Source organism: Lysinibacillus sp. A4, assembly GCF_024919535.1.
Taxonomy (GTDB): Bacteria; Bacillota; Bacilli; order Bacillales_A; family Planococcaceae; genus Lysinibacillus; species Lysinibacillus capsici.
In genome coordinates this window covers 230,687-346,029 of the sequence record NZ_JANWTB010000003.1, presented here as the reverse complement: position 1 = coordinate 346,029, position 115,343 = coordinate 230,687, and the positions used below count along the sequence as shown (strand labels likewise).

Annotated in this window: 118 protein-coding genes, 1 pseudogene and 3 other annotated features (2 of these 122 running past the window's edge); of the genes and pseudogenes, 94 read left to right on the top strand and 25 right to left on the bottom strand. The window is 37.2% G+C overall.

Features of this window, described 5'->3' with window-relative positions:
- The 21 genes from NY607_RS07050 to NY607_RS06950 form a co-directional block, all read left to right on the top strand.
- On the top strand, positions 1-331 hold the 3' portion of the coding sequence (locus NY607_RS07050) for a hypothetical protein (RefSeq protein ID WP_131522669.1). 29 nt of this gene lie to the left of the window's left edge; 331 of the gene's 360 nt are visible here — the last part of the coding sequence; its start codon lies off the left edge, out of view; it ends in the stop codon at positions 329-331.
- A 20-nt stretch (positions 332-351) separates the two neighbouring features.
- Positions 352-1,401, top strand: coding sequence for a major capsid protein (locus tag NY607_RS07045; RefSeq protein WP_131522668.1), 1,050 nt, complete (start codon positions 352-354; stop codon positions 1,399-1,401).
- A gap of 46 nt (positions 1,402-1,447) precedes the next feature.
- Positions 1,448-1,639 (top strand): hypothetical protein, encoded by a 192-nt coding sequence (locus NY607_RS07040; protein ID WP_131522667.1) that lies wholly within the window; start codon positions 1,448-1,450, stop codon positions 1,637-1,639.
- Between the two features lie 9 nt (positions 1,640-1,648).
- Entirely contained in the window at positions 1,649-1,999 is a 351-nt protein-coding gene (locus NY607_RS07035; RefSeq protein ID WP_259419369.1) for a head-tail connector protein, read from the top strand.
- Positions 1,977-2,309 (top strand): phage head closure protein, encoded by a 333-nt coding sequence (locus tag NY607_RS07030; RefSeq protein ID WP_193767464.1) that lies wholly within the window; start codon positions 1,977-1,979, stop codon positions 2,307-2,309. The genes NY607_RS07035 and NY607_RS07030 overlap by 23 nt, the downstream gene beginning before the upstream one ends.
- Positions 2,309-2,725 (top strand): HK97-gp10 family putative phage morphogenesis protein, encoded by a 417-nt coding sequence (locus NY607_RS07025; RefSeq protein WP_259419368.1) that lies wholly within the window; start codon positions 2,309-2,311, stop codon positions 2,723-2,725. Before NY607_RS07030 ends, NY607_RS07025 begins: the two co-directional genes overlap by 1 nt.
- Positions 2,722-3,165: a DUF3168 domain-containing protein gene (locus NY607_RS07020; protein ID WP_259419367.1), complete on the top strand. Its 444-nt coding sequence runs from the start codon at positions 2,722-2,724 to the stop codon at positions 3,163-3,165. Before NY607_RS07025 ends, NY607_RS07020 begins: the two co-directional genes overlap by 4 nt.
- A 42-nt stretch (positions 3,166-3,207) precedes the next feature.
- Positions 3,208-3,978: a phage major tail protein, TP901-1 family gene (locus NY607_RS07015; RefSeq protein ID WP_237898350.1), complete on the top strand. Its 771-nt coding sequence runs from the start codon at positions 3,208-3,210 to the stop codon at positions 3,976-3,978.
- Between the two features lie 63 nt (positions 3,979-4,041).
- Entirely contained in the window at positions 4,042-4,491 is a 450-nt protein-coding gene (locus NY607_RS07010) for a tail assembly chaperone (RefSeq protein ID WP_259419366.1), read from the top strand.
- Positions 4,380-4,838: a hypothetical protein gene (locus NY607_RS07005; protein ID WP_259419365.1), complete on the top strand. Its 459-nt coding sequence runs from the start codon at positions 4,380-4,382 to the stop codon at positions 4,836-4,838. Before NY607_RS07010 ends, NY607_RS07005 begins: the two co-directional genes overlap by 112 nt.
- 5 nt (positions 4,839-4,843) lie before the next feature.
- Complete coding sequence (locus NY607_RS07000) at positions 4,844-10,456, top strand: phage tail protein (RefSeq protein WP_259419364.1); 5,613 nt, start codon at positions 4,844-4,846, stop codon at positions 10,454-10,456.
- Positions 10,457-10,475: 19 nt separating this feature from the next.
- On the top strand, positions 10,476-11,339 hold the full coding sequence (locus NY607_RS06995; protein WP_237898346.1) for a phage tail family protein: 864 nt from the start codon (positions 10,476-10,478) through the stop codon (positions 11,337-11,339).
- Between the two features lie 11 nt (positions 11,340-11,350).
- Positions 11,351-13,537 carry a phage tail protein gene (locus NY607_RS06990; RefSeq protein ID WP_237898345.1) on the top strand — a complete coding sequence of 729 codons (2,187 nt, stop codon included), beginning with the start codon at positions 11,351-11,353 and terminating at the stop codon, positions 13,535-13,537.
- A 3-nt stretch (positions 13,538-13,540) separates the two neighbouring features.
- Positions 13,541-13,927, top strand: a complete 387-nt coding sequence (locus NY607_RS06985; protein ID WP_237898344.1) for a hypothetical protein — start codon at positions 13,541-13,543, stop codon at positions 13,925-13,927.
- Complete coding sequence (locus NY607_RS06980) at positions 13,927-14,073, top strand: XkdX family protein (RefSeq protein WP_131522655.1); 147 nt, start codon at positions 13,927-13,929, stop codon at positions 14,071-14,073. Before NY607_RS06985 ends, NY607_RS06980 begins: the two co-directional genes overlap by 1 nt.
- Before the next feature lie 83 nt (positions 14,074-14,156).
- Entirely contained in the window at positions 14,157-14,474 is a 318-nt protein-coding gene (locus NY607_RS06975) for a hypothetical protein (protein ID WP_131522654.1), read from the top strand.
- 29 nt (positions 14,475-14,503) lie between these two features.
- Complete coding sequence (locus NY607_RS06970; RefSeq protein WP_237898343.1) at positions 14,504-15,637, top strand: siphovirus ReqiPepy6 Gp37-like family protein; 1,134 nt, start codon at positions 14,504-14,506, stop codon at positions 15,635-15,637.
- A gap of 84 nt (positions 15,638-15,721) precedes the next feature.
- Complete coding sequence (locus tag NY607_RS06965) at positions 15,722-15,964, top strand: hypothetical protein (protein ID WP_237898342.1); 243 nt, start codon at positions 15,722-15,724, stop codon at positions 15,962-15,964.
- Between the two features lie 197 nt (positions 15,965-16,161).
- Complete coding sequence (locus NY607_RS06960; protein WP_052125280.1) at positions 16,162-16,395, top strand: hemolysin XhlA family protein; 234 nt, start codon at positions 16,162-16,164, stop codon at positions 16,393-16,395.
- A gap of 12 nt (positions 16,396-16,407) precedes the next feature.
- Positions 16,408-16,668: a phage holin gene (locus tag NY607_RS06955; protein WP_237898341.1), complete on the top strand. Its 261-nt coding sequence runs from the start codon at positions 16,408-16,410 to the stop codon at positions 16,666-16,668.
- The gene (locus NY607_RS06950) at positions 16,665-17,321 is read left to right on the top strand and encodes a M15 family metallopeptidase (RefSeq protein ID WP_237898340.1); all 657 of its coding nucleotides are present in this window, start codon (positions 16,665-16,667) and stop codon (positions 17,319-17,321) included. Before NY607_RS06955 ends, NY607_RS06950 begins: the two co-directional genes overlap by 4 nt.
- A gap of 653 nt (positions 17,322-17,974) precedes the next feature.
- On the opposite strand, the gene NY607_RS06945 is transcribed toward NY607_RS06950, so the two are convergent.
- Positions 17,975-18,445, bottom strand: coding sequence for a type II toxin-antitoxin system PemK/MazF family toxin (locus tag NY607_RS06945; RefSeq protein WP_237898339.1), 471 nt, complete (start codon positions 18,443-18,445; stop codon positions 17,975-17,977).
- 16 nt (positions 18,446-18,461) lie between these two features.
- The gene (locus tag NY607_RS06940; protein ID WP_237898338.1) at positions 18,462-19,271 is read right to left on the bottom strand and encodes a hypothetical protein; all 810 of its coding nucleotides are present in this window, start codon (positions 19,269-19,271) and stop codon (positions 18,462-18,464) included.
- Positions 19,272-19,421: 150 nt separating this feature from the next.
- Here NY607_RS06940 and NY607_RS06935 point away from each other — a divergent pair, with 150 nt between their 5' ends.
- Genes NY607_RS06935 through NY607_RS06925 form a run of 3 tightly spaced genes read left to right on the top strand, consistent with a single transcriptional unit; the run spans position 19,422 to position 20,405 of the window.
- On the top strand, positions 19,422-19,718 hold the full coding sequence (locus NY607_RS06935) for a YolD-like family protein (RefSeq protein WP_237898337.1): 297 nt from the start codon (positions 19,422-19,424) through the stop codon (positions 19,716-19,718).
- A 14-nt stretch (positions 19,719-19,732) separates the two neighbouring features.
- Positions 19,733-20,071, top strand: a complete 339-nt coding sequence (locus NY607_RS06930; RefSeq protein ID WP_259419362.1) for a YolD-like family protein — start codon at positions 19,733-19,735, stop codon at positions 20,069-20,071.
- Positions 20,064-20,405, top strand: a complete 342-nt coding sequence (locus NY607_RS06925) for a YhjD family protein (protein ID WP_237898335.1) — start codon at positions 20,064-20,066, stop codon at positions 20,403-20,405. Before NY607_RS06930 ends, NY607_RS06925 begins: the two co-directional genes overlap by 8 nt.
- 40 nt (positions 20,406-20,445) lie before the next feature.
- On the opposite strand, the gene NY607_RS06920 is transcribed toward NY607_RS06925, so the two are convergent.
- Positions 20,446-20,634, bottom strand: coding sequence for a hypothetical protein (locus NY607_RS06920; RefSeq protein ID WP_237898334.1), 189 nt, complete (start codon positions 20,632-20,634; stop codon positions 20,446-20,448).
- A gap of 14 nt (positions 20,635-20,648) precedes the next feature.
- On the bottom strand, positions 20,649-21,131 hold the full coding sequence (locus NY607_RS06915; protein WP_258860980.1) for a hypothetical protein: 483 nt from the start codon (positions 21,129-21,131) through the stop codon (positions 20,649-20,651).
- Between the two features lie 209 nt (positions 21,132-21,340).
- Here NY607_RS06915 and NY607_RS06910 point away from each other — a divergent pair, with 209 nt between their 5' ends.
- The gene (locus NY607_RS06910) at positions 21,341-22,201 is read left to right on the top strand and encodes a ParM/StbA family protein (protein ID WP_258860979.1); all 861 of its coding nucleotides are present in this window, start codon (positions 21,341-21,343) and stop codon (positions 22,199-22,201) included.
- A complete protein-coding gene (locus NY607_RS06905) occupies positions 22,198-22,461 on the top strand; it encodes a hypothetical protein (protein ID WP_237898331.1) in 264 nt (87 codons plus the stop codon). The genes NY607_RS06910 and NY607_RS06905 overlap by 4 nt, the downstream gene beginning before the upstream one ends.
- A 31-nt stretch (positions 22,462-22,492) precedes the next feature.
- Here NY607_RS06905 and NY607_RS06900 read toward each other — a convergent pair whose 3' ends face one another.
- The 3 genes from NY607_RS06900 to NY607_RS06890 all read right to left on the bottom strand — a co-directional run bounded on the left by NY607_RS06900 (position 22,493) and on the right by NY607_RS06890 (position 24,929).
- Positions 22,493-23,440 carry an SHOCT domain-containing protein gene (locus tag NY607_RS06900; RefSeq protein WP_259419361.1) on the bottom strand — a complete coding sequence of 316 codons (948 nt, stop codon included), beginning with the start codon at positions 23,438-23,440 and terminating at the stop codon, positions 22,493-22,495.
- A gap of 482 nt (positions 23,441-23,922) precedes the next feature.
- Positions 23,923-24,477: a hypothetical protein gene (locus tag NY607_RS06895; RefSeq protein WP_131520448.1), complete on the bottom strand. Its 555-nt coding sequence runs from the start codon at positions 24,475-24,477 to the stop codon at positions 23,923-23,925.
- Between the two features lie 272 nt (positions 24,478-24,749).
- A complete protein-coding gene (locus NY607_RS06890; protein WP_048393711.1) occupies positions 24,750-24,929 on the bottom strand; it encodes a hypothetical protein in 180 nt (59 codons plus the stop codon).
- Between the two features lie 241 nt (positions 24,930-25,170).
- Here NY607_RS06890 and NY607_RS06885 point away from each other — a divergent pair, with 241 nt between their 5' ends.
- The 5 genes from NY607_RS06885 (at position 25,171) to NY607_RS06865 (ending at position 29,835) form a co-directional block, all read left to right on the top strand.
- The gene (locus NY607_RS06885) at positions 25,171-25,392 is read left to right on the top strand and encodes a hypothetical protein (RefSeq protein WP_131520449.1); all 222 of its coding nucleotides are present in this window, start codon (positions 25,171-25,173) and stop codon (positions 25,390-25,392) included.
- A gap of 149 nt (positions 25,393-25,541) precedes the next feature.
- Entirely contained in the window at positions 25,542-26,063 is a 522-nt protein-coding gene (locus tag NY607_RS06880; RefSeq protein WP_131520450.1) for a DinB family protein, read from the top strand.
- Positions 26,064-26,495: 432 nt separating this feature from the next.
- Positions 26,496-28,448, top strand: coding sequence for a lipoteichoic acid synthase (gene ltaS, locus NY607_RS06875; RefSeq protein ID WP_259419360.1), 1,953 nt, complete (start codon positions 26,496-26,498; stop codon positions 28,446-28,448).
- 318 nt (positions 28,449-28,766) lie between these two features.
- The gene (locus tag NY607_RS06870) at positions 28,767-28,979 is read left to right on the top strand and encodes a hypothetical protein (RefSeq protein ID WP_112118074.1); all 213 of its coding nucleotides are present in this window, start codon (positions 28,767-28,769) and stop codon (positions 28,977-28,979) included.
- Between the two features lie 217 nt (positions 28,980-29,196).
- A complete protein-coding gene (locus NY607_RS06865) occupies positions 29,197-29,835 on the top strand; it encodes an NAD(P)H-binding protein (RefSeq protein ID WP_066036529.1) in 639 nt (212 codons plus the stop codon).
- A 148-nt stretch (positions 29,836-29,983) separates the two neighbouring features.
- On the opposite strand, the gene NY607_RS06860 is transcribed toward NY607_RS06865, so the two are convergent.
- The gene (locus tag NY607_RS06860) at positions 29,984-30,172 is read right to left on the bottom strand and encodes a hypothetical protein (protein WP_048395071.1); all 189 of its coding nucleotides are present in this window, start codon (positions 30,170-30,172) and stop codon (positions 29,984-29,986) included.
- 335 nt (positions 30,173-30,507) lie between these two features.
- Entirely contained in the window at positions 30,508-30,705 is a 198-nt protein-coding gene (locus NY607_RS24300; protein ID WP_048395072.1) for a YjcZ family sporulation protein, read from the bottom strand.
- Between the two features lie 392 nt (positions 30,706-31,097).
- On the opposite strand from NY607_RS24300, the gene NY607_RS06850 reads away from it, so the two are divergent.
- On the top strand, positions 31,098-31,628 hold the full coding sequence (locus NY607_RS06850) for a sigma-70 family RNA polymerase sigma factor (protein WP_048395075.1): 531 nt from the start codon (positions 31,098-31,100) through the stop codon (positions 31,626-31,628).
- Positions 31,629-32,624, top strand: a complete 996-nt coding sequence (locus tag NY607_RS06845; protein WP_259419359.1) for a DUF4179 domain-containing protein — start codon at positions 31,629-31,631, stop codon at positions 32,622-32,624. It begins immediately after the preceding gene.
- Between the two features lie 181 nt (positions 32,625-32,805).
- Here the strand turns inward: NY607_RS06845 and NY607_RS06835 are convergent.
- From NY607_RS06835 to NY607_RS06825, 3 genes and pseudogenes are all read right to left on the bottom strand, one after another.
- Positions 32,806-34,296 (bottom strand): annotated as a pseudogene (locus tag NY607_RS06835) (serine hydrolase domain-containing protein).
- A gap of 170 nt (positions 34,297-34,466) precedes the next feature.
- On the bottom strand, positions 34,467-35,591 hold the full coding sequence (locus tag NY607_RS06830; protein ID WP_131520455.1) for a hypothetical protein: 1,125 nt from the start codon (positions 35,589-35,591) through the stop codon (positions 34,467-34,469).
- Positions 35,592-35,961: 370 nt separating this feature from the next.
- Positions 35,962-36,966 carry a nucleoid-associated protein gene (locus NY607_RS06825; RefSeq protein WP_259419356.1) on the bottom strand — a complete coding sequence of 335 codons (1,005 nt, stop codon included), beginning with the start codon at positions 36,964-36,966 and terminating at the stop codon, positions 35,962-35,964.
- A gap of 362 nt (positions 36,967-37,328) precedes the next feature.
- On the opposite strand from NY607_RS06825, the gene NY607_RS06820 reads away from it, so the two are divergent.
- From NY607_RS06820 to NY607_RS06805, 4 genes are all read left to right on the top strand, one after another.
- Positions 37,329-38,858: a spore germination protein gene (locus NY607_RS06820; protein ID WP_481817326.1), complete on the top strand. Its 1,530-nt coding sequence runs from the start codon at positions 37,329-37,331 to the stop codon at positions 38,856-38,858.
- A gap of 21 nt (positions 38,859-38,879) precedes the next feature.
- Positions 38,880-39,977, top strand: a complete 1,098-nt coding sequence (locus NY607_RS06815) for a spore germination protein (RefSeq protein WP_048395089.1) — start codon at positions 38,880-38,882, stop codon at positions 39,975-39,977.
- Entirely contained in the window at positions 39,974-41,164 is a 1,191-nt protein-coding gene (locus tag NY607_RS06810) for a Ger(x)C family spore germination protein (protein WP_131520457.1), read from the top strand. Before NY607_RS06815 ends, NY607_RS06810 begins: the two co-directional genes overlap by 4 nt.
- Before the next feature lie 91 nt (positions 41,165-41,255).
- Entirely contained in the window at positions 41,256-41,717 is a 462-nt protein-coding gene (locus tag NY607_RS06805; RefSeq protein WP_066036522.1) for an SAM-dependent methyltransferase, read from the top strand.
- Between the two features lie 68 nt (positions 41,718-41,785).
- Here the strand turns inward: NY607_RS06805 and NY607_RS06800 are convergent, their stop codons facing one another.
- Entirely contained in the window at positions 41,786-42,481 is a 696-nt protein-coding gene (locus NY607_RS06800) for a response regulator transcription factor (protein WP_066036521.1), read from the bottom strand.
- Positions 42,482-42,607: 126 nt separating this feature from the next.
- Here NY607_RS06800 and NY607_RS06795 point away from each other — a divergent pair, with 126 nt between their 5' ends.
- From NY607_RS06795 to NY607_RS06765, 7 genes are all read left to right on the top strand, one after another.
- The gene (locus NY607_RS06795) at positions 42,608-44,233 is read left to right on the top strand and encodes a flavin-containing monooxygenase (protein WP_237898318.1); all 1,626 of its coding nucleotides are present in this window, start codon (positions 42,608-42,610) and stop codon (positions 44,231-44,233) included.
- 20 nt (positions 44,234-44,253) lie between these two features.
- A complete protein-coding gene (locus NY607_RS06790; RefSeq protein WP_259419445.1) occupies positions 44,254-44,985 on the top strand; it encodes an SDR family NAD(P)-dependent oxidoreductase in 732 nt (243 codons plus the stop codon).
- 31 nt (positions 44,986-45,016) lie between these two features.
- A complete protein-coding gene (locus tag NY607_RS06785; protein WP_066036519.1) occupies positions 45,017-45,970 on the top strand; it encodes an alpha/beta hydrolase in 954 nt (317 codons plus the stop codon).
- A 136-nt stretch (positions 45,971-46,106) separates the two neighbouring features.
- Positions 46,107-46,523: a YugN family protein gene (locus NY607_RS06780; RefSeq protein ID WP_048395101.1), complete on the top strand. Its 417-nt coding sequence runs from the start codon at positions 46,107-46,109 to the stop codon at positions 46,521-46,523.
- 151 nt (positions 46,524-46,674) lie between these two features.
- A complete protein-coding gene (locus NY607_RS06775; protein WP_167444838.1) occupies positions 46,675-46,836 on the top strand; it encodes a hypothetical protein in 162 nt (53 codons plus the stop codon).
- Positions 46,837-46,880: 44 nt separating this feature from the next.
- On the top strand, positions 46,881-47,957 hold the full coding sequence (locus NY607_RS06770; RefSeq protein WP_259419355.1) for a PQQ-dependent sugar dehydrogenase: 1,077 nt from the start codon (positions 46,881-46,883) through the stop codon (positions 47,955-47,957).
- Between the two features lie 50 nt (positions 47,958-48,007).
- Positions 48,008-48,427, top strand: a complete 420-nt coding sequence (locus NY607_RS06765) for a universal stress protein (protein WP_054550012.1) — start codon at positions 48,008-48,010, stop codon at positions 48,425-48,427.
- A 57-nt stretch (positions 48,428-48,484) separates the two neighbouring features.
- Here NY607_RS06765 and NY607_RS06760 read toward each other — a convergent pair whose 3' ends face one another.
- The 7 genes from NY607_RS06760 to NY607_RS06730 all read right to left on the bottom strand — a co-directional run bounded on the left by NY607_RS06760 (position 48,485) and on the right by NY607_RS06730 (position 55,760).
- On the bottom strand, positions 48,485-49,342 hold the full coding sequence (locus NY607_RS06760) for a DUF6612 family protein (protein ID WP_131520463.1): 858 nt from the start codon (positions 49,340-49,342) through the stop codon (positions 48,485-48,487).
- Between the two features lie 247 nt (positions 49,343-49,589).
- A complete protein-coding gene (gene qoxD, locus NY607_RS06755; RefSeq protein WP_004226585.1) occupies positions 49,590-49,874 on the bottom strand; it encodes a cytochrome aa3 quinol oxidase subunit IV in 285 nt (94 codons plus the stop codon).
- On the bottom strand, positions 49,874-50,473 hold the full coding sequence (qoxC, locus tag NY607_RS06750; protein WP_004226587.1) for a cytochrome aa3 quinol oxidase subunit III: 600 nt from the start codon (positions 50,471-50,473) through the stop codon (positions 49,874-49,876). The genes qoxD and qoxC overlap by 1 nt, the downstream gene beginning before the upstream one ends.
- A 1-nt stretch (position 50,474) precedes the next feature.
- On the bottom strand, positions 50,475-52,418 hold the full coding sequence (gene qoxB, locus NY607_RS06745) for a cytochrome aa3 quinol oxidase subunit I (protein ID WP_048395108.1): 1,944 nt from the start codon (positions 52,416-52,418) through the stop codon (positions 50,475-50,477).
- Positions 52,419-52,479: 61 nt separating this feature from the next.
- On the bottom strand, positions 52,480-53,385 hold the full coding sequence (qoxA, locus tag NY607_RS06740) for a cytochrome aa3 quinol oxidase subunit II (protein ID WP_131520464.1): 906 nt from the start codon (positions 53,383-53,385) through the stop codon (positions 52,480-52,482).
- A gap of 826 nt (positions 53,386-54,211) precedes the next feature.
- On the bottom strand, positions 54,212-55,054 hold the full coding sequence (locus NY607_RS06735; RefSeq protein WP_259419354.1) for a DUF2785 domain-containing protein: 843 nt from the start codon (positions 55,052-55,054) through the stop codon (positions 54,212-54,214).
- Between the two features lie 241 nt (positions 55,055-55,295).
- Entirely contained in the window at positions 55,296-55,760 is a 465-nt protein-coding gene (locus NY607_RS06730; RefSeq protein WP_103118506.1) for a hypothetical protein, read from the bottom strand.
- 214 nt (positions 55,761-55,974) lie between these two features.
- On the opposite strand from NY607_RS06730, the gene NY607_RS06725 reads away from it, so the two are divergent.
- From NY607_RS06725 to NY607_RS06645, 17 genes are all read left to right on the top strand, one after another.
- Positions 55,975-56,958, top strand: coding sequence for a tetratricopeptide repeat protein (locus NY607_RS06725; RefSeq protein ID WP_259419353.1), 984 nt, complete (start codon positions 55,975-55,977; stop codon positions 56,956-56,958).
- A 118-nt stretch (positions 56,959-57,076) separates the two neighbouring features.
- Entirely contained in the window at positions 57,077-58,366 is a 1,290-nt protein-coding gene (gene tig, locus NY607_RS06720) for a trigger factor (RefSeq protein ID WP_048395116.1), read from the top strand.
- 682 nt (positions 58,367-59,048) lie between these two features.
- The gene (clpX, locus tag NY607_RS06715) at positions 59,049-60,320 is read left to right on the top strand and encodes an ATP-dependent protease ATP-binding subunit ClpX (protein ID WP_259419352.1); all 1,272 of its coding nucleotides are present in this window, start codon (positions 59,049-59,051) and stop codon (positions 60,318-60,320) included.
- 229 nt (positions 60,321-60,549) lie between these two features.
- Positions 60,550-62,874 (top strand): endopeptidase La, encoded by a 2,325-nt coding sequence (gene lon, locus NY607_RS06710; RefSeq protein ID WP_048395119.1) that lies wholly within the window; start codon positions 60,550-60,552, stop codon positions 62,872-62,874.
- A 4-nt stretch (positions 62,875-62,878) separates the two neighbouring features.
- The gene (gene yihA / locus NY607_RS06705; protein WP_004226613.1) at positions 62,879-63,460 is read left to right on the top strand and encodes a ribosome biogenesis GTP-binding protein YihA/YsxC; all 582 of its coding nucleotides are present in this window, start codon (positions 62,879-62,881) and stop codon (positions 63,458-63,460) included.
- 136 nt (positions 63,461-63,596) lie between these two features.
- Positions 63,597-63,770 carry a YjfB family protein gene (locus tag NY607_RS06700; protein ID WP_131520467.1) on the top strand — a complete coding sequence of 58 codons (174 nt, stop codon included), beginning with the start codon at positions 63,597-63,599 and terminating at the stop codon, positions 63,768-63,770.
- Positions 63,771-63,903: 133 nt separating this feature from the next.
- Positions 63,904-65,565: an epsilon-toxin family protein gene (locus NY607_RS06695; RefSeq protein WP_237898315.1), complete on the top strand. Its 1,662-nt coding sequence runs from the start codon at positions 63,904-63,906 to the stop codon at positions 65,563-65,565.
- Positions 65,566-65,750: 185 nt separating this feature from the next.
- On the top strand, positions 65,751-67,199 hold the full coding sequence (locus NY607_RS06690; protein ID WP_131520469.1) for an S-layer homology domain-containing protein: 1,449 nt from the start codon (positions 65,751-65,753) through the stop codon (positions 67,197-67,199).
- An 18-nt stretch (positions 67,200-67,217) separates the two neighbouring features.
- Complete coding sequence (locus NY607_RS06685) at positions 67,218-70,136, top strand: vWA domain-containing protein (protein ID WP_259419351.1); 2,919 nt, start codon at positions 67,218-67,220, stop codon at positions 70,134-70,136.
- Between the two features lie 197 nt (positions 70,137-70,333).
- Positions 70,334-71,698, top strand: coding sequence for a glutamyl-tRNA reductase (hemA, locus tag NY607_RS06680; RefSeq protein WP_048395129.1), 1,365 nt, complete (start codon positions 70,334-70,336; stop codon positions 71,696-71,698).
- A gap of 182 nt (positions 71,699-71,880) precedes the next feature.
- Positions 71,881-72,708, top strand: a complete 828-nt coding sequence (locus NY607_RS06675) for a cytochrome C assembly family protein (RefSeq protein ID WP_004226624.1) — start codon at positions 71,881-71,883, stop codon at positions 72,706-72,708.
- Between the two features lie 18 nt (positions 72,709-72,726).
- The gene (gene hemC, locus NY607_RS06670; RefSeq protein ID WP_259419350.1) at positions 72,727-73,659 is read left to right on the top strand and encodes a hydroxymethylbilane synthase; all 933 of its coding nucleotides are present in this window, start codon (positions 72,727-72,729) and stop codon (positions 73,657-73,659) included.
- On the top strand, positions 73,649-74,410 hold the full coding sequence (locus tag NY607_RS06665; RefSeq protein ID WP_259419349.1) for a uroporphyrinogen-III synthase: 762 nt from the start codon (positions 73,649-73,651) through the stop codon (positions 74,408-74,410). Before hemC ends, NY607_RS06665 begins: the two co-directional genes overlap by 11 nt.
- A complete protein-coding gene (hemB, locus tag NY607_RS06660; protein ID WP_054550020.1) occupies positions 74,407-75,387 on the top strand; it encodes a porphobilinogen synthase in 981 nt (326 codons plus the stop codon). Before NY607_RS06665 ends, hemB begins: the two co-directional genes overlap by 4 nt.
- On the top strand, positions 75,388-76,680 hold the full coding sequence (hemL, locus tag NY607_RS06655) for a glutamate-1-semialdehyde 2,1-aminomutase (RefSeq protein WP_259419348.1): 1,293 nt from the start codon (positions 75,388-75,390) through the stop codon (positions 76,678-76,680). It begins immediately after the preceding gene.
- Between the two features lie 546 nt (positions 76,681-77,226).
- Positions 77,227-77,673 carry an SRPBCC family protein gene (locus NY607_RS06650; RefSeq protein ID WP_048395138.1) on the top strand — a complete coding sequence of 149 codons (447 nt, stop codon included), beginning with the start codon at positions 77,227-77,229 and terminating at the stop codon, positions 77,671-77,673.
- A gap of 170 nt (positions 77,674-77,843) precedes the next feature.
- Positions 77,844-78,518 (top strand): valyl-tRNA synthetase, encoded by a 675-nt coding sequence (locus NY607_RS06645; RefSeq protein WP_175400699.1) that lies wholly within the window; start codon positions 77,844-77,846, stop codon positions 78,516-78,518.
- Here the strand turns inward: NY607_RS06645 and NY607_RS06640 are convergent.
- Entirely contained in the window at positions 78,495-78,689 is a 195-nt protein-coding gene (locus tag NY607_RS06640; RefSeq protein ID WP_036124009.1) for a hypothetical protein, read from the bottom strand. The two genes, NY607_RS06645 and NY607_RS06640, sit on opposite strands and share 24 nt — an antisense overlap.
- A gap of 102 nt (positions 78,690-78,791) precedes the next feature.
- Positions 78,792-79,049 (top strand) — a binding site (T-box leader).
- A gap of 80 nt (positions 79,050-79,129) precedes the next feature.
- Between NY607_RS06640 and NY607_RS06635 the strand changes: the two genes are divergently transcribed.
- The 22 genes from NY607_RS06635 (at position 79,130) to NY607_RS06530 (ending at position 98,161) form a co-directional block, all read left to right on the top strand.
- On the top strand, positions 79,130-81,775 hold the full coding sequence (locus NY607_RS06635) for a valine--tRNA ligase (protein WP_259419347.1): 2,646 nt from the start codon (positions 79,130-79,132) through the stop codon (positions 81,773-81,775).
- A 263-nt stretch (positions 81,776-82,038) separates the two neighbouring features.
- A complete protein-coding gene (locus NY607_RS06630) occupies positions 82,039-82,437 on the top strand; it encodes a hypothetical protein (protein ID WP_259419346.1) in 399 nt (132 codons plus the stop codon).
- A gap of 134 nt (positions 82,438-82,571) precedes the next feature.
- Entirely contained in the window at positions 82,572-83,852 is a 1,281-nt protein-coding gene (locus NY607_RS06625; protein ID WP_279495630.1) for a bifunctional folylpolyglutamate synthase/dihydrofolate synthase, read from the top strand.
- Positions 83,849-85,099, top strand: a complete 1,251-nt coding sequence (locus tag NY607_RS06620) for a bifunctional folylpolyglutamate synthase/dihydrofolate synthase (RefSeq protein WP_259419344.1) — start codon at positions 83,849-83,851, stop codon at positions 85,097-85,099. Before NY607_RS06625 ends, NY607_RS06620 begins: the two co-directional genes overlap by 4 nt.
- Before the next feature lie 168 nt (positions 85,100-85,267).
- Positions 85,268-85,912 (top strand): hypothetical protein, encoded by a 645-nt coding sequence (locus NY607_RS06615; RefSeq protein WP_004226648.1) that lies wholly within the window; start codon positions 85,268-85,270, stop codon positions 85,910-85,912.
- Between the two features lie 98 nt (positions 85,913-86,010).
- Complete coding sequence (locus tag NY607_RS06610) at positions 86,011-86,604, top strand: Maf family protein (protein ID WP_066036508.1); 594 nt, start codon at positions 86,011-86,013, stop codon at positions 86,602-86,604.
- Positions 86,605-86,637: 33 nt separating this feature from the next.
- Positions 86,638-87,309 carry a RadC family protein gene (radC, locus tag NY607_RS06605; protein WP_175400705.1) on the top strand — a complete coding sequence of 224 codons (672 nt, stop codon included), beginning with the start codon at positions 86,638-86,640 and terminating at the stop codon, positions 87,307-87,309.
- A 580-nt stretch (positions 87,310-87,889) separates the two neighbouring features.
- Positions 87,890-88,909 (top strand): rod shape-determining protein, encoded by a 1,020-nt coding sequence (locus tag NY607_RS06600; protein ID WP_048395153.1) that lies wholly within the window; start codon positions 87,890-87,892, stop codon positions 88,907-88,909.
- A gap of 13 nt (positions 88,910-88,922) precedes the next feature.
- Positions 88,923-89,837 carry a rod shape-determining protein MreC gene (gene mreC / locus NY607_RS06595; RefSeq protein WP_048395155.1) on the top strand — a complete coding sequence of 305 codons (915 nt, stop codon included), beginning with the start codon at positions 88,923-88,925 and terminating at the stop codon, positions 89,835-89,837.
- Positions 89,837-90,361, top strand: a complete 525-nt coding sequence (gene mreD, locus NY607_RS06590) for a rod shape-determining protein MreD (protein ID WP_054550026.1) — start codon at positions 89,837-89,839, stop codon at positions 90,359-90,361. Before mreC ends, mreD begins: the two co-directional genes overlap by 1 nt.
- Positions 90,362-90,388: 27 nt before the next feature.
- Positions 90,389-91,057 (top strand): septum site-determining protein MinC, encoded by a 669-nt coding sequence (gene minC / locus NY607_RS06585; RefSeq protein ID WP_004226657.1) that lies wholly within the window; start codon positions 90,389-90,391, stop codon positions 91,055-91,057.
- 1 nt (position 91,058) lies between these two features.
- Positions 91,059-91,856, top strand: a complete 798-nt coding sequence (gene minD, locus NY607_RS06580) for a septum site-determining protein MinD (protein WP_004226660.1) — start codon at positions 91,059-91,061, stop codon at positions 91,854-91,856.
- Positions 91,857-91,949: 93 nt separating this feature from the next.
- Positions 91,950-92,504: a peptidoglycan DD-metalloendopeptidase family protein gene (locus NY607_RS06575; RefSeq protein ID WP_016991889.1), complete on the top strand. Its 555-nt coding sequence runs from the start codon at positions 91,950-91,952 to the stop codon at positions 92,502-92,504.
- On the top strand, positions 92,494-93,105 hold the full coding sequence (locus tag NY607_RS06570) for a zinc metalloprotease (RefSeq protein WP_048395158.1): 612 nt from the start codon (positions 92,494-92,496) through the stop codon (positions 93,103-93,105). The genes NY607_RS06575 and NY607_RS06570 overlap by 11 nt, the downstream gene beginning before the upstream one ends.
- A 45-nt stretch (positions 93,106-93,150) precedes the next feature.
- Positions 93,151-93,228 (top strand) — a sequence feature (ribosomal protein L21 leader region).
- A gap of 14 nt (positions 93,229-93,242) precedes the next feature.
- Complete coding sequence (gene rplU, locus NY607_RS06565; protein ID WP_004226667.1) at positions 93,243-93,551, top strand: 50S ribosomal protein L21; 309 nt, start codon at positions 93,243-93,245, stop codon at positions 93,549-93,551.
- Positions 93,552-93,567: 16 nt separating this feature from the next.
- Complete coding sequence (locus NY607_RS06560) at positions 93,568-93,924, top strand: ribosomal-processing cysteine protease Prp (protein ID WP_016991891.1); 357 nt, start codon at positions 93,568-93,570, stop codon at positions 93,922-93,924.
- Positions 93,921-94,220 carry a 50S ribosomal protein L27 gene (rpmA, locus tag NY607_RS06555; RefSeq protein WP_016991892.1) on the top strand — a complete coding sequence of 100 codons (300 nt, stop codon included), beginning with the start codon at positions 93,921-93,923 and terminating at the stop codon, positions 94,218-94,220. The genes NY607_RS06560 and rpmA overlap by 4 nt, the downstream gene beginning before the upstream one ends.
- Positions 94,221-94,397: 177 nt before the next feature.
- On the top strand, positions 94,398-94,925 hold the full coding sequence (locus NY607_RS06550) for a Spo0B domain-containing protein (protein WP_048395160.1): 528 nt from the start codon (positions 94,398-94,400) through the stop codon (positions 94,923-94,925).
- A 5-nt stretch (positions 94,926-94,930) separates the two neighbouring features.
- Positions 94,931-96,220: a GTPase ObgE gene (gene obgE, locus NY607_RS06545; protein WP_054550027.1), complete on the top strand. Its 1,290-nt coding sequence runs from the start codon at positions 94,931-94,933 to the stop codon at positions 96,218-96,220.
- Between the two features lie 24 nt (positions 96,221-96,244).
- Positions 96,245-96,700, top strand: a complete 456-nt coding sequence (locus NY607_RS06540) for an ACT domain-containing protein (RefSeq protein WP_004226679.1) — start codon at positions 96,245-96,247, stop codon at positions 96,698-96,700.
- Positions 96,701-96,865: 165 nt separating this feature from the next.
- Complete coding sequence (gene pheA, locus NY607_RS06535; RefSeq protein WP_048395164.1) at positions 96,866-97,744, top strand: prephenate dehydratase; 879 nt, start codon at positions 96,866-96,868, stop codon at positions 97,742-97,744.
- Between the two features lie 24 nt (positions 97,745-97,768).
- Positions 97,769-98,161 (top strand): thiol-disulfide oxidoreductase DCC family protein, encoded by a 393-nt coding sequence (locus NY607_RS06530; protein WP_048395166.1) that lies wholly within the window; start codon positions 97,769-97,771, stop codon positions 98,159-98,161.
- A gap of 132 nt (positions 98,162-98,293) precedes the next feature.
- On the opposite strand, the gene NY607_RS06525 is transcribed toward NY607_RS06530, so the two are convergent.
- Positions 98,294-98,827 (bottom strand): transcription repressor NadR, encoded by a 534-nt coding sequence (locus NY607_RS06525; RefSeq protein ID WP_054550028.1) that lies wholly within the window; start codon positions 98,825-98,827, stop codon positions 98,294-98,296.
- A gap of 141 nt (positions 98,828-98,968) precedes the next feature.
- Here NY607_RS06525 and NY607_RS24250 point away from each other — a divergent pair, with 141 nt between their 5' ends.
- From NY607_RS24250 to yajC, 7 genes are all read left to right on the top strand, one after another.
- A complete protein-coding gene (locus NY607_RS24250; protein ID WP_048395169.1) occupies positions 98,969-100,015 on the top strand; it encodes a LysM peptidoglycan-binding domain-containing protein in 1,047 nt (348 codons plus the stop codon).
- Positions 100,005-100,883 (top strand): phosphotransferase, encoded by an 879-nt coding sequence (locus tag NY607_RS06515; RefSeq protein ID WP_310794744.1) that lies wholly within the window; start codon positions 100,005-100,007, stop codon positions 100,881-100,883. The genes NY607_RS24250 and NY607_RS06515 overlap by 11 nt, the downstream gene beginning before the upstream one ends.
- 111 nt (positions 100,884-100,994) lie before the next feature.
- Complete coding sequence (gene ruvA, locus NY607_RS06510; protein WP_048395174.1) at positions 100,995-101,615, top strand: Holliday junction branch migration protein RuvA; 621 nt, start codon at positions 100,995-100,997, stop codon at positions 101,613-101,615.
- Positions 101,616-101,633: 18 nt separating this feature from the next.
- Positions 101,634-102,638: a Holliday junction branch migration DNA helicase RuvB gene (gene ruvB / locus NY607_RS06505; protein ID WP_131520491.1), complete on the top strand. Its 1,005-nt coding sequence runs from the start codon at positions 101,634-101,636 to the stop codon at positions 102,636-102,638.
- 17 nt (positions 102,639-102,655) lie between these two features.
- On the top strand, positions 102,656-103,696 hold the full coding sequence (queA, locus tag NY607_RS06500) for a tRNA preQ1(34) S-adenosylmethionine ribosyltransferase-isomerase QueA (RefSeq protein ID WP_131520492.1): 1,041 nt from the start codon (positions 102,656-102,658) through the stop codon (positions 103,694-103,696).
- A gap of 57 nt (positions 103,697-103,753) precedes the next feature.
- Positions 103,754-104,899 carry a tRNA guanosine(34) transglycosylase Tgt gene (gene tgt / locus NY607_RS06495; RefSeq protein ID WP_016991901.1) on the top strand — a complete coding sequence of 382 codons (1,146 nt, stop codon included), beginning with the start codon at positions 103,754-103,756 and terminating at the stop codon, positions 104,897-104,899.
- A gap of 253 nt (positions 104,900-105,152) precedes the next feature.
- Complete coding sequence (gene yajC / locus NY607_RS06490; protein WP_004226696.1) at positions 105,153-105,419, top strand: preprotein translocase subunit YajC; 267 nt, start codon at positions 105,153-105,155, stop codon at positions 105,417-105,419.
- Between the two features lie 73 nt (positions 105,420-105,492).
- On the opposite strand, the gene NY607_RS06485 is transcribed toward yajC, so the two are convergent.
- Positions 105,493-106,344 (bottom strand): polysaccharide deacetylase family protein, encoded by an 852-nt coding sequence (locus NY607_RS06485; protein WP_131520493.1) that lies wholly within the window; start codon positions 106,342-106,344, stop codon positions 105,493-105,495.
- A gap of 138 nt (positions 106,345-106,482) precedes the next feature.
- Between NY607_RS06485 and NY607_RS06480 the strand changes: the two genes are divergently transcribed.
- Positions 106,483-107,118 (top strand): DUF421 domain-containing protein, encoded by a 636-nt coding sequence (locus NY607_RS06480; RefSeq protein WP_066036504.1) that lies wholly within the window; start codon positions 106,483-106,485, stop codon positions 107,116-107,118.
- On the opposite strand, the gene NY607_RS06475 is transcribed toward NY607_RS06480, so the two are convergent.
- The gene (locus tag NY607_RS06475; protein ID WP_048395180.1) at positions 107,115-108,632 is read right to left on the bottom strand and encodes a putative polysaccharide biosynthesis protein; all 1,518 of its coding nucleotides are present in this window, start codon (positions 108,630-108,632) and stop codon (positions 107,115-107,117) included. The two genes, NY607_RS06480 and NY607_RS06475, sit on opposite strands and share 4 nt — an antisense overlap.
- Before the next feature lie 93 nt (positions 108,633-108,725).
- Between NY607_RS06475 and NY607_RS06470 the strand changes: the two genes are divergently transcribed.
- Both NY607_RS06470 and secDF read left to right on the top strand, forming a co-directional pair.
- Positions 108,726-109,034 (top strand): post-transcriptional regulator, encoded by a 309-nt coding sequence (locus tag NY607_RS06470; protein ID WP_131520495.1) that lies wholly within the window; start codon positions 108,726-108,728, stop codon positions 109,032-109,034.
- A 346-nt stretch (positions 109,035-109,380) separates the two neighbouring features.
- On the top strand, positions 109,381-111,648 hold the full coding sequence (gene secDF / locus NY607_RS06465) for a protein translocase subunit SecDF (RefSeq protein ID WP_131520496.1): 2,268 nt from the start codon (positions 109,381-109,383) through the stop codon (positions 111,646-111,648).
- 104 nt (positions 111,649-111,752) lie between these two features.
- Here secDF and NY607_RS06460 read toward each other — a convergent pair whose 3' ends face one another.
- Complete coding sequence (locus tag NY607_RS06460; RefSeq protein WP_131520497.1) at positions 111,753-113,441, bottom strand: methyl-accepting chemotaxis protein; 1,689 nt, start codon at positions 113,439-113,441, stop codon at positions 111,753-111,755.
- Positions 113,442-113,761: 320 nt separating this feature from the next.
- Positions 113,762-114,003: a binding site (T-box leader), on the top strand.
- Positions 114,004-114,102: 99 nt separating this feature from the next.
- Here NY607_RS06460 and NY607_RS06455 point away from each other — a divergent pair.
- Positions 114,103-115,343: the 5' portion of a chorismate-binding protein gene (locus NY607_RS06455; protein WP_131520498.1), read on the top strand. It continues 88 nt past the right edge of the window; only the first 1,241 of its 1,329 coding nucleotides appear in the window; the start codon lies at positions 114,103-114,105; its stop codon lies beyond the right edge, outside the window.

The window sequence follows — 115,343 nt, the reverse complement described above, 5'->3', positions numbered from 1 at the left end:
AAGTGGTAAAGAGATCTTGAAGTACCCTGATCATCATGTCTCAATGACAGCTACATTTGATGATACAGGAATTACAGCGAATGCTGATGGTAAGAAGATTGTTCCTGCTGGAACGATTGTTGGTGGAGGCATGCTTGCTGATCGTTCAGTGAAAGCAAAGGCAGCAAACGATGCTACAGCAGAAGGTGTAAGTCGATATGATGTTGATGTTACCTATGGTCCAGCAGTTGGGGCAGTAGTAATCCATGGTTTTGTTGATTTAGCAAAACTTCCAGTACAGCCATCTGCAGAGGCAATTGGTGCATTAAAACAAATTACATTCATGAAATAAGATTAGGAGAGTGAAAGAGTATGCCAACAATTTATGATTTAGTGACAGCTGGTAACATTGCTGATTTTATCGTTACAACAAATTTAAACAAGAAGCCAGCGTTGGGCGCAGCTTTATTCCCAGCTGACAAACAATTAGGACTAGATTTATCGTATTTAAAAGGACGAGCTGGATTGCCAGTAGCTTTAAAGTCATCTGCATTTGATGCACAAGCACCTGTCCGTGATCGCATTGGAGTTTCTGCTATTCAAACTGAAATGCCATTCTTCCGTGAAAGAATGATAGTTAAAGAAAAAGAACGTCAGCAAATCAACACACTATTACAAGGTGGACAAACGAAAATGGCTGATGCAGTCATTAAATTTGTTTTTGATGACATGAAAACACTTGTAGATGGTGCGGAAGCGACAACAGAACGTATGCGTATGCAATTATTATCAGAGGGTAAAATCCAAATTGCATCAGAAGGTGCATATCATACGTATGATTACAAACTTGCAGCAGATCAATTCGAAACATTGACTGGTACTGATACATGGGATCAAGCTACTTCCACGCCAGTACAAGATATTTTGGCTTGGAAGAAGGCTGTGCGTAAGCGTACAGGTACAGAACCAACACGCGCTATCTTAACGAGTGCTACGTTTGCGTTAATTGCAAATCATGATTCGATTAAGAAAGATATGAATCCACTAGGTGCGCAAAACATCATCTTAACTGATGAAGATGTATTAAACTATTTATCTCGTAAAACAAACATGCAGTTTGCTATTTACGATGATATGTTTGTCGACGAGCACAGCATTACAAAATCTTACTTCCCAGATGGCGTTGTAACATTACTGCCTCCAGGTGCTCTAGGTAAGACAATGTATGGAACAACACCAGAGGAAAGCGATCTAATGACTGGTGTAACAGATGCTGATGTTTCAATTGTTAATACTGGTGTAGCAGTAACAACGAACAAAATTGTGCATCCAGTAAACGTTCAAACAATCGTTTCTCAAATCGCATTACCATCATTTGAACAAGCAGATAAAGTATTTATCGCAAAAGTAGCAACTATTTAAGGGATAGCAAAGAGCTATCTCTTTTTATTTTAAGGAGGGAAATATTATGCCTTACAACGTTACATTAGCCAAAAACGCAAAGGTAAATGGTAAACATTTAAAGGTTAGGGAAGTTGCTGAAAATGTTTCTGATGATTTATTTGAAGAACTACAGACAAAGGAACTTGTAGCAAGCTTTGAAGAAACCAAGCCGAAACGTCAAACAAAACAAACTGTTCAATCAGAAAATGCGGAGTAGGTGATCGTGATGACTTGGACACCTACAGATGAAGAGATTAAGTATTACAAGGTTATTTGTGGTGACAAATCTTCAACAAATGATGAATTTTACAAAGTTATGTTGCCATTAGTGCTCGATATGCTTAACAATCAATTGTGCCAAAAGTTTACACCTACCACTTTGCCAAGTGCTTTAAAAATTTTCCTAGCAAAAGCAACTAACTTTTTCTCTGGGAATGGTGCTTTAAAAGGGAGATCCATGGGAACCGTTTCTTATACCTTCGACTTTGGGACATTACCTAGTGCTTTAACTGATTTAATAAAGCCTTATGATGCATGCAGAAAGGCGAAATTTCATGTATTTCAGCCCGTTCGATGAATTTCCTCATACAGTTGAAGTGGTGGAGAAAAAGCGTATATCTGATGGTGCTGGTGGCTTTAAAACAGATTGGCATCCAGTAGATGACTTTGCTGCATTTGTGGATACACCATCTAGTAAAGAGCAGTATTACGCTCAACAACTTGGTAATCCGTTAGAACGCTATATGTACTATCCATATCGAACCGATTTAACTTCTAGCATGCGATTACGCTATGAAGGTGAAATATATGCATTCGCAGGTCGTGCTGAGGACCAGGGTGGTCAACACGAAATCATGCGTGTGGCATTAAAGTTGGTGACTGAATAATGGCTAGGATTACTTATTCAGGTCGTCAATTAATGAGAGCTGCACGTAGATTTGAAGAAGGGCTACTGGATAAGATATCAGATATTGTTTATGAGACAGCACGGCTTATACAAACACAGGCCAAGGCTCTAGCTCCTGTTGATGATGGTAGTTTGCGAGACTCAATTGAGATGAAGATGCTTGGGAAATACAATGCTGTTGTTACAGTTGGCGTTCATTACGCTATATACGTCGAGTACGGTACTGGTATCTATGCTCAAAATGGAAATGGCCGCAGAACACCATGGACATATTTCAGCACAAAGCTAGGGCGTTATGTAACAACAGAAGGGATGAAAGCTCAACAATTCTGGGGCCCAGCAGTTGATGCAGGACAAGAATATTTTAAAACAGAAATGAGGCGATTGGGCTTATGAGTAATTACTATGCCTTGCCTTTCTTTGAACTTCAAAAAGCTATTTTTCAAAAGTTAACTGCATGTGAAGCACTAACGGCCATCACTAGAAAAGATGAAGATGATCTTGGTGTTTATGATGCAGTAGACGAGAATACACCTTATCCTTATGTGACAATATCAGAGCCTTATACGAGCCCATTTGATACCAAAACAAGCAATATCGAAACCATAACTTTTACAATCCACACATGGTGGAAGGATAACGATGATTACAGCGGTAAGCGTAAGACGTATGAAATGCTATCAGCTTGCCAGCAGGCTTTAATGATTCATAATTACATGATTCCTAATGGAAGGGTATTAAGTGTTACGAGACGTGATTCACGCGTTATAGATGATAATAGCCCTGGTGTGAAGCATGGCATTTTAACAATTCAATATAAAGTACAAAACATCTGACAGTCCTAAATGGGCTGTTTTATTTTAGGAGGGAAAACACTTATGCAAAACGGTAAAGACACGGTCTTACTCGTACAATTAGCAGACGCAGCACTTGGTTCAGATGGATTCTTGATTGGGAATCTTACTGAAAATAGTTATTCACTTGAGAGTGAATTAGTAGATGAGCAAACGAAATTTGGTCGTATCTTAGCGTACGGCCAATCAAGTGAATCATTTGAAATCTCAGCTTACGGAGATAAAAAGGATCCTGGGCAAAAGGCAATTCTCGATGCAATCCGAAACGAGAAACAATTAAAAGTGTGGGAAGTTGATTTGAAAGTAAATGAAGATGGTACTCACGATGCAAATTTTGCCTACACGTTAGTTGAATCAGTGGAAAAGTCTTCACCAGGTGACGGTTTCCAAGAGATCTCTGCAACACTCCAAGTTATCGGAAAATCACAGCAAGGTAAACTACCTAAATTACCACAGGAGGTAATTGAGTTTGCGACATACGGCTTCGAAACACCTGGCGAAAAGTCTGGTGAATTTGGTAAGGATCAAACGGAAGGTGTAGTAGTGGATAGCGTATCAGTTACGCCACAAACAACATCGGTAGTAGTTGGCAGCACTCGTCAACTTACAGTTACAGTTCTTCCAGTAGAAGCAACCAACAAAAATGTAACATTTGTTTCAAGCGATGTGGCAATCGCTACGGTGACAACTGCTGGATTAATCACAGGTGTAGCTGAAGGTTCAGCAACGATTACCATCACAACGGCAAGTGGAGGTAAAACAGCTACTGTCGCTGTAACAGTCACTGCAACATAATTCGAGCACTCCATAGTGAGTGCTTTTTCTAATCCAAAAAAATTATCTAGGAGGCTATAACACATGGCTACATTAACGATTGCAGGTACACAACAAGAGGCGAAATTCGGCTTTGCTTTTAAAAATCTGGCGGACAAAAATTACAATCAAAAAGATGACAAGGGCAATGAAGTAGGCGGCTTTAACTACATCTATACAGGCTTATTACAGTTTGATATTGATGCATTAAAAGCATTTTGGGATTGTGGTCTGGCCCATTTAAAGAAGCGCCCATCCATCGCAGATATCGAAGAGGCTCTTGAAGCACGTATCGAAGAAGATGGCGATACGGATCAATTATTTAAAGAAGCATTCCGTGAAATTGACGCTTCGGGTTTTTTCAAAAAAAGTGTGATGACGTTTTGGAAGAACTTAGAGCTATTCAAAGGGATGGCCCGAACAGAAGCAGAGAAGAAAGAGAACGCTCAGGGCGTTCAGATGCTGTTGGACGCAAAAACCGAGTTGCTGGCTTAGAATGGTTCGAAGTCCTAACAGACGTTGCTCAGCACATGAATTTGTATGATGTCGACTTGATCATGTCATGGACACCTAACGAGTACAAAGCCTTTAAAAAAGGAGCACTGTTACAAGTCGTTGACAATATCGACAATATGGCTCGCATGGCTGTTTTTAATCGCATAGCTGCTAATAAGAAAAAGCTACGAATTGAGAAGGATTTATTCGATGCAAAATCAGCACGTGATCGCATAACAGGTGGAGATAAAGCATGGAAAGAATCAAAGAAAATCGATACAACACGTCATGCTAAAGCTCAAGAAGCTATGAAGAAGTGGGCTGAAAACTTAAGTAAGAAAGGGTGAGATAGATGAACGGTAATTTTTCAGCCCGGATTGGTGCACGTATTACAGAGTTTATGGCTCGAATGCGCCAAGTGCAAAATACGATTCGTACAACGGCCAATGATGTTAGGGTCGATATTGGGGCGGACGTTAGCGAATTTAACAGACGTATGGCTGAAATCCGAGCGCGTATTGCAGCATTAGTACGAGAAAAAGTGGTCATCAAAATTGAGGCTCGGATTGAAGATTTCCAAAGAAAGATTCAACGCATTGCTTCAAATTTACGAGCCTTTGGTGAATTGGCACAACATACGATATCAGGTTCATTAATCGCTGTCTTACCAGCAATTGTGCCTATTATTGCAAATGTTGGGGTTGCAATTGCTAACTTGGGTGTCATGTTAGGAGTAACAGCAGGTTCAGCATTTGCACTAGTAGGCGCGTTTACAGCGGCAGCTGCAGCAGCAGGAGCATTTGCAGCTGTAGCAATACCAACAATCAAGAAGTTGTTTGATGAAAATGCACAGTTAAATTCAGTGCAAAAGAGTGCTAAAGCCTCTTTTGACAACATGAAAAAAACATATCAATCGCTAGTTACTGAGACAGAAAAACCTGTTTTACAAGCTTTTACAAGTGCAATGCAATTTACTGATGCATTACTTACTAAATTAAGACCACTGTTTTTGTCTAGTGCTCAAGCAGTCGCAAACTTAATGGATCAACTTAATAAAGCGATAGCTACGCCACCAATTCAAAAGTTTTTGGATTACCTTAATACGAGTGGGGCTACAATGCTCGAAACGTTTAGTCGCTCCTTTGGAAACTTATTTAAAGGTTTACTATCCATGTTAACTGCTTTTGCTCCATTAAGTGCGAGTACTGCAAAAGGGTTTGAAGCGATGACAGCACGTTTTGCTGAATGGGCAAATGGCTTAAGTGATAGCGCAAAATTCCAATCATTCATGGATTATGTTGCGACGAATATGCCGAAGGTTCGAGCGATATTCCGTGATGCAACAGCAGGGGTTATTTATTTCTTCAGCGCATTTGCTGGATCATCACAAGGTATGATGGATGGTCTAGTTTCGATGATGGCTAGATTTAAAGAGTGGTCTGCTACATTAAGTCAAAGCCAAGGATTCCAACAGTTTATTGATTATGTACATCAAACAGCACCTAGTGTAATGAGTTTGATTGGAAACTTAACTAAATTCTTAGTAAACCTCGGGATTGGCATGGCTCCTCTTGGTGCAACCATTATCAACCTAGCAAATAAGTTTTTAGAGTTTGCTAATAGTTTGATGGAAGGTAATCGTACGATTGGGGTCCTGATAGCAGGATTTATCTCATTCGGCGGTATTTTACTTGCATTAGTACCTAACATCATTGCATTTGGGACATTATTTAAAGGTTTGATTCCAGCTATAACAAAGGTTGGATCGTCATTTATTGCATTTTTACCAAGGCTGAATACTTTGGGTACTACAATTGCAAATCTCGCAACTAGAGTAATTCCAGCATTAGGTCCAGCACTTGGAATCATAACAAGTAATGTAGGCATTGTAATTGGTGTGGTCACTGGCTTAATAGCAATTTTTGTAGGTTTATACAATACAAACGAAACATTCCGTAGTCAGGTGCAAACAGTTTGGGCAGCGATTAAAACAGCTATCTCAACAGCTGTTACAGCAGTAGGAAGCTTAATTTCATCGGTCTGGTCACAAATCACCTCATTCTGGAATGAGAACCAAGAAAGCATTAAATCTACTGCATCCACTGTGTGGAAAGCTATTGGGAATATTATAACAACAGTTATGTCTGCAATCGGTGCAATTATGCAGTTTATATGGCCAGTCGTAAAAGCGATTATTGTTTCCACTTGGGAAGCAATTAAGAACGTCATTAACGGAGTAACTAAGGTAATCCTAGGAATCATTCAAACCTTCTCATCATTATTCCAAGGTGACTGGAAAGGCGTATGGGATGGTATTAAACAAATACTTAATGGTGCACTACAAGCTGTATGGGGTGTTGTTAATCTCTATTTCGTAGGTAAATTACTAGGACCATTAAAGGCATTTGGTTCAACAGCTAAGACGTTTTTACAAGGTGTATGGACAGCAATTAAAGGTATCTTTACAAATACTTTAAATACATTAAAAAGTTTGGTTACTTCTGTTTTCAATAGCATGAAGTCAACAATAACGTCAGTTTGGAACAGTATCAAAAGCTTCTTCACAACGGTGTTAAACGGCATTAAATCTGTTTTCACGAATATTTGGAGAAGTATCGCGACATTCTTAGATAATTTATTTACGAGTATTTCGGGTCTTGTGCGTTCTGTATGGAATGGAATTAAGAATGTTATTTCAAGCATTTTAAATGCTATTGCTAATGTTGTGAAAAGCATTTGGACAGGAATTAAAACAGCGACGACATCTATCCTTAATGGTATTAAATCAGTCATAGATAAGATTTGGAACGGATTTAAAACAACTGTTACGACAGCGATGGATAATGTAAAAACGGCTGTTGTGAACGGCTGGAACAAGGCCAAATCGTTCTTAGAAAGCGTTAATCTACATTCAATAGGACGCTATATTATTCAAGGCCTTGTAAATGGTATAAGCAGTATGATGGATAGTGTTAAGTCGAAAATATCCGAAATTGCTAATGCTATACCAGAAAAATTTAAGAAATTGCTTGGAATTCACTCGCCCGCGCGCGAGATGATTGGGCCAGGGGCTGATGTTGTAAATGGCATTTTGGTTGGCGTAGAAGGTCGTTCACCAGCTCTAGAAAAAGCCATGGTTGAAATGGTCAATGTCATACTAAAAACTGTTGATAATTCAAATGCCCAAGTCGAAAAGTTAACCAAGGAAAATGCTACTAAACTTGCGAAGATCGAAACAGACAAAGCGTACAACATACAGCAAATTCATCTGAAAGCACAGGCTGCTAAGCGTAAGTTAACTGCAGCTGATCTAGCGCATATCAAAAAGCTAGAGGCAGATGCAGCAGCTAAATCTATTGCTGCTCAAGAAAAATATGCTGAAAAGATTAAAGCCATTCAGGAAAAAGCCGACACAGCTCGATTAGACTCAGTGAAAAGCTTTATCGAAGGTAAACGAGAGTTAGAGTTAATTAGCAACGCGCAAGAAGCTAGATTGTGGGAAGAAGCGCTCAAGACGTTTACTGATGGCACTACTGCTAAAATCAAAGCGCAAATCCAGTACAAGAATGCCTTGAAAGCTGTAAGCGAAGAGCTTGCTACTATTAACGAAACGTATTCCAGTAGAATCAGCGAAGTTAATAAGAATCTGAAAGAAGAAGAAGAGAAGCTAACAAAAGTTTATGAAGATGCGGTTAAAGATCGTGAAAAGTCTTTACGTAATCTTGGCGGAATCTTTGAAGCGTTTGAAGTAAAGATTGATAGATCAGGTAATGATCTTCTTAATAACCTAAAGTCTCAGGTCGACGGATTTAAAGCTTGGCAGGCTGAAGTAGAAAAGCTATCCGAAAAGGCTATTGACAAGGGGCTACTTGAAGAATTACGTCAAATGGGTCCAGCAGCACTTGGTGAGTTAAAAGCGCTTAATTCTTTATCTGAGCATGAGCTTAAACAGTACAGTGATATGTATCAAGAAATGGGCGAACTTGCTCGTACACAAGCTGAGGCCGAGTTCAAAGGATTAAAAGATAGCACGCAATTAATTATAGCTTCCATGACTGAAAATGCTGAGATAGAGCTAGATAACCTTCACAAGGAATGGACTGCAGCTGTTAAAGGAATCACAGAAGCTACTAGTGACGGTTTCTCCTCATTACCTGAGATTGGCAGACAGGCTGGACAAGGATTATTGAATGGTCTATCTAGTATGCAAGGGCCTTTAGAGGCTAAAGCGCGCGAAATAGCTACATCCATTGCCACTACGATGCAGTCAGCTTTAGACATCCACTCACCCTCGCGCCTCACAAGGGATTTGATAGGGGTCAATGTCGTAAAAGGGGTTATTGTTGGTATAGAGAGCATGAAATCTTTAGCGCTTAAAGCAACGATTAATATGTCTCAGTGGTTTGTACCAAAGGTTCCAACTAATCAACTGAATGCCACGCTTGATACAATTGGCGGTTTACACGACAAACTTGTTGAACTAAGTGCTCATTCAGCAGATGAGCGCATCAAGATTGAAGAAGATTACAACAAGCAAATGGCCGTATTAAATAAAGAGAGAGAAAAAGCTCTTTACGAATATATTGACGCAGTAAACGCTGCACAAGGCGGTCATTCTTTTGAGGTTGGCGATGCGTATGATCAATATTCTCAAGTCACTGAACAAATCGATGAAGTCACGGCTGCTTATAAGGAACAATTAGCTGTAATTGAAGAAAGTCTTAAAGAGCGATTCGAAGTTGAAAAAGCTTATGTAGAACAGCGTAAGAAATTCAACACAATGTCACTTGCGGATGAATTAGAAGCGTATCAAAATTTCTTAGCAAACTATGCAGAAGGAACAGAGGAACGCATCTATTATGAAGAAAAGATTGTTGAAGCAAAAAAGGCTATCCATAACGAGCTTGTGAAGATCAACGATGACTATTTGAAAAAGATACAAGATGCTAACCAAAAACTGATCGATGGTGAAGCTGCTTTAAATAAAGCTTATGAAGATGCTGTCTCATCACGTAAGCAGTCACTGTACAGTACTGTTGGATTATTTGATGCAGTTAGTGAAAAATCGGAAGTATCAGGGCAAGAATTAATTAGTAATTTACGTGGTCAAAATGATGCCTTTAAGGACTGGATGTCTGATCTTCAGTCATTAACAGCAAAAGGATTGGATAAAGGGCTATTAGCAGAATTACAAGCCATGGGTCCTAAAGCAGCATCAGAAATTACAGCTCTTAATGGTTTAAGTGAAGCCGAACTTGCAGAGTACACAGCGCTTTGGAAAGAAAAATCCGAACTTGCTCACACGCAATCGATATCTGAACATGAACAAATGAGGTTGGATACAGAAGCACAAATACAAGCATTACGTGCATCTACAGCGGCTCAACTTGATATGTATGCAGCAGAATGGCAAGCAGCTGTGTCAGAAATCCGAGAGGGTACAAAAGACGAGTTTAATTCCATGGTTGCTGATATGCCTGAGATTGGTGGTAATGTTATCAAGGGTATGCAGCAAGGGCTATCCGAGATGATACCTGCTTTACTTGCGCAAGCCCAAGCGATTGCTGAGGCAATTAAGCAAACTATTCAGGATGCCCTTGATATCCATAGCCCAAGCCGCTGGGGTAAAAAGTTCGTGGGTCATAACCTTATAAAAGGCATTATTATTGGTCTTGCAGACATGAAATCGGATGCCATAAAAGCTGCCGAAAGAGTAGCCGAGTGGATTCAGCCTCATGTAGAAGTTAGTGATATTATCAAAGATATCAGTGGTGCCATCGATGCAATCCAAACAGAAATTGAGCATAAAGTGAAGGTTGATGTAGAAGTAAACGGTGCTGTAGAACAAGGTACGAATGATAAAGGTGTACATCAAGAAGTACACTTACATTCACCAACACCTTTAAGTCCTTCAGAGAATGCACGACAATTGAAAAAAGTAGCGCAACAAATGGCTTACAATTAATTAAAGGAGAGGTCGCTTAGTGGAGACAGTCACATACACAAATCGCTTTGGAGAGTCCGTCACATTTGGCGGTCCTCCTTTTTATTTGCAAAATATTGAGGGTTTGGGAGATGTGTCAGCTAATCTCCAAACACAAAAAGTACCCTATGAGGACGGTAGTACATTAATAGATGTACTGCTGGATGAACGTTCGATAGATATTACATTTCTTATCGTAAATGCCATCGATGAAGGTGGATATGAAACCGTATCAAGGCGAAGAACAGAAGTTGCACGTATTGTTAACCCGAAGTTAGGCCCTGGTACCTTACGTTATGAAAATGACTATCTAGTACGAGAGATTTTAGTAGTTGCATCAAGTGTACCAGCTTTTCCTGATGGTGACGGGAGAGCTAAAACATTACAAAAAAGTATGATTAATTTTGTCGCACCTGATCCATATTGGCGCAGTTTGAAAATTGATGAAGAGCCAGCCTTTCAACCGTTATTTCAGTTTCCCTTTTCTGGCCCGTTTCAAATGGGCATGCAGAGAGATCGACGTATCATTAACAATGATGGGGATGTTGCGGCACCGTTGTACATTGAGTTTTTCGGACCAGCAGATAACCCTAAAATCGAAAACGTAACAACAGGTGAATTCATTAAAGTTAACCAAACGCTCGCTGAAGGTGAAAAGATGGTGATTGATACAACACCAGGCACGAAATCGGTTGAGTTTGTCGATGAGGGTGGATCTCGCAGGGATGTTATAAACTGGCTCGATTTAGACAGTGTATTTTTTAAGTTGCAGCTAGGTGAGAACGACATTAGTTATACAGCTGACAATGATGTGCAGGGTTCAATCGTAAACATTAGCTATCATAAACGCTACAACGCAGTATAGGAGGAATGACAGTGGCTGAAATATTTAAGTTTTTTAATAGTGCACCAGGAGATGAGCGTTGGCATTATGCTAGTGATTTTGCTGATTATTTTGGAGATGTACTGTCTAGTGGACTATTGCACAAAGACGGAACACCCAATCTTTTAGTAAAGGTAAACCCTGGTACCATGCAGACAATTATAGAACCGGGTAAAGCATTAATGCAGGGGTACCAATACAAAAATACAACGCCACTTTTTTTAACACATGGTTTACCAGAACCAGATGTAGATCGAATTGACCGTATTGTTTTGAGATTGGATAAACGGAACAATGCACGATACATTAGGCTGTTTGTAAAAGAAGGTGTGTCAGCTGAAAACCCAGTTGCTCCTACTTTGCAACGCGACAATTACGTATATGAAATATCGTTGGCACAAATTAGGATAATGGCAAATACAGCTTCACTAGAACAGCTAAATCTCGTGGATGAACGGATGGATGAGGATCTATGTGGCATTGTTTATTCACTCATTAGCGTACCTACTAGTGTGTTCCAACAACAATGGGATCTTTGGTTTAATTCGATAAAAGGTGGAGTGGAAGCAGAAGTAATTGCGTGGCAGTTGCAGGAGATGGCAAATTTTGATGCTTGGCAAGCACAGGAAAAAGCGAATTTTGACGCTTGGTTTGCATCGATTCAAAATATTTTAGATGGTGATGTAGCAGCTACATTAGCTGCTAAAATTACAACGTTAGAACAAGATTTTGAGGCTCATGAAAACAATGCAGCAACTACTTCGACACCTGGACATGTAAAAATAGTTGATTCTGTAAGTAGTGAATCAACCACTGAAGCAGTTACACCTAGAGCAGTTAAACAGGTAAATGACACGCTAACAACCCATGCAGATGATTTTACAAGTCATGTTCATTTTGCTGTAGCTACAAATGAAAATGATAAGGTTATAACATTGGATCATATACTATCTTCTTTACCATTAGGATTTGCTGTATCATTTGCTAACTCACTAGCTAATACTGGTCCAGTAACATTAAATGTTAATAATTTAGGCGCTGTACCAGTTTTAAATGCCAAAGGTGAGCAGTTAAAAGCAGGGGCTTTAGCAGCTAAAAGTATTTATACTGTGCGTTACAATAGTGCGACTGGAAATTTTATCTTACAGGGTGATGGGGGTGGTGACGACTTTGATTATAACAAAATATTTAAAGGGTTAACAGAAGTGGTGGATATTACAGAATCTTATACTCGTAACTACTATCTTTCTACGGTAGCTATTGGCACGAAATTAGCAGTAACAACAATAGGTAATGCCCAAGTTGGGCAAGCAACATTATATAATCTTGATGATTTTACGGTAACTATGAGTGGTATTAATTTACCTAATGTTTATGATATGTATGTTTCGGATGATGACCAAGATGTATACACTTCTGCTAGTGGTGCGCTCGCTAGATATATTAACGGTGGTAAAACTCAGCTATATTTAAAAACGGTAGAAAATGTAGTTAATAAAAACTTTAGTAGGTCAGGTAAAGTTTCTATAGACAATGAAGGACATATATTTATGCACTCAGCGCATGTTGTATATAAGGTAAACTTAGCAGATGGGGTTATGATCAAGAAATATACATCACCTACAAGTCAACAAATTTCTGATATGCTAGTTGACCCTATAAATAAATGCATATATATAATTAACACTGTTTATGCCGTTAGAAAATTAAACTTTGACTTAGAGTTAATCTGGGAAAAGACTGCATGGAAGAAAGTAGACGCAAATGACCCTAACTATATGCTATGGGCATTAGATTCTAATGGTAATCCAGTATTGGAATACAGTATCGCAGGGTACTATTATTTACGTTTTACGAAATTTAACTCTATAGATGGTAGTGTTATCAATGAAAGGACAATTAGTGATAATAAAGCGCAAGTTTATCCACAGTTTTCAAATGCAGCATTTAATAGGTATGCTAACAACTTAGTGTACTTTGATGCTAAAAAGTCACACGCTTTTAATGAAAACACGTTTGATTTTTTAGGTTCATCTGCTAAAACTTGGGCAGTAGCACCAGGGGTTACAATGGTAAGGCCAGCAAGAGACGGAAAAACTTTAGGAGCGACTTATCAAGGCTCAAATGGGATGATTTTTTTAGAGAAACCAATGTACAAAATAATAGAAGGAGGGCAATAGCATATGATTTATCTAAGTGATTTAGCTCTTATTCAAGGTAGTATTTATAGAGTTGACGGTGTGCATAATATGCCATTTGATGAAACTTATGGACTTGGTAAAACGGAAGAGGAATTAAATCAAACTGGATTATTGGTAGAATCCTTACCAGTAAGAGAGGATAACGGTAAAAATGCTACGCTTTTTGTAAACAAAAGTACTAAAGAAATGTATTATGAGTACGCAGATTTCCCACCTACTGAAGATGAAAAGTATGCTCAAATAAATGAAGCGTTAGGTGTTGCTTTGTTAGAGAATGCAGCAGATAAGGTGCGGATTGTAGAACTTGAAAAAACGCAAGGCGAGCTGCTTATGGAAGTAGCCATGCTGAAAAAGGGAGGTAATTTATAATGTGGTATGCAACTGTAAAAAGATATTATGACACAAAACATCCATCTTACAATGACGAGAGTTTAAAGATTTTTGTAAAAGCAGCAATGATTACTGTCGATCAGTATGAAACTATAACAGGTATTGATTACGTAGACGCAGCATAAAGCTAGCGTTATTTTTTTGTCTGAATTCAAAGGTAAATAAACCCTTTTGTCGAATTATTATAGACAAGAGGATGGTGAGAAAAATGTATGTAGAATATCAAATCAATTTAGATTATGCAGATGGAAAAGTAAGTGAGAGTAAATCTTATAGATTTGAAAATGCTGAAACAAGAAATATGGTTTTTAACCAAATTGTTTCGGATTTTTCAAATGATATAGTTGATATGAATCATTTAAGGCAATTCGGTGGTATTACGATTGATTCATATGATTATTATGAACCCAACTTAAGTACAATTGCACCGTTTGTTCCACATGCTTCGTTCAATATGGCTGTATTAGATGAAATATTGAATTTGTTGGAGCAAAAATCTAAAAACAGTTCAATTAAGATAAAGTAAGGCACTCTCATCGTAGGGTGCTTTTTATTATGCAAAAGAAGGTGATCACATTGCAGAACATCCCACTAAGAGTTATTGATGATGATTTTAACTTACTAGGCGAAGTAGATCGATACTCATCGGCACAAATAGGCATCTCCTGGTCTGATATAGGAGAGCTAGAACTTCAGATTAATCGTTACCTACAGCATGCGGATAAGCTGACAAAGGGTAACATCATCTTTCCGTATAACCGATTGGACCAAGCCTATATTATTCGCTATCGTGAAATCGAACTTGATGAAAACGGCAAACAAACAGAGAGTTGGCGAGTTAAAGCTTTATCACTTAAAACCTTTACCTCTCAACGTTTAATTTACCCAGCACCTGAAAAAGCGCATGAAGAGGTTACTGGTGATGTAGAAACAGTCATGCGGCATTTTGTTGACACGCAAATGATTAATCCAGTTGATCCTAACCGTGTATTCCCTAACCTTGTGCTAGCGGATAATCAAAATCGAGGTCCAGAAATTGAAGAAAAAGCACGTTACGACCCATTAAATGAAAAGCTCAAAGAACTATCAGAGCTTCATGGATTAGGTTGGAATATAGAACTTGATTTGCATAATAAACAGTTCGTATTCGTGATAAATGAAGGGCGCAATCTAGTAGCTAATCAAGTCGGATTGCCTCAAGCCATTTTTTCAACAGAATTTGAAACGATTGAATCACTCGAATACACCGAAAGTGATCTGGAATATAAAAATTTTGCTATCGTTGCAGGGCAGGGTGAGGGCATCTATAGAAAAATAGTTCAAATCGGTGAAGCTGTTGGAAAAGATCGATATGAAATGTTTGTTGATGCACGTGATTTAACTACTAATGCTGGACTAGTCAAGCGAGGTAACGAAAAGCTGGCCGAACATGCCCAAGAGGTTTACTTAGGTGGCCAGATATTGACTACATCAAGACTTATATATGATGAAGATTATAGTGTAGGCGATATGGTGACGGTCCGAGATAAAGGTTGGTGTGTGACCATGGATACCCGAATTACCGCAGCTAAAGTGATTTGTGAGTACGGAAAGCGTAAGGTTGAGGTCGTGTTTGATAATGATAAGCCTACTTTTATTAGCAAAATGAGGCGTGAGATTGATGCATTGAAGTACGAGTTGAAAAAATAGGCTCAAATAACTAAGTAATTTGTCTATCAAAGAAGGAAATCATTACCTTTTGTCGAATTATATATACGAAGGGAGGATGATGATATGAAAACCGAGTCTGCAAAAATCTTTGTTAAAAGAGAATATGATAATGAAGACCATGAATATTATGTGGTAATTGATGATGTGAAAATTTTTGATCTCAATAAAAATGAAATTAAAAATAAAGAAATAACTAATCATTTCATCAATGAAAAGACTTATGACACAACTGACATTGTTTTAGTTGAATTAGTAGCTAATGGTTTAAACATTGATGAATCTGATGTGAAATTGGAGTATATATAGCTTGGTATAAGCACTCTCAGCTGAGAGTGCTTATTATATTGTATCATTAATACCTAAGTAAAGTAATGCACTGTACCGATCAGTGTTATTTTTTATGTTTTTTAGCTATGAGAGCAATTGAGATGGGCAACAGTACATGTTACTGAATCTCGATGCTTCTCATAGCTTTAATTTTAGGGCAAAGGATTGGTGATGATATGGAAGGATCATCGTATGTAAGTGTAACTGAACACAATATGTTGAAAGAAAAAGTAAATGCTCATGAGGTTCGAATCTCTATTGCAGAAAATAACATCAAGGATATGAAAGATGATTTAACTGCAATTAAATCCAATACGACTTGGATTGTTCGACTGATTATTGGTGGAATTGTTACTGGTGTCATTACTGGAGCAATAGGAATAATTTTTGCGGCAAATAAAATGTTATAGGAGGAACCTACAATGAAAATCAACTGGAAAGTACGATTAAAACACAAACCATTCTTAGTGGGAGCATTTGCTTTACTACTACTGTTAGTGCAACAAATCGGTGCGTTATTCGGCTACGACACAACAATTTATAATGAGCGAGTTACAGAGTTATTTAACACTGTGCTCGCTTTTTTTGTGCTGATTGGTGTGGTTGTTGATCCAACTACTCCAGGTACAGGGGACAGTGAACAAGCATTAGAATATGGAAAAACAAAGGATGATGTGAAATGACGAGTATAACAACAACTTGCCGTGATCTAAGCGAATTAACAGCTACAGCACAAACAGCGTGCCGACTACTCTTTCAAGAATGCTACAAGGCAGGTATAGATTTTATTTTCATCACAGAAACATTCCGCAGCCAAGCTCGTCAAAATTACCTTTATGAACAAGGAAGATCACGACCAGGTCAAAAAGTTACATGGACGCGTAACAGCAATCATACATCTCGTAGAGCTTGGGATATTGCTGTAGCACCGCCAAGAAACCTATATGACATTTCTACGCTTTCGAAAGTAGGGGTAATTGCTAAAAAGCTAGGCATTGAATGGGGTGGGTATTGGGAAGCTGGAAAGTATGATGCACCTCATTTTGAAATTCCTTCAAATTGGACAATGCCAAAAGGGTACAAGTTAGAAGGGCAAGTTATTGTGCCGTCTAATAGTAAGCTGAAAGTACAACTAATTGTTAAAGATAAATCACAAGAAAAGGATGATGAAACAATGAGATTTACAAACCCAACAACTGAAAATGCTGTGCGTGATTACATTAAACAGGCTGTAGATAAAGGCAAGATTGATAAGTCTTGGCTTGAGAAATTTGATTCAGGTACTATGACAAGTGGTGATTTTGAAGGTTTGAAAATTATTATTTCTCAACGATAATATGGAATAGGTTTTTTAACAAGATGAAAGAAAGGTATGCCCGATAGTATTGTTTTATCGGGCATTTGTTTTTAATGAGTAAGAAGAAATGTTAATCCAACAGTAATTACAATAGCACCGGCCCAGTATAACTTTAATCGAGAATCATAATATCTGGTCTTTCTAAAACTAATGGAATTGTTAAATAGGTAAATTAATCCTAATGCAGATACCACGATAAAGATCAAAGCTAAGACTGATAATTTCATAAATCCTAGCATTCCTTTCACCTCCTTTCAAATGAAAAAGCACCTGAGGATAAAGCCATCATAAAGATGACTTATCCCCAGGTGCTTCCTGTGTCAAAGTTAAAATTAAATTAATTTAAGTAAATTTACTGTACCACATTTGGCATATTATGTATACTTTTTTGTTTCTTAAAAGCCCAGGTACTCATTAATTTGAGCCTGGGCATTTTTTTAATGACCAAAACAGCTAAACCTCTACCTTGGTCTATTTTGTTCCAAAATAAAAAGGCCTGACAAGAGGCCTCAAGAAGAAACACAAACACATCACAAGATGTGCGTTTGAGATAACCTCAAACCATACTGTGTAGGTTGCTTATGACTTGATAAGCAAATTATTAATGCAAACTTATTATACTTGCGTTAATTTTAAATGTCAAACAAATCTTTTACACGTACCATAATTTTATTTAAGGCTTCCTGATCCACAGTGCCTAATTTATGAGGGGCCAACCTAACCTTACTTAAACTTCTTATTTGTTCACATTTAATACAAGAATCCTCTGTTAAAAAAGGATAATCGCTTTTTTTTAATATAAATTGTGTTTTAATCCTAGGAATACGCTTTCCTCTTACTGTTTTGTATCTGATGGTAGTAGATAAAGGAGCAACTGTAATTTGAGTGCTGACATTATTATAAAATGTTTTTGATAAAACGATTACAGGTCTATCATTGTTTTGCTCTTCTCCGATATTTTCTCCAATTTTACACAAATAAATATCACCTCTGTTAATTGTCATTTCCTTATATGACTCTGGGTTACCATTATAAGTATTGACTAAAACTTTTTTCTCTTGTGTCCATTCGTCTAGTTTTTGTGTGTTATTCATTAATGTCATGTTATTTTCACTCCTATTATTTATTAGGGAATAATTTCATGCCATACCCCTGATAGTTTGGATAATTATATAATTTAGACTCAATTGCTGAAAATTCATCACTTTTATAGTCATTTTTCACATATGAATGTATGGGAAAAGAAACGAGATCTGCTAACTCAAGTTGTGGGTATGATAATTTTTTATCTTTTGTACGTTTTGGGTTAAAGTAAATTCCTTTTATGTTTGAGAAAAAAGATGAATCATGATATCGATTACCATAAGTAATTAACTTTAAAGCTGTATCAAGAAGTAATTTATTTTCCTTCTCTCCTCTTGATTCTACTACTATAATACCGTTTTTATTTCCAGAATTTAATTCATAACAATATCGTTCTAGTAAAAATTCAAGGCATAAATCGTAAACTGGATAGGGATTGATATAAGACCTAACATGGGAAAATTTATCAATTGAAGAACTGTATATACTGTAATCACTATCACTTATTAAAACTTTTAAGTCTTCAAGAAAATGTTCATAATTAATTAACTTAGGATTAAAGGCACCTGTCTTTTTTCGAATATCTCGGGAGTGAAATACAACCTTTTTCTTATTAAAACACCCATTGTTCCAGTATTTATTTTTTAATTTTGTAATATCGTCAATAAATGTTTTAAAACCTTCTCTAGTAAAAACAACACCTGTAATTGTAAACCATTGCAGTAAATCATTTTTAGGCTGCAGTAAATCTTTTAAACTTGGTATTCCGTTCTCATCAATTGCTAAAATATTATCAATGTTACCAGGAATATTATTAAGAATAGCTGGTCTCGACTTCCAAGGCATTTAAAAAACTCCTTTTGGTAGGCATTATATCATAATTTACCATAGTTTCTAAGTAACTGGAATGAAAATAGATAATTATTTTCATTGCCAAAAATAGAACATTAGTTCTATAATAAGTACAAACAAATGTTCTTATTAGGAGGAATGAATATGGCAAAGTCAAAGAAAAAGGATCCATCTAAAAAGGTTGCTGAAAAACCAAAACAACCATCTAAACACCCTGAACGCGACGAGTTTGACCTTGAGGAGCTTGGCTACAGTTTAAGTGAAGCACTAGAAGATTGTAAGTTTCGGATGTTTGCTGTTTACAATAAGTCGGGGTCATTAGAAGGAAAGGTAACAAAAATGGACCCAAACACAAAGATGATCCACATTCAGGATAAACACATGGATGTCCATAAAGTGCATTTTTTAGACATTTTGAGTGTATCGAATTTGGATTATTAGTGGAGGTTGTTGGGATGTTGCGTGACCGTGGGAATATGAAGTGGACAGCTATGATGCTGCCAGAGCATTTAGTTGAAATACGAAAATGGAAAGAAGAACAATTTTACGATAAAAAGCGTGAGTTGACCGAGTGGGAGCTAGAGGAAATAGAACAAACCATCCAGCGTGCTTTTAAGATGCAAAAGCTTGTGAGATTGACATTATGGGAACAAAATAAGTTGCATGATGAGGTAGGCAGGGTCACTGGTACTGACGTTTATAAAAAAGAGTTGCTGTTAGACACTGACTTTTCAATAAAGCGAATTACATTCGATAAAATTCAAAGAGCTTTATTAGTAGACAGTGATGATTAATAGAGAAGATCGCCAAGTGCTTTATGAGTATATAAAATTAGATATGGCAATCAAATCATTACAGCGTGATTATGATGTGTTAGGGAGTCTCAAAATGTCCAAGGTATATCTCAACATAGTAGATTCACTTTTAAAGGATATACGAAACGATTATTACAACAAAAAGCGTTTTTTAGCTAAACAAAAGATTGAGGTAGTAAGATGGGTGAAAATAAGTGAGCATTTTAGCGAGGTGACAATACGAACGCCTGGAGAAGATGAAGTGCATCAGTATGCTAATCAAGCCCTGAAAACCCATACTGAAGAGTTGATATTTAGATATTTGAAGAATTAAAGAAACCAGGTGCTCATTTTAGCATCTGGTTTTTAGTGAACTAAACCTCTAGTTCATCATGTTCTTTCTTTTTATTAGGAATGACCTTCATTACCACAGTAATAGCCTCGTCAATCGATTCACCGAACATCAACTTCACAATTTTAACCACACGATCAACCTTTTCAGCAACCCACACGACTATGATACCACCACTAAACGTATAGCCTACAAAGTCAATGATGTCCATAAGTCATCTCCTTTTTATAATTTGAGTAAGCGATAAATCTGACGTATCTTCAATTGGTCTAAATGCAATAAATAGGTTGACAAATACCATTGCATGAATTTCCTGTTGCCTAGTGTCACACGAATTAAAACTGCAGCAGTGGTGGTTGGTGTAATATCAAGCGCAAATGCTAACACACTTAATTGGTCGTAGTCTCTCCGTTTAAATTTGATTGTTACCTTGCCTTTATCAGCATGAACAGTGATCCTTAATTTCGGTCTTTCTGGGTAACCTAAAGTGATTGTGTTCTTCCAACGATAATCTCTTCGGAACCACTTCCTTATTTCTTCAACGATAATCTCCGATACAGCTCCAGTATTACATAACCTTTCTGCTACATCTTTAACAGGTTCATCACAAATTTCAGCAAAGCGATACAAAGTAGTTTTTAGGCTTTCCGAGATAGTGGGCTTCACATCAACTTTTTTATCTGAGCGAGTGATTCTCCTGTTCCCCATCGAGAAATTTCCCTCCTCCCCATACCTTTTCGTAACTTATCCCTAGGAATTAATCCTAACTTTAATCGATTCCTAGACTTAATGTAGGTATACGTAGCAGGGAACTGGAAAAGAACCACTTAAAAAATAATTATTACAATTGTAATAATCCAGGTCGTCGAGTTATAAAATGTACTACATTTGTAATACAAAAACGAAAGGGGATTGGATTGAATAGAATAATTTTGGGTATTGATGCAGGGAATCACAAAGCGAAGGTAGTTGGACCCTTTGGAGTTGACTCATTTAAAACGAATATTTGTGATTGGTTTGAACGTGATGTGGAGGAATCATTTGGTCCTGATGATATGGAGTTTGAAATTGATGGCCGCAAAGGGTTTGCTGGCACAATCGCACAGTATGAGGATGAATTCGGGGATGGTACTAGGTACGGAGATAGTAAGGCTCATGAGGATACTAAAATCAGAGTCTTACTAGCAATACATCGTTATTTAAGCCGTTACTGCCCGCATATTGAACAAGTAAGCTTTGTAACAGGACAGCCAATTAAACGTCATAAACAAGCTGAAAAAGACTCAATTATTGCTATGTTGAAAGGTAATCATGAAATAAAGGTTAATAGGAGGATAAGAAAAGTATCTATAGATAGAGTGGCCGTAGCTCCTGAAGGTAGTGGGGCATTCTGGGCGCAACCTAGTGATGGGATTATCCGAGTAATTGACGTTGGAAGTGGAACTGTTAATGCGGCAACGATTATCGATAGAAAGCATGTTAATAACGCAAGCACCACATTTAATTTTGGGGTTGAAACAGTATCCAATAAAGACGATGTACAAAAGATAGCTAGGGGGATCATACGCAATACAACAAAATTGAAATGGAATAAAAATGACAAAATCTTGATTTGTGGAGGTATTACAGAAGGAATAGCACCATATATAATAGAACATTACATTAATGCAGAAATCATTAATCCAACAATACATCGTGGAAATGGGGTGACAACTTTACATCCTGTCTTTTCAAATGCTGTTGGATTTTATGCAATAGCGAAGGGGGCATTTGGATGAGTAATGAAGGTAGGAAGAACAAACCTGTCAGCTTTAATACCAAAGACGAACACGACCTTGCACTATTAAATCACGCAGAACAGATTAACCCATTGACAGGCAAAGCACGTAATTTCAGCAAGTATGTGAAACGATTGATTGAAGAGGATATGAATCGTGGCCCAGAAAGTGAAATTAGGATAGATCGCAACGAACCAATTATCCATGAAGACGAAACATATTCGATTGAAACTAAAGAGGCTATGAATAGTTTTATATAAAAAACCACTCTTGATTGAGTGGTCTTAAAGTTTAGATACCTAAAAGATGTTTCTTCTTTGCATCAAATTCTTCCTGTGTTAAAATACCAGCATCCATTAGTTCTTTCAATTTGATCAATTCATCCGTTGGAATTGACGATGTTGTAGAAGGGGGAGCTGCTTGTGTAGTCTCTTCCTCTTCAGCAACAATTAATAATGAAAGTTTTTCAAGATCTTTCTTATCACACTTAATGACTAAAGGTATTTTTTCTCCGTTTTCACGCTTTAAGAAAAGTGTGGCCACAGATTTATCCTTCCCAGTATTGGCACCCATGGCACCAGCTATAGCCCCAGCATTGCCAAACTTACTGCCGATAACTGTCCAACCTGCTATATCAAGAGCGCTTTTCTGAATATTTTCAACGCGTTCCCATCTTACTAACTTAAAAGTTTCAGGTTCTTTGTTGTCAATCAGAATGTCTACATATCCATGCTTAGTTTGTCTAAGAACATAACTAAAACCACGATCTTTCAATTGTTCTTTTCCATTTAAGATGTTCATGTTTAGCTTGATTGCTTTAGGTTCCTTTTCTTTCTTTTTAGGTATTGTTTTTTCTGGAATGCCAAAGATATTTTCAAGCTCATTCGCGAAAGGTTTTGTTGCATTATCATTAGTTAGTTTGAGTTTAATCTCATTCTTTAAATAGGTGAAATCAACTTCTACAGCAAATATTTTTCTGTTAACGACTAAGTTACTAATTGCATTTACATCATAAGAAACAAACGTTTTTCCTTTTTTATCTTTTTCCAATGTAAGCAATCTTTTAGTAGTCAATAAGAATAAAAAGTACGTTAACTTTTTTGAACCTGTTGTTGCAGATATTATCTGTTCATCATCCTCAATATGAGTTGACAAAATATCTATATCTTCTTCAACAAACGAAATAACTTGTTTACCAGCTGGCTTTAATAAATCTCTAATTTGTTCTTGTATATTCAAGTACATTTCCTCCTTCCTTATAGCTTGTTGGCAATACAATAAAATTGTATCAATACTGGTAGGTGTTGTCAGTATGGATTTTAACTGGTGCCCACGAGGTGCCCAAATAAATATAAAAACAGATAAATAGGAAGAAAGAATAATAGGAACATAGTAGATGGATTGATAAATAGGCTGTAATTGCAAGATTTATATAAATGTATAAAAGCTAGAAAACCTATAACCACAGCCTTCTAAGCCGTCGGTCGGGGGTTCGAATCCCTCCTGGGACGTCAAGCAAAGCCTTACAGCCATAACGGCTGTAAGGCTTTTTGTTTTTATGCATTAATATGAATAGCCTTAAAATTTCCCCATAATTTGTCCAAATCAATCCTTTTATTAAAAAGCTTATCAAAGTGAGCACTAGCTCTTTGATCTGTTTCTTGTAAAGTGTATTGAATGTAAAACAAGATTGCCCATAGACAGTCCTGCTAAGAATGTTTTTAAAATAAACTAGAAAAGAAATTTTTCGTAGTGCTAACAATTGAATTAAAAGTAGAGGAAATGAAATTAATAGCAGCACTTATTGCATTTTTTACAGTTTCCACAACGGTAACAAAAACATTTAAAACTTTATCCATAATATCTTGTATAAAGGCACCGACTTTATCAGCAATAGTAAGTATTAGTGTTTGGGCTGAAGGATGCTCTTCACCAAAATCTATCAATGAATCGTAGTATTTATTGATCATGTCTTCCGATTTTTTTAAAGCTTCCTCTTTTTTCTTACGCATATTTTCAAAAAAAGTTGTTTGATTTTTATCAATTTCTAATTGCTTAACATTTTCTTTTAAGTCTAATTCTTCTTGCACATAAAAATTATTAACGTTCTCCTGATATTCTTGTGTTAGTTTTTGTAATTCATCAGGTGCGTCTGATAATGAAGGAGCTTGAAGTCCAATGAACGCTGCTAAAGAAAATTCTTTGGTTTGCTCTCCCGTATAAGCATCTCTCATTTGATTCATAATACTACTAAAATTTTTTACTGCTACTGTCATAATTATTCCTCCTAGTAATTTAATTGTTGAAACAACTATAGATTATCAATAAAAGGTTAAAATTAGGTTAAAAAACATAAATTTACTTTTTTGTTTTAATATATAATATACTGGCGATGAGATAAGTTAATTAAAATAATCTGTATTTAATAATAGTAGAAAGACCACTCCATGATGGGTGGTCTCAATCTTTAAATAGGGTTACATGATGTGGAGAAAATGAAAAAAGACCACCTCTAATAGAGTGGTCAAAAATACTAACTTTTCTTACATTATAATGAAGTTGACTTACCTTTTTTCTCATCCATAATAAGGTCTTCTTCACGTTGTGGGCGTGGGGCTTCCGTATATTCTTTGCGCCCATTAGGTTTTTTTGGGTCTGCTCCACTAGCAAATGATTGTTTTGTTGGCTCGTCTGTTGCAAATTCTGTATTTTTTTTGTCTCGTTTCATGTCGACACCTCCTCAAGATATTATTTATCTTATCCAATAAAATATCCCTTGTTTATTTCTATTTCATCCTTAAAATTTCAGATTACCCCAAGACTATGTAAGGTAAATTTGGTAGGAAATTTCTGATGTTTGGCTTTTACATAAAATAATTGATTTTTTAGAAAAAATGAATTTTTATGTTAAAATAAACCAAAGAAAACATTTAAGAAAAGTATTGGCGCTCTGATGGGAGGTTGAACAGATGGATGAGAAGAAAAAGGGGAAATTACAAATCCTCGTAATAATTTTAATGATATTACTTTTGGTTGCAATATTTGTTGTATTTTTCATAGGTAAATATATGGTGGCATTTGTTTTATTTGGAATTTTTATGCTAATACTAAATTTTATTAGTAGCTGGAAAAACCTAGATAATGCAGATTACGTTTATAGAAAAATTCATAAGAGTAACCAGAAATGGTAATTACTAGACATTTAGCTTAGGAATCTTGTTATTCTTATGTTACTTGTAGTGCTTATTTGGATATCTGAAAAGAGCAAAGAAGGGATCCTCACTTTATATGAAGAAATAGTGAGTTATAATATTTTTTCAACAACTACGGAGGTGCTTTTTTGCAAACATTTTTTAAATATAATTGGCTAGTTCGGGAAGGTTGGTTTCGTTGGTGTGAAGAGTTGACTGAAGAAGAACTTTTGCAAAACCGAACTGGAGGAATGGGCAGTATATTACACACACTTTTCCATATCATTGATGTTGAATGGAGTTGGATTCGTCTTTTACAGGGGAAAACAGACTTTCAGGAGAGCTTTGATGAATATAATAGCTTGGAAAAGGTTCGTAAATTGGAAGCTGCATTTCATTTAGACGTCGAAAGCTTTGTAAAGCAATGGGATGATAGTATGGAAGAGCGAATACTTCATAATCCATTAGCCGATGGTAGTATGGAGACGCATACATGGGGTGAAGTCATTCGTCATACCATTGCACATGAAATTCACCATATAGGACAATTATCAATTTGGGCAAGGGAAATGGGGAGAGCGCCTGTTTCTGCCAATCTAATCAGAAGAGGTCTTTCTTCATCATTGAAAGATTCAGTAGGTGCTCAAATAAATAAAGAAACGTTTAAATAGAATGAGAGACACTGTAGAAATATATATATGCTAGAAAAATGGTGCAATAAAATCCAATTGTTTATCAGCTAAAAGTGAATAGCATACCAGATTATCTTCCAATTCATTAGAATGGAAGATTTTTTGATGCCCAAATGAGAAAAATTGCGAGGCAGATTTCATGAAGGCATTTACTTATGGCTTATAATATCCAGTAAATTTTAGTTAAACACTAATGTTTACTGGGTATTTTTTGGACAATATTTAGGTTAATTAGAAATATTTATATGAAGAATAGCTAACAACTTGACAGAAGTTTAAATGGGGAGTACTATACATTGGTCGCGAAAAAAGCTATTGTAACGTAACATTTTTAACGTGCCATACAGTACTTATCAGTTAAGTTCATATATATCTAGATTTTAATTTAATCAGTAAAAGGTAGGTGCAAAAATGAAAAATCTAGCAAATAAAAAAGATAACCTATTACAAAACTTTTTAGGAATTTATATAGTAGCAGTATTAATGTTATGGATTAAAACATACATCTCTCAACTATCACAATTTGACTTAGGTGTAGAAGGAGTCATACAACAATTCCTTTTACTAATAAATCCACTAGGCTCAGCAATGCTATTTCTAGGATTTTCATTTTTATTTAAAGGTAAAAGAAAATACACATCACTCGTTGTTGTCTACACTTTAATGTCTATTGTTTTATATGCCAATATTGTTTATTACCGATTCTTTAGTGATTTCATTACATTACCTACACTTTCTCAAACGCAGAATTTTGGAGATTTAGGTGGTAGTGTTCTTTCTTTATTAAAGCCTTATGATATCTTGTTCTTTGTGGATGTAATGGTTATGTTTTATCTACGATTCTCTAAAAAAATCCAAAAAGATACCAAACGTTTTGGCTATAAAAAAGGAATGGCAATCATTGCCTTTGCATTAGCGGTATCAATCCTTAATTTAGGACTAGCTGAAACTAATCGTCCTCAACTATTAACACGAGGTTTTGATAGAAACTATATTGTGAAATATCTAGGGATGTATAACTATACGATTTATGACTCAGTTGAAACGATGAAAGCCTCTTCTCAGAGAGCTTTGGCGGATAGTAGTGATATTACTGAAGTAATTAACTATACAAAGTCAAACTATGCCAAACCAAATGCCCAATATTTCGGTGCAGCAAAGGGAATGAACGTTATCTATTTACATTTAGAATCATTCCAAAACTTTTTAATCGACTATAAATTAAATGGTGAAGAAGTAACACCATTTTTAAATTCATTAGCAAAAGATAAGAATACATTGTATTTTGATAATTTCTTCCATCAAACAGGTCAAGGGAAAACGTCTGATGCAGAATTTATGCTTGAAAATTCTTTATTTGGATTACCACAAGGATCTGCTTATATTACAAAAGCACAAAATACGTATCAGGCAGCTCCTAGTATTTTAAAAGATTATGGTTATACATCAGCTGTATTCCATGGTAATAACGGAAGCTTCTGGAATAGAAATGTAATTTATAAATCATTTGGCTTCGACAAATTCTTAGATGCTAGTTACTATAACACAGGGACTTCCGAGGACATGGCTGAATATGGTTTGTTAGATAAACCATTCTTTGAACAATCTCAAAGTCTTTTAAGCTCTTTACCACAACCTTTTTATACAAAATTAATTACGGTAGGGAATCACTATCCATATAAAATGAATCAAGATTTAGTGACAATTGATAAAGCCAATACGGGAGATGCAAGCGTTGATAATTATTTCCAAACAGCTCGTTATGCAGACGAAGCAATTCAACAGGTCTTCCAGCAATTAAAGGAATCAGGATTATATGATCATTCAATGATTGTTCTTTATGGTGACCATTATGGTATTTCTGATAATCATAATAAAGCGATGGAACAAGTCATTGGAAAAGAGATTACACCATATGAAAGTGCTAATTTACAACGTGTACCATTATTTATACATGTTCCAGGCATACAAGGTGGGACCAACCATAGCTATGGTGGCCAAACAGACCTACTGCCAACGTTATTGCATTTACTAGGAATTGATTCACAACAATTTGTTCAATTTGGTTCAGACTTATTATCAGAAGAGCATGATGAAATTGTACCATTTAGAAATGGCGATTTTGTCAGCCCTACGATTTATTCAATTAATGAAAAATATTATGATAATAAAACAGGCTTACCATTAGACGACAGTCAATTAGAGGAAGCAAAGACGATTAAAAATGAAGTAGATCATAAATTGGCGTTATCTGATAGAGTCGTGAATGGTGACCTATTGAGATTCTATACGCCAACAGGTTATACGCCAGTTGATCCTTCTCAATATAATTACTCTCCTGATGAAAATGTAGAGTCTAAATAATTTAAGGCGGTTCAAGGAATTGTGTACGATATCAAAGTCTATAGGATATCATACCATTACCTTGAATTGCTTTTTTATTGGTCATTTTTGAATAAGTATGGCAATACCAAGATTTTATATTCTCCTTAAGGTTCAAATAGAAAATTGGACTAACAGAAAAAGCGATTCAAATCCCTTAATAGTAAGGATTTGAATCGCTTTTATTAGTAAGGAGAGGACAAACATGATGGCACTCATCATCCTTACTTATTTCTTTTTAAAGAATAATTTAGATGAAAAAAGGAAAGAAATAGGTGTAAATTTGAGGAGTTGATCGGGATGGAATTTTATAAAGACATAGTCATTTACTGTTATAGTTGTCGTAAAAAGACTGTGTTTACATGTAAAGATACACATGAAAAAAAGGGTGTCGATAGTCACTGCAGTGAATGTACAGGTATTTGGTTTGAATGGCAAAACCGAGCTGTCGAGAGAGAAATGGAGAAGTGGATTGCCTATAATAAAGACTTAGTAAATAATATAAATCACTGATCTATTTTTTTACACAAGAGTTAAGTTGAATACACCTAAAAAGCGTATTATCAAGTTAGTACGATGAGGCATTGAAGTGCCATTTTCTTTTAAGAGAGTGGTTCTTTTTCTTTTGCTTAGACAAAAGCTCTAGATAAAGAGAGGTGAATAATCGAATTATTGAATCTAAGCCATGATTTGCCCGTATACATATTATTATGATAATTAGGGGGGCATCATGGACGTTTATAAAAAGATAGCAATTATCGGGGGAACAGGTAAAGCGGGGCGTTACATTGCTTCTAAAGCATTAGAGAAAGGGTATCACGTACGGATGCTTGTTAGAAACCCAGAAAAGTTAGTTTTCAGAGACAGTAGGATTGAGGTAATAGAAGGAAATGTACAAAATATCGAGGATCTTCAAAAGCTATTAAAAGATTGTCAAATCGTTATCAATACTTTTGGTCAACCAATGAAAGAAAAACCGATTTATAGTAAAGTAACGGAAAATATATTGGGAGTCATGTCTGATTTACATATGGATCGTTATATTGGGGTAACGGGTGGATCGCTAACCATTGCTGGAGATACAAAGAGTATTATAAATAGAATGGGTGCAAAGATATTTGAAATTATTTATTCAAAAATGATGATGGATAAGAAAAAAGAATGGCATCTCCTTAGCTATAATCAAGTAATCAAATGGACACTAATTCGGCTTCCATTTATCGTAGAGGGAGATGAAGTAGGGTTCATAAAGGAAAATCTTGGAGATATGCCAGGTACAAAAATAACAAATCGGGATATAGCTACATTCATCATTAACCAAATAGAAAATCAAAAGTATGTACAAAAAGCACCGTTTATCTCCAATTAATCTAATTTAAAGGAGAATGCCACTTGGAGAGGGATAGGGTCAGCGCCTCAACTAAATGACTTTATCCCTTTTGAATGCCCAACAAAATTTTCCTTTGCCTCAATCATATTGGTACAAAAAATCAAATGATATCCTTTTGAGCGGTTTTTTAATTAAAACCTTCTCCAATAAACCTTCCAACTCCTCTCAACAACCAATAAATGATTCTAAATGGGAGGAAAAGTAATTCTGGTATCCAAATTAGTACATCAAGAAATAAGTCAATTAATGAATATTGATCTTTACGTCTCTTATCTCTTCTCTTTTTGTTTTTCCTTCCTTGCAACCATTCTCTCACATTACTTGACCCCTTTTACAAAAAAGTGCTGGCTTTTCTTAAGTAAGTATACGATTCATTGCTTTAGGTGGTTTCATTTTTAAAAACTTTATGATGTAAAAGCGGATATGGGGCGTAAATGGGAGTAAAAATGTTGGCTTATTATATTTCTTTAGCGATGTGTATTACCGCAAATGTGAGAAATGGAGAATTTAAAATTAAATAAGGTGAAAGACAAGCAGGTTTAAAAAAGGGTCACATAGGCTGGAAGTGACCCTCTTTGCTGTGGATGTATCGACATTAATGTGAGCTGCTATTAATGAAGATCATCCCTTTTTCATGTTTATCAATAACTATTAATATTCTTTTTGCACGAATGTTGCTCCGACAATAATGAGAAGAATGAATAGCACAACGATTAAAACGAATGTTGAACTATTGTTTTTGCCGCCATAGTCCATGCCACAACAACCCATACTATAACCGCCGCTATAGTCATTACCATAGCCTCCATAACAACAATTGAAATTACCCATGTTTCCAAAGTATCCCATCAAGATCTCTCCTTTCTTCAGTTTATTGTATGAATGCCGTTGAAAGAGAAAAGGGTATTCGTCTAATGAATCGTATTTAGGTAATTTTAAAGAGAATCTTGGGTGAAGGATGGATGAGTATCACTAAACACTTGATAGGATGAAACTCAAAGGCGCTTGTTACAGCCTGATGATTAGTTGTCAATCCAGTCCATAAGATAAAAAATAATTTTTTGATGCATGATGATGGAGCGGGTTTGAAACAGTAAGTCGATGTTTTTCCGTTTCTATTTTTAGCTATAATGTGTTGCGGAAAGGAATCATTTGTTTTTTTATTTAAATAATGTGAGAGTTTTCTTTCATTTGCTCGTTATTACTTGTAGAGAAGAAAGGAAAGGAGGTTTTCTAACTTCGTGTATTCATTAATTAATCAGCTACAAAAAAAAGATGAACAAGCTTTAAGAGAAGTGATTAACAAATATGGAGGTTATGTTAAAGCCATTGTAGTGAAAGTGTTACAGCCCAATCAAACAGCTATTGAAGAATGTATCAACGATGTATTTCTAACCATTTGGCAAAAGAGTATTCAATTTACTGGCGATGAGATTGATTTTAAAAAATGGATTGGCGTTATTGCAAAATATAAAGCGATTGATACATATAGAAGCCTTCAAAATAAGCCTAAAACAGTCGAGTTACTTTCATCAATTTCAAATAGCAAGGATCTACCAGAAAGAATCGTCGAACAAAAAGTACAAAAAGAGCAACTATTTATCAGTATTTTAAATTTAAGTAAAAACGATCAGGAAATTTTTCTCTTGAAATACTACTTAGGATATTCCAACGGAGAAATCGCTGAGATATTTGGTCTATCTAAATCAGCTGTAGAAAATCGTTTATATCGAGGTAAGTTAAAGTTAACAGAAGAGCTGGGAGGTATCTAAATGAACGAAAAGGACTTCATCGAAATAGATATTGAAGAGATTGAACCAATTGAATTATCTGATTGGGAAAAGATTAATATTGAAAAAAGTGTTTTACGGTCATCTTCAACCAAGAAGTATGTATTTAAAAAATGGAAGTGGGTTAGTATTGTCGCCATGCTCACATTTATTTTTGCTAGTAGCAGCATTTGGCTACCTGTAGTGGCTAATCGAGTACCAATTGTACAGCAACTATTAAATAGCAATGATAATCCCCAATTACAAGTATTTAGTGATAATGCATCAACCATCAATCAAATAGACGAAAGTAACGGAACCTCCATTGAATTAGCTGAGGCTTTTTTCGATGGAACGATTGTATCGGTTAGTTATGAAATGAAACACGAACAATCGATAGATGAACCCCCTCTATTTTGGAAGGGCGATTTAGAAGTCAACGGAAACAAGTTAGACGTACTTAGTCATCAAATCGTTAAAAAGAATGAGGCTACTTGGATTGGTATGTTTACAGCGAGAATTTCAGACAAAGTAATTGGTGAAAAGGTAAATGTTCAATGGCGTCCTCAAGATTTTATAGGTATGGAAAATACGACTCTTGTAGAAGGAGCTTGGGACTTTCAGTTAGAACTTACACCAACCCGAGCCTATTCAAGAAAAGTAAATATACCATTTGGTAATGATCAATACCAGTTATTTTATAATCAAATAACAGAGGGAAAATATATAACCACTCTTTATTTTGAGGGAAATCTTGATTGGGAGACAGAATTTTTAATGGTAGACATAAAAGATAATCTTGGAAATGTATATGAAAATGTAGGAACAACAACTATTAAAAGCGGTTCTGGGCGAGTAAATGGTTATGTTGAGGTTTTTATACCTGATTCTACTATTCGAACGCTAATCATTACGCCAACTATAAGAATTGTTGACGAAAAAACATTAGAGCGGAAAGAGCTTGTTCCGCTCCCAAGTATTAATATTTCTCTAAAATGATATGGTCTGTTCCTACAACTTGTTTTCAAAGGGCTGAAGGAATCAATTCTTACCTTCAAAGATGGATGTGTTAGCAATGAATGATATAGGTCAGCATCTTTACCATTAGCTCATATTACGCAGTGTTCAGTCAAAATAGAGCTATTAATTGTAGCTAAATATCTTTTAAGCTATTAAATTTTTAATTCTTCCTTTTAGTACCAATCATCATAAAGCCTAATAATAAATATAGAAGACTGGCCGAAATGGAGCTATACAACAGGAATGTAATAGAAGTTGGTGCCCAAACTTTAATAAATGTCCAATTTAAGCCGCCAAGTACTATGTTAGGCGTGATAAATAGTGCTGTCAGCATTGTCGCCACAAGTATAGTATGGGCAGATAATAACAATATTCTTTTGTAATTTAGATTTGCCATACGACGTTGTTTTTTATAAAGGCTGCGTATATTTTAAACGAATAGATAACAGAACATAATGCTGATTGCGATGATGATAGCACATATGATTGTTACAATTTTATCTAGCTTTTGATAGCTGCTGATATGTTGCATGTCAATCGTTTTGCCCTCCCATAAATCCATGACACCTTGTCCAATCGCTGTTGTAGAGCTTGTATTCATATTGGCTAAAATAGCCACGCCGATTTGTTCGTCAGGTTGCAAAATGAAATACGAGGAAAAGGTTGGATTCTCACCAGCATGGTAGATATATGACTTTGTGTCCTTTTTCACAACGGCCCAACCGTTTGCATAGTAAGTATTCGTATCAAAAGGCTCCACTGTTAGATCTGGAGTATGCGATTCTTGAATTAAATTGTTACTGATTGAATAGATATCACTGTTTCCTACCTGTAATTTTAACCATCTGGCTATATCATTAGCGTTACTGATGATATAACCAGCGGGGATATTGCCACGATAGATAGGTGGTATGTATCGCTGCTCTCTCATTAGACCTATTTTATAGCCAGAAGCCATATGTGTGGCATGTACTTGGTGAATTCCTACAAAAGATTGATGCATACCAACAGGTTGTAAAATTTTCTGTTGAATATACTGATCGAATGGCTGTTTTGCAACTTGTTCAATGACGAGGCCTAAGACATCATAGTTGATGGTTGCATACTCAAAAGAACTCCCTGGTTGACGATTTAGTGATTGATCCAGCAGTGTTTTAACAGTTAATTCAAGGGCATTATCCGCTGTGCTTTCTGGGATTTGAGTAATGGAATTTGAGGGAATTCCGCTAGTATGAGACAATAGCTGCTGTATTGTCACAGCCTGATCCTCGCCTTTATAGGTTAATGATAACCAAGGGATATACTTTCGGACATCATCTGACCGTTTTAACAAACCTTGTTTTTCTAATTGTAAAATAGCGAGTCCTGTAAATGCCTTAGACGTGGAGCCTAACTCAAAAAGAGTATCAGAGGTAACAGGTGTTTTTGTTTTCGTATCTGCAAAGCCAAAGCCCCGTTGATAGACGGTTTTCCCTTTATCAACAATAATTACTGAAATTCCTGGGATTTTACTAATGGTTTGCTGCTCCTTAATAAACTGATCAATTTTACTAATTGTATCATTTGATGCTGCGTGTCCAAATCCGGGTGTGAACGTAAAAAATAGTAACATTACTGTCATCATCACCGATTTCTTCATGAATAATGTCATGTTGTTTTTCTCCTTAGAACGTAATGTGCTTGTGGCAACATGGTTTACTGTAACAAGAAAAATAAGGGTAAACCATCGATTAACATGACTATTTCCGGGATAACATGACAAAATTGTCACTTCAAAAAGGGCCACTCCTAAAACCAATAGGAGGGCCCTTGAAATTTTATTTAATTTGTTTCTGGCTCTGGCGTAAAATCCTGACCGTTAAATGTTAATTTAGATGGTGAGATAAGAATTTCTCTGTTCGCTTCGTAGTAAGGGTCTAAAACTTTATAAAAGGCTTCCCATTGCTCGCCAGCTTTTTCATCTTCACCCTTTTGTTCAAGGGCAACTGCTTCTTCATAGTGTTGCTTTAATTTTGCGTAATCCGCATTACTAATGCTGAATTCGATATCTGCCATATATTCCTCGAAGGGAACTGGTTTAAAGTGTGGGCGAAGTATTTCATAGAATGCATCCCATTTCTTCATGGCCAATTCTTCGTCTTTATCTTTTTCAGCTTTTTGTGCCTCTTCATAGAGCGTTTTAAGTTTTGCAAGTTCCTCTTTTGTTAAATCGACGTTCATATCCGCCATATATTCTTCAAAAGTTAAAGGTGGATATAATTCTTGGTAATAAGGTTCAAGAATAGTGAAAATTTTATCAATGTTTTCTGATGCCTCATCCGTTTTATTTTCTTTTACATACTTAATCCAGTTACTATAAAGTGTTTTTAGCTGTTCTTTATCTTGTGCTTTGATAACAATATTTTTTTCAGCGAATGCAGCTTCATTAATAAATTCTTCAAAAGGCTCAGGTTGCCAATTTGCTAATTCGTAAGGTCTTGTGATGTTATCCATCGCCTGATAGATTCGTTCCATTTCCTCATAATTCTCTTCTTTTTCAGCCTTTTTCATGTCAGAAAAGAGTTTCTCTAGTTGGACTAATTCTTCTTTTGTTACTTCTTTAGGTAAGCTTTTTTTATAGACGGCAAAGGTAAAGAAATCTGAGTAATCTTTCACAATACTACCCTCAACTAAAATTTCTTGCCCCTCGGCTAGCTTTAACTGCTCAATTTGTTTATCTGAGAAATTGTGTAAACCGATGTAGTAGTTTTTTCCATCTGTTCCTTTAAGGGTAATGCTGCCGCCATCAAAATATTTAATGGTACCTGTTATTTTTTGTTCTATTTGAATCGTTACATTATTTGTTGTATCAACAGCTGTTGCACCAGCTTGAAGCGGTGTTAATACAGCCATCCCTAGTGTTAATGCTGAAGCTAATAGCCATGTTTTTTTAGCAGGTTTTTTCATATTTATCAATTCTCCTTTAGGTTAACTTCTGTTACCAATTATTAGACGTTTTACCAATTGAAAAAGTTTTAACTTTTTAAAAAAATTTTTAAGAAATTAAAGAGTGGAGGATTCATGATAAGACTCACTGTTTTAGTATCTGTAGTCTTTGAAAAATAGCTATTATTTACAGCTCAGACCATGCAAAGGGTTGATTAGCGAAGCAAAGATTTACAAGGATTAGTGCGCTTCCAGAGAAAATTCATGGGCACGAACTAAGGCATTATTGCAGCTTATACTGTTTTAAGCTCTTTTTCTCCTAATTGAAGATTTTAGGAGATCTAATGTTTAATCTCATAAGATAACTTACATCCGTTTAATCCAAGCTCTTCTACTGTTCATCCTGGAAATAGATTTTATAGAATTTGCGATTCGTTGCCTCATCATAGCCAACTTCAATTAATTCATCTATTTGGTCAATATGTTGGATATTTACTTGGATTTCAATATTGGAATCCAGTTTGATTTTACGTTTGTATTTCTTTTCAGCCTTTTCTAGCGCACTATCAGAAATGACAGTTTCATAGGGTTTGACCGAATTAATGATGATATCTTTTTGCGTAGTGTCCGCTTGCTCAAAAACAGTATCAATATAATGATTTACCTGAAACTCCTCTTCATTTCTAAAGTAATCCAGTGTTTTATTCAAGAGGCCAAGTTTTTCTGTGCTTGTATAATTTTCTTCCTTTAAAATGAATTTTTTACATTCTGTTAATGCTAAATGGGTTTTATAATAATGCTCATCCGCTGCCTTAATTTTTAAAAATCGTTCTTGCCAATAAACTATATCTTCTTTACGTTTTGTTTTAATATACACGGCAGGAGATTGATCTGGTCCCATATCAACAATAATAGCCATATTATTAATTTTCTTAACGTTAATGCCATCCACGCCGTTCACGATCATTTGATTGTGTTCATTTTTCACATCTAAAAACATTTCTTTTTCATCAATTTTGACAATAGCAATAATCTTTTTAGCCTCATTTAATAGTAAACAATTTTCAAAAAGGCCAATAAACAGTTCTCCGCTTTTGATGTTAGGATGCTGTGACACACTATGTAAGTGCTTGGCAATATTTTGTGAATGTTCTAGGAAGTTACTTCCCTGTTCGAAAATAGCTCTCGAATACGTAAAAACTTCATGGAGTGCAAGATTGCTTTCATGGAAAAATTCATATTGCTGTTCCACATCAATTTTACTAAAAGCGAGCTGTGTAAAGGCTGCTTCTAACATGACCTCAGGTTGTGAAAAAACTTCTTCTCCTAAAATAAGCGTCTCACTCAAAAAATGCAGACTATATTGTGTTAATTTACTTTCACTGACTTCTAGCATAAATTTCACCTTCTAATTTTTCATAGTAGCTAGTATACCATAAGCTAAAGATTGCTTTTATAAGTACCAGTACTCATTTGAGGCTGGTTTTTTTATGGTCACCGAATGTTAGTGTCTTATTATGAAAGAATGTTGAGGATTGGAAGTTTAAAATACTGCTGCTTAGATAAAGATAAAAACATGTAGGGATACTCTGTACAAGTGTACTAAAGAGGGTGATCAATATGTGGGAAAAGGTGATTTCCTACATGCCACATTGGCAAGTTTTTTTACAAGGCTTTTTAGCGTTTTTTATTCCATATTTAATTTATAAATTGTTCCATGTTTTTTTATTTGTTAATAAGAGCAATGGCAAAATTGAGATGAAAGAAAATAGTGAACAAGTTGAGATGGTACACATACCTATTCAAAAAACGTTAGAGCAATTTACAGGAGATTTTAATAAAGATCTTTTACAAATGAGGAAAGAACTTGGTCATAATTGGGATATTCATTTTAGAGAATTTCAAATAGGAAATACGGATAATCGTGCAGCGATCGTTTTTCTTAAAGGATTATGCGATAAAGAATTAATTGACAAACATATTTTGAAATCATTAATGAATGGACATACAAAAAAGTCGTCTGTTTTAAGAGGTCATGAATTACATCAATCAATTAGAAATGAAATCCTACCAGTGAGTGAACTGCTAGAGGAATCGAAAGTCATGAAAGCTGTTGGGAAAGTATTAACTGGTTCCACTGTATTAATTGTGGATGGCATACAGAATGTATTTATCATTGGTACGGCACATGGCAAAACTCGAAATCTTGAGGAGCCTGTTTCTGAAGCAATGGTACGTGGACCAAGAGTGGGCTTCACGGAAAAATTAAGTGTGAATACCTCTTTATTAAGACAGCATGGTGAGAATCGAAATTTATCGATTATCGAGATGGAAGTAGGCGAACGTACGAAAAAAGAGTTGGTTTTAGCCTATATAGATGAAATTGTGCAGCCTAATCTTGTCAAAGAGGTGAAGGAACGAATTGAAACAATCCATTTGGATGATGTTGCTGAATCGGGATATATTGAGCAATTGATTGAGGATGATTATCTCAGCCCATTTTCGCAAGTGCAAAGTACCGAGCGTCCTGATCGGGTTATTGCTGCTTTACTAGAGGGACGAGTCGCAATTCTTTTAGATGGAACTCCCTTTGCATTAATTGTGCCAGTCACGTTTAATATGCTACTGCAATCACCAGAGGATTACTATGAACGTTGGTTATCGAGCTCACTTATTCGCTTGCTTCGCTATTTTGCTGCAGGCATCTCTTTATTTGGCCCATCCCTGTACATTGCTTTTGTATCATTTCATCAAGGTTTAATCCCCACTAAACTAGCGCTGTCCATGATGGCAACAAGGCAGGGAGTACCGTTCCCAGCATTGATTGAAGCCCTCATTATGGAAGTCGCTATTGAGATATTACGAGAAGCAGGACTTCGTCTACCGAAGCCAATTGGTCCGACGATGGGGATCGTTGGAGGGCTTGTTATTGGAGAAGCCGCCGTACAGGCAGGAATTGTTAGTCCAATCATGGTCATTGTGGTTGCATTAACAGCAATTTCCTCTTTTGCTATCCCTCAATATAATGCTGGTATCACGCTAAGAATGCTACGTTTTGTGGCGATGTTTTCCGCAGCTTTATTTGGACTATATGGCATCATTCTATTCTTCTTATTCCTTTGCAGTCATTTGGTAAAGCTAAAAAGCTTCGGTGTATCCTATTTGAGCCCAACTATTCCGTATCGAGCAGGTGATTGGAAAGATTTTATGGTGCGAATGCCGTTAAAGATGATGAAGCATCGTCCTAGATTGTTAAAGCCAAAAGATTCGGTCCGCAAAGGGGAATAAGAGAAAGGGAGCAAAACAGCCATGAACAGCAGTATGAAAGATAAAATAACGACGTCACAAGCAGTTGTTATTATTATTAACTATATTCTTGCCACTGGGATTCTTACTTTACCTCGTGCATCTGTAGAAAAAGTAAAAACGCCAGATGTTTGGATTAGTGTATTTTTAGGTGGAGTCGTTGCAATGATTGCAGGTGTAATTATTGTGAAGCTAAGCCAACAATACCCTGACAAAACATTTTATCAATATAATCAAGATATCATAGGGAAGTGGTTAGGCTGGTTTATAAGTGCGTGTGTAATTGCCTACTTTTTTACCATTTCTGCCTTTGAAGTTCGCATCATGGCTGAAGTAACTTCTCTCTTTTTATTAGAAGGGACCCCCACTTGGGCGATTATTTTGCCCTTCTTATGGGTTGGGCTTTACTTAATAAGCGGTGGCATCAATACAATCGCTCGTTTATTTGAAATCATTTTTCCTATTACCTTTGTTATTTTTTTACTTGTGGCCTTTTTAAGTTTAGGGATTTTTGAAATCGATAATTTAAGACCAGTACTCGGTCTGGGCGTTGTTCCGATGTTAAAGGGAATAAAAACAGCGACACTGGCATTTTTAGGGCCTGAAATTATGCTACTACTTGTGGCATTTATGTATCCCTCAGATAAATCAAAGGCCGTAAAGGTTGTACTGGCGGGTATAGCCATACCTTTACTCTTTTATGTCATCACGGTTGTGATGGTCATTGGTGCTCTATCCATTGAGGGGGTTTTGACAAGGACTTGGCCAACAATTGAATTAATGCGAAGTTTTGAAATCCCTGGTTTAATTTTTGAACGCTTTGAGTCATTTCTTCTTGTAATTTGGATTATGCAAATCTTTGCGACCTTTACGATTACTTATTATGCCGCTACTTTAGGATTAGCCCAACTGTTTAAGAAAAATATGCATCCCTTCTTATACGGATTGTTGCCAATTATTTATATTATTGCGATGACACCTAAAAATATTAATGATCTATTTACATTTGGCGATAAGATTGGTCATGCTGCATTAATTTTATTTGGTGTAGTACCGATAACCTTACTCCTTATTTCGAAATTGAAAGGAAAGAAAGCATGAAGCGAATACATTGCTGTGTACGTTTACTTCTAGTTGCGACGGTAACCTTACTTCTTACTGGATGTTGGAGTAGTAAAGAGATAGAGGATTTAGGCCTTATTGTAGGTACATCATTGGATTTAGAAACGGGTGATGTTTCCTCTGAAGAGCAACAAGATGCTAGGTATGCAAACAGACAGTTGCTAACAATTACCAATCAATTTGTTACGTCAGAGACAACGGTTTCTGGAACAAAAGAGGGAGGATTGCCAGAAAAAGCGTATAAAAATGTTTCTGAGACAGGTGATGCGGTGTTACCAACTTTACGAAATATGCTGTTAAAGGTGGATAAACGTTCTTTTGCTGAACATTCCAAAGTAATTATTATTGGTGAGGAATTAGCTAATACTATCAATCTCCAGCAAACGTTGGATTTTTTTCTAAGAGAATTAGAAATACGGCCGAGTGGACTGCTCTTTATTGCTCAGGATCAGGCAAGTCAGGCACTGGAAACAAATGAACCAACTAAAATTCCTGCCTTTCAATTAGTAGAAATGATGGAGGGACATGAAAGGACGACTAAAATTTTGCCTCCGATGACCGTAGCCAAACTAGAGGGGAAGCTGTATTCAGACTCTAGCTTTTTATTGCAAAATGTGAGTACAGAAAATGGAGAAGTAAAATTTGCAGGCGCTGCTATCATTGAAGGAAAAACCAAAAAGCTACGAGGCTTTTTAAATGAGAGTGACCTAGAAGGGATTGCATGGATGTCTGGCGATGCGAAAGGTGGCCTTGTCAAAGGCTTTGATGAGGAGTCAGGAGCACCTATTGTGTATGAAATTATTTCAGCGAAAAGTAAAATTATTCCACATGTAAAAGGGGATCAAATCTCCTTTACGATAAAAATTCAATCAGAGGGAAGAATTGCTGAACATTGGGTTCTCTCCGATAAAGCATTTGACAATCAATTTTTGAAAAAAGCAGAGAAAGTATTTGAAAAAGAGATAGAGCAATTAGTGAGGAAAGCACTAGATAAAACGCAACATGAATTTCAAACAGATGTTTCTGGGTTTGGCAATAAACTAAGAATCGATTACCCGAAAGTATGGCAAAAAAGAAAAAAAGAATGGGATCAAACGTTTAGTGAGGTTCCTATTACATGTGAAGTGAATGTTTCCATTAAGGATTATGGCACGTCAGGTGATTAACATCGTTAATCATCTTTTTTTCTGTCCATTTAGTCTATACAGAAATGAAAGGACATATAGTAGATATTCGAAAAGATGGGGGATAAAAGACATGCAATATACTATTCAATCAATCGCTACCGTTCGTAACAATCGGCAAATGTTAAAAGATGATCATTGGGGAGAGATTATTTCAACTATTGAACTTGCTGATCATATCCAAGAGGCGTCCTTAAAAGGAATAGAAGATTTTTCTCATCTAGAAATTATTTTTTATTTTGATAAGGTTACAGACGATCAAATTCAATATGAGGCAAGACATCCGAGAAATAATCATGATTATCCAGAGGTTGGCATTTTCGCACAAAGAGGTAAAAATAGACCCAATAAATTAGGAAGTACAATCGTTGCCTTGTCAGAGGTCAAATCAAGAGGATTAATCGTTCAAGGGCTAGACGCCATAGATGGCACACCTATACTAGATATAAAGCCTGTAATGAAAGAATTTTTACCTAAAGAGGAAGTTAAACAGCCAGCGTGGTCAATAGATTTAATGAAGGCCTACTGGGGGTAAGATAGTTGTTAAAGCGAAGACAATTGTGGACTTCTAAAAAAAGGGGAGTAGCGTGCTCCCCTGGCTTTTTAAAGAATGATTCCTTCTTGATAAAGAATGCTGATGGCATGAGAGCGATTTTTGGCACGCAATTTTTTGATAGCAGATTTTACATATTGTGTAATGGTTAATTCACTTAATTTCATAACATCTGCTATTTCCTTGGTACTATCTCCCTGCGCTACCTGTCTCATTACCTCTAATTCACGCTTGCTCAGAAAGCCCTCTTTTTTGCTAGTTCTAGCTTGTATGATAAGCTGTCCAATCATGTTTCCAAAGGTTGTCATGTCATCTAACAGCTTATCATTTATATCGATTTCCTCTTCTAATTGAGTACTACAAATATAACCAAAAACATATGACCCAATGAAAATAGGGACAATTAAAAACGTATTATTTTGCGAGGGAATAGTATATTTCATACTGATATTTTTTAAATAGTCCATTCCTGTGCAAAATTTAGCCTTCTTATCTTCAATAGCAGCATAAATAATAGGGAAGCTACGAATCTCCTCACGAATTTCACCGATATGACTACCACCCGATTCATTTAAAAAAATGATTCCTTCTGCTACAAAGCCTATTGGAGAATACCTCAATAAATAGGCATCCTTGATAGGAAAAGCATCTAAATATACCTGCAAAATGTGTATCAACAGCTCTTCATGGTTGGCATAACTTTGTACTGTGTCGAAACGTTTTTGAATGGTATAAAGATTGGACATGACCTATCCCCTTTTTTAAGTATATACTACGCTTAAAATAAGGAATTTTCAATATATTCTGTAAGTTGTAGTATTTAAGCTAAGTAAAGCCATATTTCTCTATTTTGGCGTAAGGAGGAGCAACAGGTGAGTAGTCAAACAATTAAAGAGGTGGATGCAGTTGTTCTAGGTGCTGGGTTTGCAGGTCTGTATATGCTACATCAGTTGAGGAGTAAAGGCTTTTCAACCATTGTATACGAGGCTGGAGATGGTGTAGGTGGTGTTTGGTATTGGAATCGTTATCCTGGTGCTAGATGTGATATTGAAAGCATCTATTATAACTACACATTTTCAAAAGAATTATATGAAGAATGGACTTGGACATCTAGATTTCCAGAGCAAGCGGAAATATTACGCTACTTAAATTACGTAGCCGATCGTTTTCAATTGCGATCAGCTATCCAATTTAGCACAAGAGTCACTGCAGCTCATTTTGATGAAAAACGACATAAATGGATGATTCATCTAAACGATGGGCAGTACATTTTAACAAGGTACTTTATTACAGGAATAGGCTGTCTATCTGCAGCAAATGTTCCTAACATCCAGGGGTTGCAACAATTTAACGGAAAATGGTATCACACGGGGCATTGGCCACATGAAAAGGTTGATTTTACTGGGAAGCGTGTAGGAATTATTGGGACAGGCTCAAGCGGGATTCAGGCAATACCTGTTATTGCAAAAGAAGCAGAGCAGTTAACGGTGTTTCAACGCACTCCACAATATACGATTCCCGCTCGTAACCATGCATATGAAGAGGACTTTATCAAAGAAACGAAGAAAAATTTTGAAGCGATAAAACGTTCCATGAGAAATTCGGTTTCAGGTACACCTTTTGCACAAAATCAGCAATCTGCAATGGAAGAACCTGATGATAAGAGGCAGGCGGTTTTTGAGAAAGCTTGGGCACAAGGTGGCTTTGCCTTCTCAGCTACTTATCATGACTTGTTAACGAATGAACAGTCCAATGAAAGAGCGGCAGAATTTATTCACTCCAAAATACGACAGATTGTGAAAGATCCTGTGGTTGCAGAAAAACTATGTCCTAAGTATATGTATGGCACGAAAAGACAGGTTTTAGATAGCGATTATTTTGAAACCTATAATAGGGAGAATGTTTTACTGGTTGATGTCAAAGAATCACCTATTCAAAAAATAACAGGAGAAGGTATTCAAACGGCGGATAACCATTTTGATTTAGAGATCATCATTTTTGCGACAGGCTATGATGGCATGACAGGGCCATTATTTAAGATTGATATCCGAGGAAGGAATGGCGTGTCATTAAAAGAGAAGTGGAAGGATGGGGCAGCTGTTCAAACCTATCTTGGACTCACAACAGCAGGTTTTCCTAATTTATTTATGATTACGGGACCAGAAAGCCCTTCTGTTCTCGTGAACATGCCGATTGCTATTGAGCAGCATGTCGAATGGATTGCCGAGTGCATGCATTATTTGCGTGAGCATGACATTGATCTTGTGGAACCAACAATAGAAGCAGAGCAAGCTTGGAGCACACATTGTCGAGATGTTGCTAATGCAACACTCTACGTCAAAGGTGATTCCTGGTATACGGGAGCCAATATTGAGGGCAAACCTCGAAGTTTTTTAATCTATCTAGGAGGATTTGATTATTACACAAAACATTGTAATAAAGTGGCTCAAAACAATTATGAAGGCTTTAAGTTAATGAAATTAAAATCAATATCATAGTTTGTGAGAGGGGAGCATATATCAATATGGAGCAACAAGTAGTCATTATTACAGGTGCTGGAAGCGGTATAGGAAGACAGACTGCAAAATTGCTTGCCACTATGGGCAAAGCATTAGTTTTAGTGGATTTTGATGAAAAAAGTGGACAAGACACACTACATGCTGTGAAGGAATATCACCAACAAGCAATTTTTGTCCAAGGTGATGTTTCACAAAGCAAGGATGTCAAAAAATATGTGGACGCTGCAAAAGAAACATTTGGCAGGATTGATGCTTTTATCAATAATGCAGGTGTTTTAAGCCCACCTACACTACTGGGAGATTTAGAAGAGGAAACGTTTGATAGAATAATCTCGGTCAATCTTAAAGGGGCGTTTCTCGGCTTAAAGTATGTATTAAAAGAAATGGAGCAACAGCAATCAGGTGTCATTGTGAATACATCCTCAGCAGCTGGTATACAGGGACAACCCTATCTAGGTGGTTATGCGGCAAGTAAGCATGGTGTAATTGGATTAACTAAAACGGCGGCCATGGAATATGGACCTAAAGGGATTCGCGTGAATGCAATTTGTCCTGGTGGCGTGAGGACAAACATGACAAAGGGATTGGCATCGAGTCCAGAAGAAAATGGACCATTACGTAGATTGGCAGACCCTACTGAAATCGCAAATGTAATCGCTTTCTTAATTTCGCAGGAAGCTTCTTATGTGAATGGTGCTGTCTTCCCAATTGATGGCGGTTTAACATCGTAAAAACATTTTAAATAAGAGAGGAAGGATTTTAATGGAACATCGTATTGATTCAGAACTAAAAGAAACGTTAGCAATTTTTCCCCCATTAGATTTGGATAATGTACAAGCTACAAGAGAAGGAATGGCAGCCGTTGCTGTGCCAGCTCCAATTGAAGAGCACATCATAGTAGAAAATAAAGTCATTCAAGGGCCTGATAATAATGATTCTCTTCGTCTTCGTATTTATAAATCAAAAGAGCAAAAGGAAATATACCCAGGCCTGCTATGGATTCATGGTGGAGGCTATGTCTTAGGAGCACCAGAGGGTGATGATGTGCTTTGTCAGCGTTTTGTCAATGAAGCGAATTGTGTTGTAGTATCTGTAGACTATCGACTTGCGCCTGAACATCCTTATCCAGCTCCGCTTGAAGATTGCTATACAGCGTTAAAATGGGTAGCAGATCATGCGGATGAATTAGGGATAGATCCTACCCGTTTAGGGATTGCTGGAGCAAGTGCTGGTGGTGGGCTCACAGCTGCACTTGCACTACTTACACGCGATCGAAATTATCCGAAGCTTAGTTTCCAAATGCCGCTCTATCCAATGATTGATGATCGCAATAATACCCCATCTTCATTAGAAATTACGGGACATATGATCTGGAACCACTCACTTAATCAAAAGGGATGGAAAATGTATTTGAATGGAGAAAATGGTAGCGACAATGTACCACCATATGCCGCCGCAGCTAGAGCGGATGATTTATCAGGTTTACCATTTACCTATACATGTGTGGGTCAACTTGATCCGTTTCGTGATGAGACTTTGCAATATGTAACCAAGCTATGTCAGGCTGGAGTAGATGTTGAATTCCACTTATACCCAGGCTGCTATCATGGCTTTGAGAGTATTGTCCCTACAGCCGCAGTCAGTCAAAGAGCTGTCACAGAGTATGTAGAAGCTGCTAAATATGTGTTACATCGAAATATTTCAGTGCCTTTATAAAAAATTCACGAAAATCCCGAAACCATAATTTACTCAGGTTTCGGGATTTTTTTGTTCAGCAAAATGATCTTTTAGCTAGTTTGTAATATTGTCTTTTAGGTTAAACTTTTATCGAGTGAAAGGAGGAGAAGATAAATTGTTACAATTTGATTCAAAAATTGTTGGAAAAGAGATAGGATTTGGCTATTTACGAGATAAAATTGCCGATCGAGGTTTCACGATCGGCGGGAATTGGGAGTACTATAAAGGCAGCTTTGACTCGGTATTATGGAAAGAGGCTGGAGAAACTATTTATTTACGTGTCCCTTTTATCGTCACATCAGGAGAGCTTGATAATGAAGATGCTCAAATTCGTTTTCAAAAGCCATTTGTCATTAAGCATGTTGAGAATATTGGTCTAGATTATGATGAGGGCTCCTTACTAGATGCAACTGGTGTTAGTCAATTTCAAACTCCGCTTGATAAAGATGGATACATTCATGATAAAAGTAGATGGATTCAAGCAGGTGAACAAGCTGTGGAAGAAAAAGTACTACCATTTTTCATTCATTAGTTAGATAAATTTAAATAGCTGCTGCAAGAAATTATATGTCTTTTATCCTTATTATTTTGGGAACATATAATCAAAAATATAAATAGAATTGTCGTAAGAATTTTCCAACATTATAATGATATTAGCACGTACTACTATATGAGGTGAGTTTATGGATAAAATAGCTATAGATGATTTTCAGCATTCCTATCAGAAATTGCACCAAGAACGACTCATCCATCGTAAAGAAGCCTTTCTAGAGGTGTTAGAGAAAACAAGAACATTTGGTGAAATAATCCTGTTTGAAAGTATAAAAAGTAAGAGAGGCGTCTAGGTGGCGTCTCTTTCTATTTTTCATAAATGAGAGGATGATTAATCATGGGACGCTACATCCCTTTAATACTGCTAACGATGATTCTATGTGTTGCTTGTACGTCAACGAAGGATAATAACGATAATAGGTTAGAAAGTGAGGAAAATCACGCTAAAGATGCCATGAATTCCTCTATCGAAATAATAGCAGATCAATTGCAGTCACCTTGGTCAATTCAAAAAAGTGGAGATGTCTTTTATATAGCAGAAAGGCCAGGCAGTATTGTAAAGATTGCGGAAGGGGGCGTTGATAGACAGCAGGTTATCCTGAAAAAGGAGCTATCAACTGCTCCAGAAGCGGGTATGTTGGGATTTGTGTTAGCACCTAATTTTCCTACTAGTCAAGTTGCCTATGCGTATTATACGTATGTCGAGGAAGAGGAACAATTTAATCGAATTGTTACGTTAACGTTTAGCGATAATAAATGGCTCGAACAGGATGTTATTATGGATCGAATAAGGAGTGGTACATACCATCATGGGGGACGTTTGAAAATAGGTCCTGACGGCAAGTTGTATGCAACGGTAGGAGATGCAACACAACCTTCTTTAGCACAGGATGTGGAAGCTTTAGAAGGGAAAATTTTGCGCATCAATTTGGATGGCACCATACCGAATGATAATCCTTTTCCTCAATCCTATATATACAGCTATGGACATCGAAATCCACAAGGCTTAACATGGTCTACTGATGGTACGATGTATGCCAGTGAGCATGGCAATGCAGGAAATGATGAAATTAATATCATTGAGAAGGGGAAGAATTATGGCTGGCCTCTTATTGAAGGAATGGAGAAAGAGCAGGGGATGATAACACCTCTTTTTACATCTGGTTCTTCTATCACATGGGCACCATCAGGCATTGCTATTGTAAATGATCAATTATATGTCGCTGCCCTAAGAGGCACAGCAGTCCTAGCTTTTGATATAAATAAGAACAAACACAATGAATTACTATCAGAATTTGGTAGAATTCGTGATGTCTTTGTAGATGGAGAATTTCTTTATTTTATTAGCAATAATACAGATGGTCGTGGAAATCCGCAACCTCAGGATGATAAACTATATCGAACGCCATTGTGATATAATATTTGAGAAAACATGGAATGGTAGGATGAATGGGGAGGACAAACATGGCAAACTATCTTAAGATCGCAGTAGCAATTGATTTCTCAGAACAATCATTAAAAGCATTGGATCGAGCTAGTCAATTAGCAAAGGAACACAATGCTATTTTGCAATTGGTGAATGTCATTGATACAAAATCGTTTGGAGCAGTTTCAGCATATGACTTAAAATATGCCGAGGAATTGAAGAAGGAAAACATTCTTAAAATGGAAAAGCTAGAAAAAGAGGCATTACAGACAGGAGTCAAAGAGGTCGAATCCATTGTAGAAACAGGTTCACCAAAAGGCATTTTAACACAGTTACCTCAGGTTGATTTAATTGTTTGCGGTGCAACTGGATTAAATCGTATGGAGAAAATGATGTTAGGCTCTGTGGCAGAGAAAGTGGTACGTCATGCGCTTTGTGATGTGTTGATTGTTCGTTAGTTGTTAAAATAGTTGAGAGTAAAAGAACCTGCTTGTGTAGACAAGCAGGTTCTTTTATTATTGGAATGTTTGAGCGTTATCAATAATGCTTTGAGGTATATCGATTGTTTTTAGATGATTAAATTCAGTATACGTAACGACTGATTTTGTATTCATTAACAATTCGTCACCTTCTACGGCCATTTTTAAGTCAAAATCCATATCCATTTTGTTCGTATCGAAAGTCTCTTTATCGATGTGTAGCACGTAGTTAATTTTTTCAATTGATAGTTGATCCATTGGATTCTCTTCTAGACCCATTTCTTGCATAGACTTATTAATCTCAGAATCGATTAGCTCTTTGAATTTATCGCCTTTTGCATCTAATGTAAGGACATATTCATCATCCGTTTGTTCAAATGTAAAGTCCTTAATGAATTTTTTCAATTGTTCTAGCTGTTCCTTCGCATCTGCAGAAGCAGCCGTTTGATCTAATATAGCATCAAAGTTCTCATCAGGAAGCTTTAACCAGCTATCTGTTGTCGAATCCTTCATAAATAAGCCTGTATCTTTTTTCATATACATTTCAATTGGCATGTCCATTGTTTCTTGACCTTCATTCATCATATCAGGCATTGTCATAGATCCTGATAAATGCATTGCAAGTGGATCAACGATGATATCCATCTCCATTTTGGAGTCGATTGAAAACTCCATTGCTTCATCACCAGACCCAACCTTTGTCACCTGTGTCATATCCATTTTAGCACTTGCACTTTGAATATCAGCCTGACGATCTACTGCTTTGTCATACACTTGTTCTAAAGTGAGTTTGCTTTTATTAGTTGTGTCTTTCGTAGGCGTAGCGCTTGAATTACATGCGGCAAGTGTCAACGCTAGTGTTCCGACTGCTAATACTTTAAAAATTTTCTTCATTACTTTCATCTCCTATTCTTGGTAAAAAACACTATCTACTACTATACGCACTAGAAAAGCAAAAGTTTCATAAATTGTTAGAAAAGAACTACTTTTTTATTAAAAAAATAACATTACTCCTACTTTTGTAAGCGCTAAACGCGATAATTACCAAATGAATAGGGATAAAACAAAAAAGCTGTCACGAACTTATCGTACAAGGACGATAAGTTCAGACAGCCTTTTGCTTACACAATAGTGTAAGGGATCAATTATAACCCCAGATCATAGCAAATAATGTACCGATGATTGTCACAACACCAACGAATACTGAGTATAAAATTGTTGTATATAACGTTTTTTTATCTTCAGATTCACCGATGTGCATGAATAATACTAATTGTACAGTTGCCTGTGCCAGAGCAGTTACTAGTAAAATTCCAAATGCCATATTAAGAGACATATCAAATTTTACAACTGCTAAAGCTACGATTGTTAGTAATAGTGAGAAGCCGAAGCCCATCACATGTTGTTTTGGGAATAATTCCTTCATCAGCTAATCAGTCCTTTCAAGTAGACGAAGCTGAAGATGAAAATCCAAACAACGTCTAGGAAATGCCAGTACAGTGAGAAGATAAACGCTTTATTAGCCGTTTGTGGGTTTAAGCCACGTTTCGCTACTTGGATTAAAATAGCTACGCCCCAGAAGAAACCGAATGTTACGTGGGCACCGTGCGTTCCAAGTAAAGTCATTAAGGACGATAAGAAAGCGCTTGTTTGAATCGTCGCACCTTCGTGTACATATGTGACAAATTCATCAATCTCAATAGCTAAGAAGCCAAGGCCTAGTAATAGCGTGATGATAAAGAATGTCATCATCGCTTTTTTACGACCAATACGCATTGCATGAACACCAAGACCAATGGTGAAACTACTTGTTAATAATAAGAATGTTTCCCATAGAACTGGAGTTAATTCGAAAATCTCAGCACCATTTGGTCCACTACCTGTGCGTGTATGAAGTGTGAAATACACAGTAAATAAAGTGGCAAATAACACGATTTCGGCGCCAAGGAAAATCCAAAAACCAAAGATTTTTAGACGGTTTTCCTCTGTACTATATTCTAATGGAAGTGAAGAATCGATTTTCATATTATTTATCACCTCTCAAGCTTTTCTCAGTTGCCATTACTTCCTCAACTGAAATGTAACGACCATGATCTTTTTCAAATGAACGATGGATCATGAAGCCAAATACACCAAGCATACTGATGATGGCTGGAATCCATAGATTAAATACAGCGAAGAATGCTGCAAGGAAGAAGAATCCACTCATCCAGAATGGTGTGCCTGTATTATTTGGCATGTGAATTTTTTCGATTGTACCTGCCGTAATATCGCGACCTTCTTTTTTCGCGAACCAGAACTCATCTAAGCGAGTAACGGTAGGCACTACGGCAAAGTTATATTCTGGTACTGGAGAATGAGTAGCCCACTCAAGTGTACGACCATCCCAAACATCTGCCTTTTCATTACGAGGCATATGCTTCCAGCTGTAGTAAATATTGTAGACGATTAATGCAAAGCCGACTGCAAGTCCTAGAGCACCGACGAACGATAACATGTTCAATGGACCATAACCAGTAGACTCAGAATAAGTGTACATACGACGAGCATATCCATCTAAACCTAAAATGAATAGTGGGAAGAACGTTACGTTGAAGCTGATGGCAATGAACCAGAAACCAGCTTTCCCTAATTTTTCATTTAGACGGAAACCGAACATTTTTGGCCACCAGTAGTGGTAACCTGCAAGGACACCAAATACTGTACCTGGAATTAATACATAGTGGAAGTGGGCAACTAAGAACATCGTATTATGATATTGGTAGTCAGCACTTGCCATCGCTAGCATTACCCCTGTAACCCCACCAATTGTGAAGATAGGAATAAAGCCAAGTGCATAAAGCATCGGTGTTGTAAATTGAATTTTCCCGTGCCTCATTGTGAGTAGCCAGTTAAATATTTTAACCCCAGTAGGAACGGCGATTGCCATTGTTGTAATAGAGAAAACACTGTTTACCATTACACCATGACCCATTGTATAGAAGTGGTGGGCCCAAACTACGAATGATAGTAGGGAAATGACCACCATACTCATCACCATTGATTTGTAACCGTATAAGTTTTTACGTGCGAATGTTGCGATGATTTCTGAAAAAATACCGAAAGCAGGTAGGATAACGATATAAACCTCAGGATGTCCCCAAACCCAGAAAAGGTTGGCCCAAAGCATATCCATACCACCGTCTTGCATCGCAAAGAATTTTGTCCCGAATTGACGGTCAAACATCATAAGAGCAAGCGCTACAGTTAATACTGGGAACGCGAATACGATAATAATGTTTGTAATTAAAATTGACCAAGAAAACATTGGCATTTTCATTAATGTCATACCAGGTGCACGCATTTTAATGATCGTCGTGATAAAGTTAACACCTGTCATTAAAGTACCAATACCTGACAATTGAAGGGCTAAAGAATAATAGTTATTCCCTACAGTCGGACTAAAATCCGTACTTGCAAGAGGGAAGTAGGCTGTCCAACCAGCGTCTGGTGAACCACCGATAATGAATGATAAGTTTAATAAACCAGCACCTGCTGCAAATAGCCAGAAGCTGACAGCGTTTAGACGTGGGAAAGCAACGTCACGTGCACCGATTTGAAGTGGAATGACAATGTTCATTAAGCCGATAACAAATGGCATCGCCATAAATAGAATCATTAATAAACCGTGTGTTGTGAAAATTTCATTATAGTGCTGTGCATCAAGAAGTCCGTTATCTGGAACGGCTGTTTGTGCACGCATTAATAGTGCATCGATACCACCGCGGAATAGCATTAATAAAGCTACTGCGATATACATAATCCCGATTTTTTTATGGTCAACAGTTGATAGCCAGTTTTTGTAGAAATAGCCCCATTTTTTGAAATAAGTAAGGCCTGCTACGATAACCACTGCACCAACTACGATACTAATAGCTGCCGCTAAAATCATCGGTTCTTGCATTGGATGGAATAATTCTTCCATACTCATTGGATGCGCTCCTTTCAGAATTAAAAATTAATGTCTCGATTCGTTCAACGATAAAATCAAATTAATGACCAGAATGTTCATTATTCGTGTCTTCTTCAGACATATCCCCATGATCCATTTCATCCATATTCATGTGTTTACCATGTTCCATTGGAGCTGGTCTAAAGTCTAAGTGTGTAGATGAGAAGCTTTGGCGACCAACATGTTCTGCCTCTAACAGCTCATCAAATTTTTCTTCTGTTAATGGTGCCTCTTTCGCTTTAACATCAGCAACCCATTTATCGAAGTCTTCTTGTGTCATAGATTGTGCTTCAAATTCCATTTCTGCAAAGCCACGTCCATTAAAGTTAGAGTTACGTCCCATAAATGAACCAACTTCATCTGCTGCAAGGTGAATGGTTGTTAACATATCACTCATAGCATATTTTTGACCTGCTAATTGAGGAATCCAGAAACTAGTAATTGGACCAAATGAGTAAAGCTTAAATTCGATTGGACGATCCACTGGAATGTTTACATAGTTAACTGTTTCAACACCTTCTTCTGGATAACTAAAGTGCCATTTCCAGTTTGATGATGATGCATAAATCACTAAAGGCTCCTTATCGTCATAACCTGCTGGTTGAGCTTCTACTGTAGATGTTGTTCTTACTGTCACAACAGCTAAAAATGCTACGATAATAATTGGAATTACTGTCCATGTAATTTCAAGCAGATGGCTTCCTTCTTCATGAGGAGGCTCATAATCTGCAGCTGCTTTTGATGCGCGATATTTTGTAAGCATAAAGGCTAAAAGCACATACACGACTAGCAATATAAAGGCCATTGTAATAATGGATAAGATAATTGTGTTTGATAATGTTTCAGCATTAGGTCCCTTTGGATTGAACACTGTTAATGGTTCACATCCAGCAAGAAGAGCAATCGCACTCAATGCTACTAACATTAAACTTAATTTTTTCTTCATGTTTGACTCCTTTCTATAGAACGGCTATTCATAAAATTCATGTGTTTTTTGTCAGTGTCACATTTACAAATAGTTGATACTGAGGTCACCTCTTTTATCTTGGCGTATCAATCAACAACATAAGAAATTACAATGGCATGGTTCAATATGAAACATAAAATCTAGTGTTGATTGATCTGATGCAAGCGTTAGCAAAATCAATGATTTGCGCAATCGTTTAAATACATACTTGGTTACCTACGATTGTCACAATCTCTCGTTGTTTGCACATTGGATTATACGCCCTGTTTTTAAGAAAAAACATAATTTTGTTATGAAAATGATAGTATAGTGGTAGTGAATTTGAACATTTTTTGAACAAAAATCGTTATTTTAGTATTGGTATTTATAGGTTTTATTTATTAAACACTGTGGAAACGTTGAAAATACTGCATTCCTGATGTTTACCTAAGTAAATAATTTAAAATGTGAAAAATGGTATTTCACATTTTAGACGCTGTTTTGTAATAAAATCATTGTCATACCAGACCTATTGGGATTTTTTATTTGCCTTTTATCCAAAAAAGGAGTAGATGCAATGACGTTTTATGGAAATAATAGGTTGAATTTTCAATGAAAGGAATGAGTGGAGAGGGAATAAATGGAGCGAAATATTAATTATGTTAATATAATAACTGGTTTTCTTTGATATCCATATTTTTACTTCATTTGTTTTATTTGAAAAGTAAAAAGCAAACTAAGCCAGCTCTTAGTTTGCTAGTATTTTAGAAAAAATTTATGTTATCAAGAATTAAGCGGTGTAATTCAGCATTTTTAAAATTACCTGTCAATCACCAAGCTTCAGCCATTTGGCTACTTGTCCATAAATCGTATTTTGAAGCTGTGGCGCTTTATTATTCATTTTCAAAGAAAAATATAGTGTTTTCATAAAGTTTAAGGTACAAGTTCTTCCACTAAAGAAGAGCTCATTATAACCTTGTGTCATTAAATGCATTTCAAATTTATCAAAAGCCTGCTCAACAAATTCGATCAGTGCTTCCTCTGAGTAATTTTGAAGCAATAATGCATCCACTATATTAATTAAACGTTCCTCTTCATCGTTAACAAAGACTGTTTCTTTCCAAGTGACAAGTTTTAATGCATGTAAAATGGATGGTGCATACCGTAAATCGAATTTTGGATGTTTTATTGTTGTTGTAGCTAAATCTGCACCATGTGCAATACTGTGTGCCCATCCTTTTTCCTGAACATATCCTCTCGTATCCTGTTCTAATAATAAATAACGGCCAATTTTTTTAAAGAACAATTGTAGGTCTTCATCTCTTAAAACGAGTAATTCAGCGTCCTTTGCAAGAAGACCTGCAACTAGTAATGCGGAAAACGAACGAGTAAAGACACTATCCTCTGTTTTATCTCCGATATGTAAATATAAAAAATCCTCACCCGTAACTGTATCAAACAAATATTGAAGTTGTTGAGAACTCAATAAATTATCACTTAGTAAATCAACAAAGGTGCGATAAATGAGGTGGTCTCGTAATTCGGCATCAACTGAGCCAATATGGGCTAACATCTCCTGTAATAGCCAATCACTATGCTGGAACATAAATGTCTGACGCTCAGACAGTGTCATTGTAGAAAAAGTCTGTAATGTTTCTTTAATATCCATGTTAAAAAAGCCCCCAACTTATTTTTGTACTATATATTATAGCGCCATTTCATTTCGAAGGGATAAATTTGAAACCTTCATTTTAATTAAGCACAGTTAGAATGTCCTCTTTAAAACATAATTTTTACAATATTATTTCCAGAAACTATAGAAAGTTGTTATGATAGAAACGCAATAAAATGGTAAAACTAAAATGTGAACAATAAAAAAGACATACCTATTTAAGTATGTCTTTGTCTAGCTAAATAATGACTGCTGATTTAATGCCAATTGGCCATTCAGTGAGCGTGTGTTGATTCGTCTTTAACTCGACAAGAATATTAGCATTTTTGATTGCATCAATGAGCCATTCACTATAGTGACGATTTGGTTCAGGATGCTGTAAAATCTGCTGCATATCTTTTTTATCAACATGTAACAGCTTGTAGTTACATTCAATGTTTACTTTTTGAGGAATAATGGAAAGAGACTCATTTTGATGACCAAGTGCAATAGATCCAGGAATACACCCTTGAATTTTTAAAATATAGGTGCTGGCTTCTTGTGTGTAGACATCAATTTTGGTGCGTGTTAAAAGTTCAAATTCTATCGGCTTATCTTGAAAAGGGCCGTCCGTTGTAGAAATTGAAATGACTTTAATCGATAATGCCTCGAATGCAGATGAGATACAATGATCAAATTCTGTAATTGTATCAAGTAATTGCATGGATTCCACTCCTTGTTAAGAACTTGATTTTCTTGATGCAGACAACAAAGGGGGAGCGTCTGCGAATTGTAGTAAATTTTAGACTATTCTAATTATAATACAATTTATTACAAAATATGAATGCAAAAGCAATGATTTTTTGTTAAAAACAAGAAACTTGTGGATTTTTTAGTAAATAGCAGAAATGAAAAATTAGAACAATGAGGTGAGAAAAATGACAAAAAGAAAGCGTCATGTCATTAAACATGACAATGTTGTTGTTTTTCCGGGCGCTGTCCAAACTTTAATACGTGAAGGACATATGTTTGCTGAAAATTTTCAGTATGAAAAAGCGGTGGCGAGTTTTGAAAAGGCATTTATGTACGAAGATGGAGATGAACTTGCTCTTAGTGCCTATGCTTTTGCTTTGTATGAATTGAAGGACTATAGCAAGACAAAGAATATTTGTGAGCAATTATTTTCATTGGGTACGTCATTTTATGTAGAAATCATGGAATTGTACATTACCGTATGCATGCAGTTAAAAGAATATCATCAAGTAGAGTCATTAATTACAACCCTACTTGAAGAAAATGTTTTGCCTCTGGATCAAATTGAAAAATTTGAACGCTTAAAAAATTTGAATAGTGAAGTGTCTAAGAATCTAGAAAAAAAGGAAAATGCACAACGTTTAATAGAAGAACAGGAATATGACCTTGAAAAATTCAGGACACTTAGTCCGAATGAGCAATCCATTCGCTTACATCGACTTATGGATACAAATGTAAGACAATTAAAAGAGCCATTGAAAGAAATTATTGAATGTTCGACGATCCATCCGTTTGTCCAGAGTCTAGCACTCATATTATTAGTAGAACAAGAAGTAGCTATAAATGTTATAGTGTCCAAATTTAATCAAACTAAAATTGTTAATCCTACTGAATTAGTATTGCCTAACCAGCTACCGCAGTATGGAAAAATAAAAAATATACTAGAAGTGAAGCTAGAGCAAGACCCATCAACGTTAGAAATGGTACAATATTTAATGGCAAAGCATGCCATTGTAACGTATCCATTTGAATGGCACCCGTTCGAAGCAGATGATGTTGCCTATAGTTATATTGATTTTGTCTTAGCAATGCTTGGAAATGTACAAGAAATGGACTATGAAATCATTGACTTTTTACAAATGTTAGAAAAGCTAACAGAACTACATTAGGTATGAAATAAGTTGAAACTATACACATCTATGTTATACTAAAATGGTTGTCAAAATCGTAGTTACGAATGAATTGTCTAACATCTAAACTTGATTATTTATTTGGAGGTATTTATACATGTCAGCAAAATGGGAAAAACAAGAAGGTAATATCGGTACTCTTACAATCGAAGTACCTGCTGCAGAAATCGACGCAGCAATGGACCAAGCGTTCAAAAAAGTTGTAAAACAAATTAACGTACCAGGTTTCCGTAAAGGTAAAATGCCTCGTAAAATGTTTGAACAACGTTTTGGTATCGAATCTCTATACCAAGATGCATTAGAAATCATCGTTCCTGAATCTTATGCAAAAGCAATTGATGAAGCTGGAATTATGCCAGTTGATTACCCAGAAATCGCTGGTACAGAAAACTTTGTACACGGCCAAGATTTCACATTCACTGCACAAGTAACAGTGAAACCAGAACCAAAGCTAGGAGACTATAAAGGTCTAGAAGTATCTAAACTTCCAGTAGAAGTAACGGATGAAGAAGTAGATGCACAAATTCAAGATCAATTAGCTCGTAAAGCAGAGCTTGAAATCAAAGAAGACGAAGCAATCGTAGAAGGTGATACAGCTGTAATCGACTTCGAAGGTTTCGTTGGTGAAGAAGCTTTTGAAGGTGGTAAAGGTGAAGACTATCCACTAGAAATCGGTTCAGGTTCATTCATTCCAGGTTTTGAAGAGCAACTAGTTGGTGTTAAAGCTGGCGAATCGAAAGATGTTGTTGTTACATTCCCAGAAGAATATCATGCAGCTGAATTAGCTGGTAAAGAAGCTACTTTCAAAGTAACAGTGAAAGAAGTTAAAACAAAAGTTCTTCCTGAGTTAAATGATGAATTTGCAAAAGAATTAGATCCAGAAGTTGAAGGCGTTGAAGCTTTACGCGCTAAAATTAAAGAACAAACTGCAGCTCAAAAGGAAACAGAATCAGATGCAGCTCTTCGTGATGAGCTTGTAGAAAAAGCAGCTGAAAATGCTGATTTTGAAGTACCAGCAGGCATGATCAACTCTGAAACTGATCGTATGTTACAAGAATTTGGTCAACGTTTACAAATGCAAGGTATGAACCTAGACCTTTACTACCAATTCTCTGGTCAATCAGAAGAAGACTTACGTGGCCAAATGAAAGAAGAAGCTGAAAGCCGTGTGCGTGTATCATTAACACTTGAAGCAATCGCTGAAGCTGAAAAAATTGAAGCATCTGAAGCTGATATTGAAGCAGAATTAGAAAAAATGGCTGCTCAATTTAACATGACAAAAGATCAAATCACAAGTGCTTTAGGTGGAACAGCAGTACTTGAAAACGACATCAAAATCCAAAAAACAGTTGAATTTTTAGTAGAAAACGCTAAAATTACTGAATAAGATTTTGTGTAATTAGATAGCCCAAAAAAACAAGGTACGGCATTCATCCGTGCCTTGTTTTATCACATAAACTCTTAGCAATCAGTCCCCTTAACATTTAATTCACTTTATACTTCACTTATACATAGTATTGTTTTAGTTTTTATCTTCATTCAGCAGATGTTTTTGTATCCAAAGTATAATGTTAGGTACAAAAAACTCCCATCTCACATAGATGGCGAGCTGTAAGCCTTTTAACCTTTTTAGTGTGTGTTTAAACCACGACTGGATGAAGATAGTGCCTGCTGGCAGGCGTCAAGGATTTGTTGGAAGTCCGGACGCTATTAGAGTCAAGGCGAAATTGATACGATGCTAAACTTAACTTCATTCAGAAAGGTTCTAACTATATAAAATTTATTTTTTGATTGATATACCCTTGGTTGATGAATGTAGTAGATTTTATAAATAGAGATCAGTAGTTTGTAGTGTGTCGGAAGTGAATAAATGTAACTTTATAGCAGTATAAGGTGGCGAAGTAAGCAGGTTCCTATAGCATGCTTCGAAAGACAAATGAAGTAAAGTACATGACGATGCGTTATAATCTACACATGCATAATTACTGAGGCGTAAATGATGCAGACAATTTATTTGATAAAGGTTCAATAATCTTGTAAGATTGTTGCTTGAATAGGGGTGAAACATATTGTTCAAATTTAATGATGAAAAAGGCAATTTAAAATGCTCATTTTGTGGAAAACCACAAGAACAAGTGCGTAAATTAGTTGCAGGTCCAGGTGTTTATATTTGTGATGAATGTATCGAGCTTTGTTCAGAGATCGTTGTAGAGGAACTTGGTGTAGAAGAGGAAATCGAATTCCAAGATATTCCAAAACCGAAAGAAATCTTAACGATTTTAGATGAGTATGTAATTGGACAAGAGCGTGCTAAAAAAGCATTGGCAGTCGCAGTTTACAATCACTATAAACGTATCAATACGAATAGTAAAATTGATGATATTGAATTAGCAAAATCGAACATTGTGTTAATCGGCCCAACTGGTAGCGGTAAAACTTTATTAGCTCAAACGTTAGCACGTATTTTAAATGTTCCATTCGCTATTGCGGATGCTACCTCCTTAACTGAAGCAGGTTATGTTGGTGAGGACGTTGAAAATATTTTATTAAAGTTAATTCAATCAGCTGATTATGATATTGAACGCGCTGAAAAAGGGATTATCTATATTGATGAAATTGACAAGGTTGCACGTAAGTCGGAAAATCCATCTATTACACGAGATGTTTCCGGCGAAGGTGTTCAGCAGGCACTCCTAAAAATTCTTGAAGGAACAGTTGCAAGTGTTCCACCACAAGGAGGGCGAAAACATCCTCATCAAGAATTCTTACAGATCGATACAACCAATATTCTTTTCATTGTTGGCGGTGCATTTGATGGTATTGAAACCATCATTAAACGACGTCAGGGTGAAAAAGTAATAGGATTCGGTTCAGATCCGAATAAAGTAGATGTAGATGAAGGTTCTATCATGTCCAAGCTGATTCCTGAGGATTTATTGAAATTTGGTTTAATACCAGAGTTCATTGGTCGATTACCTGTACTTGCGAGTCTGGAGCAATTAAATGAAGTAGCACTAGTACAAATTTTAACAGAGCCGAAAAATGCACTAGCCAAGCAATATCAAAAAATGCTTGAATTAGATGGCGTTGAGCTTGAATTTGATGAAGATGCTCTTGTAGCAATTGCTAAGGAAGCAATTGAACGTAAAACAGGTGCGCGTGGTCTTCGTTCAATTATTGAGTCAACAATGCTTGATGTAATGTACGAATTACCTTCACGTGAAGACGTAAAAAAATGTATCATTACAGCAAAAACAATTACGGATAAAGAAAAACCGAAATTGCTTCTTGAAGATGGCACTGAACTCGATGAAGGTAGCGACACTAAAACTTCAGCATAATGAATAGACGTGGCTGTCTACCGTTGTGAGATAGAGAGTAATTAGCTGACTTCGATTGTGCAATATTCGCACATATCGACAGTCAGCTTTTTATTCATTCCTACATAAAGCAGCTGTAACTTGAAGAAATTTTTGGCTCGCTTCAATATCTAGTGTGAATCAACTTTTTAAACACATACTAGTAGCGCGGGATGTTAACATGAAAATTTTGACGGAGGTGAATGCCCGCATGGTGACAATACAAAAAACAACAAATGTACCATTATTGCCTTTGCGTGGACTTTTAGTATTCCCATCGATGGTGTTACATATTGATGTGGGTAGAAATCGTTCTGTAGCGGCGCTTGAGCAGGCAATGTTAGAGGACCAAATGATTTTATTGGTAACACAAAAAGAAATGCACGATGAACAACCTGAAGAGCAAGATTTGTATTCAGTTGGTACAATTGCTTATGTCAAACAAATGCTTAAATTACCGAATGGCACGTTACGTATCCTTGTAGAAGGAGTTGCTCGTGCAACGTGGAAAAACTATCGTGCGTTAGAGAAGTATACGGTTGTCGATATTGAGATTAAAGAGGAGTCAACAGAAAAAGATGTAGAAACACAAGCATTGATGCGGACATTGTTGACGTATTTTGAAAAATATGCTAAATCCTCCAATAAAATTACGACTGAGACGATCAATACTGTAACGGATATTGAAGAGCCTGGCCGTTTAGCAGATATTATTGCTTCTCATTTGCCGTTTAAAATTGCCGACAAGCAAGAAGTATTAGAAATGCTAAGCGTTAAAAAACGACTAGATCATTTAATTATTCGCTTGCATGATGAACAGGAAGTATTGGATCTAGAAAAGAAGATTAATTCCAAAGTAAAGCAGTCAATGGAGCGTACGCAAAAGGAATATTATTTACGTGAGCAAATGAAAGCTATTCAAACGGAGCTGGGAGATCGCGAAGGGAAAACTGGAGAAGTTGCAGAATTACGGAAGCGTATCGACGAAGCTGGTATGCCAGAAACAACAAAGGAAGCAGCACTGAAAGAATTAGATCGCTATGAAAAAATACCTGGAGCTAGTGCAGAAAGCGGTGTTATTCGCAATTATATTGATTGGCTTATATCGTTACCGTGGACAAATGCTACAGAGGATCGCATGAATATTGCCCATGCTGAAAATATTTTAAACCGAGATCATGATGGACTAGAAAAAGTCAAAGAACGTGTTCTAGAATATTTAGCAGTACGTCAGTTGAAAAATTCACTGCGAGGACCTATTTTATGCTTAGCAGGGCCTCCAGGTGTTGGTAAAACATCATTAGCTCGCTCCATTGCCGAAAGTTTAGATCGAAAGTTTATTCGTATTTCTTTAGGTGGTGTTCGAGATGAATCGGAAATTCGCGGACATCGACGTACGTATGTTGGTGCAATGCCAGGACGTATTATTCAAGGAATGAAAAAAGCAGGTACCATTAATCCAGTATTTTTATTAGATGAAATCGATAAAATGTCGAATGATTTTAGAGGTGACCCTGCAGCAGCTATGCTTGAAGTTTTAGACCCTGCACAGAATAATACATTTAGTGATCATTATATTGAGGAACCATATGATCTATCTAATGTGTTATTTATTGCAACTGCCAATGATTTAAGTAGCATCCCAGGACCATTATTAGATCGTATGGAAGTAATTTCTATTGCGGGCTATACTGAAATCGAGAAAGCTCAAATTACAAAAAATCATCTTATACCAAAGCAGTTGAAAGAGCATGGCTTGAAAAAAACACAAGTGGTAATCAAAGATGAAGCAGTCACTGATATTATACGTTATTATACTCGAGAAGCAGGAGTGCGTGGTTTAGAACGACAAATCGCTACGCTTTGCCGTAAAATTGCCAAAGTAATTGTATCTGGTGAGAAAAAACGCGTAACGGTTAGCTCAAAGTCATTACAAGATTTACTCGGTAAACATCGTTTCCGCTATGGACAGGCTGAAAAGGAAAATCAAGTGGGTGTCGCAACTGGACTTGCGTATACAACAGTTGGTGGAGATACATTACAAATTGAAGTTTCTTTAACGCCAGGTAAAGGGAAGTTGCAACTTACTGGTAAGCTTGGTGAAGTAATGAAGGAATCTGCTCAAACAGCATTATCCTATGTTCGTACGAAGATGGAACACCTTAATGTGGATGCAGAATTTTTTGATACTCATGATATTCATATCCATGTACCAGAAGGTGCTGTACCAAAAGATGGACCATCAGCTGGTATTACAATGGCAACAGCTATCGTTTCGGCTATTCTACATCGTCCGATTCGCCGCGAGGTAGGTATGACAGGTGAGATTACCTTGCGTGGCCGTGTATTGCCAATCGGCGGCTTAAAAGAAAAAACATTAAGCGCTCACCGTGCGGGATTAACGACAATCATTTGTCCTAAGGATAATGAACGTGATATAGAGGATATTCCTGATAGTGTACGTGAGCAACTAACATTTAAACTAGTGACATCGGCTGATGAAGTTTTAGCCTATGCGCTGGACGGAGGTTTTTAAAAAAATGAAAGTCCATAATGTCGAAATGGTCATTAGTGCGGTACGACCAGACCAATATCCAGAAGATGGACTGCCAGAATTTGCATTAGCGGGTCGTTCGAATGTAGGAAAGTCTTCCTTCATTAATCGAATGATCGGACGTAAAGCTTTAGCACGTATTTCATCTAAGCCTGGTAAAACACAAACCCTTAACTTTTATAAGATTGAAGAGCAGCTATTTTTTGTAGATGTTCCAGGGTATGGTTATGCAAAGGTTTCTAAAACAGAGCGTGAGGCATGGGGAAAAATGATCGAGCGCTATTTTACAGGACGTCAGGAGTTAAAAGCAGTCGTACAAATTATAGATTTGCGACATCCTCCAACAGCTGATGATCGTATGATGTATGATTTTTTAAAGCATTACAATATTCCTTGCATTGTCATTGCAACGAAGGCAGATAAAATTCCAAAAGGTAAATGGGATAAACATAAGAAAATTGTCAAAGAGACGCTGGAGTTGGAAAAAAGTGATCCTCTTATTGTCTTCTCTTCAGAAACGGGTCTTGGCTTTGAGGAAGCTTGGAAAACAATCGAAAATAAAATGTAATAAAAAACATCTATTGTATCTAAAGCGTTAGGACAATAGATGTTTTTGTATTTTCAGTCAAGGTGATGTAGAAATTTAGGGAAAATACTTGATGATGAAACTATTTGTCCGATAAATTAGAGAGGAGGTGGACTATATGGATATCGCAGCTTTATCGATGACAATGAACCAAGCAGCACTTATGCAAAATGTATCTTTAGCTGTTACGAAACAGACAATGGAAATGCAACAGCAAAATACAGAACAGTTAGTTGAAATGTTAGATGCTCCACATCCAACAGCCGGACATACAATTGATATTCAGATATGAAGTAGGTTGAAGTTAAAAGCTATCTCAACTTTTGTTTTAGAAATAAATTCAAGAAGGCCTAAAATGTAACTTTTCGAATAAGAAAAACTACCAATAATACGATATACTAATAATTAGTAAGGAGGCAGGTTTTTTGAAAAAATATTTTTACATACTGATGATTACGTTATTGATGATAGTTGGTTTTTCCTTTCATCAATCTGCTAAAGCTGCCCAACTAGTGACAGGGACATTTGTTGATGTAACGTTTTCAGAATATACGAAGCCAGATGGTACGATAGAAAAGCAACTTAGTAAAATAACTTTGGAAAATGATCGTGGGCGAACAGTAACGTTTAATATTAATAAAAATACTAGATTATATATTAATAATACGTCTACAACGATTGAGGGTTTTAAGATGGGGATGGAAGTCGAGGCTGAAATTTCTCTTAGAAGTGTTGTTGAACTTCGCGGCACCTCTCATACACCAACAGAAACAAATGTACCATCAACAGAAAGCAGTAACGGTAAAACAACTGCTGGTGTCGTAACGAGTATTGATCCAAATGGTTTATTTATCATGGTAAAACCAGATGTTGGCGCAGAAACGACATACTATTTAAACAAAGAAACCAATTATCAAAAAGGTTCTTCTGCAACAGATATTAGTGCATTATACGTAGGGGATCGCGTTAAATTAAGTTTCAAAAATAAAACTTCCTCAGTCATATCAAAGGTAGCTATCAGTGAAACAGGCACGCTCGTTGAAAACTTATATAAAGGTGAGATACAAGCGGTCAATCCTAATGCCAACAAACTTACCGTGAAAAATCAACATGCCTTTGTTAACTGGCAATTTGGCTCTCAAACAACAAATGATCTTTCAACTATGCCTTTTACTTCCAAAGTACCGATATATGTTGGGAATACGAAAGTTGAGAAAGGTCAGCTGAAAAATTATATAGGTAGCGAAGCATACTATGCGACCGTTAAACAATTTGGTAAGGAAGTAATCGAGAAAATTGTCGTATTGAAAAATAATGAAAGAACATATTACGAACCAATGCTGTCTGTTGATACAGATTACCAACTACTGAAACTGAAAACAGCAGGAACAATGTATTTCCACAATGGAACTATTTTAATTCGAAATGGACGATTAATTGAACCTACTGGTCTTATGGCATATGGTACTGCTTTTGTCGTGGCTGATGGTGCTACTCGTGATCACTATGCCCAAGTAATACAAGTTACAAGCGATAGCTTCATGTCACCTAATCTTGCAGGTCATGAATTATATTATGGACGCTTATCTCAAGCAGATGGATATGTAATTGAAATTGACGATGCGATGAAGATTGAATCAAATGTTTTCAAGAAAGCAGATCGTACTGTACTGTCAGTTAGTAATTCAACGAAAGCTATGGTAGATGACGGCAATAAAACATATAGTGTCATGCCAGATATTGAACTTTACTTATCTGAGGGAGATTATGGTTATTTCTATGTGAAAGAAGGCCATGTACAAGCTCTCCATATTCTAGACAAGGCTAAACCTGTTGCCCCACTAATGCTCGCAGGGAAACTACAGTCTGTGAAATCTACGTATCCTGCAGTCATTAATGTCAAGAGTGTTAGTCAATGGCAAAATGGACGTTGGTATGAAGCAGGTGAAATGGTTAATATGAATATTGACCAAGCGACACTGATTAAAGCAGGTAAGGTAATTCAAGCTTCTGACTTACAGCCATCTGATCGTTTAGTTGTATTATCAGATCGATTTGTTAAAGCTCATTTTATTTTGGTAGATTAGCATGAATAGTAAACTAAAAAAATCTGCGAGTCTTATGCGAATATGTTTCATAATCGAAAGATGAGGAAGTTACTTCGAATAGGCTAACTTGTGGATACATTAGCAAGATGAGTAGATTTTTTTAGTGATATTAGAAACAAGCTTCATTATGCACGCAAATGCACAGTGAAAGAGAGGAAAAGCGAATGCAAAAAAAATTATCTAAAATAATGTTTCTAGTCCTTGCTGTTTTTTTGATTGGAACAACTATTCCATTCAATGCATCAGCTGCTTCATTAGAAACAACAGGCGCTGTAAAAAACGAATATACATATGAAGAAGCTGTGTTCCTTTCAGGGACACCTGTTATTTTTAAAGGGACAAGTAAAGATATTAAAATTGCACAAAAAGAATCAAAAGGTAAATTAACTGAAACATATAACATGAAGTTAACAGCAAGCAATGGCGCTACATTGACAAGAAATATTGCCTATGAATCAGATGTAGTGGATTATGCAGTTCTTGGTCAAAAAACATCCAATGGTGAAGTGAAGAAATACACTGAAAAAATTACAATTGGCGCTATTACTTATTCCTTAGTCGATTATCAATTTTCACAAGGAACAGTTACTGATAATCGTGCAGCCTCTGATTATTACTCAGGAAATATTATTTCTAGAAAAACCTATGCTTTTGAAACAGGAAAAGGAAAAAATGCTGTTCAAAACACAGTCACAATTGAAACAGATAGTCGACATGCAGGCTATGAGAACTTTTGGGGTGCGACAGAAACTCAAATCACGGAATCTGTTTATTCCTATAGTGATGGTAAAACAAGTCATGTGAAAAATCGTCTATCTACAAGTAAATCACGTGTTTTAAATTATGAGGAAAATCTCGGTAGCTTAGGGAGTTTTGAAGGTGGATATGCAGTCGTAAGTGAAAAGGATGTTATTTCTGAATATACATACGACCTATCGTCAGGACAAAAAGGGACACTTGATTTAGATACAGAGTACATGCCGACAATTGAACGTCTTATCATTCCTAAATTCAGAGATTTAACAACCCATTACGCGAAAGAAGCAATTGAAAAACTTTATTCTCTAGGTATTTACTCAGATTCAAGTAACTTCTTTTCTCCTAATACACCAATGAAACGTATTGATTTTACGACGGCTATTGGTAAAGCGGTTGATTTACGTGTGTTTGAAGAAAAGAAATCAAAAAAGACACCTACTACAAGTGTTTTTAAAGACTTGAAGCGTTCTATCAAAGATTACGGTTATATTGAATCAGCGTTAAATAAAGGGATAATTAAAGGTGTATCAGCTGACTACTTTAAGCCAGATAATGCGATTAATCGCGCACAGGCTGCAACTATCTTTGTCCGTGCCTTAGGACTTGAAAATAGAGCACCTGATCCTGGTTACTTAACTAAATTTACAGATGACAAACAGATTCCAAATTATGCGAGAGATGGCATCTATATAGCGAATGAGCTTGGCTTAATGATTGGTGATGCTGCTGGTCGTTTTAATCCAAATAAACCGCTAACGCGTGCAGAGGCGTCAGTTGTTTTAGAACGATTCTTGAAATATTTAGAGGATGACTTAAAACAAAACTACCGTGATGACATATTGTTCTTTAACTAAAGAAAGGATGGAACAAAAATGACATATGTAAAAAAAGCATTGCTTGCTATGCTTTGCTTCATGCTTCTACTGATGACAGCTACACCTACTGTTACGCAAGCAGCTACAACAATTAGAGATGTTCCAACAAATAGCAATAATTATAAAGCTATTTCATGGGCGGTCGATAATGACCTGATGTCCTTAAATAGTGCAAGTAACTTTTTACCAAATGATCAAGTGACAGATCGCGATCTTGTTCTGATGTTTGCCAAACTAGATCGTAACTATGCTTTATCTTATATTGATAGTGTTGCTTATAATTTCTATAGTGATTTTTATTTACCATTTAACGGTACACATGTAAATACGAATCGAACAAAAGCTGTAACACGTGGCCAATTTGCCCAAATTTACGCGGCTTTTAAAGGCTTAGATTTAGATGAGCCACAGGCAGTTCAATATTTATATTCAAATGATTTATCTACAAGCTCTACAGGCAAAAACACATTCGCTAGCTTTCATCCATCCACAAAATTAACAAGGGGTGATGTTGCTGTATTTTTCTATCGTGCTGTTCAAAATAGTACTTTCGCAGTACAAGGATTAAAACGTAGTCCAGCTGGTCGTGATAATGATAGCATTACATTACCGCCTGGTTTTATGGGATCTAGTAGTGCTGATTTTGAAGAGCCAAAGGATAATTCCAATGATTTTACTGGACCAAATAATGTTAATAATGCATTGCAGAGTATCGTGGTGGAAAAGCCTGATTTAATTGCAAATAATGTGGATACAACACTAGTTACGGTGTCTTTAAAGGCTTGTAATGGTGATCCTATCGCTGATGATAAATCCTATTCATTCCGCGTGAAAGCATCCTACGGAAATATTGTTGATACTTCAGGTGAAGCAGTTGACATTGTCCAATCGGATGGTTCAACTGTATCAGCTATAGTGGTAGCACCAAAACTAACTAAATCAGTACGTGATACAATAACTTTTGAACTGATTAATAATACGGACCCAGCAATGAAGTGTCTTGTTGGAGAGAAACTAAATGCAGAAGTGCGTTATGCACCACAGCCTGAATTGCGTATTGATTACCAAGTATACGACCCAGCAAATACAGATGATAATGGGAGCGTAATTCCTGAATTTCCGAAAAGTGAAGATATTCCAGAGTTCTTTACGCAAAACTTAATTGATGTTTATAGCCCAGTTCCTCTAGATTCTAATTCAGATAAAAAATTATTTAGTATTGGGCAGCAAACAAATGTGACGGACGTTTTAGGGAATGTGCAAAACATCTATTTGCGTTACGGTGGATCTGATCCTAAATATCCGGCATTAGGTTATGAAAATGCTATTCTTCAATTTGAAAACTATGATATTTCTGTTCACTTATTTGAGGAACTTTTAAAGACACGTTTTGAGAACTCTGTTACAACGCCAGCTAAAACGGAAATAATGTATTTAATTGCTGACGATGGTCGTCCTATTTATCGCGTTCAGGGCATTGATGATGATATTGCCTCACAGGTAGAGAACATTAATCCAGTCGGCGCCATTATTCAGCTTATGAAAGAAATGCCAGACGAAAAAGATTTAACATTAGAACATTATGACAGTGTTATGAAGATTTATTCGATCTTCACTAACTTAAGTAACTATGACCGCACGGTATTATTAAAATACCAAGGCGGTAAATTACTTGGACAAGTAGAGGCGTTTAAAAAACGAGTAGAGGCCCTAAAGGAAAGTGCGGATGCTGCATCAAGACCATCAGGAAAAGATCGTTATACAAAAGTAATGGTGACTTTAGTGCGTCCTGGTGGAGAGCCTATTACAGATTATCAAGGAACAGTCAAAATTAAGTATGACGGAGTAGAAAAAACAGCTTCATTCATTACGAACACTTCTGATCCATTAAATAATACAGGGAATCCAGGTACTGCTGTAGCCTACTTTGATTCAGTTATATATGGCAAATCTAAAGTGGAAGCAAGACTTGTCAATCCAATAGACCCTCGCTATGCAACGTCCTTGAAGGGTTTAAAAGATAAAACAGTGACGAAAGATATTTTTACGAATCCATACTTCAGTAAAAACTCTTGTTCTTTAGCAACAGAAATTGCCTATGTAGTGGATTATTCTTCTTCCATGAAGGCTGTTGATCCAACAAATTATCGTGGGAAGAAAATGATTGAACTAATCAATCAATTAAAGGCTAAAAATAACATAGTCATTGAAACCAATACAAAAGCGACAGTACTTGGAGAAGGTACAACAGAAAATGTGTTGAAAAAAGATCTTTATAAAGCATCGAAAGATAAGGGTGCAACCGATATTTTTGCAGGCATCGATATTGCTTTAACAAAATTCTCGAATGATTCGAAAACATCCAAAGCGATTGTCGTTGTATCTGATGGTAAAACAAGTAAATCAAAAATGACAAAAGTTATAAATGACGCGAAAAAGCAAGGTGTCAAAGTATACACAGTTAGTATGGGCAAAAAATCACAAGTAAATGACGCCACTTTAATGCAATTATCTTCAGAAACGGGCGGAACGTACTTCCATGCAATTGATAATTTGCAATTGCATCAAGTCTTCCAGAAGTTAATTGATACTATTTTATGTAAAACGCAAGCTTCAAGCTGTATCAATCCAGAAGATTTATTTGAAGAGACAAGTGTTTCGCTACGAAAAGGTTATATTACAATGAGTGCTCGAGTTGATGGTAACTGTCAAAACGTTGCGAAGATGAATGTACGTTTTAATTCAATCAGTGGGGATGTCCAGTTTGATTTGCAAAAGCGTAGTGATCAAGTGTATATGTTAACAAAAACTGTTCAAACTATGCAGGATTTTAAAGTCAATGATGAGATTGAGTTTATAGCATACGATAAAGATGGTAATATAATTGCAATAAAGAGTGTTACAATAACAAATTAATGAGAAAACTGCCTCCGATAATGGGGGCAGTTTTTTAATTTGAAACAACACGTATAATTTGTTACACTTAGTTTATAATAATTCTAATGTAGATGACGAATTGCAGTTCTTCATGACATGTTCACAAATTATTGATGAACTCTTGTCGAACTGTGCTATAATGAGATTTGTGAATTAGAACGTGTGAGGTGTTATTCATGCATACCATCGTAGTAGGCTTGAATTATAAAACAGCGCCTGTTGAAATACGTGAGAAGTTATCATTCATTGAGAGTGAACTGCCACAAGCAATGGAAGCGCTGCAAAAGCAAAAAAGTATATTAGAGAACGTAATTGTTTCGACATGTAATCGTACAGAAATATATGCTGTTGTGGATCAATTGCATACTGGACGTCATTTTGTGAAACAATTTTTAGCCAACTGGTTTGATTTGCCTGTGGAGACATTTTCTTCGTATTTAACGATTCGTGAAGAAGATGAGGCAGTCGAACATTTATTTAAAGTGACAGCTGGAATCGATTCAATGGTTCTAGGTGAAACACAAATTTTAGGGCAAGTAAAAAAAAGCTTTTTAAGTGGACAAGAGATTGGCACAACAGGAACGGTATACAATCAGCTATTTAAGCAAGCAGTAACATTTGCAAAGCGTGCTCATAATGAAACAGCGATTGGTGAGAATGCAGTATCCGTTTCCTATGCGGCCGTAGAATTAGCAAAGAAAATTTTTGGCTCATTACAACGCAAGCATGTAGCTATTTTAGGTGCAGGAAAAATGGGGGAACTTGCAATTGAGAACCTTTACGGTAGTGGTGTAGGGAAAGTTACTGTCATTAACCGTACATTTGAAAAAGCAGAAAGCTTAGCAGCTAAATTCCATGGTGAAGCTAAATCAATGAAGGAATTACAATGTTCTTTGTTAGAAGCGGATATTTTAATTACTTCAACAGGTGCTACTGATTATGTTATTGATTACGAGCTAATGCAATTTGTGGAACGTTTACGTAAAGGAAAACCATTATTCATGGTAGATATAGCGGTTCCTCGTGATATTGACCCACGAGTTGGCGACCTACCAAATGTATTCCTATATGATATTGATGATTTACAAGGTATTGTCGAAGCGAACTTAGCAGAGCGTGAACGTGCTGCTGCTGATATTACTAATATGATTGGCGAAGAAGTTGTGCAATTTAAAGACTGGGTAGCTACTCTTGGGGTAGTGCCAGTCATCTCAGCATTACGTAAAAAAGCAAATCGTATTCAACAAGAGACTATGACAAGTATCGAAAATAAAATGCCAGATTTAACGGAACGTGAACGTAAAATTTTAAGCAAACATACAAAATCTATTATCAATCAATTGTTAAAAGAGCCAATCTTGCAAGCTAAAGAAATGGCTAATTCTCCAAAAGCAAATGAACAGTTACGTTTATTCCAACAAATTTTTGGTATAGAGGATGCTGTGGAAGCTGAAGTTCATGAGATGACAAAGCAAGAGCTTGAGCGCAAAGAACGCGCACAGGTATCTCAGACTTCTACTGAACCAAAGTACTCTTTCTAAATTATCTATTGCGCTCACGTAGAAAGCTGTGATTGTACATGGGTGTTACGCGCAATTGGATTTTCTACTGATATTACATGAGGCGTTTTCGTATCTGTATGGTAAACTAAGGATACGAAAACGTTTTTTTGTTTTCTATGCTAAAATAGTTTATTAATTTCACGACAAAGAAGGGATGTCTATTGGCTGATTTGACCATGACGAGGCTCTATGAAGTGATGATCGTCTTGTATGCGATCAGTCTAGTTTTTTACTTTACTGATTATTTTTATAAGCAAGTACGTGCAAGACGCATTGCTTTTTGGCTTGTTTCATTTGTATGGATGATTCAAAGTGCCATTATCATTTTAACGTTTGTGGAAACGAAGCGTTTTCCGATTTTATCCTTGTCCGAGGGAATACTTTTTTATTCCTGGTTACTCGTGACGTTATCCATTATCCTTCATTGCATAGCAAGGGTGGATTTACCTGTGTTTATTATTAATATACTAGGATTTTTATTCGCTAGTATCTTTACTTTTATGCCGAAACGTCCTACAGGAGCTGTCGGGGATACTTTAATTTCAGAGATGCTTTTTATTCATATATCATTTGCAATATTGTCTTATGCAGCGTTTACATTAACATTTGTGTTTGCCATTTTGTATCTCGTTCTATATCGATTGCTGAAAAAGAAAAAGTGGTCGCATTTATGGACTAGATTGCCTTCCTTGCAGCAGACAAGCAGCTGGATGAATATTTCATTTTTCATTGGAATTCCGATGTTATTTATAAGTTTAATATTAGGGTTTGAATGGGCACTATTAACATTAGAGAGTCTTTCGATTTTCGATGCGAAAATCATAGGGTCCTTCATTATTTTAATTTTGTATTGTTTTATCCTATATGTGAATCGCAAAAGCAAGCTGACAGGTACAACTTATGCATGGGTACATATTTATGCCTATCTATTAGTTGTTGTAAACTTCTTCTTAGGTAGTAGTTTATCGCGATTCCATTTATGGTATTAGAAGAAAGGTTGGAGACTGTTGAGAAAAATTATTGTAGGTTCTAGGAGAAGTAAATTAGCGCTAACGCAAACAAATTGGTTCATTAATGAATTAAAAACGGCTGGTGCACCATTCGAATTTGAAGTAAAAGAGATTGTAACAAAAGGTGACCAAATTTTAGATGTACAGCTTTCAAAAGTAGGTGGGAAAGGGTTGTTTGTAAAAGAAATTGAACAAGCCCTTTACGATAAAGAAATTGACTTTGCTGTTCATTCTATGAAAGATATGCCTGCTGTATTGCCAGATGGGCTAGTGATTGGTTGTATTCCACCACGTGAAGATGCTCGTGATGCATTTATTTCGAAAGGGCATGTTAAATTTGCTGACCTTCCTGCGGGAGCAATCGTTGGGACAAGTTCTTTACGTCGTAGTGCTCAGCTTTTAACAGTACGTCCTGATATCGAAATTAAATGGATTCGTGGAAATGTTGATACACGCTTAGCTAAGCTTGAAACAGAAGAATATGATGCCATTATTTTAGCAGCGGCTGGTTTGAAACGCCTTGGGTGGAGTGATGATGTAGTCACTGAGCTTTTACCTGTCGAACAATGTCTACCAGCTGTAGCACAAGGCTCTCTTGGCATTGAATGTCGTGCCGATGATGAGGAGCTTTTAGCCGAATTAGGTAAGTTGACTGATTCATTCACTTGGCAAGAAGCACATGCAGAACGTGCATTTTTAGCGGCAATGGATGGTGGTTGTCAAGTTCCGATTGCTGGTTATGCCACTTCAAATGGGGAAGAAATTACATTAACAGGCCTTGTTGCTGCTCCAGATGCATCTGTTGTGTATAAGGAAACAGTAGTTGGCACAGATGCACAAAAAATTGGAGAAGAACTAGCTGCTAGTTTAACAAAACAAGGAGCTTTCGATTTAATTCAGCGTGTAAAGGCAGAGCAAGATGCCCAGTAATTTACCTCTAAAGGGTAAAACCATACTTTTAACAGGCACATCTAAGACAACAACCATTGTCGAAAATATAACAGCTTTAGGTGGACATGCCATCGTAGCCCCATTAATTGAAACTTGTGAACGATTAGATAGCAAGGATCCTGAACTATTGAACCGTGCTAAGCAATACGATTGGTTGATTTTTACTAGTCAAAATGCTGTAGAAGCTTTTGCTAGTAAAATGCTTCGACATCAATTTAATGCAAGTCATTTCAAAGGAAAAATAGCTTCCATTGGAACTAAAACAACAACAGCATTAGAAAATTTAGGATTTCAAGTGAGCTTTATGCCTTCCATATTTAGTGCTGATATTTTCGTTAAAGAATTTCCGAGTGTAGCGGGTAATCAACCTAGATGTCTGTTTATTCGAGGAGAAAAGGCGAAAAGTACGCTGAAGGATGGATTGCCTTTTGAATTAAAAGAATGGACAGTCTATGAAACGATAGAACGACATGATCAAACATCTGTTATTGTCAGTTGCATCCAGCAACATCAAAATGTTACAGTGATTTTTGCTAGTCCTTCAGCAGTTGACGTGTATGCAATGGAAGTTGTTCCACATATTGGTTGGGAAGCAGCTCACATTGCAGCCATCGGCCATATTACGGAAGCAGCTCTTGAACAATACGGTGCTACTGTGGATATTATGCCAAGCGTTTATACAATGCAAGCAGTCATCGAAGAAATTATGAAAGTAGGGGACAAATCATGACAAAACTACAATTTCAAAGACACCGTCGTTTGCGTGCCAATGCAACGATGAGATCAATGGTAAAAGAAACATACTTACATAAAGAGGACCTGATCTATCCTATTTTTGTAATAGAAGGCGAAAATATTAAAAATGAAGTACATTCAATGCCTGGCGTTTTTCAATTTTCATTAGATAAACTAGAGGCAGAGGTGGATGAGGTTGTAGCATTAGGTATTCCTGCAGTTATTTTATTTGGCTTGCCAGCTGAAAAGGATGCGGTTGGAACAGGTGCATTTCATGATCATGGCATTGTGCAAGAAGCGACTCGACTCATTAAAACACGTCATCCTGAGTTGTTAGTCATCGCGGATACATGCTTATGTGAATTTACGGATCATGGACATTGTGGCTTAATTGAGGGCGATCAAATTTTGAATGATCCTTCATTAGATGTTTTAGCTCGCACGGCGATATCACAAGCAAAAGCTGGCGCTGATATCATTGCTCCATCAAATATGATGGATGGCTTTGTAACGGCAATTCGCGCTGGTCTGGATGAAGCTGGTTTTGAACATATCCCGATTATGTCCTATGCAGTCAAATATGCATCCAGTTACTATGGACCTTTCCGTGATGCTGCAGATGGTGCTCCGCAATTTGGTGATCGTAAATCCTACCAGATGGATCCATCAAATCGTCTAGAGGCATTCCGTGAAGCAGAGTCAGATATCGAAGAGGGCGCAGATTTCCTAATTGTCAAGCCTGCCCTTAGCTATTTAGATATTATTCGAGACATGAAAAATAACTATCCATTACCGCTTGTTGCGTATAACGTTTCAGGTGAATATGCAATGATTAAAGCGGCTGCTATAAATGGTTGGATTGAAGAGAAAAAAGTTGTGCTTGAAACATTATTAGGCATGAAACGTGCAGGCTCTGATTTAATCATTACGTATCATGCAAAAGATGTTGCACGTTGGTTGGAGGAGAAATAAATGACACGTTCTTACGAAAAATCAAAACAAGCCTATGCTGAAGCTGTTCAATTAATGCCGGGCGGTGTAAGTAGCCCAGTACGTGCATTTAAATCAGTAAATATGGACCCGATTTTCATGGAATCTGGCCATGGGGCAATCATTAAAGACATTGATGGCAATGAATATATTGATTATGTATTGTCTTGGGGTCCGTTAATTTTAGGACATACACATCCAGAGGTAGTGAAAGCAATTGCAGATACAGCTGCGAAGGGTTCTTCCTTCGGTGCTCCAAGCTATACAGAAAATCGCTTAGCTCAATTAGTATTAGACCGTTTACCAGGAATGGAAATGATTCGCTTTGTTTCTTCTGGAACAGAGGCTACTATGTCTGCATTACGTGTAGCACGTGGTGTGACAGGACGTGATAAGATCTTAAAGTTTGAAGGGTCTTATCATGGTCACGGTGACTCCTTATTGATTAAAGCTGGTTCTGGTGTTGCCACATTAGGCCTACCTGATAGCCCTGGCGTACCTGCAGATATCGCCCGCAATACGTTGACAGTTGCCTATAATGATTTAGAAGGGGCAAAAGTGATTTTTGAGAAATTTGGCACAGAGTTAGCTGCAGTCATTGTGGAGCCAGTAGCAGGAAATATGGGTGTTGTACCTCCACAACCAGGTTTCTTAGAAGGTTTGCGTGCACTTACTTCAGAGCACCGTGCATTATTAATCTTTGACGAAGTCATGACAGGTTTCCGCGTAGATTATGGCTGTGCACAAGGGTATTTTGGGGTAACGCCTGATATGACTACTTTAGGTAAAGTCATCGGAGGTGGTCTCCCTGTAGGCGCATTCGCTGGGAAAAAAGAAATTATGGAGCAAGTAGCACCAGCTGGACCAATTTATCAAGCAGGAACATTATCGGGGAATCCGTTAGCGATGACAGCTGGTTATGAAACGTTATCCCGTTTAGACCATGGTACGTATGATTACTTTAAAAAATTAGGGGATCAGCTTGAGGCTGGTTTCCGTGAAGCAGCAACTAAATATAATATCCCGCACACTGTTAATCGTGCAGGCTCTATGATTGGCTTCTTCTTCACGAATGAAGATGTCATTGATTTTGCTTCTGCTAAAACATCAGATTTACAATTATTCGCTGAATATTTCCGTCTAATGGCAGAGGAAGGTATTTTCTTACCTCCTTCTCAATTTGAGGGACTATTCATCTCAACAGCTCACACGGAAGAGCACATTGCGACAACAGTGGCAGCATTCCATAAAGTATTTGCGCAATTAGCGCAATAAAATTTGATAGAGCATGCTAGAATTATTTCTAGCATGCTCTTCTGCTGTTGAAAAACAAAACCATCACTAGAATTTTTGCGAAAGGGGAAAATGGTTTCCGTTGTAGGCTACTTGCTTTCCTATGGCTCACCTCTTTAGCTATCCCATGGGATTCAAGCACCTTCCACCCCACCCCATAAAAATGTTTCTTAATAGCAAGATTTTCAAATAAAGTAAAAGTGTTCACTACTCATTTTATGTAGAGGTGTTGTCACTCACGAACGCCCCCCTGGAAAGGATGCTAGCGGAATGGAATAAACCCTCGCTTTGTAAAATTGCTTTATATCCCATTGACATTACCTTTTTTAATGGATTAAGCAGAAGGCATTATAGTGCTTGAGGAATACATGAGTAAAAAGGAACAATAGCATATATTTACTAGTAAGTACGCTCAACTATACTGGATGAAGGACCTGCTTTTGTCAAAATTACATCTTTCAGCATAGCCAAATTGTGGGCGATATCGTTTATAATATAGCTATTCATAAAAGAAAGTAGTGAATTGATATGGCAACAGGCACACACACGGTCGAAGTACCCGTAGGGATTGAACATGTATGGGATTTCGTTAGTGATATGGAAAAATGGGCAAAGCTTGTCCCTGGTTATAATGCACATGAAATGATTGATGAGAAACACTCCACTTGGACTTTTAAAGGCAATGTTGGCGTTTTGAAAAAAACAGTTGAAGTAGAAATTACAATCTTAGAATGGATAGCACCATCAAAAGTTACATTTGAATTAAAGGGGCTTTCTGATAACTTCACAGGAAATGGCTATTTCCTCGCAGAAAGTATCGACGCTGAAAATACTAAAATGACAGGATTCTTAGAAGTCATTGCAGGCGGGTTAGCTGGCCCTGTTCTCAATCCGATTTTTAAACCGATCGTACCAAAGGCAACACAAATGCTAACAGATCGTGTAGCTAATAAAATTAAATTAGTAAATGTTTAATGATACGAACATCCATGGGAATGGCATGCTAGACTATTACTTCTAGCATGCCATTTTTTTAGTAGTATCTATTTTTAACTCTGTTCAAATGGCAACATCCTAGCATACTATCCTTCGAATCGTCATATGATGCAAAGGGAGGGATTATTATCGAACACAAAACTTGGAATATGCGCGAAACATTTTGTTTTCCTGGATATGGCTGCCCAACTGAAATAGCAGCTGTTCAAATTAAGCCACAGTGGCAGGCAATGCAGTTAGAGGATTCTTTGCGACTTATGGGCATCTATCATATCACCGCACACGTTCGCTTTGATTTTCAAGATATGCAAGCATTTGCGGAAAATGAAGATTTAATTACAATTGATGCCCTTGATATTCAAGGAGATACTGGTTATTTTGAGTATGCCGTTCCTTTACATGTGGATTTACCAAAAGAATCAGATGTCAAAGATTTAATGGTCAAGGATATTCGCCCTAGTCTAACAAATCAGATGTGTCAGCTTGAGTGGACAGTCACAAGCGCTTTCAATGAGTATGAACCTGTTGTTGAAAAAGATGTGTTAGACAATCCGCACCTATCAACACATGCTTTCGAACAAGAGGAGACATTGGCTGCAATTGAAGAAAGTGTTCAAGTGAAACAACCTGCCGCAGTAGCAGCAGCTTCACGCCAAGAGAATTCTACAACAGTTGACCAAAAAGCTGTATTAAGAGAATCCTCAAGCCATATTGTTGTACGCGAATCCAGTACTTGGCATGAAGTGCCTTCTATGATTTGGGATCTAACAGAAGAATATACACCGCTTAAAGTTCGTGTTTCAAATGATGTCTTTCAAAAGTAAATAGCAGAGAAGTAGCAGGAGTAATAAGAAGACTAAATCACCTGATGTTGGCACAATAATGACACGGATAAACTGAAAAGCACAAATCGGCACGATGATGGTTCTGCAATAAAAACGAACTTGTCGTAGCCAAGGTGGTAAAAGCCAAGGGTTATACTTGCGTCGTCGCATTTGAATTGTCACTTCCTTTTCTATTTACTTTCCTCTTACTAAAAGATGACTAAATCACTTGAAAAATGACACGATCCTGCGGTACAATAAGGAAAATCAAATACAGATGCTATGATAGGGAAGAGTAAATTTTGACTACATTTTCAGAGAGGAAACGGTAGCTGAGAAGTTTCTATTTGTACGAAATTGAAGGTAGCCCTTGAGCAGCTTTAGTGAAATAATAGTAGTTAAAGCCGGTTAAACACCGTTACCGAATTGAGAGCCAGTAGAATAGGCTGAGAAAATATGTTATTTAATATTTATCTTAACCCTGCTGGAATTAAAGGTGGTACCGCGAACTAAAACTCCTTCGTCCTTTTAGACGAGAGGAGTTTTTTTATTGGGTAAAAAATAAATAGTATTTCTTTACCAACAGTTTTCAAACAATAGGAGGAGTCAATATGACAGAAAACATTTCAATGCCAACTAAATATGACCCACAGTCCATTGAAGCTGGTCGCTATGAATGGTGGTTACAAGGGAAGTTCTTCGAGGCACAGCCTGAAAGTGGGAAAAAGCCCTATTCAATCGTTATTCCACCACCGAACGTAACAGGTAAATTACACCTTGGTCATGCTTGGGATACAACATTACAAGATATTCTCATTCGTATGAAACGCATGCAAGGCTATGATGCCCTATGGTTGCCAGGTATGGACCATGCTGGTATAGCAACACAGGCAAAAGTAGAAGCCAAGCTGCGTGAGGATAATATTACACGTTATGATTTAGGACGTGAAAAATTCCTCGAAAAAACATGGGAATGGAAAGAAGAGTATGCTGGACATATTCGTGATCAATGGGCAAAGCTTGGTCTTGGATTAGATTATACACGTGAACGTTTCACATTAGACAAAGGTCTTTCAGATGCCGTAAAAACAGTTTTTGTTCAGTTATATGAAAAAGGTTTAATTTATCGTGGTGAACGTATTATCAACTGGGACCCAGCAGCAAAAACAGCATTATCTGATATCGAGGTAATTTATCAGGATGTGCAAGGTGCCTTCTATCATATGAAATATCCATTAGCTGATGGCTCTGGCTATGTAGAAGTTGCTACAACACGTCCCGAAACAATGCTTGGTGACTCTGGGGTAGCTGTTCACCCGAACGATGAGCGTTATCAGCACTTAATTGGTAAAAACGTTATTTTACCGATTGTAGGTCGCGAAATTCCAATTGTTGCTGATGAGTACGTTGATATGGAATTTGGTACTGGGGTTGTAAAAATGACACCAGCCCATGATCCGAACGACTTTGAAGTTGGTAATCGTCATAATCTAGAGCGCATTCTAGTAATGAATGAAGACGGCACAATGAATGATCTTGCTGGCAAATATAAAGGAATGGATCGCTTCGAATGCCGCAAGCAAATTGTTGCTGATTTACAAGAAGCAGGTGTGTTAATTCGCATTGAAGAGCATATGCATTCAGTAGGACACTCTGAACGTTCTGGTGCTGTTGTTGAGCCATATCTTTCAGCACAATGGTTCGTTAAAATGCAACCACTTGCTGATGCTTCCCTAGAGCTGCAAAAGGACGAAGAAGGGAAAGTAAACTTTGTTCCTGCTCGTTTTGAAAACACATATTCCCGCTGGATGGAGAATATACGCGATTGGTGTATTTCTCGTCAATTATGGTGGGGCCATCAAATCCCAGCCTGGTACCATAATGAAACAGGCGAAATATACGTAGGTAAAGAAGCCCCAGCAGATGCAGAAAACTGGACGCAAGATGAAGATGTACTAGATACATGGTTCTCTTCAGCACTATGGCCGTTTTCTACTATGGGTTGGCCAGATGAAGCAAATGAAGAATATAAACGTTACTATCCAACAAATACATTAGTAACAGGCTATGATATTATTTTCTTCTGGGTTTCTCGAATGATTTTCCAAGGCCTTGAGTTTACAGATCAACGTCCATTTAAAGATGTGCTAATTCATGGTTTAGTACGTGATGGTGAAGGGCGTAAAATGAGTAAATCACTTGGCAATGGTGTTGATCCAATGGATGTCATTGAACAATACGGTGCAGATTCATTACGCTACTTCTTAGCTACTGGTTCATCACCTGGTCAAGATTTACGCTATACAACTGAAAAAGTTGAAGCAGTATGGAACTTTGCCAATAAGATTTGGAATGCATCACGTTTTGCGCTTATGAATATGGATGGTATGAGATATGATGAGATCGATTTAACTGGTGAAAAATCTGTAGCTGACAAATGGATTTTAACGCGCTTAAATGAAACGATTGAACGTGTAACCTCTCTTGCAGAGCGTTATGAATTCGGCGAAGTTGGCCGTGAATTATACAATTTCATTTGGGATGATTTCTGTTCTTGGTATATTGAAATGGCAAAATTACCACTTTACGGTGAAGATGAAGCAGCTAAAAAGACAACTCGATCTATTTTAGCTTACGTACTAGATCAAACAATGCGTCTTTTACATCCATTTATGCCTTTCATTACAGAAGAAATCTGGCAGCACTTACCACACGAAGGTGAATCTATTACAGTGGCAGCATGGCCAACAGTACGCACAGATCTTCATTTTGCTGATGAAGCAGATAATATGAAGCTCCTAATGGATATTATACGTTCAGTACGTAATATTCGTGCGGAAGTAAATACACCGATGAGCAAAAAAGTACCGTTGTTTATTTCAGCGAAAGATGCAGCAACAGCAGCTGTACTTAAAGATAATCAAGCATATCTAGAAAAATTCTGTAATCCTGACACTTTAACAATTGGTGAAGGTTTAGAGGCCCCAGGACAATCAATGACTGCTGTTGTGACAGGAGCACAGGTATTCCTGCCTCTTGTTGGACTGATCAATCTTGAGGAAGAAATTGCCCGTCTTGAAAAAGAATTAGAGAAATGGGCAAAAGAAGTAAAGCTTGTTACAGGTAAATTATCGAATGAGAAGTTTGTATCGAAAGCACCGGAAGCGTTAGTCAACGCAGAACGTGAGAAATTAGCAGATTACGAAAGCAAGCATGCAGTTGTGTTAAAACGTTTAGAAGAATTAAAAAATATGTAAAGACGAAGCAATGGATGACGAAAAAGTCATCCATTGCTTTTTTTATGTAGAGCTAAAGATATACATTGAATTAGGAAAAAATATATAGTATTATTTTAAATAAATTGGTCTAATAGATGATGTGCAGCGCTGAACTAATAGGAAACAAAACCTAATTTCATGTTATTTAGCCGTGAAAAACCAAATCTAAGATTGGGAATGGATGTTTTTTGGATAGAGAGTCTTTTTTAGAAAGAAAATAAGAGCTAATGGAGGTGTTGAAAATGTCAGGGAATATAGCAACTATTATTACAAAAGTCAACAAAGCATGTGATGAATTAGACTTTGTAAGCGCGAGAGTATTAATCGAAACGAATCTCTTAAAATTATCCGAAGCAAAGTATTATCGTTTATTGAATACAAGTGGCCGTGTCCTGATTAAGCACATATTAGCAAATAGTAATCCCCAACAGGATAGCACTAAATTATCACGAACAGATTTATTAACGATCCAAAAAATTAATGAGTATTGCTCAGATTTTGATATATCGATGCTAAAAAGGACGTTAAAAAACGCTTTTGAATTAGTGCAACGCCCAGATGTCCATCCATTATTAAATAGTGATGCCAAAACTATTTTAAATAATATGGGTGCTTTATTAGGGGCTCACAAGGTACATTAAAATAATATTAGTACGAACACGCAGTTGCTAGCTGCGTGTTTTTTGTATTTTGTCATTTTGCTATGTTATTAAACGTTACTTGTACTAAAATAAAGATATTGCAGTAAGAAGGAGTGTTTCTTTTGTTTAACACAATGAACGAATGTACAAAATTTATTTTTACATTAAAAGCAGTTGATCATAAACGTGCGCCACTTGTCCTTATGCGGGAAGTACTAGGACATTTAGATGAACCTCACAATAAGCTAAGAGTAATCCATGTAGCAGGTTCAAATGGTAAAGGTTCTACGGTGAACGCATTAAGAGAAATGCTTCAACATGCAGGCTACACTGTAGGGGCATTTACGTCTCCACATTTAGAGCGAGTTAATGAACGTATGACCATTAACGGCCACCAAATTTCGGATGAGCAATTTCTCTACTATTTCAATAAACTTGCGAAAATTATAGAAGAACACTACAATGGTGAATTTCCAAGCTTTTTTGAGGTAGTTACACTCATTATGTTTCAGTATTTTGCACATGAAGGTGTAGATATAGCGCTTATTGAGACAGGGCTTGGAGGGCGTTTGGATGCGACAAATGTCGTAACACCGCTTTTAGCTATTATTACAACGATCTCGTTAGAGCATACAGCCTTTTTAGGCGACACTTTCGCAAAGGTTGCCGCAGAAAAAGCTGGCATCATCAAGGAAGGCATACCAGTTGTTGTAGGTGTTCATAATGAGGAGGCATTGGCTGTCATTAAAGCTACTGCAGAGGAACGACATGCATCATGCTTTGTTTTAGGACAAGACTTCACAGTGACAAATAGTTGGCAGAGCACTGACTATCAGCACTTTACATATGAAAAGGCTCATGTCTTGATGAAGGATGTACCATTAAAAATGGCTGGTCAACATCAAATAAATAATGCAAGTTTGGCCATCACAGCCATACTAACATTACGTGAGCAGGGGGCAATTGTCATTACTGATGATTCTATTTGTCAAGGTCTACAATGTGCGCAATGGGCAGGCCGCTTTGAGCAATGGCCGAATCAAATTGTGCTAGATGGTGCTCATAATTCAGAAGGGACAGCTGCTCTGATCCAAACACTAAAAAATGTCTATCCAAGAAACAATTATCACTTTATTTACGCGGCATTAGCAGATAAGGATCATGGTAACAGTATAGAACTAATGGATGCTGTTGCCACCTCGATCACTTTTACACAAATAGACCTACCAAATGCAATGCCTGCTGAAAGCTTAGCGATGTTGTCGACTCATGCAAATAAAACGGTTCATATAGAATGGCTAAAAAGCCTTCAAACAGTATTACAAGAACGCCAAAAAGAGGATATTGTTGTCATTACAGGCTCATTATATTTTATAGCACAAGCTCGACAGTGGCTACAGGAGGAAGGACGATGATCCCAAACTTTGATCATTATAAAGAGAAATGGCAGGTTAAAAGTGAGGATATCATTAAACCAGGTCTTACAGCGATTGAAGAGGCTTTATCATATTTAGGTAATCCTGAGCAAACTTTGCGTGTTGTCCACTTAGCGGGCACAAATGGCAAAGGCTCTACGTTAACATTTCTAGAGGCAATTGCACAAGAACATGGCTTACGCGTGGGCAAATTTATGTCACCATGTATCGTTGATGTTCATGACCAAATTCAAATAGCTGGTCAACCTATAACAGAGGCTGAAATGGATCAAGTTTTCCAACAGATGCATGAGGCTGGGCTGAGTGGCAAACTAACCAATTTTGAATTGCTGACGGTGGCGGCATTTTTACATTTTGTCAATGGGCAGGTGGATATTGCGCTGATTGAAGCGGGAATGGGTGGTTTATTGGATAGTACAAATGTGGTAACACCTATTGTCTCTATTATCCCAAGTATTGCTTTAGAGCACACAAAGTTTTTAGGGGATACGCTTGAAAGCATTGCACACCATAAAGCAGGTATTATTAAACAACAACGTCCAGTTATTATTGGTGATTTGCCTGATGAGGCGAAGCGAGTTGTGGATGCAGCAGCCGTTCGAAAAAAAGCCACTCTATTTGCATTAGGTCAGCATTTTGCCATTAAGCAAACAACTGATGGAGAAAGCTATATGAATGACGTACAGCAGTTCCAAATTGCGAACCTGAATCGTTCTATGAAGGGGACACATCAGGGAAACAATATGGCTCTCGCCATTACAGCATTTTTTGAAGTGGCGTCAGAATTAGACGTGTCTATTGATCAAACAGCTATTCGTCAAGCTGTGCAAAAGGCCTCTATTTTGGGACGCTTTGAAGAAATAATGCCTTTCGTTATATTGGATGGTGCGCATAATCCTGCAAGTGCTGAAAAATTAATAGAAACGATTCAGTGTGAATATCCAAATGAGCCGATAACATTTGTCGTTGGCATACTAGCAGATAAAGATGTTGAGCAGATTCTCGGAATTCTAGAGCAGGTGAGTGATGACTTTTACTTCGTCGATTTTGCTAATTCACGAGCAATGCCAGCACATCAAATGGTCAAACTTTCTCATGCAACATCGAAAACAACCTTGCTTGACTATGCATCCTTTATACAGGCACAATCACATAGACAGCAGAGAACCATTGTAGCAGGCTCGTTATATTTATTAACAGAGGTTCGTCATAGATTAAAACAATGAAATAACTAGGGCTCTTAATAGTGAGTCCTAGTTTTTTTATGGCTGCAAATTTAGGATTGCAATGAGTTCCGTATCAAAAAATAATAAATTCGCATTTACCCTTTGGAATGTACATATAATATCATATGATGTTGGCATAGATAGGTGGAAGGATGAGGTGATAGTTGAATGAAAATTGTAAGTCATGTGATGAAAAAACAAATATTTCGAGCAATGATTATTGGTGGATTTGTTGGTCTATTAGGTGTAGCAATTTTTCTGGGCGTTTTACAAGCCAGCACACAGTTACCTTTAAAGAAAAATGGTAGTGAAGTGGCAAATAATCAATCACAAACAGAAACGATTCCAACTGCCGGGGAGACAACCAATACATCTAATGCATCGATGTTTTATGCAAGCCAAGCTGGCGTGTATTCAAACTATGAGAGCGCAAGTTCATTTGTTGCTGAGTATCCTGCCTTAAAAGAGAGCGCGATCGTTCAAGTTGATGACAAGTTTTATGTGTGGACAAGCATGGTGACGGAGGAAAGTCAGCTAAAATTTTTACAGGACCCCGCAACCTTTAAAAAGGCATTTAGCGTCAGTGGTGAAAGCTGTAAAGAACCTACCTTGGCAGAACTACCAACTGCATTAGCAGATAAAAATGCCGCAAAATTAAATTTTAAGGAAAATGGCAAGGACTCAACGCTACCTGAGGATTGGCAGTCCATTGGCGCAGCGGCCTCTACTATTTCCAACGATATCAACATCATTCGTCTGCATGTTTTTGCACATTACCAATCTAAAAATACGTGTCTTCAAGTGAAGTTTTAACAATAAATAATAATGAAATCTTCATTATCTTGTTTTTTTGAAAATTTTCAAATTGTGCATTCTTCTGTATCATAAGGATAAGGAGGAATGATCAGATAATGTTAAAAACAAATCATAAGCTTGTCCTTGCTTCTGCTTCCCCTAGGCGCAAGGAATTGCTTAACATGCTAGCACTCCCGTTTGAAGTCTTGACAAGTGAAGTGGAAGAAACAAGTGTACAAGCTCATACAATGCAGGATTATGTAAAAGGAGTAGCTTTATTGAAGACGCGTGATGTAGCCAAAAAAGCAGCTAATGCCACGATTATTGGTGCAGATACAATCGTTGTTTACAATCAAGAGCTACTACATAAACCTAAAACGCGTGAGGAAGCTATTTCTCACTTATTACGTTTGTCAAATAACAAACATAGTGTGATGACTGCGGTCGCTATAATCGAACCGAATGGAAAGGAAACGACCTTTGTGGAAGAGACTACAGTTGTTTTCCACCGTCTATCGCAGGAATTAATCGAAGCTTATGTAGATTCAGGAGATCCTTTTGATAAAGCGGGTGGTTATGGCATTCAAACGATTGGTACACTATTAGTTAAACGAATTGAAGGAGATTATAACAATGTTGTAGGTTTACCACTTGCAACTTTGTTTTCGCAATTGGTGGATCTACAGATAGTCCAATTTGCGAAGGAGTGAATATTTTTGCTAGAAGACGCTTTACCAACTTTGATGATACGAGATGTCAATATAGAGGATCGTCCCCGTGAACGGCTATTACGACAAGGAGCTGAGAGTTTATCGAATCAAGAGCTACTCGCTATTTTATTGAGGACAGGCACAAAGGAAGAATCTGTGCTTGTTCTTGCAAATAGGGTGTTAAATGTTTTTGAACGACTCCATCATTTGAAGCATGCAACCATCGAAGAAATGATGGCTATTAAAGGAATAGGCGAGGTGAAAGCCATTCAATTAATGGCTGCTGTTGAACTTGGTAGAAGACTGGCTCAAAAACATAATGATGAGAAATTCACAATACGTTCTCCACAAGATGCAGCAACTTACTTAATGCCTGATATGACCTCGCTTAATCAGGAGCATTTTGTTGTGCTTTTTTTAAATATAAAAAATCAAATTATTCATAAGCAAACGATTTTCATTGGCAGTTTAAATGCATCCATCGTTCATCCTAGAGAAATATTTCGAGAAGCTGTCAAAAGGTCTGCCGCTTCTATTATATGTGCCCACAACCATCCAAGTGGGGTGCCAACACCGAGCACGGAGGACATTGAAGTAACAAAGCGAATTGTTGAAGCAGGCTATATTATAGGGATAGAGTTAATTGATCACGTCATCATCGGCGACCATCAATATATTAGTTTAAAGGAAAAAGGATATTTTTAACTCTGCATACAATATGCAGAGTTTTTTATGATGAATCCATTTTGTTGTATAGAAGATTCTATTACTATAAATGACCTTAATTATAACCAGTCATAAAATTTTTGTATTTTTTTGTGGTATATTGGCGAACCTTTTTTCTTACATAACGTTAATGTATTCATAGAAAAGCAATTATCTTCACAAAAATTGGTAGCCTGATACACATTGTCTTATGGGAATAAAAATTATATGCTAATCTATACGTACTATTTTTAGTTTAAGAGGGAATTAAAATAGTATCTTTTCTGTGAGATGAAGTATGTGATACTACAAATTCTTGCGTTTTTCCGTTATAATGAACGGTATGAATTTTATCTTTATTCAGGGAGGACTCCCATCAAAATTGGTGGTGAGGTGAATGAGTGTGTAGTTTTTTCATAGGTGTAAACTACCAACTGATGGAGATAAAAAAATTTGACAGGTGTTATGGACGTTGAAAGGAGTCAATTGTGTATTTACACAATTCAATTTCCTATACATTGTCGTCAAATATATTGGATGTCAACGAAAGTATGGCTTATATAGAAAGGGAGTACACAATTTGTTTGGACTAGGAAGCAAAGATGTCGGGATTGACCTCGGCACAGCGAATACATTAGTGTTTATTAAAGGAAAGGGAATCGTATTACGTGAACCTTCAGTTGTAGCAAAAAATACAAAAACAGGGGATATTGTTGCCGTTGGTAATGATGCGAAAAATATGATTGGTCGAACACCTGGCTCAATCGTAGCGATTCGTCCAATGAAAGATGGCGTTATTGCTGACTTCGATATTACAACAGCAATGATTGAGTATTATTTAAAAGAAGCATGTAAAAACTCTGGAGGCAACTGGAAAAAACCAAATGTTATGATTTGTGTACCTTATGGTATTACTTCAGTGGAGCAGCGTGCTGTTATTGATGCTGCACGACAAGCAGGTGCAAAAGAGGCGTTCACAATCGAAGAGCCATTTGCAGCAGCAATCGGTTCAAATCTTCCTGTATGGGATCCTACAGGGTCAATGGTTGTTGATATCGGTGGAGGTACAACAGAAGTTGCCGTTATTTCATTAGGTGGTATTGTAACGAGTGAATCTGTACGTGTTGGTGGTGATGCAATGGATCAATCCATCATTTCGTATATCCGTAAAACGTATAATTTAACAATTGGTGAACGTACAGCAGAAGCCGTAAAAATGGAAATTGGTACGGCATTGGCAGAAGGACCAGAAGCACGAATGGATATTAGAGGACGTGACCTGTTAACAGGTTTACCGAAAACAATTGAAATTTCTTCACAGGAAATTTCTGAATCATTACGTGAAGCGGTTTCCTCTATTATTGACGGTGTTCGTAAAACATTAGAACAAACACCTCCAGAATTATCTGCTGATGTAATGGAGCGCGGTATTGTATTAACTGGTGGTGGGGCACTGCTAACAAACTTAGACAAAGTAATCAGTCAAGAGACAAATATGCCAGTATTCATTGCAGAAGATCCTTTAGACTGTGTAGCGATTGGTACAGGTAAGGCATTAGATCATATCGACTTAATTCGTCAACAACAAGTTAAAGGGTAAGGAGGTTTAGGCAATGCCACACTTTTTTTTCAATAAGAAAGTAATTTTGCTGCTCATAGGCATGGTTTTTCTTGTGGCATTGATTAGCTTCTCATTACGTGATCGGACGAATGCAACTTTACCAGAGCAAATTATTAAAGATACTGTCGGTTTCGCACAATCGCTTGTTGCGAAGCCGGCGAATTATATTAATGGTGTTTTTAATAGTATTGACTCCCTCTTAAACACGTACGAAGAAAATAAACGTTTAAAAGCACGCTTAGAAGATTTTGCAGTTGTACAAGCTGAGGCTACGGATTTAAAATCAGAGAATAACAAGCTTCGAGAGCTTTTGGATAAAACTGAGAGCTTAAAGGCATTTAATCCAATTCAAGCAACAGTGATTGCTAGAAATCCTGACCAGTGGGAAGAGAAAATTATTTTAGATAAAGGGTCTTCTCATGGAGTCAAAAAAAATATGGCAGTTATGACCGCGAAAGGGTTAGTGGGGAAAATTACCCTAGTTACACCTTTCACATCTGAGGTAGAGCTTTTAAATACAAATAATCCAAACTATCGTGTTTCCGCGATGGTGCTAGGAGAAAAAGAAGCATACGGTTTAATCGAGGGCTTTGATGAAGAACGTAATGAACTCATTATGAAGCGAATCGATTCTAGCATGAAGGTGAAAGAAGGCGAGCAAGTAGTTTCTTCAGGTCTTGGTGGTATTTTCCCTAAGGGAGTGCCGATAGGAGAAATTACGGAAGTTAGTACAGATGACTTTGGTTTAACGAAAATGGCGTATGTCAAACCATCTGCTGATTTTTCAATTTTAGAGCATGTTGTGATTGCCAAGCGAACATCCACAAGTATTGATGGATCAGATGGCAATGCAACGAATGAGGATTTATCGAATCCGCAAGAGGCAAGTGAAGAGGAGGCGGAGTGATGGTTCGATTTCTCATCCCCTCTGTAGCGGTTTTACTATTCCTGTTAGAACCAGAATTTGCTATGCTTTCCCCGATTGAAATTAAAGGGGAAGTCTATTTTCTGGTACCGCGTTTTTTAATCTTATACCTTATTTTTATATCCATCTATTACAGCCGTCAACGTGCGGTAATGTATGGACTTTTTTTTGGTGTCTTGTATGATGTGTTTTACATTGATATTATTGGATTATATTCAGTACTTTATCCACTTATATGTTTTTTGGCAGGGTCTATCGTGAAAGTTATACATCAGCACTTAGTTGTAACAACTACAATTTCAGTTATACTAGTAGCGATTTTAGAATTTATTCTCTATCAATTCTTTTTCCTAATCGATTTTACAGCAATTCCTTTAGCGGATTTCTTACGTTCACGACTACTACCAACAATCATTGCGAATGCTTTATTTTTAATGATTCTTGGGTGGGCCTTCAAGTATCTAATTAATGCGCGTGTCTTACAGAGAGCACGTGAGGTTTCTTAACAAAGAACAACGTGAGGTGAGGCATTCATGAAAAAACAGTTAGTTAATATGAAGGGAACGAAGGACGGTTTTGTACTACGCCTAGACGACCAATGTGCGTATGGTGAACTAGTGGAAGAATTAAAGAATAAGGTTTTAGAGGGCGGTATCGATGGTAAAGTTGATGTACAATTATACTTAGGCTATCGATACTGTACTGAAGAACAATTAAATGAACTTATAAAAATTATAGAAGAAACAGAACAGCTTATTGTATCGAAGGTGCAAAGTGAAGTACTGACTGTCCACGAAAGCAACCAGAAGATGTTTGAAAGCCAACAAGATACATATATAGGAGTGGTCAGATCAGGACAAATTCTGCGTTCATCCGGGGATATTACCATCATAGGAAATGTCAATCCAAACGGTCGTGTTGAGGCTGGAGGTAATGTATATGTCCTAGGTAGACTTAAAGGGATTGCACATGCTGGTATGCAAGGCAATAAAGAAGCAATCATTGCAGCATCTCGATTTGAAGCCACGCATATCATGATTGCCGATCAAGTTCAGGTAATGTCAGATGAACATGTAAAAGCGATTAATCAAGTAGAAATGACTTGTGCATTTATTGGCTACGATGGACGCATTACGTACGATCAAATTCATGCCTTAAAAAATATTCGACCATTGTTAAATGTGTCTAAGGGAGGAAGCTAGTGTGGGAGAAGCGATCGTCATAACTTCAGGTAAAGGCGGTGTCGGTAAAACAACGACAACGGCTAACCTTGGGACTGCATTGGCTCTACAAGGTAAAAAAGTATGTTTAGTGGATACAGATATTGGCCTACGTAATTTAGATGTGATTTTAGGCCTTGAAAATCGTATTATTTATGACCTAGTCGATGTGGTGGAAGGACGCTGTAAAATTCATCAAGCATTGATTAAGGATAAACGCGTAGATGAGAAACTATTTTTATTACCTGCTGCTCAAACAACAGATAAAAATGCTGTTACCCCTGAGCAAATGAAGAGCTTAGTAGAGGAATTGAAAAGAGACTATGATTATGTATTAATCGATTGCCCAGCGGGAATTGAGCAAGGCTACCGTAACGCTGTTGCTGGTGCAGATCATGCGATTGTTGTCACAACACCTGAAATTTCTGCTGTTCGTGATGCAGATCGTATTATTGGTTTACTGGAGCAGGAAGAGATAACAGCACCTAAACTCATCATTAATCGTATTCGACAACATATGATGAAGAGCGGTGACACACTGGATGTCAATGAAATTACAACTCATTTATCTATTGATTTATTAGGCATTATTATAGACAGTGAAGGTGTCATTTCATCTTCTAATAAAGGTGAACCAATTGTAATGGACCCCTCAAATAAAGCGTCATTAGGCTATCGAAATATTGCCCGTCGTATTCTTGGTGAATCAGTGCCATTAATGGCTATACAAGATGAGCAAAGAGGGATGTTTTCAAAACTTAAAGCCCTTTTCTCAAAATAAATTAAAACCTTTTCGTGCAATTGTACGAGAAGGTTTTTTCTTGTGCATGTTTGGACATGCAATCACATATAGTGAGGAAAAAAGGATGAGGGCTTGTTTAAAAAATGGAAATGGTTTGTCACGATACTTCTTGTGGCGGCGATCATGCTTGTAATTCGTTTAGAGGACCAGGGTGTAGTGGATACACCTGTTCGGAAGCTTGTTACAACCTCTGCTGATTTAACGTATTTAAGTGAGCTCGGGCAAAGCTGGTTTGAAAAAGAAAAAGAGACCATCATGGTTTCTAGTGATGTAGGGCAAGCAGATCTTTTAACATTTGCGAATGCCCAAGTATTTAAAGAAGGCTATCTATTGCAGTATGATGTTGGCTTACCTATCTATGCTGGTCAAAATGGATTAGTCGTTTTTACTGGCCATACAAAGTACACAGGTAAGACCATGACCATCAGCTATGAAGATGGTACAACCGTTTCCTATGGTATGTTAGATAGTTTAGCTCAACTACCATACACATCTATTCAAGCAAATGATTTAATTGGCATGAAAGAAGCGGGTCAACTTTATGTGTCCATCGAAAAGGGAGATGCCCATTATGATTTAGAGCAAATTGTACAATGGCTTGAAACGACGGAGACAAATGAGGATTAAATTACATCTTCTGTGTATCCCTCTCGTATTTGTCATGATTTTTAGTGGCCAGTTAGCCTATTACGCGATCATTCTGTTTTCCTTACTGTGGCATGAGGCTGGTCACTTAGTTGCGGCAGTAATGTGTGGAGTGAAGGTGAAATCCTGCGTAATTACACCATACGGGGGAGAAATTCAATTTGAAAATCCAGCGGTTGTGCAAGCTTCGTCACTCCTATGGATTGCATTAGGAGGGCCAATCGCTACGATTATTGGGATTGGCCTCGCTTTTTTTATGCCTGATTTACTCGCTACTAAGCTTATAAATGTACAACTCGTGTTATTGGCTGTCAATATTGTACCCATCATACCGTTAGATGGTGGAAGGATATTGTTAGCCTGCCTATTTTTAAAATATCCAAGAGCTCACGTGATAGAGCTATATTATTGGTTATCATTCATCGTAGCTACTATACTATTACTTGTCACTTTCAAGTTCTTGCCACAATCTATTTTTTTAGCCATCATAAATTTATTCATTTGGTTGCAAGTGTTGAAAGAATGGCGTTATCGAAAATACCGAGTTGCTTTTGAAAAATATGTTATGAATAGATTGACTTGAAAAAATTCGTGTGGTAATATTTTAATGTTATTGTTTGTAGCACCCGTGCTACTACAACCGCTCTGTAAAGGTTTAAGTGTCTAGTAAGATCACCTTATGAAACAGGCGAGTCTGAGTCTAAGAGGAGGTGCAGTAAAATGTACGCAATTATTGAAACTGGTGGTAAACAAGTCAAAGTAGAAGCTGGTCAAGAAATCTATGTTGAAAAATTAGGCGTAGAAGCTGATGAGGTTGTAACTTTTGATAAAGTTTTATTCGTAGGTGGCGAAAACGTTAAAGTTGGCGCTCCATTCGTAGAAGGCGCTACTGTAACAGCTAAAGTTGTTAAAGAAGGCCGTGCGAAAAAAATCGTTGTTTTCAAATTGAAAGCTAAAAAGAACTACCGTCGTAAACAAGGTCACCGTCAACCTTACACAAAATTAGTTGTTGAAGCAATCAACGCTTAATTGTGAGGTATAGCGAATGATACAAGTTACGATTCATCACGATGAAAATAGACATGTGTCAGCATTCGAATTTTCAGGACATGCTGGTTATGATGAATCTGGTAAGGATTTAGTATGTGCAGGAGCATCAACTATAGCCATTGGTACAGTGAATGCTATTTATGCATTATTACAAATTCAGCCAGAAATCGAACAAGCTGCTGAAGGTGGAGGCTATCTCAAGGTAGATTTACCATCAGACATAGAGCCTGAAGTAGATGCAAAACTACAGTTAATTGTTCAAGTAATGACTGCCCAAGTGTATTCTATGGTGCAAAATTACGGACAATACATCCAAATCAACTACAACCAAGTAGGAGGTGGAACTCGATGAAATTATTATTAGCATTAGACCTTCAACTTTTTGCATCGAAAAAAGGGGTAGGTTCTACTAAAAACGGACGTGACTCTGAGTCTAAACGACTTGGTGCAAAACGTGCTGATGGCCAATTCGTAACAGGTGGTTCAATTCTTTACCGTCAACGCGGTACAAAAATTTACCCAGGTACAAACGTAGGTCGTGGTGGTGACGATACACTATTTGCTAAAGTTGACGGCGTTGTTAAATTTGAACGTTTAGGTCGCGATCGCAAACAAGTATCTGTTTATCCAACAACACAAGAAGCTTAATCTTTTATAAGATAACATAAAGCGGAGGACTGCATTTATTGCAGTCCTTTTTTTGGCTAAATTTCAAAAAAGCCGATTGGACGCAATGACACCAAGGTATAATTGATTAAAGAATTAAGGGAAAAATACAGCAAAACTTGTTATACTAGTAAGGATAACTTTATTGGAGTGAATGGGATGAACAATCAATCACTAACCATTAGTGAAGTATTACGTTTTGCAAATCATGATTATGTGAATCAACTGCAACTGATTCGCATGAATTTAGATTTAGGTAGAATCGAGGAATCGAAAAAACTTATTCAACATTATTCAGAACAATTACGAGTATTTTCTATCCTCAATCGACTACAATTACCACAAACAATTGAATGGCTTCAAACAGCAGGATGGCGTTACCCATCATTAGCTTGGAAGCTAAGCGGTGAGATAAAAAAGCCTGTGACCAATGATATTGATCAGGAAGTTGTAGATTATTTAAACAAAACAGTTATGCATGTTTATGATACATTAGATCCATTTACAGAGCAGATCCTAACGCTTGATGTACGTGTTGACGATCATACATTTGCCGTGACATTCACGCTAAATGGGTTATGGAGTGCTGATGCATTCACCGAAAAAGGTTTGAAACAATTCGACATTCAAACAATTGAGCAGACAACTACACGCTGGCAATATGTCTTGAGTGCAAATAGGGAGTGAACTAAATGTTTGTCGATCACGTAAAGATTTATGTTAAAGGTGGCGATGGCGGAGATGGTATGGTAGCCTTTCGCCGTGAAAAATATGTACCAAATGGTGGTCCAGCTGGTGGAGATGGTGGACACGGTGGTAACGTTGTATTTGAAGTAGAAGAGGGCTTACGAACATTAATGGATTTCCGCTATAAACGCCATTTTAAAGCACCTCGCGGCGAGCATGGGATGAGTAAAGGCATGCATGGTAAAAATGCGGAGGATTTAATTGTTAAAGTACCACCAGGCACAGTGGTTATGAATGAAGAAACAAATGCCGTTATTGCTGACTTAGTCGAGCATGGGCAAAGAGCAGTTATTGCGAAAGCAGGCAGAGGTGGACGAGGTAATTCTCGCTTTGCTACACCTGCCAACCCGGCGCCAGAACTTTCTGAAAAAGGTGAGCCAGGACAAGAATTAAATGTTATATTAGAGTTAAAAGTTTTAGCAGATGTAGGGTTAGTTGGTTTCCCAAGTGTTGGTAAATCAACACTTTTATCTGTTGTTTCCGCGGCTAAGCCAAAAATTGGTGCTTATCATTTCACAACAATTGTACCGAATTTAGGCATGATTGAAACGGATGACCATCGAAGCTTTGCGATGGCTGATTTACCAGGGCTTATTGAAGGAGCACATCAAGGCGTTGGATTAGGTCATCAATTTTTACGACATATCGAACGTACACGCGTTATCGTTCATGTCATTGATATGTCAGGGATGGAAGGCCGCGATCCATATGAAGATTATTTGACAATTAATGAAGAGCTAAAACAATATAATCTTCGTTTAACAGAGCGTCCACAAATTATCGTAGCCAATAAAATGGATATGCCAGATGCAGAAGAGAATTTACAAGCATTCCGTCAGAAGGTTGGAGAAGACGTTCAAATTTTCCCAATTTCTGCTGTTTCACGTCAAGGTTTAAAAGAGCTACTTTTTGCCATTGCCGATCTATTAGAAGTAACGCCTGAATTCCCACTATATGATGATCTAGAGGAGCAATCAGACGCAACCGTAATGTACAAGCATGAGGCAAAAGGTGAAGATTTCGAAATCACACGTGATGATGATGGTACATTTATTATTAGTGGTTATGCAATTGAGCGTTTATTTAAAATGACAGACTTTAGCCGTGAGGATGGTATACGTCGTTTTGCTCGTCAATTGCGTGCAATGGGTGTGGACGAGGCTCTGCGTGAGCGTGGAGCACAAGATGGCGATACAGTACGCCTACAAGAGTTTGAATTTGAATTTGTCGATTAAGACATGAGTTTTAGGGGGAAGCGTATGAAGAATGTTGCGAATCAGCGATATTATTTAGTTCGTGAGGATGTTTTAACGGATGCAATGCAAAAAACTTTGGAGGCGAAACACTTACTATCAAGTGGTTCAGTATCTTCCATTTGGGATGCGGTAAAGCAGGTGGATTTATCGCGAAGTGCGTTTTACAAATATCGTGATGCGGTTTTTCCTTTTCATTCAATTGTGCAGGAACGCATTTTAACAGTCTTTTTACAGCTTCAAGATAGAAAAGGAACACTTGCCAAGCTTTTAGAAACTGTGACAATTACACATTGTAATGTCTTAACGATTCATCAAACAATCCCTATTCAGGGACGTGCGAATGTTACATTGTCATTAGATGTAACAAGCATGACTTGTGATCTTGATGATCTTATCCAGCAATTAAAACGCTTAGATTTTGTGGAATCAGCGGAAGTGATTAGTTCTGGAGCATTATAATCACAGAGAGTGTTCAATCCTTTAATTTTTGACAAAATGACAAACATCGTGTTGAATAACCCCAATGGGTAAAGATACGATAACAAAGCTCAAATAAGGAGCTGTCCCAAGCGTTTTTCATCACGAGGGACTGTTCCTTATTGTGCCATAAAGGAGGTATTTGCAATGACAAAGCAACAATGGGAAAATCGAATCGCCTATCTAGGACCAGAAGCATCATTTACATACTTAGCAACAAAGGCTACTTTTCCAAATGAGTGGCTCGTACCGTGTGCCACGATTCCAGAATGTATAGAGGCTGTTGCAGAGGGAAAGGTAGATTTAGCTGTCGTGCCGCTAGAAAATGCTCTAGAGGGCTCTGTATCATTAACATTAGATTACTTATTCCATGAGGCAACACTTTATGTAACTGGTGAGTTATTGCTGAAAATTCAGCAGCATTTAATGGTCAATAAAGCGCAGAAGGATGATTGGCAGTCAATCGAAGGTGTTTATTCTCATCCGCATGCACTAGCTCAATGTCATAAATATTTATTTTATCGTTTTAGTCATGTACCATTACATCAAACAACTTCAACTGCAGCAGCAGCAAAATATGTATCAGAGAATCCACAAGAGTGTATAGCGGCAGTCGGCAATGCAGCCGCAGCTGAAAAATATGGTCTTGAAATAGTGGAGCAGAATATCCATGATTTTCATTTTAATCATACACGATTCTTTGTACTGTCTAAGCAAAATAAACGATTGCCACAAGAGCTATCAGATGGGCAAGCGAAAACAACATTTATGATTACCTTACCAACAGATCGTTCAGGTGCATTACATCAGGTGCTTTCTGTTTTTGCATGGCGTCAGCTAAATTTAAGTAAAATCGAATCACGTCCATTAAAAACTGGATTAGGTGATTATTTCTTTATGATTGATGTATTAGCAGATGAAAAGGAACCGATGATGCGTGGGGCAATGGAAGAATTAGCTGCGCTAGGCTGCAAAGTAAAGTCACTGGGTACCTATTTTACTTATGTAACATCAGACGAAGCATAGTAATGTGAAGGAGGAGGAAAGAAGATGGGTGGGATTATTTTATTCGATGGTGTCTGTAATTTTTGTGATAGCACTGTTCAATTTATCATCAAACATGATCAAGCTGGCTATTTTCAATTTGCATCGCTGCAAAGCGAGGCTGGTCAATCGCTTCTCACTCAATATCATATACCAAAGAATATAGATAGTGTAATTCTTATTGAACAAGGGAAAGTGTCTGTTGAATCTACCGCTGCGTTAAACATTTGCCGTAAATTTGATGGATTGTGGCCTTGTTTCTACGCCTTCATTCTTGTACCACCATTTATTCGCAATGCATTATATCGATTATTTGCAAAGCAACGCTATCGTTTGTTTGGAAAAAAAAGTGAATGCTTATTGCCTACGCCTGCTCAACGTCAAAGATTTCTTTCCTGATAGGGAAATACTCGCCTTTAAGGGAACAATACAATAGCTGCGGACAGAAGCCCGCGCTTAACGAGACAATACCAGCATTAAAAAACAGAAAGCACCGTTTGAAATCAATTTTTCAGACGGTGCTTTTACTATTCATTGATCTGACACTAAGTAGCCCTTTTTTTGTAAAGCTCGCTCAATTAATGTTAAAACTTCAACAGAGGGTGCTGTGATGACATGTAGATGGATGCCGCCAGTGAGAGCAGATAAATAGTTGGCCTGTGTGGCATTCACACGTTCGATAAATTGTTTCACCTCATGGCGGTTGGATACCATGATAGAGGCTGTCAGTTCACCATATATTGGATGTTCGACAATGACATTTTTGACGGTTCCGCCACAGTCTACAATCGTCATTAATTCATCTTCCGTCTGCTCTGATGTATGCAAGCAAGGGAATGTTCGTTCAACGGTTTGCTGTATTTGTTCTTGATGCATATAAAGATAACCTTGGCTTGTGGCAATAATGGGCTCATTTCTTGCCTTTAATAAAGTCATATCATTGACGATTACTTGTCTAGAAACATTGGCGAACTTTGCTAAGTCTGTCCCAGTTATAGGTGCTTTATTTTTTTTTAATTGCGCTAATAGTTGCAGTCGGCGTTCTTCGCCTAACATTTTTTTCATAAGAGATCACCCCTGCTCGTAATAAAGGAATCAGCGTTCCTTATGAATTAGTGTACCATGAAGCTTTTCTAACTTGCTGAAATTTTTGTATCCAAATGAAACATTGAACATATGATACGTAGAGAGGAAGGGAGGAAAAAATTGCGTATTCATATTGTTCAAAAGGGAGATACATTGTGGAAGATTGCGAAAGAGTACGGCATTTCGTTTGAAGATTTGAAGCGGCTCAATGTCCATCTTGCCAACCCAGATTATATTGTTCCAGGCATGGAAATTATATTGCCTGAAAAAATAAACAAAGAGCCGCATAGAGATTCACATAAAGAAATGCCGAAAAAGGAAACACAAGTGCATAAGGAGACACCAAAGGAAAGTCCTAAAAAAGAGGTACAGCGACCAATGCCACCACCACCGCCAATTGTACCGCCACCACCAGCTCCTATGCCAATGCCAGAACCACAAATGATACCGATACCAATACCGATGCCAATGCCAATGCAGATGCCACAACAGCCGATGTGGGTACCGCAGCCTGTGGAAATGAATTGGCACCAGCAATTGGTGATGCCACAAATGGAGCAAAATGTTACAACACCACCTGTACAAATACAGCCACCACCACCGCCAGCACCTACACCGCCACCACCGCCTGTAGCTAAACCAAAGCCAATGCCAATGCCACAACCAGCACCACATCCACCAATGCATATCATGCCACAAATGCCTGCCGTACCACATTGTTCAAGTTGCCATCAGCCAATCTATCATCAGATGTGGTGGCCGATGCCAATGCAGCCGCAGGTCGAGCATTATACGATGCCACAGCAGCCAATGTCCTATGACATGCCAGATCATAAAGTAGGTGGAATGGAAGACTTTTTAGAGTCCACATCACCATTCTTCCATACGCAAGATCACCAAAAGCCACAAATGGATATGATGCCCGATATGAATATGGGGCAATCCTGTGGTTGTGGCACACAACCAATGATGATGCCTGATATGAACATGGGTCAATCTTGTGGCTGTGGCACACAACCAATGATGATGCCAAATTGGCAAATGGACCCTTGTCATTGCCCGCCACCACCATGTCCGACACATTGTCCACCACCATGCCCATCAGCAGCAGGTCCTTGGATGTCTCCGCATTATTTCCCAGGCGGGATGACGCCTTATCGATGGTGAAAAAGCGTATATTGTAGAAGAAGTAAAGCCAAATATTTGGAAATATAAATATCGATCGAAAAATTATTTTGTCAAACGTGCAAAGCAAGTGGAAATTGCGGAGAAGGTAAGAACCATTCATCGCCAATTAGGACGTATGGAACCTTCTTTGATCCTACCATTAGTTCAGAGCGATGATGAGCAGTTAATTGTGCAAATGTGGCAAGAAGGAAGCCACGGGGCTAACTTTGCGCATAAAAAAGATCGTAATGAATCTCTTAGACTATTAATCGCTTTACATGACACACATAAAAAGATTGCTTGGCAGCGCGTGCCAGGCTTGCATACCTACTCACAGCTTTTAAAATGGCAAATGCGTCATATGCGTTTTAAAAGTAGAAGAAATGAGTTTCGAACATTTTTAACGAAAGAAGAAATTGATCAAATATTGCATTATAGTGATAAGTCATTACAATTGATTGCATTGGAAGATGCACCTGAAAAAGAGATTACGCTATTGCATGGGGATGTAGTTCATCATAATTTTTTATGGTGCTCCGATGGACAATTACGTTTAATTGATTTTGATTTAGCACACCTTGGTGAAGCGGATGATGAGTATATTTTATGGTTACATCGTGTGTTACCTGCTGTAGATTATGATCTTGGAAAGATTTTTGCAGAGTTACCTGAGCTGAAACGACTGGATAAAAGAAAGCTTCATCGCTTGAAATACCCGAATGAGTTATTACGAGAATGGCTGTTTGCTATAGATTTACCACTAGAGCAACAGCTAGTATTTTTAGATTATTTAGTACCATTTACAAAACGAGCCCTCACCTATTGGCCAAAACTGTGGTACGATATTGATAGATTTGTCAAGAAATGACCGTCAATTGGCGGTCATTTTTGTCTGCGAACGGAGTTTAGAGGCTACTTTTTGTCGAGCATTCGTTCGCTATATGCTATAATCGAAGACGATGATTGTGAGGGATTATAGATGTATGATTATTTAAAAGGACAAATTACTCGTATTACACCTGAATTTATTGTGCTGGAACAACAGGGGATTGGGTGGCAACTTAATACGCCTAATCCATTTGCTTTTCGAACATCTGCCCTTGAGCAACAGATATATGTTCATTTGCATGTACGAGAGGATGCGCAAGTTTTATATGGCTTCCCTAACCTAGATCAGCGTGAGTTATTCCGTAAGCTTATTTTAGTGTCAGGAATAGGACCAAAGGGCGCTTTAGCGATTTTAGCTACAGGTAATCCACAACAGGTTATTAGCGCAATTGAGCGGGAGGACGAAGCGTTTTTAGTGAAGTTCCCTGGAGTTGGTAAAAAAACAGCACGTCAAATGATCCTCGACTTGAAGGGCAAACTTGGTTCATTATTAGATACACTTGAATTACCTAGTGCAGAAGATGAATTACCTTTGTTTGGTGTACATGCCTATAAACACGAATTAGAAGAAGCCTTACTTGCCTTAATGGCTCTTGGCTATTCTGAAAAAGAGCTAGAAAAAATTAAACCACAGCTAGAGGATAACGATAAACTTGAAACGACAGATGCCTTTATGAAACAAGCATTGCAACTACTGCTAAAATTAAAATAAGGAAAGGAGGAAAGGTGCATGTCTGAACGTATGATGGCAAGTGAAGCAGGGAGCTATGATGAGCAGTTTGAGTTATCTTTACGTCCTCAAAAATTAGCACAGTATATTGGGCAACATAAAGTAAAGGAAAACTTACAAATATTCATTGAAGCGGCAAAGCTTCGCCAAGAAAGTTTAGATCATGTGTTGTTATATGGACCTCCAGGACTTGGTAAAACGACCTTAGCGGCTGTTATCGCAAATGAGATGAATGTTAACGTACGCATGACAAGTGGCCCTGCGATTGAGCGTCCAGGAGATTTGGCAGCTATTTTAAGTTCACTAGAGCCTGGGGACGTTTTATTTATTGATGAAATTCATCGACTGCCCCGTGCTATTGAAGAAGTATTATATCCAGCAATGGAAGACTTCTGCTTAGATATTGTGGTAGGAAAAGGTCCTGAAGCACGTTCTGTACGACTTGATTTACCTCCCTTTACCCTTGTAGGTGCAACAACAAGAGCGGGTGCTTTATCAGCTCCTCTAAGAGATCGCTTTGGTGTGTTGCTGCGCCTAGAATATTATGATGACCGATCGCTTGCAGAAATTGTTGTGAGAAGTGCACATTTATTTGAGGTAGAAATAGAGCAAGTAGCAGCAATGGAAATGGCGAGACGCTCACGTGGAACACCTCGAATTGCCAATCGTTTATTGAAACGAGTGCGAGATTATGCACAAGTGCTTGGAGATGGTATGATAACGGAGGGTCTTGCACAGCGAGCATTAGAGCTGTTACAAGTAGATCCTAGAGGGCTTGATCATATTGACCATAAACTTGTAACCAATATGATTGAGCGATTCCGAGGAGGACCAGTAGGCTTAGATACTCTTGCTGCATCAATTGGTGAGGAACGGGTTACGATAGAAGATGTATACGAGCCTTATTTGATGCAAATTGGCCTTATTCAACGTACCCCGAGAGGAAGAGTAGCCACACATTTAGCCTACGAACATTTTGGATATGAGTATCCCCAACAAACATAAAGAAGGAAGTTATTTTCATGCGTGTAGAAGATTTTGATTTTGAATTACCAGAGGAACTTATTGCCCAAACACCATTAGTGGATCGTACAGCCAGTCGATTAATGGTCGTGACACCGGGCTCAAATAAAGTGGAGCACCACCATTTTGCCCATGTATTAGACGAGCTACATGCTGGAGACTGTCTTGTACTAAATGATACAAGAGTTTTACCTGCTCGTTTAATGGGTGTAAAAGAAGAAACAGGTGCACATATAGAAGTATTGCTACTGAAGCAAATGGCTGGTACAGATGAGTGGGAAACACTTGTAAAACCAGCAAAGCGTGTAAAGGTAGGAACAGTCATCACATTTGGTGACGGTTTATTAACAGCTACATGTACAGGTGAGCTTGAACATGGCGGACGTACATTTGAATTTCAGTATGATGGTATTTTTTATGAAATATTAGAGCAACTTGGTGAAATGCCATTACCTCCCTATATTCGTGAAAAACTAGAGGATAAGGATCGTTATCAAACCGTTTATGCCAAAGAGCGTGGTTCTGCCGCAGCGCCTACAGCTGGGCTGCATTTTACAGAGGCGCTATTAGCTCAAGTGAAGGCTAAAGGCGTAGAGGTTGTCTTTATTACGCTGCATGTCGGTCTTGGCACTTTCCGTCCCGTTAGTGTAGACTCGATTGAGAACCATGAAATGCATGCGGAATTCTATAGTGTTACAGAACAAGCAGCAGATACAATTAATCGCGTAAAGCGTAACGGTGGCAAGGTAGTAGCTGTTGGGACAACCTCTACTCGTACATTAGAGACAATTGGTTCTAAATATGAGGGAGAAGTGCGAGCAGAACAAGGTTGGACGTCTATTTTCATCTATCCAGGCTACAATTTTACGGTGGTGGATGGGTTAATCACAAACTTCCATTTACCAAAATCAACACTAGTCATGCTTGTTAGTACGCTAGCTACTCGTGAGACCATTTTAAGTGCTTATCAGCAAGCTGTAGAAGAAAGATATCGCTTCTTTAGTTTTGGTGATGCAATGTTTATACGTCCCAAAAAATAATAGTGGATAAAATCGGAGTACTGTTTTTACTTCAGATAAGAAAGGATTATTTATTTTATGACACAACCAGCAATTCGATATGAACTACTTCATACATGTAAACAAACAGGAGCACGTCTTGGCATCGTCCATACACCACACGGCTCCTTTGAAACACCAGCATTTATGCCTGTTGGCACACAAGCAACGGTGAAGACCATGTCACCAGAAGAATTAAAAGAGATGAATGCCGGTATTATTCTGTCCAATACGTACCATTTATGGCTTCGTCCAGGTAATGATATTGTCAAAGAAGCAGGCGGACTTCATAAATTTATGAACTGGGATCGTCCAATTTTAACGGATTCAGGTGGTTTCCAAGTATTTTCACTTAGTCAATTCCGGAAAATTGAGGAGGAAGGAGTTCATTTCCGTAATCACCTCAATGGAGATAAGTTATTTTTGAGCCCAGAAAAGGCAATGGAAATTCAAAATGATTTAGGCTCAGATATTATGATGGCCTTTGATGAATGTCCACCGTATCCTGCGACACATGACTATATGCTGAAATCAGTTGATCGAACAACTCGTTGGGCAAAACGCTGTAAGGAAGCACATCAGCGTCCAGAGGAGCAAGGTTTATTTGGCATTATTCAAGGTGGAGAGTACGAAGATTTACGCCGCCGCTCAGCAGAAGCGTTAGTAGAACTAGATTTCCCAGGCTATGCAATTGGTGGATTATCCGTTGGAGAACCGAAAGATGTGATGAACCGCGTTTTAGAATTTACTACGCCAATGATGCCTGAAAATAAACCTCGTTATTTAATGGGTGTTGGTTCACCCGATTCTTTAATTGATGGGGCAATTCGTGGTATTGATATGTTTGACTGTGTACTGCCAACACGTATTGCACGTAATGGAACACTGATGACATCAGAAGGACGTCTAGTAGTGAAAAATGCAAAATATGCACGTGACTTTGGGCCGATTGATCCGAACTGTGACTGTTATACATGTAAAAATTATTCTCGTGCCTATGTTCGTCACCTTATTCGCACGGAAGAAACGTTCGGTATTCGTTTAACATCCTATCATAATTTACACTTCCTATTAAAATTGATGGAGCAAGTACGTGAGGCAATTCGTCAAGATCGTCTTGGTGATTTCCGTGAAGAGTTCTTTGAAAAATACGGCTTTAATGGGCCAGATGCAAAAAACTTTTAAACTAGACGAATAGGATCATTACATGCGCTAAATTAAAAAAGGACATTAGGCATCCCCTAATGTCCATCATCAATAGCAATAGTTTTGCAAATCATTCAAAACTTTGTAAAAAGTGAATATTTCTAGCAAAATATTGTCAATCATAGAAAAAATATTAGTAATTGAGAAAATTTTTGGGCTTGTCCATCGCTTTTTAATGGTGGAATAGTCTATACTAAAAAAGTGAGATTTGGAAAGGGGGCAAGATGCTATTATGGATCAATTATTAGGATTAGCACCAATATTATTAATGTTCGTTGCAATGTGGTTTATCTTAATCCGTCCAGCTAAAAAAAGACAGCAGGAAACACAAAATATGCAAAGTAGTTTGCAACGTGGAGATAAAGTCATTACAATTGGTGGTTTACACGGTGTTATTGATGCAATTGAAGACACAGCAGTAACATTAAAAATTGCTGATAATGTACGAGTGAAATTTGACCGTCAAGCAATTGGACGAATTGTCAATGACAATCAGTAACAAAGAAGAAAAGGCTTACAATAGGCGATAGCTATATTGTAAGTCTTTTTTATCTAATATTGGATGGATATGTTTAAATGTTTTTTGCCGTTGTAGTTTTTAATTTATGAATAAATGCCTCACCAATATCATTGCCATTAATCGTTATTCTGCTTAACGTAAATAGGGAATCGCCTTTTTTCACATGTTTATTTTGTATGACAAAGGCCATCTTAAAGCCAGCTTCCTTGGCTAATTGGATGGTGGAGGGTGAATAAATCCCATAAGGATAGCTTATTGCTATTGGTTCATATCCTAACTTTTCTTTGATTATTTTTCTTGAATGAATAAAATCATTTCTTACCCTTTCCTCATATTCAACCTGACTCTCTAGTTGCCCATTTACAATACTAGGACCAAATACTGCGCCATTTAGTTTACCGTTTTTTGAAGGTAATTTATAATGTAAGTCCCAAGTATGACTCTGGATTGTAATATAATCCTTCATTTCCTTTAATTGATCCCAACTCATCTTTGCTGTTTCATTTGGATAGTGATTGTTCCCATTCATCTCTAGGATTCGGCTTGCAATCACAAAGATTTCTGCATGCATATCATATTTTTTCAATATCGGGTAAGCTTTTTCATAATTACTAAAATACCCATCGTCAAAAGTAATTAACACAGGCTTTTGAGGTAACGGCGCTTGGTCGTTTAAGTAATCATATAATTGCTGAGCAGAAATGGCCTGATAGCCTTCCATTTTAAGTAATTTCATTTGATTTTCGAAGCTTTTGGGTGAAATAACTGTAGTATTGTTTATATTGTCCTCTAAATGATGGTACATAAGAATAGGTATTTCCTGTTCCTGATACCCATAAATAGGATAAGGTCTAATAAGAAAAAGGATATAAACAAAAACGAAAACAATTATTTTTTTTGTCATGTCCTCACCTTGTTTGCATGTTTATTGTAATAAGCATATAAGCTCTATGTTAGTGTGTACGAACAAGTACGGACTATTCCTTGAAAACTGTATAAAAAACAATAAGTAAGGTCACCTTGATAGTATGGGGGTGTTTATATGGAAGAATATTACCATATTATTTTTAGAACTTGTTTTTTGTATGTGTTTATCATCATCGTTTTCCGTTTAATGGGTAAACGAGAAGTAGGTGAATTATCAGTCATCGATTTGGTCGTATTTGTATTAATTGCAGAAGTAGCAGCCTTTGCGCTAGACGATTATAAAAATCCTCTCTTTAATGCCATACTACCGATCATTATTTTGCTCTTTATTCAAATATTAAGTGCCTTTTTGTCATTAAAGTTCAAAAAAATACGTGACCTAGTGGATGGTGATCCTGCTTTATTAGTAAAAGACGGTGTTATTTTAGAGAGTGAGATGAGAAAACACCGCTATAATTTAGATGATTTATGTCAGCAATTACGAGAAAACGGAATTGCATCTGTGACAGATGTAGCCTTTGCGTATTTAGAGCCTTCAGGCAATCTTTCTGTCTATAAAAAAGATGAAAAAGCCTTTGTGTATCCATTGATTATCGACGGTGATATTCAAGAGAGACATTTATTTACCATGCATAAAGATGTGGATTGGCTAATGGGTGAGCTAGCAAAAAATAATATTACTGACAGTGAAACAGTATTTTTTTGTATTTGGGAAGACAATAAGCTGCATATCCAATTAAAGGAATCCTAGACTTTCTTTGCTAATTTTTTAATGTAACGGAAATCTGTAATACGCAACTGATTGGTAAATAATAAAAAGGTAAATAGCAAAAATAATGTCACACCACTACTTAAAATAAATGGTAGTGATAGTATTGGAATAAGGAAATACTGAGCGACGCAAACAGCAATAAAACAACTATAAGGCACGACAAACATTCTGAAGCCAGCACGCAGGTTTTTACGTTGTCTAACTGTTGCAATATGCAAGAATGACGTTAGTAATACACCAAAGCCAATAGCTACAACGGCTCCTTTTTCCTGGATTCCTGGTTGAGAGGCAAGTACAAACATCACGAAAAGTTTACCTAGTCCACCATAGATGGAGTTCATCATGGCAGCTCTTGCCTCACCAATTGCCTGTAAGATGGAGTGTAGAGGGCTTTGAATATAATAAAAATAAAAAATAGGAGCTAAAATTTTAACGTACCCGCGATTTTCTTCTAAATGAAAAAGCTTCATCGCTAATTCATCTCCATGCACAAAGAAATACGTAGCAGCAAAGCACCCCACTAGCGAAGACAATCTTAGGGACACCGATATTCGTTCCTGTAATAGAGGGGTGTGCTGACGAGCGACGGCATCACTAACAGCTGGAATGAGCACAATCGATAAGGCTGTTGATACAAAGGCGGGAAATAACAGTAATGGCACCAAAACACCTGAGATGACACCATATAAAATAGTGGCAGCAGAAGCGGTTAAACCGGCCACAGTTAAAGCTTTTAAAAAGATAATCGGCTCTAAAAACCAAGTGAAAGAACCAAAAAGTTTACTGCCTGCAGAGGGAAGGGCAATACGCAACATTGGTGATGCAGGATACCCTTCAATTTTAGTTTTTCGTGTCAGTAATTTCTTTTTGGACACGATATAGTGTAGCCATAAATACAAGAAGGCTACAACTTCAGCTAGCAGTGTAATGCCCATTGCGGCCGCAGCCGTGACAGCAGCATTATTGTAATTAGCCACATAGGGTAGCATTAATGTAATGAAACTAATACGTACAATTTGTTCGATCATTTGTGCCCATGCTGTCGGTGTTATCTTAGCAACACCTTGTAAATAGGCACGTAATAAGCCAGATCCAACTGATACTGGTACAGCAAAGAGTGCAATCCATAGTGTAAATGTTGTCTGTTCATTATGTAATAGAGTTGTTGAAATATATGGTATTGTTAGTGCAACGAGTGGCATAAAAATGATCATGCCAATGAATGACCAAAGAATGGCTGTACGCATGACACCAAAGATGTTCTCACGTTTATTTTTTGCTAGTAATTCAGCCACTATTTTAGCCACAGCGATAGGTAGTCCTAGTTGAATGAGTGAGATGAAGAAAATAAACGCTGGATAGACGGTCATATAAATACCGACAGCCTCTTCACCAGCAATCCGCATAAATTGCATTCTATAAAAGAAGCCAAAAAGTTTAGATAAAAAAATCACAAACATTAAAAATAATGTACCTCGTACAAAAGAACTCATGCCATCCGTCCCTTCTCAAGCCGCAAAAATTCATTTACACTATTTGTATGCAAGCATGTCTTACGTTACGACTTTGATTGGAGATGATTCAAAATGAGTATGCAATATGAGCAACTATTTGAAAAGATTCGTCCGGCAATTGATAGTAAGATAGCAGAGTTTCAGCATTATCAATATAATGCTATTACAGCTGAAGAACTCTGGCGCTACTGTATTGAAAAAAAATGGCGTAAAAAGAAAGTTGATCAACTGCGTATACATGAAGTCATTTCTACCATTTTTTCGGTATCACCATCTGATATCGTCTCATTTAATCAAGTAGAGTTTTTACAAAGTAATAATTGGTTTGGAGAAGTCAATACAGAAGAGTTACAATTACTGCTTGGTCCAGTCAGAACGTAATCAATGATGTGTCAAATTTTACAATAATTCAAAGAATCCTATACGTGTTGAATTGACACCAAGCGCAACCTGTTTCATAATAAGTGTGTTGCGCTTTTTTTATTTTGAATAAGTTCTTACTTACATAAGTCTTCTATGCTTTTATTGACATTTAGAAGGCTAGTACCTAATAATACTAAGATAAACTTGCGCGTTATGAACGATTGAAATAAGTATAGCAACCTTTTTGAAGCACAGGTAACACGATTCTAGATGAAAAGGAGGATTAAACGTTTCAAAAGGTATTGCTAGTTACTTGTTTGGCGTGTAAGGACAGCCCTTACACCAATTCGAGGAGGATTTATTGATGAAACTAAAAAGTCGTATAGTTGCATTCCTACTGATTATCGTGCTATTGGCAGCAGGTATTAGTACGACTGTAACCGGCGTCTTAAAGGACATCAAGCTTGGTCTTGACTTACAGGGCGGGTTTGAAGTGCTTTACGAGGTAAATGAATTAAAAGAAGGACAAAAAATTACACCAGAAATTGTCACAGCAACATCCACTGCACTTGGTGAACGTGTAAATACGATGGGGGTTAGTGAACCGAGTATTCAGGTTGAGGACAAAAATCGTATTCGTGTGCAATTAGCTGGTGTTGAAGATCAGGAATCGGCACGTAAGTTATTGTCTACTTCTGCGAATTTAACATTCCGTGATGTTGATGATAATTTATTATTAGATGGAGACGATTTGAAAGCTAACGGTGCTAAAGGCTCCTTTGACCAACAAAATCGTCCGATTGTATCCTTAACTTTAAAAGATGCGAAAAAATTTGCTGATATAACAAGTAAAATTGCAGCAAAACCCGCAGGTCAAAATTTACTGGTTGTATGGTTAGACTTTGAAGAGGGTGTCGATTCCTATAAAGCGGAATCACAAAAAGCAAAGCCTCGCTATGCATCTGCAGCAACAGTTAGTCAAACATTAAATACAACTGATGTTATGATTAGCGGTAATTTCTCTGTTGAAGAAACAAAAAATTTAGCAGATATTTTAAATGCTGGGGCATTGCCTGTAAAGCTAGATGAAATTTATTCAACTTCTGTTGGTGCTCAATTTGGTGATGCAGCACTGAAAAGTACTATTTTTGCTGGTATTGTCGGCGTAGTAGTTATTTTCTTATTTATGCTATTCTACTATCGTTTACCAGGCTTTATTTCCATCATTACACTGGTTGTGTTTACATTCCTAGTATTAGTGGTCTTTGACTGGATTAATGCGGTATTAACACTCCCAGGTATTGCGGCCATTGTCCTGGGTATAGGGATGGCAGTAGATGCCAATATTTTAGCGGCAGAACGTATACGTGAAGAGCTACGAGTGGGTTATTCCGCTAAACAAGCCTTCCAAATTGGTTCTAAACAATCTTTATCAGCCATTGTCGATGCGCAGTTGACAACTTTATTAGCTGCAGCAGTATTGTTCCAATGGGGAACAAGCTCTGTTAAAGGATTTGCTACAACATTAATTATTAGTATTTTATTGAGCTTCTTAACAGCAGTTTGGGGCTCACGTGTCCTATTAGGACTACTTGTAAACAGTGGCTATTTCAACAGTCCTGCATGGTTTGGTATTGCAAAATCTAAACAGCATAGTCTAGATGAAAATATTGGTACATTAGATTTATCAACGAAATTCGATCGATTTGACTTTGTTCACAACCGTAAGAAATTCTATACGTTCTCATTAGCCATTTTAGTGGCTGGTTTAGTGGTTCTTGGCATCTTCCGCCTTAACCTAGGTATCGATTTCTCAAGCGGTACTCGTGTCCAAATTGAATCGAATCAAACATTAACAAAAGAAGAAGTGTCCAAATATCTAGATAGCATTGATTTTTCATCAGAAGATATCATACTCTCTGGTGAGAAAAGTAATACAGCAGTCATTCGCTATAAAGATGACCTTACACAAGCAGAAATTTTAGAATTTAAAAAAGAAGCTGGCGAAAAATATGGTCATGAACCAGCTGTAAGTACTGTATCGCCTACAGTTGGTAAGGAACTTGTAAAAAATGCGATTAAGGCTTTATCTCTTGCAGCAATAGGGATTATCATTTATGTAGCAATTCGCTTTGAATGGCGCATGGGTATTGGTGCAATTGTTTCATTATTGCATGATGTATTCTTAATTGTTGCCGTCTTTAGCTTCATGCGTTTAGAAGTAGATATTACGTTTATTGCGGCTGTATTAACAATTGTTGGGTATTCCATCAACGATACGATCGTTACCTTTGACCGTATGCGGGAAAACTTAGATCGTTATGATACCATTAATGACCGTGAAGTATTGGCGAATATTGTGAATAAATCGCTACGCCAAACAATGGGTCGTTCGGTTAATACAGTATTAACTGTAATTATCGTTGTTGTAGCCCTATTAATTTTTGGTGCACCATCTATTCAAAACTTCTCTATCGCGTTATTGATTGGTTTGATTACAGGTATGTATTCTTCAATCTGTATCGCAGCTCAAATCTGGTATTCATTAAAAATTCGTGAAATGAAAAAATCAGATGGGAAGCTACGTAAAAAAGAGAAGAAACAATGGGGTACAGACGAGCCTACTGTATAATATAATGAGCAGAGAATGGAAAACATATGGTTTTCTATTCTCTGCTTTTTTCATGCAAAAAAACTGCTGCCTTTTATAAAAAGCAGCAGAATTTTCATATAGTTTTACAATTTAAATTGCTGGATTAAGCCTTGTAGCTGTTGCGCATTTTCACTTAATTCTTCTGCGACAGTATTTACCTGCTGCATGGTCGCAACTTGCTCGTCAACAGATTCTGCAATCATATGAGAATTCGTTGCTGATTCGTTAGAAACATTGGCAATTTCCGTGACAGAAGCTGCAACCTGCTCTGCACTAGCAGAGATTTCTTCTGATGTGGCAGAAATTTCTTCAATTTGCTCTGTGAATGCAGCAACAGCAGAGGTGATGGAATAGAAAGCATCTCCAGCCTCATGAATTTTGGCTACACCGTCCTTTACAGAAGCTAAACCATTATCTACTGATGCTGCTACATTTTGTGTATCGGTTAGAATTTCTTTTGTAATAGCAACGATTTGATTGGCAGATTGAGTCGATTCCTCAGCAAGCTTTCGTACCTCATCCGCTACGACTGCAAAGCCTTTCCCATGTTCTCCTGCTCTTGCTGCTTCAATAGCTGCATTTAGTGCCAGTAAATTTGTTTGTTCTGAAATTGCTGTAATCACTGTTGTAATTTGCCCAATTTCTTCTGATTGCTTACTTAGTTTTTGCGTTAATGTTGCAATATCAGAAGTTGCTAGTGCGATCATATTCATCTGTTCTTTTGCTGTTGCAATCGTTGCACCACCTGTATGGGCAAGCTGAGTCAGATTTTCTGCATTGTGATGAAGACTTTGAGTCGCCTCTGCAATGCGTTGGACACCTGATGCAGTTTCATCCATTGCCACAGCACTTTGCTGAGAGGCACTAGCAGAAGAAGTGATATGTGTTACATTATTTTGAATTCGTTGAGCAATATTATCGGACGTTGCAGTTACTTCTTCAGTGCTAGCAGAAAGCTCTTCTGAAACAGCCGATAAATGGGATGCACGATCTTGAATGTTAGTCATTAAACCAGCTAGATTTTGTTTTAATGTATTGACTGCATTGGCAAGTGTACCGATCTCATCTTTGGATTGATGGTCAAGCTCAGCAATTGTTAAATCACCTTGTGCTAATGTATCTGCTGCTCCAATAACCTTGCGTAGGGGCACGACAATGGAGGCTTTGACCATATGCATAAAATATAAACCAATAATAATACTTGCAAGGAGAAGGCTAATAGCAATGATAATAGCGCGTGAAACGGTTTGATTAACAGATTGGTCAACATTTTGAAGCTGTTCATCGTGATAAGCTAATAATTCAGTTGTTAACTTAAAAATGTCCTTATTGTATTTTGTAACATCATTATTGATGATTGAGAGTGCTAGATCCGTGTTGCCACTATTAAACGCTTGTAAAGCTTTCTGTGAATTTGACAGTAACTCTTTTTGCAATTCCGTGATTTGCTGCATAATATTTTTTGTATAATCTGATCGAACAATAGTAGAAAGTTCATGAACTGTTTCAGGTAACAACTTTTCATAGCGATCTAAATTGGCCTTAGCTGTTTCGTCCTTCTTATTTAAAATATAGGCGCGTAAAAATAAACCTTGAGAAGCAAGTTGTTGTTGGATTTTATCTGTTAATTGGATTTGCACCATCCGATGCTTTAATACTTCTTCTAAATCATTCTGAGTTGTTTTAAATTGAATAAATGATACGATGCTTGAGATAAAAAGTAAACATGTTAAGGAAATGAATCCTATATTTAATTTTTTGCGAACGGACATAAACTTCCTACTTTCTTTTATTATATGGAAAAAATTGATGTACTGAAATTACTATAACTTGATATATTTACATGGTCAATAGTCAAGGAATTTTCAATCGTAGGAAATCTTATTCTCCAATAAGTTTTTATAGAAGGATAATATACCTACTTTTGATTCCTCTGATAAAATAGGAATTTCAACTTTTTTCGTCAGAATTGATTGACAATAGGATTGGATTGGCATAGAATTAAGGCTAACTTTTTGTTCGGTCAAGGTAGAAGATCTCGGGAGCGAGGTCAGCCACAGAACAGATGAGCTGAGTTTAGATGAGAATAGCTGAGAAATTGTTGAATAAGAGTAGTAGCCTAAGTGTGTAATAAAGAGAGTCAGTGGCTGGTGTAAACTGATTTACAGCTTATGTGAATGGACTTATGAGAGTCGCTTATAAAAAAGCGAACGTGATTCCCCACGTTATAGGGGTGCTTTCAAGGTATGGTTTACCATAGCCATGATGTAAAGCACAAAAGTGAGAGCATATGCTCTAATATGAGGTGGCAACGCGGTCATAATCGTCCTCTGCAATTAGGAATAATCCTTTTTGCAGAGGGCTTTTTTATTTTCATTCAGCATTCGTCTAGACATTAGCTAAAGGAATCTTTGAAAAAGGAGCAAAAAAGCTATGCAAATAACGAGTTCAAGAACAAAAATGAAAACGATCAATGGCGATTCTTTAACACCTATTTTGATTTTTAGGCGTTTACAGGGAAAACATAAATTTTTATTGGAAAGTTCTGCCCAACACGAAGGAGCTGGAAGATTTTCCTTCATTGGTGCTAATCCACGAAAAACATATAAAGGTGTGGGCCAAGAAATCCAAGAGTTTTCCTATAAAACAGGAAAAACATACGTGCATCAAGGGGAACTTTTTGTTCTTCTTAAACGCCTCATGCCACGTATTTCCAATACGACGAAATTTCCATTTTCAGGTGGTGCCGTTGGATATATAGGCTTTGGCGGTACAACGATGTTCGTAGATAAAAAAATAGAACTGCCTGATGCTTATTTTCATGTCTATGAAACGATTATTGTCTTCGATCATCAAACAGATGAAGTGACATTGATTCATACAAATATAGATGCAGAAAAGCAGGAACCTGATTTGGAAGAATTGGCTCAACAAATAGTAAACGGGCATATCAGTAACGAAGCATCTTATCGTTATCAACCGCTTGATACTACAACAAACGAATCATTTGCAACGGTTTTACAGACAATGCAAGCCAACTTACATGATGACATAACAAGGGTAGTTTTGCCGAACCACAATGTAGCCAATTTTCAAGGTGATACGTTGGCTTTGTATCGACAGCTACGTAAAAAAAAGCCTGCAGCCTATATGTATTATATTGAATTTGAGGATCATGTTGTGTTAGGTACTTCTCCTGAAAGTCTAATCCGAGTAAAAGGTGAAAGCGTTATTGCGACTCCTACAGAGGGAACATATCCGCGAGGGGAAACAAAAAATGAAGAACTAGAAAATGAACGTAAATTATACAACCATGAAAGCATTAGGCAATCACATGCACTTCTTGTTAGGGCTATTCAGCAAGAATTACAGTCGGTTTGTTTCCGAGATTCTGTTCAGGTCATGGAGGCTATGCGTATCCAGCGGTCCAAAAAGGCACTGCACATGACGACTATGGTGGAAGGAAAGCTTTTACCAATGCTTCATGCCCTGGATGTTTTAGCAGCAACCATATCCCCACTTTCAGCAACGGAGCTTCCGTATGCAGCTGGTTATTTTGGTGCTCTCGGCTTTATTGGATTTAATGGTCATTTGGATTTTGCCTTAACAGGTCAATCTATTGTTGTTAAACAGGATACCATGCATTTGCAAGCAACAATAACTGTTACCAAATA

Excerpts from the sequence above, each read along its gene's own strand:
- NY607_RS07045 (WP_131522668.1), top strand. The coding sequence starts at position 352 with ATGCCAACAATTTATGATTTAGTGACAGCTGGTAACATTGCTGATTTT.
- NY607_RS07040 (WP_131522667.1), top strand. The coding sequence starts at position 1,448 with ATGCCTTACAACGTTACATTAGCCAAAAACGCAAAGGTAAATGGTAAA.
- NY607_RS07035 (WP_259419369.1), top strand. The coding sequence starts at position 1,649 with ATGACTTGGACACCTACAGATGAAGAGATTAAGTATTACAAGGTTATT.
- NY607_RS07030 (WP_193767464.1), top strand. The coding sequence starts at position 1,977 with ATGTATTTCAGCCCGTTCGATGAATTTCCTCATACAGTTGAAGTGGTG.
- NY607_RS07025 (WP_259419368.1), top strand. The coding sequence starts at position 2,309 with ATGGCTAGGATTACTTATTCAGGTCGTCAATTAATGAGAGCTGCACGT.
- NY607_RS07020 (WP_259419367.1), top strand. The coding sequence starts at position 2,722 with ATGAGTAATTACTATGCCTTGCCTTTCTTTGAACTTCAAAAAGCTATT.
- NY607_RS07015 (WP_237898350.1), top strand. The coding sequence starts at position 3,208 with ATGCAAAACGGTAAAGACACGGTCTTACTCGTACAATTAGCAGACGCA.
- NY607_RS07010 (WP_259419366.1), top strand. The coding sequence starts at position 4,042 with ATGGCTACATTAACGATTGCAGGTACACAACAAGAGGCGAAATTCGGC.
- NY607_RS07000 (WP_259419364.1), top strand. The coding sequence starts at position 4,844 with ATGAACGGTAATTTTTCAGCCCGGATTGGTGCACGTATTACAGAGTTT.
- NY607_RS06985 (WP_237898344.1), top strand. The coding sequence starts at position 13,541 with ATGATTTATCTAAGTGATTTAGCTCTTATTCAAGGTAGTATTTATAGA.
- NY607_RS06980 (WP_131522655.1), top strand. The coding sequence starts at position 13,927 with ATGTGGTATGCAACTGTAAAAAGATATTATGACACAAAACATCCATCT.
- NY607_RS06975 (WP_131522654.1), top strand. The coding sequence starts at position 14,157 with ATGTATGTAGAATATCAAATCAATTTAGATTATGCAGATGGAAAAGTA.
- NY607_RS06970 (WP_237898343.1), top strand. The coding sequence starts at position 14,504 with ATGCAAAAGAAGGTGATCACATTGCAGAACATCCCACTAAGAGTTATT.
- NY607_RS06965 (WP_237898342.1), top strand. The coding sequence starts at position 15,722 with ATGAAAACCGAGTCTGCAAAAATCTTTGTTAAAAGAGAATATGATAAT.
- NY607_RS06960 (WP_052125280.1), top strand. The coding sequence starts at position 16,162 with ATGGAAGGATCATCGTATGTAAGTGTAACTGAACACAATATGTTGAAA.
- NY607_RS06955 (WP_237898341.1), top strand. The coding sequence starts at position 16,408 with ATGAAAATCAACTGGAAAGTACGATTAAAACACAAACCATTCTTAGTG.
- NY607_RS06950 (WP_237898340.1), top strand. The coding sequence starts at position 16,665 with ATGACGAGTATAACAACAACTTGCCGTGATCTAAGCGAATTAACAGCT.
- NY607_RS06945 (WP_237898339.1), bottom strand. The coding sequence starts at position 18,445 with ATGACATTAATGAATAACACACAAAAACTAGACGAATGGACACAAGAG.
- NY607_RS06940 (WP_237898338.1), bottom strand. The coding sequence starts at position 19,271 with ATGCCTTGGAAGTCGAGACCAGCTATTCTTAATAATATTCCTGGTAAC.
- NY607_RS06935 (WP_237898337.1), top strand. The coding sequence starts at position 19,422 with ATGGCAAAGTCAAAGAAAAAGGATCCATCTAAAAAGGTTGCTGAAAAA.
- NY607_RS06930 (WP_259419362.1), top strand. The coding sequence starts at position 19,733 with ATGTTGCGTGACCGTGGGAATATGAAGTGGACAGCTATGATGCTGCCA.
- NY607_RS06925 (WP_237898335.1), top strand. The coding sequence starts at position 20,064 with ATGATTAATAGAGAAGATCGCCAAGTGCTTTATGAGTATATAAAATTA.
- NY607_RS06920 (WP_237898334.1), bottom strand. The coding sequence starts at position 20,634 with ATGGACATCATTGACTTTGTAGGCTATACGTTTAGTGGTGGTATCATA.
- NY607_RS06915 (WP_258860980.1), bottom strand. The coding sequence starts at position 21,131 with ATGGGGAACAGGAGAATCACTCGCTCAGATAAAAAAGTTGATGTGAAG.
- NY607_RS06905 (WP_237898331.1), top strand. The coding sequence starts at position 22,198 with ATGAGTAATGAAGGTAGGAAGAACAAACCTGTCAGCTTTAATACCAAA.
- NY607_RS06895 (WP_131520448.1), bottom strand. The coding sequence starts at position 24,477 with ATGACAGTAGCAGTAAAAAATTTTAGTAGTATTATGAATCAAATGAGA.
- NY607_RS06890 (WP_048393711.1), bottom strand. The coding sequence starts at position 24,929 with ATGAAACGAGACAAAAAAAATACAGAATTTGCAACAGACGAGCCAACA.
- NY607_RS06885 (WP_131520449.1), top strand. The coding sequence starts at position 25,171 with ATGGATGAGAAGAAAAAGGGGAAATTACAAATCCTCGTAATAATTTTA.
- ltaS (WP_259419360.1), top strand. The coding sequence starts at position 26,496 with ATGAAAAATCTAGCAAATAAAAAAGATAACCTATTACAAAACTTTTTA.
- NY607_RS06870 (WP_112118074.1), top strand. The coding sequence starts at position 28,767 with ATGGAATTTTATAAAGACATAGTCATTTACTGTTATAGTTGTCGTAAA.
- NY607_RS06865 (WP_066036529.1), top strand. The coding sequence starts at position 29,197 with ATGGACGTTTATAAAAAGATAGCAATTATCGGGGGAACAGGTAAAGCG.
- NY607_RS24300 (WP_048395072.1), bottom strand. The coding sequence starts at position 30,705 with ATGGGATACTTTGGAAACATGGGTAATTTCAATTGTTGTTATGGAGGC.
- NY607_RS06845 (WP_259419359.1), top strand. The coding sequence starts at position 31,629 with ATGAACGAAAAGGACTTCATCGAAATAGATATTGAAGAGATTGAACCA.
- NY607_RS06830 (WP_131520455.1), bottom strand. The coding sequence starts at position 35,591 with ATGAAAAAACCTGCTAAAAAAACATGGCTATTAGCTTCAGCATTAACA.
- NY607_RS06825 (WP_259419356.1), bottom strand. The coding sequence starts at position 36,966 with ATGCTAGAAGTCAGTGAAAGTAAATTAACACAATATAGTCTGCATTTT.
- NY607_RS06820 (WP_481817326.1), top strand. The coding sequence starts at position 37,329 with ATGAAAGAAAATAGTGAACAAGTTGAGATGGTACACATACCTATTCAA.
- NY607_RS06815 (WP_048395089.1), top strand. The coding sequence starts at position 38,880 with ATGAACAGCAGTATGAAAGATAAAATAACGACGTCACAAGCAGTTGTT.
- NY607_RS06810 (WP_131520457.1), top strand. The coding sequence starts at position 39,974 with ATGAAGCGAATACATTGCTGTGTACGTTTACTTCTAGTTGCGACGGTA.
- NY607_RS06805 (WP_066036522.1), top strand. The coding sequence starts at position 41,256 with ATGCAATATACTATTCAATCAATCGCTACCGTTCGTAACAATCGGCAA.
- NY607_RS06800 (WP_066036521.1), bottom strand. The coding sequence starts at position 42,481 with ATGTCCAATCTTTATACCATTCAAAAACGTTTCGACACAGTACAAAGT.
- NY607_RS06785 (WP_066036519.1), top strand. The coding sequence starts at position 45,017 with ATGGAACATCGTATTGATTCAGAACTAAAAGAAACGTTAGCAATTTTT.
- NY607_RS06775 (WP_167444838.1), top strand. The coding sequence starts at position 46,675 with ATGGATAAAATAGCTATAGATGATTTTCAGCATTCCTATCAGAAATTG.
- NY607_RS06770 (WP_259419355.1), top strand. The coding sequence starts at position 46,881 with ATGGGACGCTACATCCCTTTAATACTGCTAACGATGATTCTATGTGTT.
- NY607_RS06765 (WP_054550012.1), top strand. The coding sequence starts at position 48,008 with ATGGCAAACTATCTTAAGATCGCAGTAGCAATTGATTTCTCAGAACAA.
- NY607_RS06760 (WP_131520463.1), bottom strand. The coding sequence starts at position 49,342 with ATGAAGAAAATTTTTAAAGTATTAGCAGTCGGAACACTAGCGTTGACA.
- qoxD (WP_004226585.1), bottom strand. The coding sequence starts at position 49,874 with ATGAAGGAATTATTCCCAAAACAACATGTGATGGGCTTCGGCTTCTCA.
- qoxC (WP_004226587.1), bottom strand. The coding sequence starts at position 50,473 with ATGAAAATCGATTCTTCACTTCCATTAGAATATAGTACAGAGGAAAAC.
- qoxB (WP_048395108.1), bottom strand. The coding sequence starts at position 52,418 with ATGAGTATGGAAGAATTATTCCATCCAATGCAAGAACCGATGATTTTA.
- qoxA (WP_131520464.1), bottom strand. The coding sequence starts at position 53,385 with ATGAAGAAAAAATTAAGTTTAATGTTAGTAGCATTGAGTGCGATTGCT.
- NY607_RS06735 (WP_259419354.1), bottom strand. The coding sequence starts at position 55,054 with ATGGATATTAAAGAAACATTACAGACTTTTTCTACAATGACACTGTCT.
- NY607_RS06730 (WP_103118506.1), bottom strand. The coding sequence starts at position 55,760 with ATGCAATTACTTGATACAATTACAGAATTTGATCATTGTATCTCATCT.
- NY607_RS06725 (WP_259419353.1), top strand. The coding sequence starts at position 55,975 with ATGACAAAAAGAAAGCGTCATGTCATTAAACATGACAATGTTGTTGTT.
- tig (WP_048395116.1), top strand. The coding sequence starts at position 57,077 with ATGTCAGCAAAATGGGAAAAACAAGAAGGTAATATCGGTACTCTTACA.
- lon (WP_048395119.1), top strand. The coding sequence starts at position 60,550 with ATGGTGACAATACAAAAAACAACAAATGTACCATTATTGCCTTTGCGT.
- yihA (WP_004226613.1), top strand. The coding sequence starts at position 62,879 with ATGAAAGTCCATAATGTCGAAATGGTCATTAGTGCGGTACGACCAGAC.
- NY607_RS06700 (WP_131520467.1), top strand. The coding sequence starts at position 63,597 with ATGGATATCGCAGCTTTATCGATGACAATGAACCAAGCAGCACTTATG.
- NY607_RS06690 (WP_131520469.1), top strand. The coding sequence starts at position 65,751 with ATGCAAAAAAAATTATCTAAAATAATGTTTCTAGTCCTTGCTGTTTTT.
- NY607_RS06685 (WP_259419351.1), top strand. The coding sequence starts at position 67,218 with ATGACATATGTAAAAAAAGCATTGCTTGCTATGCTTTGCTTCATGCTT.
- hemA (WP_048395129.1), top strand. The coding sequence starts at position 70,334 with ATGCATACCATCGTAGTAGGCTTGAATTATAAAACAGCGCCTGTTGAA.
- NY607_RS06665 (WP_259419349.1), top strand. The coding sequence starts at position 73,649 with ATGCCCAGTAATTTACCTCTAAAGGGTAAAACCATACTTTTAACAGGC.
- hemB (WP_054550020.1), top strand. The coding sequence starts at position 74,407 with ATGACAAAACTACAATTTCAAAGACACCGTCGTTTGCGTGCCAATGCA.
- hemL (WP_259419348.1), top strand. The coding sequence starts at position 75,388 with ATGACACGTTCTTACGAAAAATCAAAACAAGCCTATGCTGAAGCTGTT.
- NY607_RS06650 (WP_048395138.1), top strand. The coding sequence starts at position 77,227 with ATGGCAACAGGCACACACACGGTCGAAGTACCCGTAGGGATTGAACAT.
- NY607_RS06645 (WP_175400699.1), top strand. The coding sequence starts at position 77,844 with ATGCGCGAAACATTTTGTTTTCCTGGATATGGCTGCCCAACTGAAATA.
- NY607_RS06640 (WP_036124009.1), bottom strand. The coding sequence starts at position 78,689 with ATGCGACGACGCAAGTATAACCCTTGGCTTTTACCACCTTGGCTACGA.
- NY607_RS06635 (WP_259419347.1), top strand. The coding sequence starts at position 79,130 with ATGACAGAAAACATTTCAATGCCAACTAAATATGACCCACAGTCCATT.
- NY607_RS06630 (WP_259419346.1), top strand. The coding sequence starts at position 82,039 with ATGTCAGGGAATATAGCAACTATTATTACAAAAGTCAACAAAGCATGT.
- NY607_RS06625 (WP_279495630.1), top strand. The coding sequence starts at position 82,572 with ATGAACGAATGTACAAAATTTATTTTTACATTAAAAGCAGTTGATCAT.
- NY607_RS06620 (WP_259419344.1), top strand. The coding sequence starts at position 83,849 with ATGATCCCAAACTTTGATCATTATAAAGAGAAATGGCAGGTTAAAAGT.
- NY607_RS06615 (WP_004226648.1), top strand. The coding sequence starts at position 85,268 with ATGAAAATTGTAAGTCATGTGATGAAAAAACAAATATTTCGAGCAATG.
- NY607_RS06610 (WP_066036508.1), top strand. The coding sequence starts at position 86,011 with ATGTTAAAAACAAATCATAAGCTTGTCCTTGCTTCTGCTTCCCCTAGG.
- radC (WP_175400705.1), top strand. The coding sequence starts at position 86,638 with ATGATACGAGATGTCAATATAGAGGATCGTCCCCGTGAACGGCTATTA.
- mreC (WP_048395155.1), top strand. The coding sequence starts at position 88,923 with ATGCCACACTTTTTTTTCAATAAGAAAGTAATTTTGCTGCTCATAGGC.
- mreD (WP_054550026.1), top strand. The coding sequence starts at position 89,837 with ATGGTTCGATTTCTCATCCCCTCTGTAGCGGTTTTACTATTCCTGTTA.
- minC (WP_004226657.1), top strand. The coding sequence starts at position 90,389 with ATGAAAAAACAGTTAGTTAATATGAAGGGAACGAAGGACGGTTTTGTA.
- NY607_RS06570 (WP_048395158.1), top strand. The coding sequence starts at position 92,494 with ATGAGGATTAAATTACATCTTCTGTGTATCCCTCTCGTATTTGTCATG.
- rplU (WP_004226667.1), top strand. The coding sequence starts at position 93,243 with ATGTACGCAATTATTGAAACTGGTGGTAAACAAGTCAAAGTAGAAGCT.
- NY607_RS06560 (WP_016991891.1), top strand. The coding sequence starts at position 93,568 with ATGATACAAGTTACGATTCATCACGATGAAAATAGACATGTGTCAGCA.
- rpmA (WP_016991892.1), top strand. The coding sequence starts at position 93,921 with ATGAAATTATTATTAGCATTAGACCTTCAACTTTTTGCATCGAAAAAA.
- NY607_RS06550 (WP_048395160.1), top strand. The coding sequence starts at position 94,398 with ATGAACAATCAATCACTAACCATTAGTGAAGTATTACGTTTTGCAAAT.
- obgE (WP_054550027.1), top strand. The coding sequence starts at position 94,931 with ATGTTTGTCGATCACGTAAAGATTTATGTTAAAGGTGGCGATGGCGGA.
- NY607_RS06540 (WP_004226679.1), top strand. The coding sequence starts at position 96,245 with ATGAAGAATGTTGCGAATCAGCGATATTATTTAGTTCGTGAGGATGTT.
- pheA (WP_048395164.1), top strand. The coding sequence starts at position 96,866 with ATGACAAAGCAACAATGGGAAAATCGAATCGCCTATCTAGGACCAGAA.
- NY607_RS06530 (WP_048395166.1), top strand. The coding sequence starts at position 97,769 with ATGGGTGGGATTATTTTATTCGATGGTGTCTGTAATTTTTGTGATAGC.
- NY607_RS06525 (WP_054550028.1), bottom strand. The coding sequence starts at position 98,827 with ATGAAAAAAATGTTAGGCGAAGAACGCCGACTGCAACTATTAGCGCAA.
- ruvA (WP_048395174.1), top strand. The coding sequence starts at position 100,995 with ATGTATGATTATTTAAAAGGACAAATTACTCGTATTACACCTGAATTT.
- ruvB (WP_131520491.1), top strand. The coding sequence starts at position 101,634 with ATGTCTGAACGTATGATGGCAAGTGAAGCAGGGAGCTATGATGAGCAG.
- queA (WP_131520492.1), top strand. The coding sequence starts at position 102,656 with ATGCGTGTAGAAGATTTTGATTTTGAATTACCAGAGGAACTTATTGCC.
- tgt (WP_016991901.1), top strand. The coding sequence starts at position 103,754 with ATGACACAACCAGCAATTCGATATGAACTACTTCATACATGTAAACAA.
- yajC (WP_004226696.1), top strand. The coding sequence starts at position 105,153 with ATGGATCAATTATTAGGATTAGCACCAATATTATTAATGTTCGTTGCA.
- NY607_RS06485 (WP_131520493.1), bottom strand. The coding sequence starts at position 106,344 with ATGACAAAAAAAATAATTGTTTTCGTTTTTGTTTATATCCTTTTTCTT.
- NY607_RS06480 (WP_066036504.1), top strand. The coding sequence starts at position 106,483 with ATGGAAGAATATTACCATATTATTTTTAGAACTTGTTTTTTGTATGTG.
- NY607_RS06475 (WP_048395180.1), bottom strand. The coding sequence starts at position 108,632 with ATGAGTTCTTTTGTACGAGGTACATTATTTTTAATGTTTGTGATTTTT.
- NY607_RS06470 (WP_131520495.1), top strand. The coding sequence starts at position 108,726 with ATGAGTATGCAATATGAGCAACTATTTGAAAAGATTCGTCCGGCAATT.
- secDF (WP_131520496.1), top strand. The coding sequence starts at position 109,381 with ATGAAACTAAAAAGTCGTATAGTTGCATTCCTACTGATTATCGTGCTA.
- NY607_RS06460 (WP_131520497.1), bottom strand. The coding sequence starts at position 113,441 with ATGTCCGTTCGCAAAAAATTAAATATAGGATTCATTTCCTTAACATGT.